Here is a 115,343-nt window from a genome sequence, read left to right as displayed (position 1 = left end):
CGTCCTCCAGCACCTCCTCCATCGCGTCGTCCGGCTCCAGCTGGCCCTTCGACTGCATCAGCTCCAGGAAGGCGTCCTGGATCCGGCGCGCGTCGTCCAGGTCCTTGCCGACCAGCAGGTCGTTGAGGACCGAGGCGCTGGCCTGGCTGATGGAGCAGCCCTGGCCCTCGTACGAGATGTCCGAGATCCGCGAACCCTCGTACTTCACGCGCAGGGTGATCTCGTCCCCGCACGTCGGGTTCACGTGGTGCACCTCGGCGTCACCGTCCCGCAAGCCCCGCCCGTGCGGGTGCTTGTAGTGGTCCAGGATGACGTCCTGGTACATCGAATCCAGCTTCACGTCCTACCCCTAGCCGAAGAAGTTGCGTACGTGCTCCAGGCCGTCCACCAGGGCGTCGACCTCGGCGGGCGTGGAGTACAGGTAGAAAGACGCTCGCGTGGTCGCGGGAATTCCGTAGCGCAGGCAGACCGGACGGGCGCAGTGGTGGCCCACCCGCACCGCGATGCCCTGCTCGTCGAGGACCTGGCCCACGTCGTGCGGGTGGATGTCGCCCAGTGTGAAGGAGATCGCCGCGCCCCGGTCCTCGGCCGTGCTGGGGCCGATGATCCGCAGGTCGGGGACTTCGAGCAGCCGCTTGACCGCGTACTCGGTGATCGCGTGCTCATGCGCGGCGATCTTGTCCATGCCGATGGCCGCGAGGTAGTCCACGGCCGCGCCCAGGCCCACGGCCTGCGCGATCGGGGGCGTGCCCGCCTCGAACTTGTGCGGCGCCGGCGCGTACGTCGACGAGTGCATCGAGACCGTCTCGATCATCTCGCCGCCGCCCAGGAACGGCGGCAGGTCCTCCAGCAGCTCCTGGCGGCCCCACAGCACGCCGATGCCCGTCGGGCCGCACATCTTGTGGCCGGTGAAGGCCACGAAGTCGGCCTGGAGGGCCTGCACGTCCAGCGGCATGTGCGGCGCGGCCTGCGAGGCGTCGACGCACACCAGCGCGCCGACCTCCTGCGCGCGGCGGACGATCGCCTCGACCGGGTTGACCGTGCCCATCAGGTTCGAGACCAGCGTGAAGGAGACGATCTTCGTCTTCTCCGTGATGATCTCGTCGATGTTGGAGAGGTCGAGACGGCCGTCGTCGGTGAGGCCGAACCACTTCAGCTTCGCGCCGGTGCGCTGCGAGAGCAGCTGCCAGGGCACGATGTTGGAGTGGTGCTCCATCTCCGTGATGACTATCTCGGTCTCGTGGTCCACCCGGTAGGGCTCGTCGGCCCAGCCCAGCATGTTGGCGACCAGGTTGAGCGACTCCGAGGCGTTCTTGGTGAAGATCACCTCGTCGCGGCTGGGCGCGTTGATGAACGCGGCGACCTTGTCGCGCGCCCCTTCGTACAGCGCCGTGGCCTCCTCGGCCACCGTGTACACACCCCGGTGGACGTTGGCGTTGTGCCGCTCGTAGTACTCGTTCAGGGCGTCGAGCACCTGGCGCGGCTTCTGCGAAGTCGCCGCGCTGTCGAGGTACACGATCTTCTTCCCGTCGTGGACCACACGGTCCAGCAAGGGGAAGTCCTTGCGGATCGCCTCTGTGTCGAGGAGGCCCGGCAGAATCGTCACTCGGAAGCGCCGCCCTTCGTGTAAGCCTCGTAGCCCTCGTTCTCCAGCTTGTCGGCGAGCTCGGCGCCGCCGGACTCGGCGATGCGGCCGTTCGCGAACACGTGCACGAAGTCGGGCTTGATGTAACGCAGGATGCGGGTGTAGTGCGTGATCAGCAGGGTGCCGACCTCACCGGTCTCGCGGACGCGGTTGACGCCCTCGGAGACGATCCGCAGCGCGTCGACGTCCAGACCCGAGTCGGTCTCGTCCAGGATCGCGATCTTCGGCTTGAGGAGCTCCAGCTGCAGGATCTCGTGGCGCTTCTTCTCACCGCCGGAGAAGCCCTCGTTGACGTTGCGCTCGGCGAAGGCCGGGTCCATCTGGAGCTGCTCCATCGCGGACTTGACCTCCTTCACCCAGGTGCGCAGCTTGGGGGCCTCGCCGCGCACGGCCGTGGCCGAGGTGCGCAGGAAGTTGGAGACCGAGACGCCGGGGACCTCGACCGGGTACTGCATGGCGAGGAAGACGCCGGCGCGGGCGCGCTCGTCGACGGACATCTCCAGGACGTCCTCGCCGTCCAGGGTGACCGTGCCGCCGGTGATCGTGTACTTGGGGTGACCCGCGAGCGAGTACGCGAGGGTGGACTTGCCGGAGCCGTTGGGACCCATGATGGCGTGGGTCTCGCCCTGCTTCACGGTCAGGTCGACGCCCTTGAGGATCGCCCGGGGGCCGTTCTCGGCTTCCACGGAGACGTGCAGGTCGCGGATTTCAAGCGTTGCCATGGGGACTTAGTTCTCCTGGGACACGGAGACGAGAACATCGTCCCCTTCGATCTTTACGGGGTATACGGGCACGGGTCGCGTGGCCGGCAGGCCGGACGGCTTGCCGGTGCGGAGGTCGAACGTGGAGCCGTGCAGCCAGCACTCGATCTGGCAGTCCTCCACCTCGCCCTCCGACAGCGAGACGTTCGCGTGCGAGCAGATGTCGTGGATCGCGAACACCTCGCCCGCGGTGCGGACGACCGACACCGGCGTGCCGTCGAGTTCCACCCGCACCGGGGTGTCCTCCTCCAGCTCGCTCAGTGCGCAGGCGCGGACGAAGGCGGACATCAGACGGACGCCTCCAGCTCCGCCTCGATCTTGGCGAGCAGGCGCTCCTCGACGTCGGCGACGCCGACCTGCTGGACGAGCTCGGCGAAGAAGCCGCGCACGACGAGGCGGCGGGCCTCGGCGGCCGGGATGCCGCGCGCCATCAGGTAGAAGAGCTGCTCGTCGTCGAACCGGCCGGTGGCCGAGGCGTGACCGGCGCCGGCGATCTCACCGGTCTCGATCTCCAGGTTCGGCACGGAGTCGACGCGGGCGCCGTCGGTGAGCACGAGGTTGCGGTTCATCTCGTACGTGTCGGTGCCCTCGGCCGCGGCCTGGATGAGGACGTCGCCGATCCACACGGCGTGCGCGTCGTCGCCCTGGAGGGCGCCCTTGTACACGGCGTTGGACTTGCAGTGCGGCGTGTTGTGGTCGACCAGGAGGCGGTGCTCCTGGTGCTGGCCCTTGTCGGTGAAGTACAGGCCGTAGAGCTCGGCCTCGCCGCCGGTGCCCGCGTAGGAGACGCGCGGGTGGAGGCGGACCAGGTCGCCGCCGAAGGTGACCACGACGGACTTGAAGGAGGCGTCCCGGCCGACCAGCGCGTTGTGCTGGGCGACGTGGACGGCCTTGTCGTCCCAGTCCTGCACGGAGACGACGGTCAGCTTGGCGCCGTCGCCCAGGACGTAGTCGACGTTGGCCGCGAGGACCGCGTCGCCGGTGTGGTCGATGACCACGACGGCCTCGGCGAACGCGCCGAGCTCGATGACCTGGTGCGCGAAGACGGTGCCGCCCTCGCCGTGCACGGCGATGCGGATCGGCTCGCTGAGGACGGCCTCCTTGGCGACGGTGACGACCGACGCCTTCTCGAACGACGAGTACGCCTGGGCGGCGACGCGGTCGACCGGCTTGCCGGCCCGGCCGAGCCGCTCGTCGTCACGGCCGACGGTCTCGACGGTGACGCCCTCGGGGGCGGTCACCTCGACCCGCACGCCGTCGCCGGTGGCGACCGCGGTGCCGTCGTGCAGCCCGCGCAGCCGCGCCATCGGCGTGAACCGCCACTCCTCCTCACGGCCGTGCGGGACCGGGAAGTCCGCGACGTCGAAGGACGGGGGCGCGCTCATGCGCGTGGCGACGGTCGACTCGGCGGCCACCGCGATCGAGCCGGCCGTGGTGGAACCGGCCGGGATGTTCTGAGCCTCAGCCATGGCTGTCGTAGTGCTCTCTTCCTGAATCAGAATCTGCTCAACTGCCGGACGGGGAGCGGTCGTCAGCCGACCGAGCCCTCCATCTGCAGCTCGATCAGCCGGTTGAGCTCCAGGGCGTACTCCATGGGCAGCTCCTTGGCGATCGGCTCGACGAAGCCGCGCACGATCATCGCCATCGCCTCGAACTCCGTCAGACCGCGGCTCATCAGGTAGAAGAGCTGGTCCTCGGAGACCTTGGAGACGGTCGCCTCGTGGCCCATGGACACGTCGTCCTCGCGGACGTCCACGTACGGGTAGGTGTCGGAGCGGGAGATCGTGTCGACGAGCAGCGCGTCGCACAGCACGTTGGACTTCGATCCGGCCGCGCCCTCGCCGATCTCGACCAGACCGCGGTACGAGGTACGGCCGCCACCGCGCGCCACCGACTTGGAGACGATGTTGGACGAGGTGTTCGGCGCCATGTGGACCATCTTGGAGCCGGCGTCCTGGTGCTGGCCCTCGCCCGCGAAGGCGATGGAGAGCGTCTCGCCCTTGGCGTGCTCGCCCATCAGGTAGACGGCCGGGTACTTCATGGTGACCTTGGAACCGATGTTGCCGTCGATCCACTCCATGGTCGCGCCCTCGTACGCCACGGCGCGCTTGGTGACCAGGTTGTAGACGTTGTTCGACCAGTTCTGGATCGTCGTGTAGCGGCAGCGGCCGCCCTTCTTGACGATGATCTCGACGACGGCGCTGTGCAGCGAGTCCGAGGAGTAGATCGGGGCGGTGCAGCCCTCGACGTAGTGGACGTACGCGTCCTCGTCGACGATGATCAGCGTCCGCTCGAACTGGCCCATGTTCTCCGTGTTGATGCGGAAGTAGGCCTGGAGCGGGATGTCGACGTGGACGCCCTTGGGCACGTAGATGAACGAGCCGCCGGACCACACGGCCGTGTTCAGCGACGCGAACTTGTTGTCGCCGACCGGGATGACGGTGCCGAAGTACTCCTGGAAGAGCTCCGGGTGCTCCTTCAGCGCGGTGTCGGTGTCGAGGAAGATGACGCCCTGCGCCTCCAGGTCCTCGCGGATCTGGTGGTAGACGACCTCGGACTCGTACTGGGCCGCGACACCGGCCACCAGGCGCTGCTTCTCCGCCTCGGGGATGCCGAGCTTGTCGTACGTGTTCTTGATGTCCTCGGGCAGGTCCTCCCAGGACTCCGCCTGCTTCTCGGTGGACCGCACGAAGTACTTGATGTTGTCGAAGTCGATGCCCGAGAGGTCCGAGCCCCACTTCGGCATGGGCTTCTTGCCGAACAGCCGCAGGCCCTTGAGCCGCAGCTTCAGCATCCACTCCGGCTCGTTCTTCTTCGCCGAGATGTCGCGGACGACTGCCTCGGAGAGCCCGCGCTTGGCTGCGGCGCCCGCCGCGTCGGAGTCGGCCCAGCCGTACTCGTAGTTGCCCAGGCCCTCAAGTTCGGGGTGGGCAGTCTCCGTGGGGAGAGTCATGCGGGGTTCCTCCCGGCCGTGCTCGTGGATGCTGATTCGGTGTCTTGCGGGGACTGTGGTGCGCTGTGCGGGATGAACGTCGTGCACACCCCGTCGCCGTGGGCGATGGTGGCCAGACGTTGCACATGGGTCCCGAGGAGGCGGGAGAAGAACTCCGTCTCCGCCTCGCACAGCTGCGGGAACTGCTCGGCGGCGTGCGCGACCGGGCAGTGGTGCTGGCAGAGCTGCTCGCCCCGTCCGGGGAGGGGCGCGCTGCGCGCCGTAGCAGCGTACCCGTCGGCGGTCAAGGCCCTGGCCAGGGCCTCGGTCCGCTCCTCGGGCGGCGCCGCGGCCACGGCTTCGCGGTAGCTCTCCGCCTGGGACTCGATACGGGCCCGGGCGAAGGCGACGACGGCTTCCTCGCCGGCCGCGCCGCCGCCCGCGGACTTCTCGATCCAGCGGAGCGCGTCCACGGCCAGCTTGTCGTACGACTGGTCGAAGGCGTCCCGCCCGCAGTCCGTGAGGGCGAAGACCTTGGCGGGCCTGCCGCGGGTCCGCGCCCCGTACACCCGCTGTTCGCGGGGGGCCACGACCTCGTCGGCCACCAGGGCGTCGAGGTGGCGGCGGACGGCGGCCTGGGTGAGGCCGAGCCGCTTCGCGAGGTCCGCGACGGTGGAGGGACCGTGGTCCAGGATGGAGCGCGCGACCCGGTTGCGGGTGGACCGCTCACCGGTCGCGAGTTCCTCCTGCGGAGCCTCGCCGACGTTTTTCACAACACCATTGTTGCGTAATTCCTCAGAGCCTGACAAGCCACGTCGCGATCATCGAGCGGTGCGCTGCATCACTTAGGCATACCTAAGCTGACCTGCGGAAACGATCTTTGATCGATCAAATGGGGCACCCCCGAATTGAGCCCCCGCGACCGGCTTGACCTCGGGTAACGGCCGGACGGGGGGTGTTTTCGCACGTCATCCGCGGATCGCTTCCGGCGGCCCCCGCACACCCGCCGCGCGGCCCCTTCGACGGCCGGAAATCAAGGGTCGCGCACCCGCGCGTCCACGCCCCCGTACGACCCCCGACCCACGGTCCGGCGCCCTTCCCGCGCTGCCTAGACTGGCTCGTCATGAAGAGCGAGTCCGTCGTCCAGGTGACCGGCCTGGTCAAACGGTACGGATCGAAGACCGCCGTGGACGGCCTCGACCTGCGGGTCGCCGCCGGGACCGTCACCGCCGTCCTCGGCCCCAACGGTGCCGGCAAGACCACCACCATCGAGGTCTGCGAGGGCTACCGCAGGCCCGACGCGGGCACCGTCCGGGTCCTCGGCCTGGACCCCGTCACCGAGGCCGAGCGGCTGCGCCCGCGCATCGGCGTGATGCTCCAGTCGGGCGGCGTCTACTCCGGCGCCCGCGCCGAGGAGATGCTGCGCCACATGGCCAAGCTGCACGCCCACCCGCTGGACGTGCCCGCGCTGATCGAGCGCCTGGGCCTCGGCGAGTGCGGACGCACCACCTACCGGCGGCTCTCCGGCGGCCAGCAGCAGCGCCTGGCGCTCGCCATGGCCGTGGTCGGCCGCCCCGAACTGGTCTTCCTGGACGAGCCGACGGCCGGGCTCGACCCGCAGGCCCGCCGCGCCACCTGGGACCTGGTCCGCGAACTGCGCGCCGACGGCGTCTCCACCGTCCTGACCACCCACTTCATGGACGAGGCCGAAGAGCTCTCGGACGACGTGGCGATCGTGGACGCGGGCAAGGTCGTCGCCCAGGGCTCCCCCGAGACGCTCTGCCGCGGCGGCGCCGAGAACACCCTGCGCTTCACCGGCCGCCCCGGCCTCGACCTCGCCTCGCTCCTCAAGGCGCTCCCCGACGGCACGGCCGCCGCCGAGCTCACCGCGGGCGCGTACCGCATCAGCGGCACCGTGGACCCCCAGCTGCTGGCCACCGTCACCTCTTGGTGCGCCCAGCACGGCGTGCTCCCCGACGGCATCGCGGTCGAGCGCCACACCCTTGAGGACGTCTTCCTGGAACTGACCGGTAGGGAGCTGCGCCGATGAGCGCCGGTGCTGGTACGTACACGCCGAAGCCGGGGGCCGCGCCCGTCGGCCGGATGATCAGCGCGCAGACCGCGCTGGAGACGCGGATGCTGCTGCGCAACGGCGAGCAGCTGCTGCTCACCGTGGTCATCCCGACGCTGCTGCTGGTGCTGTTCAGCGGGGTCGACATCATCGACACCGGCGCGGGCAAGTCCGTGGACTTCCTCACACCGGGCGTCCTCGCGCTCGCCGTGATGTCCACCGCCTTCACCGGCCAGGCCATCGCCACCGGCTTCGAGCGCCGCTACGGCGTGCTCAAGCGGCTCGGCGCCTCCCCGCTGCCGCGCTGGGCGCTGATGACCGCCAAGACGCTGTCGGTGCTGGTCACCGAGGTGCTCCAGGTCGTCCTGCTGATCGTGATCGCCCTCGCGCTCGGCTGGTCGCCGCACGGCAACCCGCTTGCCGTGCTGCTGCTCCTGGTGCTCGGCACCGCCGCGTTCTCGGGGCTCGGGCTGCTGATGGCGGGCACGCTCAAGGCCGAGGCGACGCTCGCCGCCGCCAATCTGGTCTTCCTGCTGCTGCTGGTGGGCGGCGGGGTCATCGTGCCGATGGACAAGTTCCCGGACGGCGTGCGGGACGCGCTCGGCCTGCTGCCGATCTCGGCCCTCTCCGACGGGCTGCGCGACGTCCTCCAGCACGGCGCCTCGATGCCCTGGGGCGACCTGGGGATCCTGGCGGTCTGGGCGGTGCTGGGCCTCGGTGCGGCGGCCCGGTTCTTCCGCTGGGAGTAGCCGGTCCGGCCGGGGGCCGGCGGCTCGTTCCGGCCCCCTCGTGAAAACGTGCACAAACGGCCCCCTACGATAGGGCCCATGCCGAACGTGACCCGAGCCGATGTGGCTCAGGCGGTGCGCAACCCGCTCGCCTTCATCGCCGAGCGGTGGACGCCGTCCCCGCGGACCGTCCAGCGCGCGGCGCTCAGCGCCGTCGTCATGGCCGTCGTCATCGTGGTGACCGGCGGCGCGGTCCGGCTCACCGGCTCCGGGCTCGGCTGCCCGACCTGGCCCAAGTGCACCGACCAGAGCCTGACGCCGACCGGCGAGATGAACTTCCACAGCGCCGTCGAGTTCGGCAACCGGATGCTCACCTACGTGCTGTGCGCGGCCGTCGGCTGGGCGATCGTCGCGGCCCGCGCGGCCAAGCCCCGGCGGCGCTCGGTCACCCGGCTCGGCTGGGCCCAGTTCTGGATCGTGATGGGCAACGCGGTGCTGGGCGGCGTCGTCGTCCTGGTCGGCCTCAACCCGTACACGGTCGCGGCGCACTTCCTGCTCTCCACCGCGCTCCTCACGGTCGCGATGACGACCTGGCAGCGCACCCGCGAGGGCGACGACGCGCCGCGCCCGCTGGTCGGCAAGGCCGTGGTCCAGCTGACCTGGCTGCTGGTGGTCGCCGCGGGCCTGCTGGTCGCGGTCGGCACGGTCGTCACCGGTTCGGGGCGACACGCGGGCGACTCCAGCGACGTGGAGCGCATCCCGCTGAACTGGACGATGATCAGCCAGCTCCACGCCGACCTCGCCTGGGTCGTGGTGGCCCTCACGGTCGCGCTCTGGTTCGTCCTGAAGGCGGTCGACGCCCCGGCGGGCCCGCGCGACCGCGCCCGCGACCTGTTCCTGGTGCTGATGGGCCAGGGGATCATCGGCTACGTCCAGTACTTCACCAAGACGCCCGAGGCCCTGGTGGCCCTGCACATGTTCGGCTCCTGCCTGGTGTGGATCGCGGTGGTCCGCGTCCTGCTCTCGCTCCGCGAGCGCCCGCAGACCGCCGTGACCGTGCCCGCCCAGTCAGACCCGGCCCTCACCCGCGCCTGACAGCCCGTACACCCGCCGGGCGTTGCCCGCGCCGATCAGCGCGGCGACCCGGTCCGCGTCGGTGCGCGCCCACGCCCCCTCGGCCACCCACGCGCCCAGCACCCGGCCGAGCGCGTGGTGGAAGAGCCGGGCGCCCACCACGTGCAGCTCGGGCAGGCCGCGCGCGCCGCTGGAGTAGAGCAGCTTCCCGAACGGGGCCAGCTCCAGCAGCTCGGCCAGTACGTCGGCGGCCCGCGCCCCGGTGCGCACCAGGGCCGGGCCCACGTCCGCGTACACGTGCGGGAAGACGCTCGCCAGATGGGCGGCCTGGCGGTGGTACGGATAGCCGTGCAGCAGCACCAGGTCGGTGCCGAGACCGTTGGTGGCGGCGGCGAAGCCCGCGAGCCCGGTCGGATCGGCCATGCCCAGGCGCAGCTGGAGCGGGCGTCCCGAGGCCACCGCGCTCCACAGCACGTGCCGCAGCAGCACCGGGTCCTCCAGCGGCTCCTGGATGCGGCGCCGGGTGAGCCAGCGCCCCGCCGCCCCGCGCACCTCCCCGGGGCCCGGCGGGGCCGGGTCGAGGGGCTCGCGCGCGGCGGTGACGGAGAGGAAGGCGACGGCCGAGGTGGCCGCGGTGTGCACGGCCTCGGCGAGGTTGGCCAGAAAGGCGTCGACGGTCCCCGAGGTGTCGGCGACCTGTTCGGCCAGCAGCTCCAGGCGGACGATCTCATGGGCCTCGGCGGCCCCGGCGGCGGCCAGCTCGCCCGGTCCGGTGAGGTCGCCGGGCAGTCCGGTGAGGTCGCCGGGCAGTCCGGTGTCGACCAGATAGGCGCGGACGCCGGAGCCGCGCAGCAGCCGCCGGCCGGTCTCCAGGACGCCCAGCTCGCGGCGGCGGGCCAGATAGCGGGCCGGCGGGCAGTGCGCCTCCAGGCCGAGCAGCGGCGGACACCAGCGGCGCACGGCGAAGCCGGTCTGGGTGTCGAAGAACGTGGTGCCGGGCGCGGGCGGCGCGCCGGTCCTGCCCAGCTGCGTCTCGAACGTGCCGAGCCCCAGTTCGGTGCGGAGCACGCCGTGGCAGTACTGGTCCACCAGCTCCGGCTGGGGCACAGCGTCGATCATCCGGGGCTCCCTGGCTGGACGGCTCTTCCATCCCGCCTAACGGGTGAGCCCCGGATGAGTGTTGCGGTTCGTTCAGCCGTTCTTCGGACCGCCGAGCTGGATTCCCGCCATCCGGGTCCACTCGTACGGGCCGGTCTTCACCTTCAGCGCGAACTCGCCGTCGAACTCGTCGTGGACGGTGATCCCGGCCTTCTCGACGGCGCTCAGCGCGATCTCCCGGCTGGGGGCCACCAGGTCGCCCCAGCCGCCGTCGGAGCCGACGAGGACGATCCGGGCGCCCCGCTGACCGAGGTACGCGACCTGGCCCTCGGCGCCGCCGTGCTCCTTGGCGAAGTTGCCGATCTGGCGGGCGAGCTTCGCCGCCCGCCGCTCGTCCTTGGCGGCCTGCTTCTCGTCAACCTGGGTGTCTGCCATGCCCAGGATGCTACTCGCGGGTAGCCCCGGATGCGACGGGAGGGCCCAGTGGCCTGCGCCACTGGGCCCTCCCGTACGAAGGAGCGGGTCGGCTACCGCAGGAAGGGGTCCACCGCGACGGCCACGAAGAGGATCGAGACATAGGTGATGGACCAGTGGAACAGCCGCATCTCCTTGAGCTTGGCGCCCGTCACCTCGGCCTTGGCGCGGTTCTGCAGCCCGTGCGCCTCCCACAGCCAGAAGCCGCCCGCGAGCAGCGCCACCGCCGTGTAGAACCAGCCGGTGTAGCCGAGCGGGGTCAGCAGCAGCGAGACCGCCACCATCACCCAGCTGTAGAGGACGATCTGACGCGCGACCACCTTGTTGGAGGCGACCACCGGCAGCATCGGCACGCCCACGCGCGCGTAGTCGTCCTTCACCTTCATGGAGAGCGGCCAGTAGTGCGGCGGCGTCCAGAAGAACATCACCAGGAAGAGGATGACCGGTGCCCAGGACATCGAGTTGGTCACCGAGGACCAGCCGATGAGGACGGGCAGACAGCCCGCGATGCCGCCCCAGACGATGTTCTGGGAGGTGCGGCGCTTCAGCAGCATCGTGTAGACGACCACGTAGAAGAGCAGCGCACCGAGGGACAGCGCGGCGGACAGCCAGTTGACGAGGAGGCCGAACCACAGCGTGGAGACCACCGCGAGGGTGAGGCCGAAGGCCAGGCACTCGCGCGGCGAGACCATGCCGGTCACCAGTGGCCGCTGCGAGGTCCGGTCCATCAGCGCGTCGATGTCGCGGTCGATGAACATGTTCAGCGCGTTGGCGCCGCCGGCCGAGAGATAGCCGCCGACGGTGGTCGCGACCACCAGCCACAGCGACGGAACGCCCTGCTCGGCCAGGAACATCACCGGAATGGTGGTGATGAGGAGCAGTTCGATGATCCGCGGCTTGGTCAGTGCCACGAACGCCTTGACGCGGGCCCCGAACGGCCGATGGCCCCCCGGGCTGGGAGTCAAGACGACCCCTGCGGGTCGGGACTCGACGGCCGTCACGCACACCCCTGACAGAGAATTCCCAGCAAGTCCCGGGGCAATCGGTCGGATGGGCCCGGACGTTCCGGGCGTGAATGCCCGGTAAAGACTTGCGCGTACCACGCCACTCTAGACGTTGCCCCTCCACCGCCCTTCGCGGGGGTGGGGTCGTGTTGGGGCGGGTCGCGAAAGGCCGGGCCATGAGGCGGAAGTGAACGCTCTTGGGCACTCTGGAGATGTGTGTCCCAACCGGTGGGCACTCGAAAAAGTGATCGTTGCGGCGGAGGTAGGCTCGACAACGCCCGGTGCGCCCTCAGTCACCGGGAACGAACATGTGGAGAGGAGCCCTGACCCAGGGTGAGCACCAAGCCGACCACCACAGACCTTGAGTGGACCGAACTGGACCAGCGGGCCGTAGACACCGGCCGCGTCCTGGCCGCGGATGCTGTACAGAAGGTCGGCAACGGCCATCCTGGTACGGCGATGAGCCTGTCCCCGGCCGCGTACACCCTCTTCCAGAAGGTGATGCGCCACGACCCGGCGGACCCGGACTGGACCGGCCGCGACCGCTTCGTGCTGTCCGCGGGCCACTCGTCCCTGACGCTCTACATCCAGCTGTACCTGGCCGGGTTCGGGCTTGAGCTCGACGACCTGAAGGCGTTCCGGACCTGGGGTTCGCGGACCCCGGGCCACCCGGAGTACGGCCACACCCCGGGCGTGGAGACCACCACCGGCCCGCTCGGCCAGGGTGTCGCCAACGCCGTGGGCATGGCCATGGCCGCCCGCTACGAGCGCGGCCTGTTCGACCCGTCGGCCGCTCGGGGCGAGTCCCCGTTCGACCACTTCATCTACGCGATCGCGGGCGACGGCTGCCTCCAGGAGGGCATCTCCGCCGAGGCGTCCTCGCTGGCCGGGCACCAGAAGCTCGGCAACCTGATCCTGCTGTGGGACGACAACCACATCTCGATCGAGGGCGACACCGAGACGGCCGTGTCCGAGGACACGATGAAGCGGTACGAGGCGTACGGCTGGCACGTCCAGCGCGTCGAGCCGCAGGCCGACGGCGACCTCGACCCCAAGGCGCTGTACGCGGCGATCGAGGCGGCCAAGGCCGAGACCGGGCGCCCCTCGTTCATCGCGATGCGCTCGATCATCGCCTGGCCCGCGCCGAACGCGCAGAACACCGAGGCCGCGCACGGCTCGGCGCTCGGCGACGACGAGGTCGCGGCCACCAAGCGCGTCCTCGGCTTCGACCCGGAGCGGACCTTCGAGGTCGCCGACGAGGTCATCGCGCACACCCGCGCCGCCCTGGACCGCGGCCGTGAGGCGCGGGCCGAGTGGGAGAAGTCGTTCGCCGCCTGGCGCACGGCCAACCCGGAGCGCGCCGCCGAGTTCGACCGGATCGCGGCGGGCGAGCTGCCGGCCGGCTGGGAGCAGCACCTGCCCGCCTTCGAGACCGGCAAGGGCGTCGCCACCCGCGCGGCCTCCGGCAAGGTCCTGGCGGCGCTCGGCGCGGTCATCCCGGAGCTGTGGGGCGGCTCGGCCGACCTCGCGGGCTCGAACAACACGACGATCGACAAGAACTCGTCGTTCCTGCCCGAGGGCAACCCGCTGCCGGAGGCCGACCCGTACGGCCGCACGATCCACTACGGCATCCGCGAGCACTCGATGGCCGCCGAGATGAACGGCATCGCGCTGCACGGCAACACCCGCATCTACGGCGGCACCTTCCTGGTGTTCTCCGACTACATGCGCAACGCGGTGCGCCTGTCGGCCCTGATGCACCTGCCGGTGACGTACGTGTGGACGCACGACTCCATCGGTCTGGGCGAGGACGGCCCGACCCACCAGCCCGTCGAGCACCTGGCCTCGCTCCGCGCGATCCCCGGTCTCAACGTGGTCCGTCCGGCCGACGCCAACGAGACGGCCATCGCCTGGCGCGAGGTCCTCAAGCGCTACACCAAGGTGTTCGGCAAGGGCGCCCCGCACGGCCTGGTGCTGACCCGTCAGGGCGTGCCGACGTACGAGGCGGACGAGAACGCGGCCAAGGGCGGCTATGTGCTCTTCGACGCGGACGGCGGCGACGCCCAGGTCGTGCTGATCGGCACCGGCTCCGAGGTCCAGCTGGCCGTCGAGGCCCGCGAGCAGCTCCAGGCGGCCGGCGTGCCGACCCGGGTGGTCTCGATGCCGTGCGTGGAGTGGTTCGAGGAGCAGGACCAGGCGTACAAGGACAGCGTCCTGCCGCCGTCGGTCCGGGCCCGGGTCGCGGTCGAGGCCGGCATCGGTCTGACCTGGCACCGGTACGTGGGCGACGCGGGCCGGATCGTCTCGCTGGAGCACTTCGGCGCGTCGGCGGACGGCAAGGTCCTCTTCCGCGAGTTCGGCTTCACCGCCGAGCACGTGGCCGCCGCCGCCCGGGAATCTCTCGCCGCCGCCACGCGCTGACGCCGGTATACGAACTAGTAGGAGATGCATTTCTCATGACAGACGCACTCAAGCGCCTCTCCGACGAGGGCGTGGCGATCTGGCTCGACGACCTGTCGCGCAAGCGGATCACCTCCGGCAACCTGGCCGAGCTGATCGACCAGTCGCACGTGGTGGGTGTCACCACCAACCCGTCGATCTTCCAGAAGGCGATCAGCCAGGGTGACGGCTACGACGCCCAGCTCGCCGACCTCGCGGCCCGCAAGGTGACCGTCGAAGAGGCGATCCGGATGATCACGACGGCAGACGTGAGGGACGCCGCCGACATCCTGCGCCCGGTCTTCGACGCGACCGAGGGCCAGGACGGCCGGGTCTCCATCGAGGTCGACCCGCGCCTGGCGCACAACACCGCGGCGACGGTCGCCGAGGCCAAGCAGCTGGCGTGGCTGGTGGACCGGCCGAACACGCTCATCAAGATCCCGGCGACCAAGGCGGGCCTGCCCGCGATCACCGAGGTCATCGGCAAGGGCATCAGCGTCAACGTCACGCTGATCTTCTCGCTGGAGCGCTACCGCGAGGTCATGGACGCCTACCTGGCCGGCCTGGAGAAGGCCAAGGAGCGCGGCCTGGACCTGGCGAAGATCCACTCCGTGGCGTCCTTCTTCGTGTCCCGGGTGGACACCGAGATCGACAAGCGGATCGACGCGCTGGGCACCGACGAGGCCAAGGCCGCCCGCGGCAAGGCCGGTCTGGCCAACGCCCGGCTCGCCTACCAGGCGTACGAGGAGGTCTTCTCCTCGGACCGCTGGACCGCGCTCGACAAGGCGCACGCCAACAAGCAGCGTCCGCTGTGGGCCTCGACCGGGGTGAAGGACAAGGCGTACAAGGACACCCTGTACGTCGACGACCTGGTCGCGCCCAACACGGTGAACACCATGCCGGAGGCCACCCTGGAGGCGGCCGCCGACCACGGGCAGATCACCGGCGACACCGTGACCGGCACCTACGAGCAGTCCCGTGCCGAGCTCGACGCGGTCGAGAAGCTGGGGATCTCCTACGACGAGGTCGTGCAGCTCCTGGAGGACGAGGGCGTCGAGAAGTTCGAGGCGGCCTGGAACGACCTGCTCAAGTCGACCGAGGCGGAGCTCAAGCGCCTGGCACCTTCGGAGGGCTAAACCTTGTCAAGCAGCAATCCGCTGCGTGACGCCGCAGACCGACGGCTCCCGCGCATCGCGGGGCCGTCGGGCCTGGTGATCTTTGGCGTCACGGGCGATTTGTCCCGTAAAAAGTTGATGCCCGCCGTCTATGACCTCGCCAACCGGGGGCTGCTCCCGCCGGGCTTCTCGCTGATCGGTTTCGCCCGTCGCGAGTGGCAGGACGAGGACTTCGCGCAGGAGGTGCACGACGCCGTCAAGGCGCACGCGCGCACCCCCTTCCGCGAGGAGGTCTGGCAGCAGCTCATCCAGGGCATGCGGTTCGTCCAGGGCGACTTCGACGACGACAACGCCTTCGAGCAGCTGAAGTCCACCATCGCCGAGCTCGACAAGGCGCAGGGCACCGGCGGCAACTTCGCGTTCTACCTCTCGGTGCCGCCGAAGTTCTTCCCGCAGGTCGTCCAGCAGCTCAAGAAGCACGGGCTCGCCGACCAGAAGGAGGGCTCCTGGCGCCGCGCGGTCATCGAGAAGCCCTTCGGCCACGACCTGGTCTCCGCGCAGGAGCTCAACCAGGTCGTCCACGAGGTCTTCCCGCCGGACGAGGTCTTCCGGATCGACCACTACCTCGGCAAGGAGACCGTCCAGAACATCCTGGCGCTCCGCTTCGCCAACACCATGTTCGAGCCGCTCTGGAACCGGTCGTACGTCGACCACGTCCAGATCACCATGGCCGAGGACATCGGCATCGGCGGCCGGGCCGGGTACTACGACGGCATCGGCGCCGCCCGTGACGTCATCCAGAACCACCTCCTCCAGCTGCTCGCGCTGACCGCGATGGAGGAGCCCGCCTCCTTCGACGCCGACGCGCTGGCGGCCGAGAAGACCAAGGTGCTCGGCGCCGTGCGGCTGCCGAAGGACCTGGGAGCCAACGCGGTGCGCGGCCAGTACGCGGCCGGGTGGCAGGGCGGCGAGAAGGCCGTCGGCTACCTCCAGGAAGACGGCATCGACCCCAAGTCGAAGACCGACACCTACGCCGCGGTGAAGCTGGAGATCGACAACCGCCGCTGGGCGGGCGTCCCCTTCTACCTGCGCACCGGCAAGCGCCTGGGCCGCCGGGTCACCGAGATCGCGGTGGTCTTCCAGCGCGCCCCGCACTCCCCCTTCGACCACACGGCGACGGAGGAGCTGGGCCAGAACGCCCTGGTCATCCGGGTCCAGCCGGACGAGGGCGTGACCGTGCGGTTCGGCTCCAAGGTGCCCGGCACCTCGATGGAGGTCCGGGACGTCTCGATGGACTTCGCCTACGGCGAGTCCTTCACCGAGTCCAGCCCGGAGGCGTACGAGAGGCTCATCCTCGACGTCCTGCTCGGCGACTCCAACCTCTTCCCGCGCCTGGAGGAGGTCGAGCTGTCCTGGAAGATCCTCGACCCGATCGAGCGGTACTGGGACACCCACGGCAAGCCCGCGCAGTACGCGTCGGGCACCTGGGGCCCGGTCGAGGCGGACGAAATGCTCGCACGAGACGGACGGAGCTGGCGCCGGCCATGAAGATCGACCTTACGGACACCACGGCCAGCAAGATCAACAAGGCGCTCGTCCAGGGCCGCCGCGCCATCGGCACCCCCGCCGTCGGCATGGTCCTGACCCTGGTCATCGTCACCGACGAGGAGAACGCGTACGACGCGCTCCGTGCCGCCAGCGACGCCTCGCGCGAGCACCCCTCGCGCACCCTGGTCGTCATCAAGCGGGTCTCGCGCACCCCCCGCGACCGCACCCAGTCGCGGCTCGACGCCGAGGTGCGGGTCGGGGCGGACGCGGGCACCGGCGAGACGGTCATCCTGCGGCTCTACGGCGAGGTCTCCGACCACGCCCAGTCCGTGGTGCTGCCGCTGCTGCTGCCGGACGCGCCCGTCGTCGTCTGGTGGCCGGTCAACGCGCCGCTGGACCCCACCAACGACCCGCTGGGCTCGCTGGCCCAGCGCCGGGTCACCGACACCTACGCGGCCGAGCAGCCCATCCACGAGCTGACCGCCCGCGCCGAGACCTACACCCCGGGCGACACCGACCTGTCGTGGACCCGCATCACGCCCTGGCGTTCGATGCTGGCCGCGGCGCTCGACCAGGTGTCGTGCAAGGTGACCTCGGTCGAGGTGGAGGGCGAGGAGTTCAACCCGAGCTGCGAGCTGCTCGCCATGTGGCTCGCGGACCGGCTGGACGTGCCGGTGCGCCGTTCCCTCTCGTCCGGGCCCGGGCTCACCGCCGTCCGGATGGAGACGGACTGCGGGCCGATCGTCCTGGACCGGGCCGACGGCTCGCTGGCCACGCTCTCCATGCAGGGCCAGCCGGACCGCGCGGTGGCGCTCAAGCGCCGCGAGACGGCCGAGCTGATCGCCGAGGAGCTGCGGCGCCTGGACCCGGACGACACCTACGCCTCCGCGCTGAAGTTCGGTGTGGACCGGCTGGGCGAGCCGGTCCCGGCGCAGGCCGAGGAGGCCGCGGCGCAGGCCGCCGGGTCCGGCCCGCAGCCGGAGGCAGCCGAGGCCAAGCCCGCCGCGAAGAAGGCCCCGGCCAAGAAGGCGGCGGCCAAGTGAACACCCCTCAGCTCGTCGTCCACCGCGACAAGGAGCTGATGGCGCAGGCCGCGGCGGCCCGGCTGATCACGAAGGTGGTGGACGCCCAGGCCGCGCGCGGCTCGGCGTCGGTGGTCCTCACCGGCGGGCGCAACGGCAACGGGCTGCTCGCGGCCCTCGCCTCCTCCCCCGCCCGGGACGCGATCGACTGGTCGCGGCTCGACCTGTGGTGGGGCGACGAGCGGTTCCTGCCCGAGGGCGACCCGGAGCGCAATGTCACGCAGGCCCGCGCGGCGCTGCTGGACGCGGTGCCGGTGGACCCGCGGCGGGTGCACGCCATGCCCGCCTCGGACGGGCCGTACGGCTCGGACGTGGACGCCGCCGCCGCTGCCTACGCCGAGGAGCTGGCCGCCGCGGCCGGCCCCGAGGACCACGGCGACGTCCCGGCGTTCGACGTGCTGATGCTGGGCGTCGGCCCCGACACCCATGTGGCCTCGCTCTTCCCGGAGCTGCCCGGGGTGCGCGAGCAGGAGCGGACGGTGGTCGGGGTGCACGGCGCGCCCAAACCGCCGCCGGTGCGGGTCTCCCTGACCCTGCCGGCGATCCGGTCGGCCCGCGAGGTGTGGCTGCTCGCGGCGGGCGAGGACAAGGCGCGGGCCGCGGCCATCGCCCTGTCCGGCGCGGGCGAGGTCCAGGCCCCGGCCGCGGGTGCGTACGGCCGTGGCCGCACCCTGTGGCTGCTGGACTCGGCGGCGGCCTCGCAGCTGCCGCGCGCCCTGTACCCGCCGGCTTCGCCGTGAGGTCCGGGCGCTGAGCCGGGCGGGCCCGGTCCACCTCACGGTGGGCCGGGCCCGTCGCTTTGCGGGATCAACGCCCCCGCAGCGCGCGGTACTTGGCGACCAGGGCCTTGCTGGAGGCGTCCAGGCCCGGTACGTCCGCCCCCTGGGTCAGCGCGGGCTCGACGCGCTTGGCGAGGACCTTGCCCAGCTCCACGCCCCACTGGTCGAAGGAGTCGATGTTCCAGACGGCGCCCTGGACGAACACCTTGTGCTCGTAGAGCGCGATCAGCTGGCCGAGGACGGAGGGCGTGAGCTCCTTGGCCAGGACCGTGGTCGTGGGGTGGTTGCCGAGGAACGTCTTGTGCGGCACCAGCTCCTCGGCCACGCCCTCGGCGCGCACCTCCTCCGGGGTCTTGCCGAACGCCAGCGCCTGCGTTTGGGCGAAGAAGTTGGCCATCAGCAGGTCGTGCTGGGCGACCAGGCCGGGCAGCAGGTCGGCGACCGGCTCGGCGAAGCCGATGAAGTCGGCGGGGATGACCTTGGTGCCCTGGTGGATCAGCTGGTAGTAGGCGTGCTGGCCGTTGGTGCCGGGGGTGCCCCAGACGACCGGGCCGGTCTGCCAGCGCACCGGGTTGCCGTCGCGGTCCACCGACTTGCCGTTGGACTCCATGTCCAGCTGCTGGAGGTAGGCCGTGAACTTCGACAGATAGTGGCTGTAGGGCAGGACCGCGTGCGACTGCGCGTCGAAGAACGCCCCGTACCAGACGCCGAGCAGGCCGAGCAGGAGCGGTGCGTTCTCCTCGGGGGGCGCGGTGCGGAAGTGCTCGTCGACGAGGTGGAAGCCGTCGAGCAGTTCACGGAACCGGTCCGGGCCGATGGCGATCATCAGCGAGAGGCCGATCGCCGAGTCGAACGAGTAGCGCCCGCCGACCCAGTCCCAGAACTCGAACATGTTGGCCGTGTCGATGCCGAAGTCCTCGACCTTCTCCGCGTTGGTGGAGAGGGCCACGAAGTGCTTGGCGACGGCTTCCTGACCGGCGTTCAGCCCGGTGAGCAGCCAGCTGCGCGCGGAGGTGGCGTTGGTGATGGTCTCAATGGTCGTGAAGGTCTTGGAGGCGATGATGAAGAGCGTCTCGGCCGGGTCCAGGTCGCGGACGGCCTCGTGCAGATCGGCGCCGTCCACGTTGGAGACGAAACGGACCGTCAGATCCCGGTCGGCGAAGGAGCGCAGCGCCTCGTACGCCATCGCCGGACCGAGGTCGGAGCCGCCGATGCCGATGTTGACGACGTTCCTGATCCGCTTGCCGGTGTGCCCGGTCCACCGGCCCGCGCGCACCCGCTCGGAGAAGTCGGCCATCTTGTCGAGCACCGCGTGCACACCCGGCACCACGTTCTCGCCGTCGACCTCGATCACCGCGTCGCGCGGGGCGCGCAGGGCGGTGTGCAGCACCGCCCGGTCCTCGGTGGTGTTGATCTTCTCGCCGCGGAACATCGCGTCCCGCAGCCCGGCCACGTCGGTCGCCACGGCGAGTTCGCGCAGCAGCGCCAGCGTCTCGTCGGTGACGAGGTGCTTCGAGTAGTCGAGATGGAGGTCGCCGACGGCCAGGGTGTAGCCGGTGCCCCGGCCGGGGTCGGCGGCGAAGAGCTCGCGCAGATGGGTGTCGCCCAACTGCTCGCGGTGCTTGCCCAGTGCGGCCCACTCGGGCATCTGGTTGAGGGCGCTGCGCGCCTGCCCCTTGTTGGTGTTCATCTCGGACATCAGCCCACTTCCTCGTACTCGCGTACGTACCTGCCCCGCTGCCCCTCCAAAGTAGTTGATCAGGACGTAAGCGCAGGAATCAGAGCGCCGACTGCGGCCAGGAACAAGCCGGACGCCAGCAGCGCGGGCGTGTTGAGCCCCCAGGCGCCGGCCGTGGCGCCGCCCAGGACCGCGCCCAGCGGGGCACCGGCCACGGCGAGGGTGCGGAAGGCGGCGCTGGTGCGCCCCAGCATCTCCCGGGGAGTTCGCTCCTGCATCAGCGTCACCTGGTTGACGTTCCACACCATGCCCATCGCGCCGAACACCGCCATGGCCGCGACCGTCACCCACAGCTCCCGTATCCCCCCGATGGCGGCCAGGCAGCCCGTCTGGACCGCGCCCGCCAGGAGCACGCTGCGGGGGCGGCCCAGGCGCCGGGCGAGCCGGTGGGTGAGGGATCCGCCCGCCACCGCGCCCGCCCCGTACGCCGCGATCGCCGCCGCGTATCCCGCGTGGCCCGCGTGCAGCCAGCCCGTGACGTGCAGGACCAGGGTGGCGATGAGCGCGCCCACGCCCATGTTGCACAGGGTGGTGGCCGTGCACAGGCCGCGCAGGACGCGGTCCCGCCACAGCGCCCTCAGCCCTTCGGCGGTCTCGCCGCGCAGCGTCGAGCCGGGCGGGCGCGCGGGCCGGTCCGGCGCGCCCGCCCGCAGCGACGCCACCAGGGCCGCCGCCAGCACATAGGTGGCCGCGTCCGCCGCGTACGGCACGGCGGGGCCCGCGGCCAGGAGCAGCGGCACCAGCGGGGCGGCGAGGAAGCCCCCCGCCAGCTGCTGGCCGGTCATCAGCCGGGCGTTGGCCCGGCCGAGCGCGGACTTCGGCACCAGCGAGGGCAGCAGGGCGGTCGCCGCGTTGTCGAAGAGCGTCTGCAGCGAGGTGAGCGCGAAGGCGAGCGCGACGAGCAGGGCGAGGGACGCCTGCCCGAGGGCCACGGCCGCGGCGAAGGCGGCGACCAGCGCACCGCGCACCAGGTCGACCGCCCACATGGCCCGGCGCTGGTCGACCCGGTCGGCGACGGCGCCGCCGAGCAGTCCGAACAGCAGCCAGGGCAGGAAGCCGACCGCGGTCACCAGCGAGACCTTCAGGGGGTCACTGGTCAGTGAGGCGGCGAGCAGCGGCAGCGCGGCCGTGCGCAGCGAGTCCCCGAACCGGGACACGACCGCGGCCGTCCACAGCCGGCCGAAGCCCCCGCGCCAGCTCGGCGCCTGCGCCACGGCCGCGCCGACGGCCTCCGCTGCTGCCACAACTCCCCCATGTGATCGACTGCTTCACACGGTAGGGCGAGCCACTGACAATGCCGTCCGGCACGCGTCCGGCCTGCGGTGATACCGAAAGGGCCCGGTGGACGAACCGCGTTCGTCCACCGGGCCCTTCGCTGTCAGATCTCGCCGCGGAGCTTGGCGAGCGCCTCCGCCAGGATCGCCTCGCCGTCCGCGTCGCTGCGGCGCTCGCGCACATACGCGAGGTGGGTCTTGTACGGCTCCGTGCGCGGCGGGTCCGGCGGGTTGTCCCGGTCCTGACCGGCCGGGAAGCCGCAGCGCGGGCAGTCCCACGTCTCCGGAACCTGTGCGTCACTGGCGAAGCTCGGCTGCGTCTCGTGCCCGTTCGAGCACCAGAAGGAGATGCGCAGGCGCGGCGCGGACTCTCCGCGCTCCGCCTCACCCATCGGCCCCGCTCCGACCCGGCTTCCCCGGATCGCGTTGCCACTTGCCACGGTCGTAACTCCCTGCGTGATGGTGCTCGAAGATGCCCCAGTCTACGTAAGGCCCAACGCGCGTCCAGTGATTGTAGTTACACCCGTACCTGAACGCGGAGACGACAGATCAGTTGTCCAGCTTCATCAGCAGACCAAGTACGACAATGCTCGCGAACCACAGCAGACCGACCACCACGGTGATGCGGTCGAGGTTGCGCTCGGCGACCGAGGAGCCGCCGACGGACGACTGCATTCCGCCACCGAACATGTCGGAGAGGCCGCCGCCCTTTCCCTTGTGCATCAGCACCAGCAGCATCAGCAGCAGGCTGAAGACGATCAGGGCAATCGAGAACCCGACAATCACGGCTGGACCAACTTCCTAGGACTGATATGGCGACGGGGGCCGGGGGGACGTATTCCATAATCCCGAGCCCGACCCCCGCAAGGGTACGACGGATCCGCGCTACCGCATACTCACTGGTCGCGGAAGCGGACGATCTTGACGAACTCGTCGGCGTCCAGCGCCGCGCCGCCCACCAGGGCGCCGTCGACGTCCGGCTGCGCCATGATCGCGGCCACGTTGGACGCCTTGACCGAGCCGCCGTACTGGATGCGGACCTTGTCGGCCAGCTCCTGCGAGTACAGCTCGGCGAGACGGCCGCGGATGGCGCCGCACACCTCCTGCGCGTCCTCGGGCGTGGCGACCTCGCCGGTGCCGATGGCCCACACCGGCTCGTACGCGATCACGACGGACTCGGCCTGCTCGGCCGGGACGTCCTTGAGGCCGCCGTCCAGCTGGGCCAGCGTGTAGGAGACCTGGTCACCGGCCTTGCGGACGTCCAGGCCCTCGCCGACGCAGAGGATCGGGGTCAGACCGTGCTTGAAGGCGGCCTTGACCTTGGCGTTGCAGAGCTCGTCGCTCTCGTTGTGGTACTGGCGGCGCTCGGAGTGGCCGACGGCCACGTACGTGCACTTCAGCTTGGCCAGCATCGGGCCCGAGATCTCGCCGGTGTAGGCGCCGGAGTCCTGCGCCGAGATGTCCTGGGCGCCGTACTTGATCTTGAGCTTGTCGCCGTCGACCAGGGTCTGGACCGACCGCAGGTCCACGAAGGGCGGCAGGACCGCGACCTCGACGGCGTCGTAGTCCTTGTCGGCCAGGGCGAAGGCGAGCTTCTGGACGTGCGCGATGGCCTCAAGGTGGTTGAGGTTCATCTTCCAGTTGCCGGCCATCAGCGGGATGCGCGTGGTCACGGTGTTCAGTCCTCCAGTGCGGCAAGGCCGGGAAGCGTCTTGCCCTCAAGGTATTCCAGGCTCGCGCCGCCGCCGGTCGAGATGTGACCGAAGGCGTTCTCGTCGAAGCCGAGGGTGCGTACGGCGGCGGCCGAGTCGCCGCCGCCCACGACGGTGAAGCCGTCGCAGTTGAGCAGCGCCCGCGCGATCGCCTGGGTGCCGCCCGCGTAGTCGGGGTGCTCGAAGACGCCGACCGGGCCGTTCCAGAAGACCGTCTCCGCGTCCGCGATCTTCTCCGCGTACAGCTCGCGCGTCTTCGGGCCGATGTCCAGGCCCTCCTTGTCGGCGGGGATCTGATCCGCGTCGACGGTGACGAAGTCGGCCGGGGCCTTGGTCTTCAGGTCCGGGAACTCGGACGAGGCCAGGATGTCGACCGGCAGGACCAGCTCGACGCCGGTCTTCTCGGCGCGCTCCATGTACTCCGTGACGACCGGGATCTGGTCCTCCTGGAGCAGCGAGATGCCGACCTCGTGGCCCTTGGCCTTGAGGAAGGTGTACGCCATGCCGCCGCCGATGAGGATGCGGTCGGCCTTGCCGAGCAGCTCGTCGATGACGGCGAGCTTGTCGGAGACCTTGGCGCCGCCGAGGATCACCACGTACGGGCGCTTGACGTCGGCGGTGAGCTTCTTCAGGACGCCGACCTCGGTGGCGATGAGGAAGCCGGCCGCGTGCGGCAGCCGCGCGGGCAGGTCGTAGACCGAGGCGTGCTTGCGGTGCACCGCGCCGAAGCCGTCGCCCACGTAGACGTCGGCGAGCTCGGCGAGCCGGTCCGCGAAGGCGCCGCGCTCGGCGTCGTCCTTGCTGGTCTCACCGGCGTTGAAGCGCAGGTTCTCCAGGACGGCGACCTGGCCGTCGGCCAGCGCCGCGACGGTCGCGCCGGCGGAGTCGCCGACGGTGTCGGTGGCGAACGCGACGTCCGTGCCCAGCAGTTCACCGAGCCGCCGCGCCGCCGGAGCGAGCGAGAAGGCCGGGTCCGGGGCGCCCTTGGGGCGGCCCAGGTGCGAGGCGACGACCACGCGCGCGCCGGCCTCGGCGAGCTTGGCGATCGTCGGCTGGACGGCGCGGATGCGGCCGTCGTCGGTGATGGTGGTGCCGTCGAGCGGCACGTTGAGGTCGGCGCGGACGAAGACCCGCTTGCCGGAGACGCCCTCGGCGAGAAGTTCGTCGATGGTCTTCATGTGTTTCTGCGACTCCTTGGAGAAGGACGAGGCAAGCGACAGGGCTCGTGCGGCGCATCGTTGCGCTGCCCGAGCCCTGTGCTCACATCGAGATGCCTGCCCTGAGACTTATCAGACCTAGAGCTGGCCGCCGACGAAGACGGTGAGGTCGACGAGGCGGTTCGAGTAGCCCCACTCATTGTCGTACCAGCCGAGGATCTTCACCGACTTGCCCTCCTGGACCATGGTCAGGGAGGAGTCGAAGGTGCAGGACGCCGGGTCGCTGACGATGTCGGAGGAGACGATCGGGTCCTCGGTGTACGCCAGGATGCCCGCCAGCTCGCCCTCGGCGGCCTTCTTGAACGCGGCGTTGACCTCGTCCTTGGTCACCTCGCGCTCCAGCTCCACGACGAGGTCGGTGGCCGAGCCCGTCGGGACCGGGACGCGCATCGCGATGCCGTCGAGCTTGCCCTTGAGCTTGGGCAGCACCAGCGCGGTGGCCTTGGCAGCACCGGTGGTGGTGGGGATGATGTTCTCGGCGGCGGCGCGGGCGCGGCGCAGGTCCGAGTGCGGGAAGTCCAGGATGCGCTGGTCGTTGGTGTACGCGTGGACCGTCGTCATCAGACCCTTGACGATGCCGAAGTTCTCGTCGAGGACCTTGGCCATCGGCGCCACGCAGTTGGTGGTGCAGGAGGCGTTGGAGATGACGTGGTGGTTGGCCGCGTCGTACTTGTCCTGGTTGACGCCCATCACGATGGTGATGTCCTCGTCCTTGGCCGGAGCCGAGATCAGGACCTTCTTGGCGCCACCGGCGATGTGCTTCTCGGCGTCGGCCTTCTTGGTGAAGATGCCGGTCGACTCGATGACGATGTCGACGCCCAGCTGACCCCAGGGGATGTCGGCCGGGTTGCGCTCGGAGAGCACCTTGATGGTGTGGCCGTCCACCGTGATGGTGTCGGCGGTGTGCGTCACCTCGGCCTTGAGGCGGCCCAGGATGGTGTCGTACTTCAGCAGGTGCGCGGTGGTCGCCGTGTCACCGAGGTCGTTGACAGCCACGATCTGGATGTCAGCACCCTGCTCCAGCAGCGCGCGGAAGTAGTTGCGCCCGATGCGGCCGAAGCCGTTGATGCCTACGCGGATCGTCACGAACCGATCTCCTCGTTGGTACGCCGGGTTCGCACGCCGGCGAGTTTTAATTTGGGATGTCCCCGACCGCCTACGACCCTACCTCTCCCCGAGCCGGGGAGTGACATCGAGCGCATTCGGCGCAGCGGGGCGGTCACCCGTATATGACCGACGGCCCGTACCTACCAACGGGTACGGGCCGTCGGGGGGACTTTCGTCCCCACTACCGAGCGTGACCGGCGGTACCGGTCAGCCGGTGGGGCTTGACACGGACACGGTCAGCCGCGCAGCGAGCGCAGCGCCTGGCCGATCACGTTCTTGCGGTCGGCTGCCGACGGCACGTGCTCCAGGCCGAAGCCGAGCAGCACGGTGTCGTGGGTGGTGACGGCCGCCTGGGAGTGGAACAGCGCCTGGGACCTGGCCCAGTCGCCCGCGTTGCCGGGGCTGCCCGCGGGCGGGCCGGGCACGCTCCAGGGGCCGAGCGAGGTCTCGAAGCCCTCGGTGTCCCGCGCCGCGCCGCCGACGACCAGCCTGGTGTCGTCGACGAAGGCGCCCACGCCCCCGGTGCCGGGGTCCGACACATAGGAGATGGCGAGCTCGACCTGCTTGCCCGCGTACGGGCTGAGGTCGACCGAGACCGGCTGCCAGCCGTTGGAGGAGCCGCTGAACCGGTTCCAGGCGCCCGAGGTGCCGGTCGGGGTGCAGGCACTGCCACCGACGGTCAGGTAGTGCGCGAGGAACGGGTGCGCCTGGACGTAGTAGCCCTGCTCGCACTGGGTGGGCACGGTCTGGCTGGTGCCGCCGTTGGTGTCCGGCAGGGTCGTCCAGTCCTGTTGGCCGACCGTGTGCGCCTCGACGATCACGTTGTCGAAGCCGGGCTCGGTGTCATAGCTGAGCTGGAACTTCAGGCTGGGCTGGTCGGCCGCCGTGGTGGTGCTCAGGTCGACGGTCCTGGACAGCCGCATATAGGCGTTGTCCTGGTGCTTGGCCGCCGCGAACCAGTCGCCGACGGCGGGCTCGAACGGGGTGCGGATGCCCGGGTAGCTGCCCGCCGCCGCGCTCTTGAACTGCGGGAACTGATCGGGCTTGAGGGTGTCCGAGGTGATCGTGTACGCCCCGGCCAGGTTGAGCGGGTTGTCGCTCGCGTCGCCGAGCGCGGCCTTGGCGCCGGCCAGCCGCCCGGAGCCCTCGAAGGCGGGCGGCGACTTCAGGCCGACGCGGTTGTAGGCGCCGAGGTAGTACTGGGCGAAGTCGTCGGAGTCGGCGCCGCCGAGGTCCACGGTGCCGCCCGCCTGCTCACCGGCGTTGACGAGCTTGCCGCCCTCGTTGAGGAAGTCGCGCACGGCGAGGGTGACCGCGGCGGTGGGCCGCTGGGCGCCGGTGTACCAGACCGCCGTCCTGAAGTGGCTGAGCACGCCGAGCGCGCTGGGCGTGCCCTGGGTGGCCACGTCCCACACGGCGGACTCGCGCCCGTTGTCGGCGAGCGCCTTGGTGTACGCGTCGACGTGCTGGGCGGGCGCGGTGCCGCCCTCCTCCGCGATCACCAGGGTGTCGCCCTCGGGCCGGTCGGCCACGGTGTAGGTGAAGGGGGTGCTGGAGGTCCGCCGGCCCGCCTGGGTGCGGCCGGTGTACCAGACCTCGACCTTGGAGCCGGTCCTCGCGCCCTCGACGGTCGCCCGGTACTGGTCGAAGTGGATGTTGTCCTCGCCGCCGTAGACGTCGCCGCCCCGCCACGCCTTGAGGTCCTCGGTGTGGGTACGGCCGCCGTTGACGCGGTAGTTGAGCGTCTTGTCGCGCACCGACTTGCGTACGGTGACGGCGACCTCCTGGTCCTCGCCGCGGGCGTACGAGGTGGTGAAGGCGTCCGGGGTGAAGTCGGGGGCGTCGATGCCGACCGGCGAGACCGGCTGGTCGGGGTGGCGCGCGGTGTCGGCGACGGCCAGCGCGAACGGGATGTTCTTGGTGAACTCCTGCTGGATCAGCTTCTCGTCGTCGGGGAAGTTGAAGACCGACTGGCAGTCGCCCGGCTTCCACTGGTCGTTGGGGTCGACCTGCGAGGCGGTCTGGCAGGTCGACATCTCCGGGGTGAACATGTGGACGCCGTTGACGTTGCCCGCGTGGCCGTCGGCCTCGCCGTTGGTGGTGTACAGCTCGGAGGAGAGCTGCGAGCGGTAGCCCGGGATCGCGGGCTTGTCGGGCGTGCCGGCCAGCGACTTGTAGAGGACGTCGTCCGGGGTCGGGGTGGCGACCTGCCAGCCCACTCCGTACAGCAGCAGCTCGGCCGCCGAGTGGTAGTTGATGGCGTAGCCGAAGCCGACCCGCTTCTCGAAGGCGTCCAGCGCCTTGGTCTCCGGCTCGGAGCCCGCGGAGGGGCCGCGGTAGGTCTCGTCGGCGGGGTCGGGCGACGAACCCTCGTTGTCGTAGCCCCACTTGTACGGGAAGTTGCGGTTGGGGTCGACGCCGTCGCCCGCGGTGATCTTCCCGTCGCCGTTGTTGTCGCGCAGGTTCTTGCGCCACAGCCGCTGCTCGGTGCCGGTGAAGGTGTAGTCGTAGCCGTCGGGGTTGGCGGAGAGCACGAACCACAGCTCGGTGGAGTCCACGATCTTGGTGATCCGCGGGTCCTTGCCGTAGTTGTCGAGGTAGTAGTGCATCAGCCGCCGGGTCATCTCCGGGGTGATCCACTCCCGGGCGTGCTGGTTCGACATGTACAGCACGGAGGGCTTGGCGCCGTCGCGGCTCTTGTTGGCGCCCTTGGTGAGCTTGAGGGCGAGGATGTCCTGGCCCCTGACCGTCTTGCCGATCGACTCGACCTTGGTCAGCTCCGGGTGCGCGGCCTGGGTGGCGACGATCTCCTTGGCCAGGCCGTTGCTCCCGCTGTAGGGGCGGAAGACTCCGTCGCCCTGGGCCTTGACGCGCTTCTCGGTCGCCGCCGAGAGCTTGTGCTCGGTGATGTCGACGCCCTGCTTCTTCAGCTCACCGGCCTGGCGCGCGGTGAGGTACAGCTCGACGGTCGCGGATCCCCTGGCGGGCACCTGTGCCGTCAGTTCCTGGCCGTCGACGCCCTCCCGGAGCAGCAGCGGCAGCTGCGCCTTGGTGACGTCGGCGTGCCAGACGGAGAGTCCTTCGCCGCCGCTCGGGCCGGCGTGGGCGACGGGTGCCGCCGCCAGACCGGCCGTGAGCAGTGAAGCCGCGGCGAGGATCGCTCTCGCTCTGCGTCTCATTAGCCCCCCTTGCTGTTGTGTGCCACGAAAGTGGACAGACGCCAGGCTCATGACACTTCATGATCATGTCAATAGGGTGTGAGGGTGGACAACCCGGAACCGGCGCCCATCGAATGGGCGCCGTCCACGGCGTGTCGAACCCTAGGCGTACGGGGGCCGCGCCAGGGGCGCGGACACGGCCCCGGGCCGGTGATTCATCCGATCGGAGGATCAGCCGACCAGGCCGTCGGCCATCTCCTCGGTGAGGTTGGACTCGGTGCCGGGGATCCCCAGGTCCTGGGCCCGCTTGTCCGCCATCGCGAGCAGCCGGCGGATCCGGCCCGCGACCGCGTCCTTGGTCAGCGGCGGGTCGGCGAGCGCGCCCAGCTCCTCCAGGGACGCCTGCTTGTGCTCCATGCGCAGCCGCCCGGCGGCCGCGAGGTGCTCCGGCACCTCCTCGCCCAGGATCTCCAGGGCGCGCTGCACCCGGGCCCCGGCGGCCACGGCGGCCCGGGCCGAACGGCGCAGATTGGCGTCGTCGAAGTTGGCCAGCCGGTTGGCGGTGGCCCGGACCTCGCGGCGCATCCGCCGCTCCTCCCAGGCCAGCACCGACTCGTGCGCGCCGAGGCGGGTCAGCAGGGCGCCGATCGCGTCACCGTCCCGGACGACCACGCGGTCCACCCCGCGCACCTCCCGGGCCTTGGCGGCGATCTGCAGCCGGCGCGCCGCGCCGACCAGCGCCAGCGCGGCCTCCGGGCCCGGGCAGGTCACCTCCAGGGAGGAGGAGCGGCCCGGCTCGGTGAGCGAGCCGTGCGCGAGGAACGCCCCGCGCCAGGCCGCCTCGGCGTCACAGGTGGCCCCCGAGACCACCTGGGGCGGCAGGCCCCGGATGGGACGGCCGCGGCCGTCGACGAGGCCGGTCTGGCGGGCCAGCTGGTCGCCGCCCGCCACCACCCGTACGACGAAGCGCGAGCCGCGGCGCAGACCGCTCGGAGCCATCACGATCAGCTCGGAGCTGTGACCGAAGATCTCCAGGATGTCCCGCTTGAGGCGGCGCGCCGCCATCCCGGTGTCCAGCTCCGCCTCGATCACGATGCGGCCGCTGACCAGGTGGAGTCCGCCCGCGAACCGCAGGATCGACGAGACCTCCGCCTTTCTGCAGCAGGTCCGGGTGACGGGGAGCCGGGAGATCTCGTCCTTCACCGCTGCCGTCATCGCCATGGGCCGATCCTTCCATGCATCCGAAAAATACGGTCGTACGCGGCTGCCAACAGCTCCCGGTCGTGCTTCGGGGACCCGTCGGGCGCGGCGACCGCCGCCAGCTCGACCACGGCACCGAGCTGCTTGGCGGCATCGGCGAGGGACTCGCGGTCGGGCACGGCGGCCTCGTCGGCCAGCACCACGTCCAGGGCGAGTTTAGGGGCGTGTCGTCCCAAAACCTCCAAATGACGCTGCGGAGAGAAGCCATCGGTTTCCCCGGGCTGCGGCGCCAGATTCAGCGAGAGCACCTTGCGCGCCTTGGTGACGGTGAGCGCGTCCAGCAGCTCGGGGACCAGCAGGTGCGGGATCACCGAGGAGAACCAGGACCCCGGACCGAGCACCACCCAGTCGGCGTCCAGGACGGCCTCCACCGCCTCCGGGACGGCCGGCGGGTCGTGCGGGACGAGGTTGACGGACTGCACCTCGCCCGGGGTGAGCGCCACCGTGGCCTGCCCGCGCACGGTGTCCACGTCGGTCGGGCGCGCCGGGTCGTGGCCCCGGACCAGCGCCTCCAGCTCCAGCGGGACCGCGGACATCGGCAGCACCCGGCCGTGCGCGCCCAGCAGCTTGCCGACCAGGTCGAGCGCCTGGACGTGGTCGCCCAGCTGCTCCCACAGGGCCACGATCAGCAGATTGCCGACCGCGTGCTCGTGCAGCTCGCCCTTGGACTGGAAGCGGTGCTGGATGACCCGGGCCCAGGTCTGGCCCCAGTCGTCGTCACCGCAGAGCGCCGCCAGGGCCTTGCGCAGATCGCCCGGCGGCAGCACGCCCAGCTCCTCCCGGAGCCGGCCGCTGGAGCCGCCGTCGTCGGCCACGGTGACGACGGCGGTGAGGTCGCCGGTGATCCGGCGCAGCGCCGCGAGCGACGCGGAGAGGCCCATGCCGCCGCCCAGGGCGACGACCTTGGGCTGGGCGCCGCGCTTGCGGCCGGTGCGCAGCACCGGTCCGCGCGTGCGCCGTCGGTACACCTTCACTCGCGCCCCATGTCCCGGTGGACGACCACGGTCTCGATCCCCTCGGAGGCGAGGCGGGCGGCGAGCTTCTCGGACATCGCGACGGAGCGGTGCTTGCCGCCGGTGCAGCCCACGGCGATCGTCACGTACCGCTTGCCCTCGCGGCGGTAGCCCGTCGCGATCAGCTGGAGCAGCTCGCTGTACTGGTTGAGGAACTCCTTGGCGCCGGGCTGGTTGAAGACGTAGCCCGACACCTCCTCGTTCAGACCCGTGTACGGGCGCAGCTCGGGCACCCAATGCGGGTTCGGCAGGAAGCGGCAGTCGACCACCAGGTCGGCGTCGACCGGCAGGCCGTACTTGTAGCCGAACGACATCACCGTGGCGCGCAGCTCCGGCTCCTCGTCGCCGGCGAACTGGGCGTCCATCTTGGCGCGCAGCTCGTGCACGTTCAGGCTGGAGGTGTCGATGACCAGGTCGGCGTCGCCGCGCAGCTCGCGCAGCAGATCGCGCTCGGCCTCGATGCCGTCGACGATCCGGCCGTCGCCCTGCAGCGGGTGCGGGCGGCGGACCGACTCGAAGCGGCGCACCAGCGCGTCGTCGGAGGACTCCAGGAAGACGATCCGACGGGTGACCTGCTTGGCGTCGAGGTCCGCCAGCGACTCGCGGAGGTTGTCGAAGAAGCGGCGGCCCCGCACGTCGACCACGACGGCGATGCGGGCCACATTGCCCTGGGACCGGGCGCCGAGCTCCACCATGGTGGGGATCAGCGCGGGCGGCAGGTTGTCGACGACGAACCAGCCGAGGTCCTCCAGGCACTTGGCGGCGGTGCTGCGGCCGGCGCCGGACATCCCGGAGATGATCACCAGCTCGGGGATGGCCGGTTCGGCGGCGTCGTTCGTCGTGCCCGTACTCACGTGTGCTGCTCCAGATTCTGCGTCTGTTCGGTGGTGCTCAGTCATTTCGCGGATCCCCCGTCGTCCTCTTCAATGATCTCTCCTGTCGCCGTGTTCACGGCGGGTGCGGCCGGAGCTGCCTGCGCCAGGGCCGCGGCCAGGGTCTCGGCCGTCTTGCGGCCTATCCCCGGAACTTCACAGATCTGCTCGATTGTCGCCGACCGGAGCTTCTTCACCGAGCCGAAATGCTTGATCAGAGCCTGTTTGCGCGAGTCGCCCAGGCCCGGCACGGCATCCAGCGGGCTCGCCTTGAACCGCTTGGTCCGCTTGGCCCGCTGATAGGTGATGGCGAAGCGGTGGGCCTCGTCACGCACGCGCTGGAGCAGATAGAGGCCCTCGCTGGAGCGCGGCAGGACGACCGGGTCGTCGTCGTCCGGCAGCCAGACCTCCTCCAGGCGCTTGGCGAGCCCGCAGACCGCCACGTCGTCCATCCCCAGCTCGTCCAGCGCCCGCTTGGCCGCCGCCACCTGCGGCTGGCCGCCGTCGACCACCACCAGCTGCGGCGGGTAGGCGAACCGCTTGGGCCGCCCGTCCTCGGTGCGGGGGCCGGTCTCCACGGGGGCCTCGCCGGGCGCCGGGACCTCGCCGGAGGCGGCCGGGCCGGACCCGCCGTCCTCCTCGCCGTCCGCCCACTCCCCCAGCCGGGCGCTCTCGGCCAGATAGCGCTTGAAGCGGCGGGTGATCACCTCGTGCATGGACCGGACGTCGTCCTGGCCCTCGAAGCCCTTGATCTGGAAGCGGCGGTACTCGCTCTTGCGGGCCAGGCCGTCCTCGAAGACGACCATGGAGGCCACCACGTCCTCGCCCTGGAGGTGCGAGATGTCGAAGCACTCGATCCGCAGGGGCGCGCTGTCCAGGTCCAGGGCCTGCGCGATCTCCTCCAGGGCGCGCGAGCGGGTGGTCAGGTCGGAGGCGCGCTTGGTCTTGTGCAGCGCGAGCGCCTGCTGCGCGTTGCGCGCGACCGTCGCCATCAGGTCCTTCTTGTCGCCGCGCTGCGGGATCCGCAGCGAGACCTGCGAGCCGCGCCGCCCGGCGAGCCAGGCGCCGACCGAGTCCGCGTCCTCCGGCAGCGCCGGAACCAGCACCTCCTTCGGTACGGAGTCGCCGGTCTCCTCCCCGTACAGCTGCTGCAGCGCGTGCTCGACCAGACCCGCCGTGTCGACGTTCTCCACCTTGTCGGTGACCCAGCCGCGCTGGCCGCGCACCCGGCCGCCGCGCACGTGGAAGATCTGGACGGCCGCCTCCAGCTCGTCCTCGGCGACCGCGATCAGGTCGGCGTCGGTGGCGTCGGTGAAGACCACCGCGTTCTTCTCCAGGGCGCGGCGCAGCGCCCCGATGTCGTCGCGCAGCCGCGCCGCCCGCTCGTACTCCATCTCCTCGGCCGCCGCCGCCATCTCCTTCTCCAGACGGCGCAGGTACGTGCCGGTGCGGCCGGCCATGAAGTCGCAGAAGTCCTCGGCGAGTTCGCGGTGCTCCTCGGGGGTGACCCGGCCGACGCACGGGGCCGCGCACTTGCCGATGTAGCCGAGCAGACAGGGGCGGCCGATCTGGGCGGAACGCTTGAACACCCCGGCGGAGCAGGTCCGTACGGGGAAGACGCGGAGCATCAGGTCGACGGTCTCGCGGATCGCCCACGCGTGTCCGTACGGACCGAAGTAGCGCACGCCCTTCTTCTTGGCGCCGCGCATCACCTGGACCCTCGGGTACTCCTCGTTGAGGGTGACCGCGAGGTACGGATAGCTCTTGTCGTCGCGGTACTTGACGTTGAACCGCGGGTCGAACTCCTTGATCCACGAGTATTCGAGCTGGAGGGCCTCGACCTCGGTGCTGACGACCGTCCACTCCACCGACGCCGCCGTGGTGACCATCGTGGCGGTGCGCGGATGCAGACTCGTGAGCGGCTGGAAGTAGTTCGCGAGCCGCTGGCGCAGGGACTTGGCCTTGCCGACGTAGATCACCCGGCGGTGGTCGTCCCGGAACTTGTAGACCCCCGGCGAGTCGGGGATCTGTCCCGGCTTGGGGCGGTAGGTGGAGGGGTCAGCCATGCCCACCACCCTACTGGCGGGGACCGACAACGCGGTTTCACGGGGGCACGGGCCCGTTCCCCCGTTCGCACGGGGCCGAGAACCCCGCCGAGGGGCCCGGCGGGCCGTCCGGGGCGCGGGGAACCGCGCGACCGGCCACGCACGATCCGCGGCCGGCCGCACGGTCCTGAGAGGGGCCTACGCCCGGCCGCGCCCCCGTCGGCGGCGCAGCGCCGCGGTGCCCAGTCCGAGCGCCGCGAGGGCTCCCGCACCGGCCGTCACCGAGGTGGCCGCGAGTGCGCCGTGCCCGCCGGTGGCGGTCGCCGCCGCCTGGGCCCGGGCCTCCTCGGGGCTCTGCCCGTATCCCCCGGCCTTGCCGGACCTGGCGTACGCGGAGCCCGGCAGCTTGTCGCCGTAGTCCCGCCGGACGCGCTGCTGGTAGGCGGCCAGGGTGGTGCCCTTGGCGCCGACCGCCCGCACCGCGTCCTCGTCCAGCGGGAGCACGGTGGCGCCCTTCTGGACGTACCAGGCGTTGATCTGCGGCTCCTGGAAGACGGTGCCGCCCGGCAGCACGCGCGCGCCCGCCGCGGCATAGCGGGACTCGTCGTCACCGGTGGCTATGTTCACCACCTTCCAGGTGGTGCCCTGCGGGACCGTCCACAGGGACGCCTTCTGGCCGTCCGAGGAGACGGCCGTCGAGGCGAGGTACTCCAGCTTCGCGACGGGTGCGCCCGCCCGCCCGGCGACGAACTCCGGGGAGAGCGTGTAGACGGGCACCGCGTCGCCCTGGACGCGCGGGGCGGCGGCGGTCAGGGAGACCCTGCCGTCCCGGGCGAAGAAGCGGGAGAGCGTGTCGAGGGTGGCGGGTGCGGTGGCCGCCCGGTGCGCGGCGGCCCGGGAGTCGGCCGTGGCCGTGGGGGGCTGCGCGGCCACCGCGTACGGGGCGGCGAGCGCGGCCAGGACCGCGGCAGCGCCCGCGGCTGAGGACAGACGTCGCAGGTTCATCGTCGTCACGCCCCGATCCGGTAGAGCGAGTGGGTCCAGGAGAACGAGTCGTTGTCGACGTACCAGTCGTGCGACGCCCAGTTGTAGCGGTTGCTGGACGGCCACGGGTCGCCCCAGTAGACCCAGTCGCTGGCGGTGTCGTACCCGTAGATCACATGCATGTGACCGCCGCCGCTGGACCACTGGATGCGGCTCTCCATGGGCCGGTTGGCGTTGATCTCGCTCTGTACGGTCGTGTAGCGCAGCCAGCCGGTCACGTACGAGCCGGTGCTGATCCCGGCCCAGCGCAGGGCGGTCTGCACATTGCCCAGGTCCGCCTGCCAGTTGGGGCAGTCGTAGCCCTGCTGGCGGCCGAAGGCGGCGTTGCAGAACTGGTTCTGGCTGTAGGTGCGCCCGAACCAGGTCGCGATGGTGTTGCCGCTGGCGGCCCAGCACCAGTTGTCCTTCTGCTGGGCCTGCATGGTGATGTTGAGCCGCTTGGACGTGGCTGCCGTGGCGGACGGCGTGTCGGCGGCGGTGGGGGTGCCGGCCGCGTGGTCGGCGGCGGCGGTCGTGGACGTGGCGGCTGTGGTGGCGGCTTGCTCGTGCGGGGATGCGACGGCGCTCGCCGTGGGGGCGGCGAGCAGGGCCGTCACCACGAGGGCGAGGGCCGAAAGCCGTCTCTTGCGGTTGTGCATCGCGTTCCTCCCGAAGCGGGGGGTGTGGGGATTGGAGGAGCGCGTCCGGACGCTTTCGGTGAGCATCGAACGTTGTCGTGGGCCGGTCAACGCGCTTCAATGCGGGATGAGACCCGGGTGTGAACGGAGTGGCCGCGAAGTGAACGTGCCTTCCGGGCCCACCAGGCCCCCCGGGTCCCCCGGCGACCCGTGACCACCCCCCGCCGTGAACGTTCACTGTGCGGCCCGAAGAGCCCTGACCGGCGGCACGGCTGCATCCGGCCCCCCCATGGCCGCCCCCCACCGGATCCGAAGCAGTCCCGAGGGAGTCCCCCATGCTCCACACCGATGCCGATCTGGCACAGGTGCTGCACACCGGCCCGTTCCATCTGGCGCTGCGCGCCGCGCTCGCCGTCCGCGGACTTCCGCTCCAGCGCGTGCAGCACCATCTCGCCGGACGCGGTGTCAAGGTCGGCGTGACCAGCCTGAGTTACTGGCAGCAGGGCGCCCGCCGCCCGCAGCGGGCCGAGTCGCTGCGCGCGGTGCGCGCCCTGGAGGAGGTGCTCGGGCTGCCGGAGCGGTCGCTGCTGCGGCTGCTCGACGACGGCGAGGCGCGCACCGAGACGGAACGCCCGGCGGGCCGCTCCTACCGCTCGCTGGTCGAGGCGTCCGGGGCCGTGGAGCGGCTGATCGCCGATCTGGAGTCACCCGTGGACGGCGGGCTGCACACGGTGGGCCACCACGAGCGGATCCACATCGGGGCGCGCCGCGAGCTGGTCGGCCGCGCCTCGCAGCACGTGGTCCGGGCCCACCGCGACGGCGTCGACCGCTATCTCGCCATCCACCGGGGCGATCCGGGCTGCGATCCGGCGCGGGTGGCGGTGCGCGCCACCGAGAACTGCCGCACCGGCCGGGTGCGCTGGGACCCGGAGACCGGCGTCCTGGTGGCCGAGCTGCTCTTCGACGCCCGGCTGCGGGCCGGGGAGACCTATCTCTTCGGCTACGGCTTCGACGACGGCACGGCGGGCGAGAGCGGCGAATACGTCCGCGGCTTCAGCTTCGCGGGCGGCCAGTACGTCCTCCAGGTCCGCTTCGACGAGGAGGCCCTGCCGGTGCGCTGCCGCCGCTTCGCCCAGACGTCGGCGGGCGCGCCCCGCTCCGCCCGCGGCGACCTCACCCTGACCGGCCTGCACCGCACGGTCCACCTGGTCGAGCAGGGAGTGCGGCCCGGGATCCTGGGGATCGACTGGGACTGGGAGTGAGGCGGTCTGCCTACGTACGTAGTACGTAGTACGTAGTACGTAGTACGTAGGCACGGTGTACGGGGTGTACGGGGGGACGGTGTACGCGGGCGCGTCCCGTCGGGCGCGCGGGTACGGCTCCGCGAGGGCCGGGCGGTCGGGCCGTCAGGCGTCCGGGCCGGCGACGAGCCTGCCGTCCTTCACCTTCACCGGGACGGCCGGCAGCGGCACGGTCGCCGGGCCGTGCACCGGCTGGCCGGTCATCACGTCGAAGCGGCTGCCGTGGCAGGGGCAGTTCCCGTGCCCGTCCTCGATCTTGTCGAGCACACAGCCCGCGTGGGTGCACTGGGCGCTGAACGCCTTGTACTCGCCCTTGGCCGGGCAGGACACCATCACGCGCTGCTCGCGGTAGAGCTTGGCGCCGCCGACCGGCACCTCGTCGGGCGCGCCCAGGGCGACCGGCGCGGTCGGGGTCGGCGTCTCGGCGTGGCCGAGCTTGGAGTCGGTGGAGCAGGCGGCCACGCCCAGCCCGGCGGCCCCGGCCAGGGCCGCGCCTTTCAGCACGGTACGACGGGCGGCGGGCTGGCCGGACATGGTGTCTCCACAGGTCATGGGGGTAGGTGACGCCATCGACGATACCGGCGGTGACCGTGTGCCCGGTGTGCGGGCCCGGCGCGGCGGGCGGCGGGCGGGGCTGGACGGGGCCGGGGCCGATGGGTGTACGTTCGGCCGGGTGATCGTCGTCGCCGGAGAAGCCCTGATCGACCTGGTCCCCGCGCGCCCCGGCGACCGGCTCGGCCCGCTCGTGCCCCGGCCCGGGGGCGGCCCGTACAACACGGCGGTGGCCCTGGGGCGGCTCGGCGCCGCCACCGCCTTCTGCTCCCGGGTGTCGACGGACGGCTTCGGCGAGGCCCTGCTCGACGGGCTGCGCTCGGCCGGGGTCGACACCTCCCTCGTCCAGCGCGGCCCCGAGCCGACGACGCTGGCGGTGGCGACGGTGGGCGCGGACGGCGCGGCGGGGTACGGCTTCTACGCCTCCGGCACCGCCGACCGCCTCTTCGAGCTGCCGCCCGAACTCCCCTCCGGTGTGACCGCGTTGGCGTTCGGCACCTGTTCGCTGGTCCTGGAGCCGGGGGCGAGCGCGTACGAGGCGCTGCTGCGGCGCGAGTCGGCGCGGGGCGTGTTCACCCTGCTGGATCCCAACGTCCGGGCGGGTCTGATCCCGGACGCGGACGCCTATCGGGCGCGCTTCCGCTCCTGGCTGCCGCATGTGTCGCTGCTGAAGATGTCCGAGGAGGACGCGGCGTGGCTGGGCGGCGGGGTACGGGAGTGGCTGGCGGCGGGGCCGGAGGCGGTGGTCCTGACGCGGGGCGCGGCGGGCCTGACGGTGTGGACCCGCTCCGGGCTGGAGGTCTCGGTCCCCGGTGAGCGGGTCGACGTGGTCGACACGATCGGGGCCGGGGACACGGTGAACGCGGCACTGCTGCGAACGGCGGCGGGACGCCACCTCTCGGCCCCACAGTGGCGGGAAGCACTGGCCTACGCGGCACAGGCGGCGGCCCTGACCTGCACAACCCAGGGAGCAAACCCACCCGAGGCGACCACCTTGAGACCCCCCACGCTCTGACCCCGCCCAAAAAGGGGCGAAAGCAGAGGGTCCAGGGCACAGCCCCGGGCACTTCAGGGGCGCGGAGAACTGCGCGAGAAGCGGGCACGGTCCGCAGACGAAGGCGGGTTTCAAGGGGCGCGGGGAGCTGCGCGAGCCTTCGTCCGCGGGCCGGTGGCGGGCTGGTCCCGCGGTTCCCCGCGCCCCTGGTGGCCGGCGGGCGAAGCCCCGGCCCCATAGCGCCGGCGGGAACGGCGCCTGCGAGCCGGCCCGGCCCGCAGGCGGCAAGGGGTCCCGGGGGCCGAAGCCCCCGGGACCGAGTGGTTCAGGCCTTGCGCGCCCGGGCAGCCGCCTTCTTGGCCGGAGCCGAGGCGGAAACCTTGGCGGGGGCCTTGGCCGCGGTCTTGGCCACCGCCTTCGCGGGAGCTTTCTTCGCCCCCCGCCGCTTCACCACCGGCGCAGCCTGCTCAGCGTCACTGATGCGATCGGCCCCCAGGATGTCGCGGAGGAACTTCCCGGTGTGACTGGCGGGCACCGAGGCGACCTGCTCCGGCGTGCCCTCCGCGATCACGAGACCACCCCCGCTGCCGCCCTCGGGCCCCATGTCCACGACCCAGTCCGCGGTCTTGATGACATCGAGGTTGTGCTCGATCACGATCACCGTGTTGCCCTTGTCGACCAGCCCGGACAGCACCTTGATCAGCTTCGAGATGTCCTCGAAGTGGAGACCGGTGGTCGGCTCGTCGAGCACGTACACCGTCCGCCCCGTCGACCGCTTCTGCAGCTCGGAGGCCAGCTTCACGCGCTGCGCCTCACCGCCCGACAGCGTCGGCGCGGACTGGCCGAGCCGGACGTAACCGAGGCCCACCTCGTTCAGCGTCCGCAGATGGCGGGCGATCGTCGGGACCGCCTCGAAGAAGTCGAGCGCCTCCTCGATCGGCATGTCGAGGACCTCGGCGATGGACTTGCCCTTGTAGTGGACCTCCAGCGTCTCCCGGTTGTAGCGCGCCCCGTGGCAGACCTCGCACGGCACGTACACGTCCGGCAGGAAGTTCATCTCGATCTTGATCGTGCCGTCGCCCGAGCAGTTCTCGCAGCGCCCGCCCTTGACGTTGAAGGAGAAGCGGCCGGGCAGATAGCCCCGCACCTTCGCCTCCATCGTCTCGGCGAACAGCTTGCGCACATTGTCGAAGACGCCGGTGTACGTGGCCGGATTGGACCGGGGCGTACGCCCGATCGGCGACTGGTCGACATGGACGACCTTGTCGACCAGGTCGTCGCCGTCCACGCGCGTGTGGCGCCCGGGGACCGCCCGCGCCCCGTTCAACTCGCGTGCCAGGTGGGTGTACAGGATGTCGTTGACCAGGGTCGACTTGCCGGAGCCGGAGACTCCGGTGACCGCGGTGAGCACCCCGAGCGGGAACGAGACGTCGATGTCGCGGAGGTTGTTCTCCTTGGCCCCGTGCACCGTGAGCCGGCGCGAGGGGTCCGCCGGGCGCCGTACGTCCGGCAGCGGGATGGCCTTCTTTCCCGCCAGGTACTGACCCGTCATCGACTCCTTGTTGGCGAGGAGCTGCTTCAACGGACCGCTGTGGACGACCTTGCCGCCGTGCTCACCGGCGCCGGGGCCGATGTCGACGACCCAGTCGGCCACCTTGATGGTGTCCTCGTCGTGCTCGACGACGATCAGGGTGTTGCCCATGTCGCGCAGCCGGACCAGCGTCTCGATCAGCCGGTGGTTGTCGCGCTGGTGCAGACCGATGGAGGGCTCGTCCAGCACGTACAACACGCCGACCAGGCCGGAGCCGATCTGGGTGGCGAGGCGGATGCGCTGGGCCTCGCCGCCGGACAGCGTCCCGGCGGCGCGGTTGAGCGAGAGGTAGTCGAGGCCGACGTCGACGAGGAAGCGCAGCCGCTCGTTGACCTCCTTCAGGACGCGCTCGGCGATCTTCTTGTCGCGCGCGTTGAGCTTGAGTTCACCCAGGAAGTCGGCGCAGTCGCTGATCGACATCGCGGAGACCTCGGCGATGGAGCGGTCCATCACGGTGACCGCGAGGACCAGCGGCTTCAGTCGCGAGCCCTCGCAGGTCGGGCAGGGGACCTCGCGCATGTAGCCCTCGAAGCGCTCGCGCGCCCCGTCGGACTCCGCCTCGGAGTGGCGCCGCTTGACGAACGGCACCGCGCCCTCGAAGGAGGTAGTGTAGGCGCGCTCCCTGCCGTACCGGTTGCGGTAACGCACCTCGATCTGGGTCTTGTGGCCGTACAGCAGCGCCTTCTTGGCACGCTGCGGCAGCCCCGCCCAGGGGATGTCGGTGCGGAAGCCGAGCTCGTCGGCGAGCGCGCCGACCAGCCGGGCGAAGTAGTCCTTGGTGTGGCCGAGCGACCACGGGGAGACCGCGCCCTCGTCGAGGGACTTGTCCTCGTCCGGAATGATCAGCTCGGGGTCGACCTCCATGCGCGTGCCGATGCCCGTGCAGTCGGGGCAGGCGCCGAAGGGCGAGTTGAAGGAGAAGGAGCGCGGCTCCAGCTCCTCGAAGGACAGGTCGTCGTACGGGCAGTACAGATGCTCCGAGTACATCCGCTCGCGCTCGGGGTCGTCGGCCGCGAGGTCGACGAAGTCGAGCACCACCATGCCGCCGGAGAGGCCCAGCGCGGTCTCCACCGAGTCGGTGAGGCGCCGCTTGGCGGAGTCCTTCACGGTGAGGCGGTCGATGACCACCTCGATGGTGTGCTTCTCCTGCTTCTTCAGCTTGGGCGGCTCGGAGAGCTGGATCGTCTCGCCGTCCACGCGCGCGCGGCTGTAGCCCTTGGTCTGGAGGTCGGCGAAGAGGTCGACGAACTCGCCCTTGCGCTCGCGCACCAGCGGCGAGAGCACCTGGAAGCGGCTGCCCTCGGGCAGCTCCAGGACCTTGTCGACGATGGCCTGCGGCGACTGGCGGGTGATCGGCCGGCGGCACTCGGGGCAGTGCGGCTTGCCGATGCGCGCGAAGAGCAGGCGCAGGTAGTCGTAGACCTCGGTGATGGTGCCGACCGTCGAGCGCGGGTTGCGCGAGGTCGACTTCTGGTCGATGGAGACCGCGGGCGACAGACCTTCGATGAAGTCGACGTCCGGCTTGTCCATCTGGCCGAGGAACTGGCGGGCGTACGAGGAGAGCGACTCGACGTAGCGGCGCTGCCCCTCGGCGAAGATCGTGTCGAAGGCGAGGGACGACTTGCCCGACCCCGAGAGCCCGGTGAAGACGATGAGGGAGTCGCGCGGGAGGTCGAGCGAGACGTTCTTGAGATTGTGCTCGCGCGCGCCACGGACGATGAGACGGTCGGCCACGCCGGTCCGCACCTTTCGTTGAAGAGAAGCAGGGGGCGGGACCCCCGTCTCAGACTATGGGGGGCCGCCAGGGCGATGGGTTGCTTTACAGCCAAGGATGCCTGATGCCACTGACGAGCCTATAGCACGCGCATTCGATTTACGGCCTCGTCAAGACCGCTTCACCCGAATGAGTGGCGGGGCTATCGTCGGCGCCATGATTGATCATGCGCACGACCTGGCAGCTGTACAGGAAGCCACCGACCGGCTGCTCACCGCAGCCGCCGCACTGGACAACGCGGCACTCGCCGGGCCGTCACGGCTTCCGGGCTGGAGCCGCGGCCACGTCCTCGCCCACCTGGCCCGCAACGCGGACGCGCTCGTCAACGTCCTGGGCGGACGGCCCATGTACGAGAGCGGCGAGGCCCGGGACGCCGACATCGCGCGCGACGCGACGCGCCCGCTCGACGTCCACCTCGCCGACCTGCGCGACAGCGCGGACCGCTTCCGGGCGGAGGGCGCCCGCCCCGCCGACTGGAGCCGGACGGTCGAGCTCCGCAACGGCGTCCTGGACGAGGCCGCCCGCATCCCCTTCCGCCGGCTGATCGAGGTCGAGCTGCACCACGTCGACCTGGGCGTCGGCTACGAACTGGAGGACCTGCCGGACGAGTTCGTCCGGCGCGAGATCCAGTTCCTGGCCGACCGGTTCGCGGGCAACGCCGCGGTCCCCCCGACCACCCTCACCGGCAACAACGGCCACAGCCTGAGCACCGGCGGCGACCAGGGCGCCCCGGTGACCGTCGGCGGCCCCCCGTGGGACCTGCTGGGCTGGCTCGCCGGGCGCAGGGACGGCTCCGCCCTGAAGGTCACCGGCGGGCCGCTGCCCGCCCTGCCGCCCCTGTAGGACCGGGCGCTACGCTGAGCCCATGACGTACAGCGGAACGGTCAAGGTCGGCGGTCCGGCGGATGTGCACGAGCTCGCCGACCTCATGATCTCCAAGGTCGCGGTGGGCCCGATGAACAACAACGCGTACCTGCTGCGCTGCCGGGCCACCGGCGAGCAACTGCTGATCGACGCGGCGGCCGAGCCCGCGACCCTGCTGACGCTGATCGGTGACGACGGCATCGCCGCCGTCGTCACCACCCACCGCCACGACGACCACTGGCAGGCGCTCGCCGAGGTCGTGGCCGCCACGGGCGCGCGCACGTACGCGGGCCGCCACGACGCCGAGGGCATCCCCGTGCCGACGGACGTCCCCGTCGAGGACGGCGACACCGTCCGCGTCGGCCGGGTGGAGCTCACCGCCCGGCACCTGGTCGGCCACACGCCCGGCTCGATCGCCCTGGTCTACGACGACCCGCACGGCCATCCGCACGTGTTCACCGGCGACTGCCTCTTCCCGGGCGGCGTCGGCAACACCCGGAAGGACCCGCAGGCGTTCGCCAGCCTGATCCACGACGTCGAGACCAAGCTCTTCGCCCCCCTGCCGGACGAGACCTGGGTCTACCCCGGCCACGGCGACGACACCACGCTCGGCGAGGAGCGCCCCAAGCTCCCGGAGTGGCACGCCCGGGGCTGGTAGGCCCCACCGGGGCGTCCGCGGGGGCGCAGGCGCGCCCCCGGGCCCCTACTCGTCCACTTCCAGGCGTACGAGCAGACTGCCGCGCCCGGGGCTCCCCGGGCGCTGCACCCCGAGCCGCCGCAGCCGCAGCGTCCGGCCGCCGACGGTGCCCGCGGGCACCAGCACCGTGCGCGGCCCGTCCAGGGTGTCGATACGGGTCTGGCCGCCGGACTCGGCGAGTTCGCGCGGGATGCGGTGGGTGCTGTGCAGGTCGTCGCCCCGCCGCCGGAACCGCGCGTCCGGCCGTTCGTGGACCTCGACGTAGAGGTCGCCGGCCGGTCCGCCGCCCTTGCCCGCCTCGCCCTTGCCGCGCAGCAGCAGCCGGGTGCCGTTCTCGACGCCCGCCGGGATCCGCAGCGCGAGCGTCCGGACCTCCCGGACGCGGCCCTCGCCACCGCACCGCGCGCACATGTGCCGGGCCACCGCCAGCCCCCGGCAGACCGGACAGACCACCGCGGTGTCGAACCGGATCTCCTTGGTGGCGCCGAAGACGGTCTCCTCCAGGGTGAGGTCCAGGCGGAGCAGCGCGTCCTGGCCCGTCCTGCGGGACCGCTCGGGCCCGGAACGCGGCGGACTCGCGGGCGGCGGCGGGACGCCCGGCGACAGGACCTCCGCGGGCCGGACCTCCGGGGGCGGGGCGCTCACGGGCGCGACTTCCGCCACGCGCGCGAGGACGACCCGGTACTCGACGTCGGCCCACATCCTCGGCGTCTGCCGCACCCCGCTGCGCCGCAGCCGCTCGTACACGTAGTCGTAGAGCTCGGTGACCGTGATGCGGCCGTCGCCGTCCAGGTCGGCCGCGCCGCTGCGCAGGCCCTCGATGAGGGCGCCGGTGAACCGGGAGGGCTGCGGGGCCGCCGTGTCCGGCCGCTCGCCCTCCCACGCGTACTCGATGCGGTTGGTGGCCGTCAGGACCACCCTGCCGTGGCCGGAGAGCTCCTCGCGCACGTGCACCTGGTCGTCGCCCTTGGAGCCCGGCAGGAAGGCGCCGCTGTAGCAGCAGTCGAGCAGCACCACGATGGTGCGGGCGCGGCAGCGCTCCATCCGGTCGTGCAGGAAGGCGGCGGGGATCGCGGTGGAGGCGGGCAGGCCCCGGTCGGTGTCGCGGGCCGCGAAGTAGAGGTGCCCGTCGTCGTCCTTGATGCCGTGGCCGGACAGATGGAGCAGCAGCAGGTCGTCGCGGCCCCGGTCGCGGAAGAACCCCTCCAGGGCGCGGGCCACCTGATGGGCCGGGCGGTCCCGCAGCTGCTCGGTGCGGAAGGCGCCGATGTCCGGGTGCCCCAGGACCTCGGCGAGGCCCCGGCAGTCCTGCCCGGGGGAACGCAGGGTGCGCAGCGCCGGGTCGTCGTACTCGCCGGTGGCGATGAGCAGGGCGTCCCGGCTCCCCGGGCCGTCGCTCCACCGCTCCCGTCTCGCCGGTCCGCCCTCCGGGTCGCGTCCGGTGCGGTCGCCGCTCTTCTCGGCGGGGCCCACCCGTCTCACTCCCCGTCGGACGGGGATCCCGCGGGGTCCTCCGGCGCCCCGGGAGCGGAATCCGGCCGGGGTGCGAGGAAGGCGTCGATCAGCCGCTGGCGCTCCTGCGGCGTGGCGTCGTCGAGTGCGATGCTGCGCCCGTCGAGCTCCACCCGGACGCCGCGCGCCGGACGGCTGCTCACCCAGGTGCCGAGCAGCCGGAACACCTCGGGGAGCACCACCGGGAGGGCCGTGACGACCAGTGCGCCGGCCACGACGGCGTCGCCCGGCTTGGCGCCGTCCGGGACGCGCCCGCCGGAGCGGGCCCGGACGTCGTGGACGTCGAGTTCGAGCAGCCGGTCGCGCAACTGCCGCGCCAGCGCGTCGAGTTCCTCGGCGTCCGCGCCCGGCCCGCCGGTCACCCACAGGTCCACGCTGGTGTCCGCGCTCATCGACGCCCCCGTCCCCGCCCCGCTCCCGCCTGCCGGATCCTCAGTGTAGTCAGCTCACTCCGGCCGCGACCGCGCTTCCGCACGCCCCCGTAACCGCCCGTGGGCACGGGTAGTTGGCGCGGCATGCACACCTCCCCCACCTCTGCCCGCACACACGCCCCACCGTCGATGGCGCGGCTCGGCGCCGCCTCGCTCGCCGGTACGGCGGTCGAGTTCTACGACTTCTTCGTGTACGGAACGGCCGCCGCGCTGGTGCTCGGCCCGCTCTTCTTCCCGACGTTCTCCCCGCTGGCGGGCACCCTGGCCGCGTTCGCGACCTTCGGCATCGGCTTCGTCGCCCGGCCGCTCGGCTCGGTCGTCTTCGGCCACATCGGCGACCGCCACGGCCGCCGTCCGGTGCTCTTCCTCTCGCTGGGTCTGACCGGTCTGGCCACCGTCGCCGTCGGCTGCGTGCCCTCGTACGCGTCCATCGGCGCCGCGGCTCCCGTCCTGCTGCTGCTCCTGCGCTTCCTCCAGGGGTTCGGGCTCGGCGGCGAGTGGGGCGGGGCCGTGCTGCTCGCCGTCGAGCACGCGCCCGCGCGGCGCCGGGTGCTGTGGTCGTCGTTTCCGCAGATGGGCCCGGCGGCCGGGTTCCTGCTGGCCAATGGCGTGATGCTGGCGCTGTCGGCGGGGCTCACCGACGCCGAGTTCCGCTCGTGGGGGTGGCGGGTCCCGTTCTGGGGGGCGGGGCTGCTCGCGGCGGGCGGGCTGCTGCTGCGCTCCTCGCTCCCCGAGACACCGCAGTTCGAGGAGATCGGCGAACGCGCCCGGCTGCCGCTGGCGGAGGTGGTGCGCGACCACTGGCGGCTGCTGCTGCTGACCGCGGGGGCGCTCTCCGTGGGGTACGCGGTGTTCTACGCGGTGACCACCTGGGCCCTCGCGTACGCCACGGAACGCCTGGGGGTGAGCCGTACGGTCATGCTGGTGTGCGTCATGGCCGCCGTCGCCGTCAAGGGCACGCTCACCCCGGTGGTGGCCGTGCTGGGCGACCGGCTGGGGCGGCGCCCGCTGTGCCTGGCGGGGTGCGCGGCCTGTGCGCTGTGGATGTTCCCGATGGTCGCGCTGCTCCAGACCGGCGAGCCGCTGCTGATGTTCACGGGCTTCCTGGGGGCGCTGCTCGGGTTCGTCACCATGTTCGCGGTGACCGCGGCCCATCTGCCGGAGCTGTACGAGCCGCGGGTGCGCTGCACGGGCGCGGCCGTCGGCTACAACCTGGGCGGGGTGCTGGGCGGCGCGCTGACGCCGGTGGTGGCGACCGCGCTGGCGCGCGGCGACGGGCCGCCGTGGGGCGTGGCGGCGTATCTGACGGCGCTCGCCCTGCTGAGCCTCGGCTGCTTCGCGCTGCTGCCGGATACCAGGCCCGCGCCCGCCGCGGCCGGGCCGGAGGCGGAGACGGCGGCACCCGCCTGAGCGCCGGTGCGCCGTGCACGCCGGGCGCCGGGGCGCGGGCGGAGGTGCGAGGACGGGCTCCGTGCGCCGGGACGGGGCTCCGCCGGGACGGGCGGCCCCGCCCCGGCGCCGGGCGCTACAGGGGCGCGGACTCCGCCACGTCGCAGTCCGTGAAGGCGGGCGGGCGGGTGGAGAGCGCCGCCAGCCGCTGGGCCAGCTCGGCCGTCTCCGGCGCGTCGCTGTTGGCCATCGCGTCCTCGTACGAGTCGAACTCGACCACGGCCAGATAGCGGTTGGGGTTGGCCCGGTCGCGCAGCAGGGTGCGGCGCGTGGGGGCGGACTTGCGGCCCTCGGCCCGGGCCCGCTCCTCGTACTGGCGGACGAGCTCGCGCATCTCGTCCGCGCGCTCGGTCTCGAAGTCGATGATCTGCGCGAACTTCATGGTTCCTCCTGGTCCGCGTGCTCCCGCGGGCCGGGAGCTCTCCCCGTCCAAGCAAGCACCGGCCGACCGGCACGGCAACCGGGCGCCCGGCCGACCGGTGCGCGCGGTGCGTACGCGCCGCGCGCCCCCGGGGGCCGGTCAGACCTCGACGCCCTTGCGGTCGCCCTCCTCGGCCGCCGCCTGCTTCTTGGCGGCCATCAGGCTGGTGATGGTGGTGATGACCAGCACGCCGCAGATGACGGCGAGCGAGACCGGGATGGAGATCTCCGGCACGTTCACCCCGTTCTCGTGCAGGGCGTGCAGCACCAGCTTCACTCCGATGAAGCCGAGGATCACCGAGAGGCCGTAGCTGAGGTGGACGAGCTTCTTGAGGAGGCCACCGATGAGGAAGTACAGCTGGCGCAGGCCCATCAGGGCGAACGCGTTGGCGGTGAAGACGATGTACGGGTCCTGGGTGAGGCCGAAGATCGCCGGGATGGAGTCCATCGCGAAGAGCACGTCGGTCATGCCGATGGCGAGCATCACGACCAGCAGCGGCGTCATGATCTTCTTGCCGTGCTCATGGATGAAGAGCTTGGTGCCGTGGTACTTGTCGGCCACGCCGAACTTCTGCTCGATGGACTTGAGCAGCCGGTTCTCCTCGAACTCCTCGTCCTCCTCGTCGGAGCGCGCCTCCTGGATCAGCTTCCAGGCGGTGTAGATCAGGAACGCGCCGAAGAGGTAGAAGACCCAGGAGAAGCTGGCGATGATCGCGGCGCCGGCCGCGATGAAGATCGCCCGCAGCACCAGCGCTATCAGCACGCCGAAGAGCAGGACGCGCTGCTGGAGCTGGGTCGGCACCGAGAACTTCGCCATGATCAGGATGAAGACGAAGAGGTTGTCGACGGAGAGCGACTTCTCGGTGATGAAGCCCGCGAAGAACTCGCCGGACGCCTGGCTGTTGCCGAAGACCAGCAGGCCGACGCCGAAGAGCGCGGCCAGCACGATCCAGACGACCGTCCAGATTCCGGCTTCCTTGATGGATACGTCATGGGGCTTGCGCCCGATGAAGAAGTCGACCGCGATGAGGGCGCACAGACCGAGAATGGTCAGCACCCAGAGGGTCATCGAAACGTCCACTGTGCCTCCGGCTTCGTACCGCTACTGATCAGCGTCGTCGCTGCCGGAGGTCTCCTCCACCCGAGCGCCGTGCGCGCCGGGCCGGTGTCCCGGGACCGGTCGTTCGGTCCGTATTGACGGGATCACCGCAGTCGGGAGTACTCCCCTCCGCATGGTCGAAGCCTACCCAATTACCAAGAGAAGGTAAAGGGAAAGGTAAAGGAGAACCAAGTCGCCCGCCCGGAGGCCGGTGCCCGCCCGGGGGTCCTGGTGCCCGCCCCGGAGGCCAGGGTCCGCCAGGGGGGCCGGCGCCCGCCCGGAGGCCGGTGTCAGCGCGGCCAGGCGCGCCTCGCCTCCGCCACCTGGCCGAGCACCCGCCCGAGGACCGCGCTGCCCGGCGGAACCAGCGGCGGCTCGTACGTCCAGGCGTGGCCCACCCACGGGTCGGCCAGATGGTCGCCCGGCACCGGTGTGAGCCGCAGCAGCGCCCGCCACAGCGGCTGGAGCACCGGCCCGTACGCGCTGGCCTCCTCGCGGTCGGCGACCATCAGCAGGTGCACCCCGACCGAGGGGCCCTCGTCGGCGAGGTAGCGCAGCTGGTTGACCGCGCGGTCGTCGAACCCGTGCGGGAAGTCGTTGACGATCAGGAGCTGCTCGGCGGTGTCCATGCCGGGCGGCAGCGCGTCCGCCCCGGCGCCGCCGCGCGCCGCCATCTGGAGCAGGTCGACGCGCTCGGTGAGCCCGCCCAGCACCGCCGCCACCCCCTGGGCACCGGCCGCGGGCGGCGCGGCGAGCACGCCCGCGCCCGTCAGCGGGGCGAGCGCCCCGGCCGCCGCCCCCGCCGGATCGACGACGTGCACCGCGAACTCGTGCGCCGGGTAGACCGCGAGCATCCGCGCCGCCAGCGCCACCGCGGTGTCCAGGGCGAGCCGCTTGAGCCGCTCGGGGTCCGTCACCGTCGCGGCCTCCGAGGAGGTGCGGCCGGAGTCGATCCACAGCCCGCGCTCCAGGGGCAGCCGCACCAGCATGGGGATCCGCAGCCCGGGCCGCTCCGGCAGCATGAGGTCACCCACGCGCAGCGCCATCGGGATCTCCATCGGGACCCGGTAGCCGTGCCAGACCGGGTTCTCCCAGCCCGCGAAGGCGGGCGGCAGGGCGGGCTCGACGACCTCGGACTCGGCGGTCAGCTGCGCCAGGTCCCGGTCGAACGCCTCCTTGGCCCGCTCGACCAGCTCCTCGCGCCGGGCCGAGGCGTCCGCGCGGGCCTGGTCGCCGGTGGAGCCGATCCGGCTGCGCGGATCGGAGAGCACGCGGTCCAGCTCCTGCTCCCGCCGCGAGTCCGCGAAGTCGACCGCGCTGCGGTACGCGGCGGTGGTGCGGGCCAGGTCCTCGAACATGCCCCACACCTGGTTGTACAGCCGCTCCTCCATCGACCAGCCGGTGGCGTCGCCCGCCACCGGGCGCGCGGGCTCGCCGGGGGCCGCCGGCGGCGCGGTGGGCGCCGGGGCCGGGGGCGCGCTGTGGCGGCGCGGGTGCGCGTAGTCGATGGGGCCGCCGTCGGTCAGCGGCTGCTGCGCCGGGGCGGGCGGCGGCACGGCCGCGCCCGGACCGCCGTCGGTGGCGCCGGGGCCGGGCGCCGCCGCCCGCACCCGCGCCTCGTCCGACGGGCGCGGCGGGGGCGCCGCGACCGAGCGGGCGGCGCCGAGCGCCACCGCGTCCAGGATCGTCGCGGCGAGCGGGTGGGCCTCCGCCAGCCCCTGGTCGAGGAGCATGGCGGCGAGACCGCCCGCGTAGCCCTGGCCGATCGCGCGGACCTTCCAGGCGCCGCCGCGCAGATAGAGCTCCAGGGCGACGACCGCCGACTCCGCGTCCAGGCCGGTGATCGTGTAGCTGGCGATCCCGGCGCCGTCGAGGCCGGTGACGGCCACCACGGGCGCGGAGACGGCGGCGAACCGGCCGGGCCCGCCGGCCTGGAGCGGCAGCGCCAGCAGCACGCTCACCCGGTGCACGTCCGCGGGCAGCGCCTCCAGGTCCACCGCGAGACGGTGGTCGGCGGCGGCCTGCCGCGGGACCTCCAGGCCCGGGAACGCGGGCGCGCCGGGGTGGACGACCCGGTCGGCCCCGCGCACCGTGCCGTTCTCGTCGCCGAGGGTGGCTCCGGCGACGAGGGGCGCGTCGGCCGACACGCGGATCTCCAGTCGGGTCTGGGGCAGGGGGTGGTTCTGTCCCCTTACCAGCTCGGCCGTCATCGCTCTGTCCCCTCGTCGAGTGCCGGTGGTGCGCGGTGGCGCGGGTGCGGGGCAGCTCCCGGCGGCATGCCTCCGGGAGCTGCGGTGCCGGCCGTGGCGGCCGGCGCGGTGCGGCGCGGTCCGCGGCCCACGGCCGGGGGCGCCCCGCTGTTACAGGTGCGGCAGGATCGCCGGCATCAGGTCCTGGAAAGTGCGGCCGTTGGACGGGTTGCCGATGGCGGTCATCTGCCAGCCGGTGCCCGCGCGGTGCACCTTGGCCATGATCTGCGCGGTGTACTGGCCGCCGCCGTCCAGCGTGTAGCGCGCCAGCTCCTGGCCGTTGGTCTCGTCCACGATGCGGCAGAACGCGTTCTGCACCTCCTGGAACGTCTGGCCGGTGAACGAGTTCACCGTGAAGACGATCTGGTCGATGTGGACCGGGACCCGCTGGAGGTCGACGAGGATGGACTCGTCGTCGCCGCCCTGGCCCGCGCCGCCCACCAGGTTGTCGCCGGTGTGGCGGACCGAGCCGTCGTCGCTGACGAGGTGGCGGAAGAACACCACGTCCACCGGCTGCTTGTCGGCGAACAGCACCGCGGAGGCGTCCAGGTCGATCTCCCGGGTGCGCGAGCCGAACAGGCCGCGGCGCGGGGCCGCCTGCCAGCCGAGCCCCATCCGTACCGCGGTCAGGGTGCCCCCACCCTGCTTCTCCAGGCTGATGGCCTGGCCCTTGGTCATATTGACCGTCACGCGCTGTCCCCTCTCCGCTTCTTACGTTCTCGGCCAGACCCTACGCAGTGGCGCGACGCGCGCCACCGCGCAGGGGTCGTTTGTGTCGGTGTTGCAACACACCGGACGCCGGGCCGTCAGACCTGGCCCGCCTCCCGCATCTGCCGCAACTCCTTCTTCAGTTCCCCGACTTCGTCCCGCAACCGGGCGGCGATCTCGAACTGCAGCTCGGCGGCGGCGGCCCGCATCCGCTCGGTCATCTCCTCGATCTGCTCGGCGAGCTCGGCGGCCGGGCGGTCGGTGAGCGTCCCGTCGCCCTTGGCCGCCCTGCCCTTGGCCTTCCCCGCCTTGGTGGCGAGGGCGGGCACCGGCGCCTTGGCGCCCTTGCCGTCCTTGCCCTTGCGGTAGCCGGAGCCGAGCAGCTGCTCGGTGTCGACCTCCTCGCGCGCGATGGTCGCGACGATGTCGTTGATCTTCTTCCGCAGCGGCTGCGGGTCGATCCCGTGCTCCTTGTTGTACGCGACCTGCTTCTCCCGGCGGCGGTTGGTCTCCTCGATGGCCTTCTCCATCGCCGGGGTGATCTTGTCGGCGTACATGTGGACCTCGCCGGAGACGTTGCGCGCCGCGCGGCCGATGGTCTGGATCAGCGAGGTGCCCGAGCGCAGGAAGCCCTCCTTGTCGGCGTCGAGGATCGCCACCAGCGACACCTCGGGCAGGTCGAGGCCCTCGCGGAGCAGGTTGATGCCGACCAGCACGTCGAACTCGCCCGCGCGCAGTTCGCGCAGCAGCTCGACCCGGCGCAGGGTGTCGACGTCGCTGTGCAGGTACCGCACCTGGATGCCCATCTCCAGGAAGTAGTCGGTCAGGTCCTCGGCCATCTTCTTGGTGAGGGTGGTGACCAGGACGCGCTCGTCCTTCTCGGTGCGCTTGCGGATCTCGTGCACCAGGTCGTCGATCTGACCCTCGGTGGGCTTGACCACGACCTCGGGGTCGACGAGGCCGGTGGGGCGGATGATCTGCTCCACGAAGCCGTCGCCGCGCGAGAGCTCGTACTTTCCGGGGGTCGCCGAGAGGTAGACGGTCTGGCCGACGCGACCCAGGAACTCCTCCCACTTCAGCGGCCGGTTGTCCATCGCGGAGGGCAGCCGGAAGCCGTGGTCGACCAGGGTGCGCTTGCGGGAGGCGTCGCCCTCGTACATCGCGCCGATCTGCGGGACGGTCACGTGCGACTCGTCCAGGACCAGCAGGAAGTCGTCCGGGAAGTAGTCGAGGAGCGTGTTGGGCGCGGTGCCGGGGGCGCGGTCGTCGAAGTGCATCGAGTAGTTCTCGACGCCCGAGCAGCTGCCGATCTGGCGCAGCATCTCGATGTCGTACGTGGTGCGCATCCGCAGCCGCTGGGCCTCCAGCAGCTTGCCCTGCTTCTCCAGCTCGGCCAGGCGCTGCTCCAGCTCCCGCTCGATGCCGTTGACCGCCTTCTCCATGCGCTCGGGGCCCGCCACGTAGTGGCTGGCGGGGAAGACGTAGAGCTCGCGGTCCTCGCTGATGACCTCGCCGGTGAGCGGGTGCAGGGTGGACAGCGCCTCGATCTCGTCGCCGAACATCTCGATCCGGACGGCCAGTTCCTCGTAGACCGGGAAGATCTCGATGGTGTCGCCGCGCACCCGGAACGTCCCGCGCGCGAAGGCGACGTCGTTGCGCGTGTACTGGATGTCGACGAAGCGGCGCAGCAGCTGGTCGCGGTCGATCTCCTCGCCGACCTTGAGCGGCACCATGCGGTCCACGTACTCCTGGGGCGTGCCGAGGCCGTAGATGCAGGAGACGGAGGCGACCACGATCACGTCGCGGCGGGTCAGCAGCGAGTTCGTCGCCGAGTGGCGCAGCCGCTCGACCTCCTCGTTGATCGAGGAGTCCTTCTCGATGTACGTGTCCGACTGCGGGACGTACGCCTCGGGCTGGTAGTAGTCGTAGTACGACACGAAGTACTCGACGGCGTTGTTGGGCAGGAGCTCGCGGAACTCGTTCGCCAGCTGGGCCGCCAGCGTCTTGTTCGGCGCCATGACGAGCGTGGGGCGCTGGAGCTTCTCGATCATCCAGGCAGTCGTCGCCGACTTTCCGGTGCCGGTCGCACCCAGCAGGACGACGTCCTTCTCACCTGCGCGGATGCGCCGCTCCAGCTCGGCGATGGCCGCCGGCTGGTCACCGCTGGGCTGGTAGGGGCTGACGACCTCGAAGGGCGCCACCGTACGTTCGATCTTGGAAACGGGCCGCATGGATCCACCGTACGACCCCCCACTGACAGTCGGGCGCGATCGGCCCGGCGGCGGGGTCCGTCCCGCCCCGGATCACCAGTCGTGGGGCGACGAGGAGCCCTCGCCCGGCAGCCGCTGGGAGGCCCATTCGGTCCGCTCGGGGAACGACGGCAGGTGCCGGGGCACCGGCGCCGGGCGCGGCGGGCGCTTCTCCCACTCCGGCTTGCCCATCACCACCAGCGGGTCGAACATCACGACGACCCCCGCCAGGACCAGGAACGCGGCGGGGCCGATGAGCATCGGCGCCAGCACGGTGGCGGGCGAGTCCCCGGTGGCCGGGCCCGTGCCGCTGTGCAGCCGGACGCTGAGCGCGGCCATGCCCGTGTAGTGCATTCCGGTCACCGCGACGCCCATGACGACGCTGGCGCCCAGGCTCGCCAGGAAGCCGTGCACCGAGACGGCCGCCCAGAGGGCGGCGGTGGCCGCGACCACCGCGATCACCACCGAGAGGCTGACGGTGAGGGTGTTGTACTCGAACTGGCCGTGCAGTTTGATTCCGGCCATGCCCAGGTAGTGCATCGAGGCCACGCCGAGCCCCGTGATGGTCCCGCCGGTGACCAGCGCCAGGGGCGTGGCCCCCCGGTAGCCGACGATGAAGATGCCGATGCCGACCATCACGATGGCCAGTCCCAGGCTCGCGTAGGTGATCCCCCGGTCGTAGCTGATGACCTCGTGACGGACCGTGAAGCCCATCATCGCGATGAAGTGCATGGTCCAGATCCCGGACCCTATGGAGGTGGCGCCGAGCGCCAGCCAGCCCACCCGGAACGAGCGCTGGGTCCGCAGGGACCTGGCGGTGCAGCGCAGCCCGAGCGCACCGCCCAGACAGGCCATGAGGAACGCCACTACCGGCGTGACGAGGCCGTAGCTGAAGCCGTCGACCGACCCGTGCATATACGTGTGCCCTTCACCCCGTACCGACTACCGACTGAAGAGGCCCGACTGCTGTCGCGGAGACCCTGGTTCGGGGCGACATTAAGGCTCGCCGAGCGACAGGCAAACATTTTCACGCCAATTTGTCGACACCTTGAACCGGAGAAGGGGTTCACGTGCCTTCGCGGGCCGCGCCGGAAGATCGTCCGGTGGTACGGACCTGGCGTCCGGTGAGCGGACGCGGCCGGGGCGCGGCGGACCGGGCGGGCGTTGTCAGTGGCGGGCCGTACGGTGGCGGCATGGACAGCGACGAGCAGTTCGAGGGGGCCGCGCGGGACGCGGAGCGGGCGGTGTGGGCGGTCGTGGACAGCGCCATCGGCCCGCTGCTCCTGGCCGCGACCGGGCAGGGCCTGGTGAGCGTGGTCTTCCACGCGCGCGAGGCGGTGCGGGACCGGGCGCTGCGGAGCCTGGCGGCCCGGCTGGGCGCCGATCCCGTCCCGGCGCCGCCCGGCGGCGCCTCCCCGCTCGCCGAGGCGATACGGCAGTTGGAGGCGTACTTCGCGGGAGAGCTGCGCGCCTTCGAGCTGCCCCTGGACTGGTCGCTGTCCTCCGGCTTCAACCGCCAGGTGCTCGGGGAGCTGGCGGCGACCGTTCCGTACGGAACGGTGGTGGGGTACGGCGACCTGGCCCGGCGGGTCGGCCAGCCCGGCGCGGCGCAGGCGGTCGGCGCGGCGATGGGGTCCAATCCGCTGCCGGTCGTGGTGCCCTGCCACCGGGTGGTGGAGAGCGACGGCGGGCTCGGCGGGTTCGGCGGCGGCCTGGAGACCAAGCGGCAGCTGCTCGCCCTGGAGGGAGTCCTGCCGCAGCCGCTGTTCTGAGGGTGCGGACCGGACCCCCGGCGGGGGCCCGGCGCGCACCGGCGGGCGGGGCGGCTACAGGCTGATGTGGTACGCCTTGCGCAGCGTCTCGTGCACGGTCCAGGTGGTGCGGTCGCCCTCGCGCAGCACGCACGCGTCACCGGGGCCGATCTCCAGCGTGTCGCCGCCCGCCACCTCCACCGTGGCGCGCCCGCTGACCACCACGAAGAGCTCGTTGGCCTCGGTGTCGGTCACCACGCCCGGGGTGATCTGCCAGATGCCCCGCAGCTGCTTGCCGTCCGGCGACTCCCACAGCACCTTGCCGGTGACCACCGGGTCGCCCGAGACGATCTGGCCGGGGTCCAGCGGCTCCGGCTCCAGCTCGGCGTCCGGGATGTGGACAACGAAGGAGGCGGGCCCGGCGGCCCCGGCGGAAGGGGTTTCGATCTGATCATTGGTCGTCATGGCGGGCCAATCTAGCCATGTCGTACCGCGCGGCCTCTGGCCGGGACCGCCGAGCGGGAGCATGCTCCCCGGTACGGGTCGCGGGGGCGGGCCCCGTGGGCCCTCGTGGCCGCCGCCTCCGCGCGCCTCTCCGGGCCGCGCCGGAGCGTGGCCGGGATCACCGCCGTGATGTTTGCGGGGTGTCCGGGCGCGCCAAGGATGGTGCATGCCCTACGACGACGTTCTGAAGGTGTCCGAGGAGGTGCGGGAGGCCCTGGACGCGGGGCGTCCCGTCGTCGCCCTGGAGTCGACGATCATCGCGCACGGCCTTCCGCGCCCCCGCAACCTGCGGGTCGCGACGGAGCTGGAGGAGCTGGTACGGGAGAGCGGCGCCGTCCCGGCCACCGTGGCCGTCCTGGACGGGAAACCCCATGTCGGCCTCGCCAAGGACCAGTTGGAGCGGGTCGCGTCGGGCGCGCCGCGCAAGCTCGGCCACCGCGATCTGCCGATGGCGCTGGCCGCCCGCGCCGACGGGGCGACCACGGTCTCCGCGACCGCGCGGCTGGCCCGCTGGGCGGGGATCCGCGTCTTCGCCACGGGCGGGCTCGGCGGCGTCCACCGGGGCTGGACCGAGACCCAGGACGAGTCGGCGGACCTGCGGCTGCTCGCCCGCACCCCGATCGCCGTGGTGTGCGCCGGGGTGAAGTCGATCCTGGACGTCCCGGCGACGCTGCAACGGCTGGAGACGCTCGGCATCGGCGTGGTCGGCTACGGCACGGACCGCTTCCCGGGGTTCTATCTGGCCAGCTCCGGCGAACCGGTCGACTGGACGGTCACCACCCCGCGGGAGGCCGCCGAGGTGATCCTGGCCCATGACGCGATCGGCGCCGACTCCGCGCTGATCGTGGCCAATCCGGTCGCGGAGGCCGACCAGCTCGACCCGGAACTGCACGACCGGGTGCTGGCCCGGGCCCTTGCCGACTGCCAGGCACAGGGCATCACGGGTCAGGCGGTCACGCCGTTCCTGCTCGACCAGTTGGTGCGGCACACCGGCGGGGCCTCCCTGGAGGCGAACGTGGCGGCGGTGCGCGGCAATGCGCGGCTGGCGGCGCGGATCGCGGCGGCGCTGTGACGGGCGGGCTGCTGGTCGTCGGCGACGTGGTCACCGACGTCGTCGCCCGGCACCGGGGACCGCTGGCGCCCGCCACGGACACGGCCGCCGAGATCCGTACGGTCCCGGGCGGCGCGGGCGCCAACGCGGCCTGCTGGGCGGCCCGCGCGGGCTGCGCGGACGTACGGATACTGGGGCGGACCGGCCGCGCCGAGGCCGCCTGGCACGAAGAGCGGCTGCGGCGTGCGGGGGTGCGCCCGCTCCTGGTCCCCGACCCGGCGGCCCCCACCGCCACCGTGGTCTCGCTGGTCGACACGGCGACCGGTGAGCGGACCTTCCTCACCGACAGCGGCGCCGTGTGGCGCATGGCGCCCGCCGACTGGAATCCCGTGTTCCTGGACGGCATCGGCCATCTGCACCTCTCCGGCTACCTCTTCTTCGCCGACTCCAGCCGCGAACTGGCCCTGGCCGCAGCCCGATCGGCGCTGGAGGCCGGGGTTCCGGTGAGCCTGGATCCCGCCTCGGCCGGGTTCCTGGCCGAGTGGGGCACCGACCGGTTCCTGGACGCGGCCGAGGGCGTCGAGGTGCTGCTGCCCAACGCCGACGAGGCCCGACTGCTCACCGGACGGGCCGAACCGGTGGACGCGGCGGCCGAGTTGAGCCACCGCTTCCCCCTGGTCGCGATGACGCTGGGGGCGGCCGGCGCACTGGTGGCCGCCGCCGGGGAGATCGTCGCCAAGGTGCCCGCACCGAGGGCCACCGCCGTCGACTCCACGGGGGCGGGCGACGCCTTCACCGGAGGCTTCCTGGCCGCCCGCCTGACGGGCGCCGAACCGTCCGAGGCGGCGGCAGCGGGCTGCCGGACGGGCGCGGAGGCGGTGACGGTGGTGGGCGGGCGGCCTCCGGTGCGTGATTGAGCGGCTGGGGGTGTCGAGGGCGTGCGGGCGGTCCGCGCCGGGCTTGGCGTGCGGGCGTCGGCGCGCGGCTGATCCGTGCGGGGGGCTTGGCGTTCGGTCAACCCGTGCAGGCGCCGACGTACGGCCGATCCGCGCGGGGCCCGGCATGCGGCAGATCCGTACAGGGGGCCCGGCGCACAGCCGCCGCCCTGCGGGGACCCGGCGGATCAGCCGTTCCACGCCGGGTGCAGCGCGTCGTCGGCCCGCACCACGACGTCGGCGGCGTCGGCCGGCCGCACCTCCTCCTCGTACCGCGCGAACGCGGGCAGCGTCCAGCGGGCGCCCTCCTCGGTGCGCCGCCGCAGCGCGCCGGGCGAGAGGCGCAGATGGACGGCGAGGTCGAACGGGAACCAGCGCCCGAGCAGCAGCGGCCCGTGCAGCACCAGCACTCCTCCCTTCGGGAGGAGCGTGTAGGGGGTGCGGGTGGCCCGGTCGGTCACCGGGTCCCACAGGTCGGGCAGCACCTGTCCGCCGCCACCGGGCTCCAGCGGGTCGAAGACCTCCCGCCAGAGCGCCGAGGTGTCGAACCAGCCGTCGACATAGGTGTCGGGGTCCTCCCGGCCGTACTCGTAGCGCAGCGAGGCCGGGCGCAGAAAGCCCTCGGTGGAGACGACCAGCACCGAACGCCCCCGTATCCGCAGGGCTTCGGCGAGCGCCCCCGCCAGCTCGCCGGGGCGGGCGGCGGGCGCGCCGTCGACACCGACGCGCAGCCACGGGCCGCCGTCGCGGGCGGGTGTGTCCATGGCCCGGTCGGCGAGAGCGCCGGTCAGCCGTTCCCAGGTGATCGCTTCGAGTCGCACGCCTCCATGATGCGTGGTGCACGCGCGCGCACCGGGGCGACCGCGCGGCGGGCGGTCACGCGCCGCGCAGCACGTCGGCCACAGGGCCCTCGCCCGCCACCTGGACGCGGCCGTCCTTGACGCCCTCCTCGAAGGTCAGCGTGCCCGCAGCGAGCGCCCGGCAGGTGTCCGCGTCCAGGACGAGCCGCGCGTCGGCATCCGGCGCGGGCCCGTCGCCGTACACCGGAGCGTCGCCCTCCGGGCCGGTCCGGACGTGGAACTCGCCCTCGTCCAGGCGTACGTCGAGGACGGCCGTCCCGTGCGGCAGGCGGCGCAGCAGGGGGATCAGCGGGATCGCGAACCAGTGCGCGCGCACGGCGTCGGTGGGCCGCCGCTCGGCGAGCTCCGGCGCGCCCCAGGCGGCGAGGGCGGTCAGGACGGGCAGCAACTCCCGGCCCCGCGCCGTCAGTTCGTACACCGTCGCCGCCGCGGGCGGGGGCAGCTTGCGGCGGGTGGCGAGCTCCTCGCGCTCCATGTCCTTGAGCCGGCCGGCCAGGACGTCGGTGGAGACGCCCGGCAGATCCGCGTGCAGATCTGTATAACGACGCGGTCCGGCGAGGAGTTCCCGGACGATCAGCAGCGTCCACCGGTCCCCGACGGCGTCGAGGGCGCGGGCAGCGGCGCAGTACTGGTCGTAGCTTCGACGGCGTGGCTGACGTGGCATGCGACGCAGTCTAGACACGATGTTGGACTTTCCAAGCGTCCACTTGGTAAAACCAAGTACGGAAGTACGGGAAGTCACACCAGAGGGATCTGGGCAACGCGGGAGGGCCACGCCATGGAGTTCCGGCAGTCGAGCAAGCTGAGCGAGGTCTGCTACGAGATCCGCGGCCCGGTGATCGAGCACGCCAACGCGCTGGAGGAGGCGGGCCACAGCGTGCTGCGCCTCAACACCGGCAACCCGGCCCTCTTCGGCTTCGAAGCGCCCGAGGAGATCCTCCAGGACATGATCCGGATGCTCCCGCGGGCCCACGGCTACACCGACTCGCGCGGCATCCTCTCGGCCCGCCGCGCCGTCGCCCAGCGCTACCAGGCCATGGGGCTGCCGGACGTCTCCGTGGACGACGTCTTCCTCGGCAACGGCGTCTCCGAGCTGGTCTCGATGGCCGTGCAGGCGCTCCTGGAGGACGGCGACGAAGTCCTCATCCCGGCCCCCGACTTCCCTCTCTGGACCGCCGTCACCACGCTGGCGGGCGGCAAGGCCGTGCACTACATCTGCGACGAGTCGGCCGAGTGGTACCCGGACCTCGACGACATGGCCGCGAAGATCACCGACCGCACCAAGGCCGTCGTCATCATCAACCCCAACAACCCCACGGGCGCGGTCTACCCCAAGGAGATCATCGAGGGCATCCTCGATCTCGCCCGCCGCCACCAGCTGATGGTGTTCGCGGACGAGATCTACGACCAGATCGTCTACGACGACGCCGTGGCCCACACCGCCGCCGCCCTCGCCCCGGACCTCGTCGTGCTGACCTTCAGCGGACTGTCCAAGACCTACCGGGTGGCCGGGTTCCGCTCCGGCTGGCTGGTCGTCAGCGGTCCCCAGCAGCACGCCAAGAGCTATCTGGAGGGCCTGACGATGCTCGCCTCCATGCGGCTGTGCCCCAACGCGCCCGCCCAGTACGCCATCCAGGCGGCGCTCGGCGGCCGTCAGACCATCAAGGAGCTGACCGCGCCCGGCGGACGGCTGCGCGAACAGCGCGACCGCGCCTGGGAGAAGCTCAACGAGATCCCCGGGGTGTCCTGTGTGAAGCCGAAGGGCGCGCTCTACGCGTTCCCCCGGATCGATCCGAAGATTCACCCGATCGAAGACGACGAGAAGTTCGTGCTTGACCTGCTCCTGCGGGAGAAGATCCAGGTCGTCCAGGGCACCGGCTTCAACTGGCCGCGCCCCGACCACTTCCGCATCCTGACACTGCCGCACGCCGACGACCTGGACGCGGCCATCAGCCGCATCGGGCGCTTCCTGAGCGGATACCGGCAGTAGCCGGGCGAGAGCGCCCGCGTACGCGCGGAATTCCGGGACGGGGAGGGGGGAATCCCCTCCATGAACGCGAACGGGAGCGGGAGCGGGCCCGGAGGCATAGCCGGCCTCCGGGCCCTGGGTGATGCCACCGAATTGCACACGCCGGCACGCTTGAGAACCCAGGTCAGTCTCATGTCGCCGCGCCCTGCCTTTGGACCACCGCGGATCGAGCTCCACGGGCCGGATTCGAACCGGCATGTCGACGCACCGGGGCCTGGGCCCGGTCGATCCGGCGATCGGCGGCGAATGCTGAGTCTGGAGCAATAGTCTGAGATTGACGACGGCTTCCGCGTCCCGCGGAGCCGCTCATTCACGACGAACTTCAGTTTCAGCTTCGCGCTCCTCGCGCGCCCCGACGGTGAAAAGGTCACCACCGGGGAGTCTTTGACGCTACCCGCTCACTGGCCGAAGAGGTAGCCGAATATCGCGTCGCCCACGCGCTGGTCGGTGACGTCGATCCCGTTCGCCTCCTCACGGGCGAACTTGACCGCCTGCTGCGCCTTCTCCACCCGGGCCAGCAGCTCGTTCACCCGGCGGGCGGGCAGCGCGCCGGAGAACTTCACGGTGGTCCAGTACCCGACAGGAACGTCCTCGTAGTACACCTCGACCTGCGCCGGGTGCTTCTCGGTCGCCTCCGCCTTGACGTGGTTGCGGGGCACCTTCTTCGTCCGCAGCGTCCTGACCGGCTCGGTCTTCCAGGAGTCGGTCGACGGGTCCTGCACCCACGACTCGGCCGCGTCGAGCACCGGCAGCTTGCGCACGAAGGTGGTGATGTCCGTCAGCTGCTTCTCCAGGAAGAGCAGGTACGAGACGGGCGCACCGCTCACCAGCACCCGCCCGTCCACGGTGACGTCGGCTCGCGCCTCGCAGTTCGCCCAGTCCTTGGTGGCGGTCACATCGAACAGCCGGGTGAGCGTCGCCGCGGTCTCGCGCAGCACGTCCTCCGCCTTGATCTGCACCAGCGTCGACTCGGGCGGCAGCTGCTCGCCCTCCTCGTCCTTCGGCTGATACGTCCGGGAGATGCCCGACAGCAAACCGGGCTTCTGCAACCCGTGATGAGCGGACGTCAGGTCCTGGTGGGACTTCGACTTGATTCCCTTTTCGACTGCGATGATCTGATTGAGTTTCGCCACGTGATGAACGCTAGCAATGCCAACACGGTTTGCCCCAACGATTATTGAGGGATCGAAGGGAGGGGGACGGAATACGGAGGAGAGGGAGGCCCGCACATTGCCGTCGCACCCACCGGAACACTCGCGCTCTTCGAGCCGGTCGCACTCCCTGAGCCACTCAGGCCCTTTGCCCCGGTCACGCTCTCTGGGCCGCTCACACTCCTCGGGGCGCTCAGACTCCCTGGGCCGGTCACGCCCTCTGGGCCGTGCTCGCTCCTTGGGGCGCTCACACGCTATGCGCCGGTCCCCCTCTCCGGCACGCTCAGACTCCCTGGGCCGCGCACACTTCCTGGGCCGTTCAGACTCTCCGGGGCGGCCGAAGCCCGCGTCCGGCCGGCCGCCGCGTCCGCCGTGCTCGTCATAGAGCCCCGCAGGCGCCACCGCTGCGCCGACTGCGACACCGGCCCGCTCCCCCGTCTCGTGCTGGACACGGGCAGCCCGCGCTGTCTGGACTGCGCGGACCTCGGCCACCTCGTGTTCCTGCCCCGGGGCGATCACGCCCTCACGCGCCGCGCGCGCGAGGAGAGCGCGCTGTCCGCCGTCGTCGTCCGCTTCAACCGCCGTCGGCGCCGCTACGAACGCCAGGGCGTCCTCGTCGAGGAGGCGGCGCTGGCCGTGGCCGAGCGGCGCTGTCTCGCCGACGCCGAGGCCCGCGCACGGCGCCGGGCCCGGGACGCGCTGCGTCGTGCCGCCGAGGACGTCCGCTTCACGGCCGCCCTGGAGGCCGAGATCCTGCGGCTGTTCCCGGGCTGTCCGCCCGGACGCGCCCACGACGTGGCCGTGCACGCCTCCGTGCGGGGCAGCGGCCGGGTGGGCCGCAGCGCGGCGGGGCGCGCCCTGGACGCGGACGCGGTCACGGCGGCGGTCCGCGCCTCCGTACGCCATCTGGACACGCCCTACGACGAGTTGCTGATGGCCCGGGTGCCGCGCAACCGGGCACGGGCGCGCGTGGCGGCACGGATCGAGGCGGTCCTGCGGGCCTGGGCGGCGGGCCGACCGGCCCCACCGGAGCGCTCCGCAGCCCCTGGAGCAGGTCGTCCGGGACGCGCCCGCCGCCCCTAGGACAGGTCGTAGGGGGCCGGCCCGGCAGGCGACGGCCGGTCCGGGGCCGTGTCTGCGCCCGGGCGTATCTCCAGCGCCTCCACCGGATCCCGCGTCGGCCTCCCCCGGGGCCACCAGTCGTCGCGGCCCGGGTCGGACTCGTACGGATACCAGAGGCCGTCCCGGCCGTACCGGAGCTGGCTGGTGGGGGCCGAGAGCTGGTTGCGCCAGGGGCGGAAGCCCGGGTGGCCGGCGGCGGCCAGAGCCGGACGGGCGCGGTCGAAGGGACCCGCCGGAGGGTCCCAGGGCGTTTCGAGGACGTCGAGTCCCGCGGAGCCGCCCTGCCGCCAGGCGGCCACCGCGCGGGCCAGGTCGGTGGCGGTGCGGCCGGTGGCCCGGCACAGCCCCGCGTACAGGGCGCGGGTGGTGGACGTCATGCCCGAGCCGGGGTGGGCGGCGGCCAGGCGCACCGCGTCCTGCCAGGTCGAGAGGGCGGCGACCGGGTCCTCCCCGGTGGTCAGCAGGGCGTGGGCGCGGGCCGCCGCCTCGCTGGCCAGCAGGTCGAGCGCGAGCGGGTCGGGCGCGCCCGGCATCGCGGGCGGGGCGGGCGGGTGGCCCGGCCGCTCAGGGGCCGGGAACGGGGGCGGCAGCGCGGGCCGCGCACCGGTCCGGACCGCCTCGCGCGCGGCGACCGTGGGCAGGTCGGGCGCGGGCGAGTGCCGCTCCACCGCCATCCGGGCGCTGTTGCGGCGGGTGAGTGCGGCGAGCGTCTCCTGCTCGCCCCGGCCGCGCATCAGCAGCAGCACGAACGGGTCCTCGTCGAGGAGCCGGGCCGTCTGGTAGCAGAGCGCCGCCGCGTGCTTGCACGGGTAGCCGTCGTCGGGGCAGGAGCAGTCCGGAACCAGGTCGCCGGGGCCGGGCAGCAGGTCGACCCGGTCGGCGAGGGTGTGCGGCAGGTCCTTGTCGAGCAGCGCCGCGATGTGGGCCGGGTCCTCGGCCGCGCCGTCGAGGAAGTCCTCCCACACCTCGTCCGACAGGGTGCGCAGGCGCAGTTGGGTGCGGTACGGGCGGGGGCGCGAGCCGTGTACGTACGCGGTGATGCGGCCGGGGGTGACGGTGATCGCGTCGACGTGGCCGCCCGCCGCGTAGGCCCGGCCCCTGGCCAGCCGCGCCGGGTCCAGGGCCAGCTCCTCCAGCGCCGTCACCCAGGCGCCGCCCCACCAGGTGCCGGTGGCCTCGGAACGGGCGCCCAGGGGCGGGAAGGTGCGGCGCCGGTCGTCGTGGCGGGACGTCGGGAGCGTGCTCATGCCGCCCTCCGCAGGGAGATCAGGTCGGCCAGTTCCCGGTCGGTGAGTTCGGTCAGGGCGCTCTCGCCGGAGCCGAGGACCGCGTCGGCCAGGGCGCGCTTGGCGGTGAGCATGTCCGCGATGCGGTCCTCGACCGTGCCCTCGGCGATCAGGCGGTGGACCTGCACCGGCTGGGTCTGGCCGATCCGGTAGGCGCGGTCGGTGGCCTGCTCCTCGACCGCGGGGTTCCACCAGCGGTCGTAGTGGACGACATGGCCCGCGCGGGTGAGGTTGAGACCGGTGCCCGCGGCCTTCAGGGAGAGGATGAAGACCGGCACCTCGCCGGACTGGAACGCGTCCACCAGACGGTCGCGCTCGGCCACCGGCGTCCCGCCGTGCAGGAGTTGGGAGGGGACCCCGCGCGCGGTGAGGTGCGCGGAGAGCAGCCGCGCCATCGCCACGTACTGGGTGAAGACCAGGACCGAGCCGTCCTCCGCCACGATCGTGTCGAGGAGTTCGTCGAGGAGGGCGAGCTTGCCGGAGCGGGCGGGCAGCCGGGGCGCGGTCTCCTTCAGATACTGCGCCGGGTGGTTGCAGATCTGCTTCAGCGCGGTGAGCAGCTTCATGATCAGGGCGCGCCGGGCGATGCCCTCGGCGGCCTCCACCTCGGCCATCGCCTCCCGGACGACGGCCTCGTACAGCGATGCCTGCTCGCGGGTGAGCGGCACGGGGTGGTCGGTCTCGGTCTTCGGCGGCAGCTCGGGCACGATGCCCGGGTCCGACTTCTTCCTCCGCAGGAGGAAGGGGCGGACCAGCCGCGCGAGGCGCTCCGCCGCGTGCTCGTCCTCCCCGTTCTCCACGATCCGGGCGTGGCGGGCGCGGAACGACTTGAGCGGGCCGAGCAGCCCCGGTGTCGTCCAGTCGAGCAGGGCCCACAGCTCGGAGAGGTTGTTCTCGACCGGGGTGCCGGTGAGGGCGATCCGGGCGGGCGCGGGGATGGTGCGCAGGGCCTTGGCGGTGGCCGAGAACGGGTTCTTCACGTGCTGCGCCTCGTCCGCCACGACCATCCCCCAGGCGTGCTCGGCCAGCCGGGGCGCGCTGGAGCGCATCGTGCCGTACGTGGTGAGGACGAAGCCGCCCTCGACTCCGGCCAGGCTGCGCGCGCTGCCGTGGAAGCGGCGCACCGGCACGCCGGGGGCGAACCGGGCGATCTCGCGCTGCCAGTTGCCCAGGAGCGAGGCCGGGCAGACGACCAGCGTCGGCTCGCTGCGGGCGCGGCGCAGGTGGAGGGCGATCACGGTGACGGTCTTGCCCAGGCCCATGTCGTCGGCGAGGCAGCTGCCCAGGCCGAGCGAGGTCATCAGGTCGAGCCAGGCGAGCCCGCGCAGCTGGTAGTCGCGCAGGACGGCGGTCAGGCCCGGTGGCTGCGCGGCGGGCCGGGGGCCCTCGGTGAGCCGGTCGCGCAGGTCGGCGAGGGCCCCGGCCGGGACCGCCTCGACGGTCTCGCCGTCGACCTCGGCGGTGCCGGTCAGCGCCATGGAGAGCGCGTCGACCGGATCGAGCAGGCCCAGGTCGCGCTTGCGCGCCTTGCGGACGAGCTCGGGGTCGGCGACCACCCACTGGCCGCGCAGCCGCACGATGGGGCGGTGCGCCTCGGCGAGCTCGTCCATCTCGGACCGGCTCAGCGGCTCGCCGCCGAGGGCCAACTCCCAGTTGAAGGTGAGCAGTTCACCGGCGTCGAAGAACGAGGTGCCGTCGGTCGCCGAGCCCGGCGCGGAGCGGACCACGGCGGTGGCGGTCAGGTCGCGGGCCAGCTCGCGCGGCCAGTGCACCGGCACTCCCGCCGCGTCGAGCCGGGTCGCCGCCGCGCCCAGCAGGTCGTACAGCTCCTCCTCGGTGAGCGGCAGCACGTCCGGCACCGGCCGTTCCAGCAGTCCGCCCAGGGGAGGCCAGACGCGGGCCGCGCGGCGCAGCGCCAGCAGGGCGTCGATCCGCGCGCGCGGGCCGAACGCCTCCGCCCGCTCCCCCGCCCACAGTCCGGCCGCGTCGACCACCAGGGTGGGGTCGGCGAGGCTGTGGACCTGGACGATCGCCGAGCCCGCCCGCCGGGCGTCCGCCTCGTCGTCGGTGTCGAACAGCCCGTACCCGGAGAGGTCGAGCCGCAGCGACACCCGTACGCCCGCGTCCATGCCCGCCGCGGCCTGCGCCGCCCACGCGCGCGCGTGCGGCAGGTGCTGGGGCCCGGCGGCGGCGAACGGCGCTCCCACGGCGTGGGCGGCGGCCGGGGTGCGCGGCAGGCCGTCCGCGACCGCGTCCAGGAAGGCCCGCACCAGCGCCTCCGGCTCGGGCAGCCGCAGCGGACGGCGGCCGGGCACCGGCGTCGCGTACGCCTCGTGGGGCATGGCGGCGGCGATGGCCCGGAGCTGGGCGATGTCGTCGGCGTCGAGCGGGCCCGCGCGCCAGGCGTCGTGGTCGGTGCCGGTCAGGCCGGGCAGCAGTCGGCCGCGCGCCACCAGGTGCAGGGCGTGCAGCGCGGCGGCGCCCCAGCAGGCGGTCGCCGGGTGCGCGGCCGGGTGGTACCGGGCCCGCACCAGCAGGGGCAGGGCCTCCACCACGGGCAGCGTGCGGGCGGCCACGACCCGGCTGCGGGCGCCGCTGCCGTGCCGGGCGACCACCGTCAGCTCGGTGGTCTCCTCCGCGCCCGGCGCCCCGGGCTCGCCGTCCGCGGCCTGCGGGCGCGGGCCGCCCGCCGGGTCCCAGAAGGCGATCCGGCCCTCGCGCGGCAGCCCCGAGGGCAGGAAGACGGCGGCGGCGGTCACGCCGGACCGCGGCGCGTCCGCCGTCGTCCGCCCGGTGCGCGTCATGTCCGGTCACCTCCCCTCGGTCGCGAGGTCGTGGACCGGCGCTCGGTCCCCGACTGCTCACGACCTTACGGGCGGGGTCCGACAATCGGGCGCCGCGACCTCAGCGCACCCCCTCCCACAAGGCGCGTTCCGCCGCACGCGGGTCCTGGACGACCTCGGCCGGGGTGTCCGGGGAGGCCCCGAAGACCATCGTCGTCCGGGTCTGCGGGCCGTACGCGTCCCAGCCCGGGTCACCGGTCGTCGCGAAGGCCACCCACGCCCCGTGCACGGCGTCCGCGACGGCCTGGGGCGGCTCGGCGCCGAGCATCGGCGTGTAGACGGGATCGCGCAGGTTGTCGAAGACGAAGGCGAGCTCGACGGCGTGGCAGGCCCCCAGCAGCCCGCCGAACTGCGGCGAGCGCCAGGCGAACTCGTACAGGTACGAGCCGGGCACCGACTCGACGGCGCGGATCGCGGGGATCCGGTAGAACCAGTCGGTCGCGACCGCGTCGAACAGTTCCCCGGGGGCGGCTCCCGGGCGGCTCCCGGCGTACACGGGCAGCGCCTTGTCCGGGTCGAGTCCGTACTCGGCCGCCGTGCGGCGCAGCTTGGCCTCGCCGAGCAGGTGGAGGCGTTCGGTGGGGACGAGGAAGAGGCGGTACTCCTCCCGGTTGCTGCCCGCCAGCAGCCGCACCCCGCGGTCGGCGGACGGCAGCGGCAGGGATTCCAGGACCGGCTCGAACGGCATCATGTTCAGCACCGCCTCGCCCCACAGCGCCGGGTCCGGCCGGGCGCCCATCTCGGCGCGCAGCTCCGACTGGGCCGGGAGCAGCGCCTCGAAGGGCACGGCGGCGAAGGCGTCCGCCAGGTCCGCGCCGTCGGCCCGGATGCCCAGTTTCGCCGCCAGCCGGGCGGTGATCAGGTCGGCCGTGTCGGGGAGCAGGTGGTGGTGGGCCGCGCCGCTCTGCAGGATCGCCTGGTGGAACAGCCCGCGCGCGCGTGACTGGGCGAGCAGCACGCCGATGCTCATCCCGCCCGCCGACTCCCCGAACACCGTCACCCGGTCCGGGGCGCCGCCGAACGCCTCGATGTTGTCGCGGACCCACTCCAGCGCGGCGATCTGGTCGAGCAGTCCGCGGTTGTCGGGCCGGCCGGGCAGCCGCAGGAAACCGTCCGTGCCCAGCCGGTAGTTGACGTTCACGCACACCACGCCGTCGCGCGCGAAGGCACGGCCGTCGTAGGCCGGCCCCACGCCGGAGCCGTTGGAGAACGCCCCGCCGTGCAGCCAGACCAGCACCGGCAGCCCGCCGCCGGGCCCCGGGTGCGGGGTCCAGAGGCTGAGGTTGAGGCAGTCCTCGCCCTGACCGCCGTCGGCGTCCGGGATGAGGACGTCCATGGGCGGCGCGTAGGGGGCGCGGGGGGCGGACGGACCGTGCTCCAGCGCGTCCCGCACGCCCTCCCAGGGGTCGGCCGGGGCCGGTTCGCGAAAGCGCAGCGGGCCGAAGGGTGGCGCGGCGTAGGGGATGCCGAGGAAGGACGTCACCCCGTCGCTCCCGGTCCGCCCGCGTACCGCACCCTTGCGGGTCGTGCACACCTTCGTACCCATCGCTTCCATCGGCGCCTCAGACTCCCTCGGCAAGCGTCTCCAGCAGGGCCGCGCCGAACGCTCCGGGCTGTTCGACGTGCACCGCGTGCCCGGCGTCGGGCACCGTCACCTCTCGTACCCTGCCGCCCACGCGCGCGTAAAGGCCCAGGACGTACCGTGTCTGGGCGACCATCGGCTGGGCCGGGGTGCCGTCCCAGCCGGGCACCGCGCCGATCGCGCCAAGGTGGGCGAGGTCGAACAGCGAGGTGTCGGAGACGATCACGTCGTCCGCGCCGCGCACCCAGGTCACCGGCGGCTTCACGGGCAGCGCCGCGACCACGTCGTGGAGGTCGTCGAGCCGGAAGTGCGTCGGGGCGAGGCAGTTGAGCACCCCGCGCGTGCCGGGGGCGGTTCCCGGCCAGGTCTCGCTGGGTCGGCTGTCACCGGGGTAGTGGTCGTCGCCGACCCGGGTGCTCAGCATCGACTCGACGAACTCGTCCTCCCGCCCCGGCCGCACCGGCGGTTTGACGTAACAGGTGGCGAGCACCCGGCGGGGCGAGAGCGGCGACGCCTCGCCCCGGTCGCCCTCGGCGAGCAGCCGTACGAAGTCGGGGTTGGCGGTGCCGCCGCCCGAGCCCGCGCCGTCCGGGGAGTTGAGCCATCCCTCCACGCCCCGGGTGCCCCCGAAGCCGTACGGGGAGACGGGGTTGACCAGAGTGAGCGAGCGCACCGTGCCCGGCCGGTCCCGCAGGTGTTGCAGGACCACACCGCCGCCCATGGACCAGCCGACGAAGTGTGCGCGTTCCACATGCAGCGCGTCGAGGAGCGCCGCCAGGTCGTCGGCGTAGTCGCGCAGTCCACGGGTCGCGTCGACCGGCAGCGGGTCGGTGCCGCCGAATCCGCGCAGGTCGACGGCGATCGGGCGGTAGCGCCGTGGCAGGGCGAGCATCGCGTCCTGCCAGAAGGCGGCGGACGAGACGTTGCCGTGCACGAAGACGACCGTCTCGCCCGCCTCTTTGGAGGCGTCCTCCAGGATCTGCTGGGTGAGCCGGGCGGTCTCTATCCGGCGGGCGGTGAGCGTGCTCATACGGGCCGTCCTAGGGGCGTCTGGCGGGTACGGGGCGGGCTGGCGGGGTCAGGCGAGCCAGGAGGCGACCTGGGCCTGTGCGGCGCTGTTCCAGCCGAGTTCGAGGTGGTTGGCGGACGTCACCGTGGCCTTGCCGCCGACGGTGGCGATGCCGGTGGAGTCGAGCGCGCTGGAGACGAAGACCACGCCGTCGCTGGGGCCGCGGTTCTCGTTGAAGATGCCCACGACGGACGGCGTGCCGCCCGCGAGCAGGTACGTCGTGACGGAGGCGGGGACCGAGGCCCGCTGGAGCGGGACGACCAGCGAGCCCGCGTCGATGGCCTTCTGGATGCCGTCGCCGGCCGTGTAGAAGCCCTGTCCGCCGTAGTAGGTCGTGTACCAGTCCTGGGCGCTCTGGTCGACGCCGTACACGCCGTCCCAGCGGGCCAGCATCTGCCGCTGGCCCGGGTAGTCGTCGTAGCCGCCGGAGGGCGTCATGGAGAACTCGGGGTGGGCCGTGTACGTGCCGTAGCAGGTCATCCGGGAGTGCGGCGAGGGCGCGTTGATCTTGCCTCCGCACTCCGGCCAGATCGAGAAGTCATGGGCCCAGCCGTGCGCGTACGGGTAGTCGTAGCCGCCGTTGGGGCCGCCCAGGGTGATCAGTTTGCGTACGTCGCCCGCGTAGGCGCGGCCCCAGGCGGGCTTCAGCGACGACACGTACGCGCGCGTGGAGACCTCTCCCTTGCTCCAGCCGACCAGATCCACCTGGGACACGCCCAGCTTGGCCCTGATCAGGGCGACCGCGTCGCCGACGGCCTGGGCCTGCATCAGGTTGTCGCCCTGCTTGTGGGCGAAGCCGATGGCGAAGACGCGGTGGCCCCGGGCCGCCAGGTACTGCATCAGCCCGGTCGAGGGGCACGACAGCGCGCCGCAGCCGTACCCGCCGGACTCCCCGGGGTTCGCCCAGGCCCGGTCGGCGGTGTCGTTGGCGCCGTGCACGAGCAGGACGGGCGTGGTCCGGGCCCCGGTGTTCCAGCCGGGCGCCGAGTAGAGCAGGAAGCGGTCGGAGGTGGGCCGGGTCGCTCCGCCGAAGTAGGTCACCCGGACGCCGTCCTGGTCGCCGCGGCCGTCCGGCGCGTAGCCCTCGGCACCGGCCGCCTGGAAGCCGGGCGTGGTGTCGCGGTAGCGCTCGACCCTCTCCCAGCCGTTGGTGACCGTACCGGCGCCGTAGGCGGCCTCCTGGGTGAGGTACGCGGGCGGGGCGGCGGCGGTCGCCTGGGCGGCCGTGGTGCGGGCGCCGGCGGTGCCTCCGGTCGCCAGGAGCGCGCCGATCACCGCCGCCGCCACTGCCGGTACCGCTCTCCATCCCCCACGGTGTCTGCTGCGCACGTCCGGGCCCCCTTGCCTGGGTCGAGCTGGCTGTGATCTGTCCGCCCCCAGACGCTAGGCAGCGGGCAGCGGGGTGGGGGATGTGTGCGGGCCACACAAGTGCGCTGAGGGGTATGGGGGCTCATACAGCGGGGAGCGGGGCGTCGCCCGCCCGGCCGCGCACGGGATGCCGGGGTGGCGATCCGCGTGCAGGGTGGCCGTACTGACCGCCGCACCACCGCCGTACAGACGAGGACCGCCCATGTCCGTGCCTGTGTCCCAGCTCGCGCCGTCCCCGTCCCCGTCCCCGTCCGCGTCGGCACGGCACGCGTCCGCCCGCAGGCGGCTGGCCGTCGCCGCCGGGGCCGCGCTCCTGGTGCTCGGCACTGGGGCCTGCTCCGCGCTCGGCCGCTCGGCGGTCGGCACCTTCTCGTACTCCACGGCGGCGGAACGTATCGTCAAGATCAGCAGCCCGTCGGTGAAGGGCTGCCACCGCACGGCCCCGGCGGGGGCCACCGCCGTCCTCAACAACACCCTGGTCGATGTGCGCATGTACCGGACGCCCGACTGCTCCGGCAAGGACCCGAAGTACATCCCCAGCCGGCTCTCCGACAACATCGCGCCGAACACGCTGCCGTGGCGCAGCTACACCTTCGTGCACTGAGAGTCCGGGTACGCCTTGGGGCACCGGGTCCGCCCGCGCACCCCGGTCACAGCACCAGCCAGCCGTGGCCGCAGTACCAGTGTCCGCCCGCGAGCAGATGGCCCGCGACGGCCCGCTCCACCGCCGTCCGCTGGAGCAGCGTCTCCACGGGCAGGTCGGGGTCCCCGAAGACGAACGAGACGGCGGTCCTGTCCTCGGGCTCCGTCGCCCGGTACGCCGGGGTGAACCTGCGCTGGAAGCGCACGATGTTGGAGTCCGCGGGCAGGTACCGCGCCAGCTGCGCGTCCAGCAGCCAGGAGTCGCAGACGGCGATCTCATAGGGCTCGTCGGGATAGTGGCGCGCGAAGAAGTCCCTGGCCAGCGCGAACGACGCGTCGCACGCCTCCGCCGTCAACGGCCCCCGGAAGTCCGGGACGTGCACCTTGAGGCAGGGATCGCCGGGGCCGAACGGCAGCCCGGAATCGCGCACCGCCTCACCGCTGCGCCGCCCCAGCCGCGACCGCTGGAACTGGAGCCTTCCCAACTGGTAGAGCTCGCCCCGGAAGTGCCACCGCAGCCAGTACGGCGCCACCAGGCCGGCGTTCCCGTGCCGGCGGCGGTGGACGGCCAGATGGCGCCCGAGGTCGGCGAGCGTGCGGCGGGCGATGTCGGCGGGCACCTCCCGTCCCCGGTGGTACGCGCGCGTATGCGGAAGGCAGCCGAGCAGGACCAGGACGGGGAACAGCCGCCCGGCCTCCCCCAGCCCGTCCGGGACGGCCGGTGGTTCCTGCTGCGCCCCCACCACGCCGATGTCCCGCACCAGCGCGCCCACCGACCGCGCCAGGAGTGCGCGGGACTCGGGATCGCGGAGCAACCGCCGCGCCAGGCGCACCAGTTCGTTGACGTCCTCGTGCGGCACCGCCAGGTCGAGCAGCGCCTCGGGCAGCTCGTCCCCCCACGGCAACAGCGCGTCCTCGTCCACCATGCGCGTCACCCTATGCGCCGGGTCGCCGACAGACGGGGCAGCGGGCTGCGGCGCCGTGCGGAACAGCTTGATCAAGCCATCCGGTGGGTAATATTCCCCTGGAAGAGGCGATGGCCATGCGCACTGGCAGTGAACCCACGACCGCGCGCAGTCCGCTGCGGATGCGGTTCTGGCTGAGCGTGTGGGGGCTGGTCTGGGCCCTCGGCGGCACGGCGGGCTTCGCCCTGGAGGGCAGGCCGGGCTGGACGGCCGCCTGCGCCGCGCTCGCCCTGGTGGTCATGGTCGATCTCGCCATGATCGTCCACCACATCCATCAGGGGCCGCACTACCAGCCGGGCCGCGACGTGCCCCCGTACCAGCCGCCGCGGCGGCACTGAGCGCCCGCAGCCCCTGCGCGCGCGGGGCTCACGTTCCCCGCGAACTGATCCCGTACTCGATCGACCCGCAGCCCCTGCGCGCGGGGCTCACGCCTCGGTGTCGAACCTGGCCGCTTGCAGGTACTCGGGCTTGGGGTCCAGGGCCGCGGCGAGTCGGAAGTGGCGCAGCGCCTGATCGGGGCGGGCACCGCGCTCATAGGTGCGGGCGAGGGCGAAGTGCGCGAACGCGTTGTCCGGCTCGCGCTCCAGGACCAGCTGGAACTCCAGCTCCGCCGAACGCAGTTGGGCCGCCGCGAAGAACGCGCGGGCGCGCAGCAGACGGGCCGCGGTGTTCTCGGGGTGGGCGGCGATGACCGAGTCGAGCAGCTTGACCGCGCCCCTGGGGTCGCGGGCGGCCAGCAGCTGTTCCGCCGCACGGAAGTCGATGACGTGCGTCTCCGGAGTGCTTTCGGCCACGATCGAGTCCTTTCGCTCGCTGCGCGTTGACAACGCACTGCCCAGTTCGCCTATTCCGTACTCATCCTCCCGGCGACGGGGCCGCGCGAGCCTCACACGGTGGCGACCGCCAGCACCAGGCCCACCGCCAGTACGGCCGCCCCCGCAGCTACAAACGCACGGTCCAGGCCGGTGCGTTCCCGCCCGACCAGAATGACGTCGCGCGGATCGGCCGGGTTGTACGAGAGGTGGACGCGGGCTCCCGGAGTGAGCGGGTCTCGGCGGGTCGGGGGGACCGGGGACGGCAGCTCCAGGACGCGCCCGTCGGCCGTCTCGTACTGCAGGAGCGGGCGTCCGGATCCGGGCGGCGCCGGTTTGACCAGCGCCCAGGCGAGCCCGCCCGCCTCGGCGATCCGCCGGGTCTCCCGCAGCCCGTACGCACCGGCCAGCAGCGCCACCAGGCCGCCGAAGGCCGTGAAACCCGCCAGTACGAAGAGCACACCGGGATCGTAATCCCGCGAGGGTGGGCGGGGGTGAACTTTTCGGACGACTCATACGGTTCGCGTACGCGCGCGGGGGCGGGCGGGCGCGGGCCGCCTCGGGCTTCAGCTACGCGCGCGAGAGGGACACGAACCGCCCGGGACGGCCGGGGGCTGCCGCGACCACTTCGGCTACGCGCGCGTGAGCGGCAAGCGCGGCTCCGGGCTTCGGCTACGCGCGCGTGAGGGCCGCAGGCGCACGATCCGACCGGCCTTGCGGTACAGCGCTTCAGCTACGCGCGCGTGAGGGCCGCGCCCCCGCCGAACGCGCGGCCGGGGACTTCCCGCTTCCCCGGCGCCTCTCGCCTCAGCCCGCCGAAGCCCGTTCCACGAGTTCGCCCCAGACCTTTCTGACCTGCGGCTCCAGCGCCTCCAGCGGGCCGTCGTTGTCGATGACCAGATCCGCTACGGCCAGGCGCTGCTCACGGGTCGCCTGGGCGGCCATCCTGGCCTCCGCCTCGGTCCGCGCCATGCCGCGCAGCCGGACGAGCCGGTCCAACTGGGTGGCCGGGGCCGCGTCGACCACGATCACCAGGTCGTACAGGGGTGCCAGACCGTTCTCCGTCAGCAGGGGCACGTCGTGGATCACCACCGCGTCCGCGCCCGCCCGCCCTTCGAGCTCCGCCGAGCGGGCCCCGACCAGGGGGTGGACGATGCCGTTGAGGACCGCCAGCTTCCGCTGGTCGGCGAAGACGATCGCCCCCAGGGCCGGACGGTCCAGCGTGCCCTCGGGCGTGAGGATCTCGGGGCCGAACGCCTCGACCACCGCCGCAAGCCCCTCGGTGCCCGGCTCGACGACCTCGCGGGCGATCTTGTCGGCGTCGACCAGCACCGCCCCGTACGAGACGAGCATGCGCGACACTTCGCTCTTGCCGGCACCGATTCCGCCGGTCAGACCCACCTTCAGCATGGGCGGCAGCCTAGGGGATGCCGCCCGTGCCGACGGTCACAGGTCCCCTTCGCGCTCCGCGAGGAACCGCTCGAACTCGCGGCCCAGTTCGTCCGCCGACGGCAGGTCGGCCGGTTCGGCGACGAGGTTGCCGCGCGTCTCGGCGCCCGCGATCGCGTCGTACTGGTGCTCAAGGCCCTGCACCAGGGTGACGAGTTCCTCGTCGCCCTCGCCGATCTGGCGCTCGATCTCCGTCTGGGTGCGCTGGGCCTCCGTGCGCAATCCGTGGGCGACGCTCGGCAGCACCAGGCCGGTCGCGGCCGTGATCGCTTCGAGGGCGGTCAGCGCCGCGTCCGGGTAGGCGGAACGCGCCACATAGTGCGGGACGTGCGTGGCGACGCCGAGGACGTCGTGGCCCGACTCCATCAGCCGGTACTCGATCAACGACTCGGCGCTGCCGGGCACCTGCGCCTCGTCGAAGGGCGAGCGGTGACCCGGCATCAGGTCGGTGCGGTTGCCGTGCGGAGTGATGCCGACCGGGCGGGTGTGCGGGACGCCCATCGGAATGCCGTGGAAGTTGACCGAAAGCCGTACGCCGAGGCGCTCGACGATCTGCCGCACGGCGACGGCGAAACGCTCCCACTCGACGTCCGGCTCGGGGCCGGACATCAACAGGAAGGGGGCGCCCGTGGCGTCCTGCACCAGGCGCACCTCGATGGCGGGGGTCTCGAATTCCGTCCAGCGGTCCCGCTTGAAGGTCAGCAGCGGCCGACGCGCGCGGTAGTCGACCAGTCTGTCGTGGTCGAAGCGGGCCACCACCTGGTGGGGCAGGGTGTCCAGCAGCTTTCCGACGATCTGCTCGCCGGTCTCACCCGCGTCGATGTATCCGTCGAAGTGGTACAGCATGACCAGGCCGGCCGACTCCTGCGCGAGCGCCATGTCGACGACTGCGAGGCCCTTCGGCTCCCATTCGTACAAACCCTGCGGATCAAGCACGATTACCGCTCCTCCTCGTGTTCGTAGGGAAGAACGCGCGGCGCGACAGCGACATTCCCGCGTACGCGCGTTTCACATGGCGTTCTCACAAGAGGAGCTGTACGGCTGAAAACCGACGGTTCCGGACTCTCGACGACCGTGGCGCCGATCCGTTCGGGCTGCCCGGCGAGAGGTCGACGTGGTCCAGACCTTGACATGCCCATGGGCTCTCCCTACCGTCACCTGGCAGTGCGTTGTTCATAAACGCGCCTCAGATTCAGGTACGAGAACGGTTACTCGTTCCCTCGCTTCGGAGGCCCCCCCATGCGTAACCGCACCTTGCTCGTCTCCTTGCTGGCCACTGGACTGGCCGCTGGCGGTCTGGGCGTCCTCACCGCGCCCGCCGACGCGTCCGCCACCGTGATCGAGGTGTCCACGGCCGCCCAGTTGAAGTCCGCGCTCACCGCCGCGACACCCGGCGATACGATCCGGCTCGCCGACGGCACGTACACCGGCAACTTCAAGACGACGGCGCCCGGCACCGCGTCCGCGCGGATCACCCTCACCGGCTCCTCGAAAGCCGTACTCACGGCGAGCGGCGGCTACGGCCTCCACCTCAACGGGGCCTCGTACTGGACGGTTCAGGGCCTCACGATCACCGGCGGCCAGAAGGGGATCATGATGGACTCGGCGGTCGGGGTCGTCATCGACTCGGTGACCGTGCACGGCCTGTCCATGGAGGGCGTGCACTTCCGCAAGTCCAGCAAGAACGGCGTCATCAAGAACTCGCGCATCTACGACACCGGCCGGGACGGTTCGGGCATGGGCGAGGGCGTGTACGTCGGCACGGCGGGCGACCTCTCCGACAGGAGCGACCAGGTGCAGATCCTCGACAACACCATCGGGCCCGGCGTCGGCGGTGAGAACGTCGACGTGAAGGAGGGCACCACGGGCACCCGGATCGCCGGAAACCACTTCGACGGCAGCGGACTCACCAACGCCAATTACGACGACTCCTGGGTCGACGTGAAGGGCAACAAGGTGGTGGTCGAGGGCAATACGGGCGTCCACACCCTCAACAACGGCTACGAGACGCACACCCAGCAGTCCGGCTGGGGCTGCGGCACCGTCTTCCGCTCCAACCGGTCGGACCTGAGCGACTCCCCCGGCGCCCTGCGGCTCGCCGTCAACGTCACCAACTACAGCGCGAGCGGCTGCCCGACCACGGTCTACAGCAGCAATACGGTCGTCGGCGGAAAGGGCCTGACCAACATCGCGGTCACCCCGTAGGACGGCATCCCCCCACACACAACGATGTAAGGCCCGCCCCCCATTGGGGAGCGGGCCTTACATTCGGCTATCTACCAGCTGGGGTCAGAGCGTCAGCTCTGGCCGCCCGCCAGCTTCTCGCGCAGGGCAGCCAGGGCCTCGTCCGACGCCAGGGCGCCGGAGTTGTCGTCCGACTCCGAGGAGTACGAACCACCCGAGATACCGGCACCGGCGTTGCCACCGGCGGCCGGGGCGGCAGCACCCTCGGCAGCGGCGGCCTCGTCGGCCTCGCGGGACTTGATGACCTGAGCCTGGTGCTGCTCGAAGCGAGCCTGAGCCTCGGCGTACTGGCCCTCCCAGGCCTCACGCTGCGTCTCGTAGCCCTCGAGCCAGTCGTTGGTCTCGGGGTCGAAGCCCTCGGGGTAGATGTAGTTGCCCTGGTCGTCGTAGGACGCGGCCATGCCGTACAGGGTCGGGTCGAACTCGACCGACGCCGGGTCGGCACCGAAGGACTCGTTGGCCTGCTTCAGCGACAGCGAGATCCGGCGACGCTCGAGGTCGATGTCGATGACCTTGACGAAGATCTCGTCGTTGACCTGGACGACCTGCTCCGGGATCTCCACGTGGCGCTCGGCCAGCTCGGAGATGTGGACCAGGCCCTCGATGCCCTCGTCGACGCGCACGAACGCACCGAACGGAACGAGCTTGGTGACCTTACCCGGGACGACCTGACCGATCTGGTGCGTACGGGCGAACTGCTGCCACGGGTCCTCCTGCGTCGCCTTCAGCGACAGGGAGACACGCTCGCGGTCCATGTCGACGTCGAGGACCTCGACGGTGACTTCCTGGCCGACCTCGACAACCTCGGACGGGTGGTCGATGTGCTTCCAGGACAGCTCGGAGACGTGCACGAGACCGTCGACGCCACCCAGGTCCACGAAGGCACCGAAGTTGACGATCGAGGAAACGACGCCGGAGCGGACCTGACCCTTCTGGAGGGTGGTGAGGAACGTCTGACGGACCTCGGACTGGGTCTGCTCCAGCCAGGCACGGCGGGACAGGACCACGTTGTTGCGGTTCTTGTCCAGCTCGATGATCTTCGCCTCGAGCTCCTTGCCCACGTAGGGCTGGAGGTCGCGGACGCGGCGCATCTCGACGAGGGAGGCCGGCAGGAAGCCACGGAGGCCGATGTCGAGGATGAGACCACCCTTGACGACCTCGATGACGGTACCGGTGACGATGCCGTCCTCTTCCTTGATCTTCTCGATGGTGCCCCAGGCACGCTCGTACTGAGCGCGCTTCTTCGAGAGGATCAGGCGGCCTTCCTTGTCCTCCTTCTGGAGAACCAGGGCCTCGATCTCGTCGCCGACCTTGACGACCTCGTTCGGGTCGACGTCGTGCTTGATCGAGAGCTCGCGGCTCGGGATGACACCTTCGGTCTTGTAACCGATGTCGAGCAGGACCTCGTCCCGGTCGACCTTCACGATGACGCCGTCGACGATGTCGCCGTCGTTGAAGTACTTGATCGTCTCGTCGATCGCGGCGAGGAAGGCTTCCTCGTTACCGATGTCGTTGACCGCAACCTGCGGGGTGGTGGCGGTGGTCTCGGTGCTGCTCGTCATGTGGGAAAGGGCTCCGGTACGGACATGAAGTCGTAGGTACTGCTACGCCGAGAGCCCGAATCGCCTCTGCAGAAGCCGGACAGCCTAGGAAGCGCCCGTCCTGGCGAACCGGGGGCGCCTCGACAACCGAGGGGACATACAACAGTGGAAGCGCGCCTGCTAGGTCTGAGGTGCGCAGGCTCGCAGCGCAACTTGTAGCATACGGGGGCAGCCGGACACGGTCAATGCGCGAAGGCGCACACCCGGGGCGGATCCCCGCATTCCCGGCACAACTAAGGTTCTACGAGGCCACGTAGGCCCATGCCGGCCCCCGCAGAACAGTGCGGCACATCCGCGCCGACGCTCTGCGCAAACTACAACGACGGGCACGATGATCCAAGAGCACGAGGCCGAATACGAGCCCGAGGCGACTCGGCGTGACGCTGGCGACGCGGAGAGCAGCCGCGCGAGCCGTGGCTGGTGGGACCGGAACGCCGACGAGTACCAGACCGATCACGGCGCGTTCCTCGGGGACGACCGTTTCGTCTGGGGTCCGGAGGGGCTCGACGAGGCCGATGCGGCGCTCCTGGGTCCCGTCCAGTCCCTGAAGGGACTGGACGTACTGGAGATCGGCGCCGGAGCGGCCCAGTGCTCGCGCTGGCTGGCCGCCCAGGGCGCCCGCCCGGTGGCGCTCGACCTCTCGCACCGCCAGCTCCAGCACGCCCTGCGCATCGACGGCGGTGCCGTGCCGCTGGTGGAGGCGGACGCGGGGGCGCTGCCGTTCGCGGACGGCTCCTTCGACCTCGCCTGCTCGGCCTATGGCGCGGTCCCCTTCGTCGCGGAGCCGGTGCGGGTCTTCCGCGAGGTGCGGCGGGTGCTGCGCCCCGGGGGCCGCTGGGTCTTCAGCGTCACGCACCCCATCCGCTGGGCGTTCCCCGACGAGCCGGGCCCCGAGGGCCTGAGCGTGGCCGCCTCCTACTTCGACCGCACGCCGTACGTGGAGCAGGACGAAAGCGGCGAGGCGGTCTACGTGGAGCACCACCGGACGCTGGGCGACCGGGTGCGGGACGTGGTGGCCGGCGGCTTCCGGCTGGTCGACCTGGTCGAGCCGGAATGGCCCGCCTGGAACACCCAGGAGTGGGGCGGCTGGTCCCCGCTGCGGGGCAATCTGATCCCGGGCACGGCGATCTTCGTGTGCGAGCGGGACTAGCGGGACCGGGCGCGAGGGGAGTCCGCGCTTAGGCGGACCGAGCGCGCGGGGCCGGGAACGAGCGGACGGTCGGGCCGAGCCGGGCCGAGGTGGGCCCGGCCGGGCAGGGAAGCCCGGCATCCCGACCCAAGAAGCCCTGGAACCCGACCCGAAAAGTATGACAAGCACACAAACCAGCTGGTCTGTGGACAACCGGAAACGGACTCGGGTCGGGACGTACGAAACTGTGGGCGTGATCCGAACCGACGCGATCGAGCGTCTTCCCGTACGCCATGCCGTGCCCGAGCTGTTGAGCGCGCTCGACCAGCGCGGCACGGCGGTCCTGTCCGCGCCCCCGGGCACCGGCAAGACCACGCTGGTGCCCCTGGCGCTGGCCGGGCTGACCGGCGCCGGCCCCCGGCGCAAGGTGCTGGTGGCCGAGCCGCGGCGGATGGCCGTGCGGGCCGCCGCACGACGCATGGCCTGGCTGCTGGGCCAAGAGGTCGGGGACGCGGTCGGCTACTCCGTGCGCGGCGAGCGCCGGACGGGACCCGGCACGGTCGTCGAAGTGGTGACCACCGGTGTGCTGCTCCAGCGGCTCCAGCGCGACCCCGAGCTCGCGGGGGTGGACGTGGTGCTGCTCGACGAGTGCCACGAGCGCCATCTCGACGCGGACACCGCGATCGCCTTCCTCATAGACGTACGGGCCACCCTGCGCCCGGAGCTGCGGCTGATCGCGGCCTCGGCCACCAGCGACGCGGACGCCTGGTCCCAGCTCCTGACCGTGACCGACGGCTCGGGCCCTGCCCCGGTGATCCGGAGCGAGGGGCAGGGACACGGGGCGGCAATCCACTACGCCCCGCCGCCCGCGGGCATCCGCCCGGCCCATGGCACCTGGGTCGACCCCCAGCTCCTGCGCCACGTCGCCGCGACGGTCCGCCAGGCCCTGGCGGCGCACGAAGGGGACCTGCTGTGCTTCCTGCCCGGCACCGGCGAGATCGCCAGGACGGCCGGGATGCTGGACGGGGTGGACGCCGAGGTGCTGCAACTGCACGGGCGCGCTCCCGCGGCGGTGCAGGACGCGGTGCTGCGGGGCGGCACCGGGCGGCGCCGTGTGGTCCTCGCCACCTCGGTGGCGGAGTCGAGCCTGACCGTGCCGGGCGTCCGGATCGTGGTGGACTCGGGTCTCGCCCGCGAGCCGCGCGTCGACCACGCCCGGGGTCTGGGTTCGCTGGCCACCGTGTCGGTGTCGGACGCGGGAGCCACTCAGCGACTCGGCCGGGCGGGCCGGGAGGCGTTCGGCACGGTCTACCGCTGCTGGGCACCCGCCGACGACGCCCGCCGCCCGCGCTTCCCCTCCCCCGAGATCAAGATCGCCGATCTGGCCGCGTTCGCCCTGCGGGCCGCCTGCTGGGGGGATCCGACCGCCCGAGGGCTCGCCCTGCTCGACGCCCCGCCCGCCGGTGCGATGGCGGCGGCCCGGACCGTCCTCACCGCGATCGGTGCGGTGGACGAGGACGGGCGGGCCACCGGCCGGGGCGTGAGCATGGCCCGCCTCGGCGTGCACCCCCGCCTGGCCCGGGCCCTCCTGGACGGCGCGGCCGAGGTCGGCGCGCGACGGGCGGCCGAGGTGGTGGCGCTGCTGAGCGAGGAGCCGCCGAGGGAGTACGGGGACGACCTGGCTGCCGCGTGGCGCACGGCCCGGCGCGGTGACGACGGGTACGGGGCGAGATGGCGCCAGGAGGTGCGGCGGCTGACGTCGGCGATATCGACGGAGTCCGGCTCCCCCGGCTCCGCGTCACCCCGGGCCGGGGCGCCGACTGGGGCCGGAGCCGCCGCCGGCGCTTCCACGGGCGCCGGGGCTGGACCGGTTCCGGGAACAGGACCGGGAGCGGGCACAGGAACGGGAGCGGGCTGGGGAACAGGGGCGTCGACCGCCGCTGGATCCGGCGGGACCGGCGTTGGATCGGGCGGCGGGACCGGCGCGGGATCGTCCGACGACGCCGTGGCCGGGCTGGTGACCGCGCTGGCGTTCCCGGAGCGGGTCGCGCGGGCGCGGGGCGAGGGCTCGTTCCTGATGGTGTCCGGGACCCGGGCCGAGCTGGGGCAGGGGTCCGGGCTGCGCAGTGCGCGGTGGCTGGCGGTGGCCGTCGCGGACCGGCCGGTGCAGGCCGCCTCGGCGCGGGTGCGGCTCGCCGCCGTGGTGGACGAGGGCATCGCACGGATGGCGGCCGGGCCGCTGTGGGCCGAGGGCGAGGAGGTGTACTGGGAGAACGGGGACGTGGTCGCCCGGGAGGCGGAGCGGCTGGGTGCGGTGGAGCTGTCGATACGGCCACTGAAGCGGCCGGACCCGGAGCTGGTGCGACAGGCGCTGCTGGAAGGGCTGGAGCGTGAGGGCGTCGGGCTGCTGCGCTGGGCGCGCGATGCCGAGGGGCTGCGCGAACGGCTGGCGTTCCTGCACCGGACGCTGGGTGACCCCTGGCCGGACGTGGCGGACGCGGCGCTCCTGTCGCGGGCCGAGGAGTGGCTGGAGCCCGAGCTGTCCCGGGCGCGCCGCCGGTCCGATCTGGAACGGCTGGACGCGGGGCAGGCGCTGACGCGGCTGCTGCCGTGGGCGAGCGGGGAGGCGGCGCGCCTGGACGAGCTGGCGCCCGAGCGCATCGAGGTGCCGAGCGGCTCCCGGATCAGGGTGGAGTACGGGGGTGCGCAGCCCGTGCTCGCGGTGAAGCTCCAGGAGATGTTCGGGCTGGAAGGCACCCCGGAGGTTGCCGGGGTGCCCGTGCTCATACATCTGCTCTCCCCCGCGGGACGCCCGGCCGCGGTCACGGCCGACCTGGCGAACTTCTGGCGCGAGGGGTACCGGGCGGTCCGTGCCGAGCTGCGCGGGCGCTACCCCAAGCACCCGTGGCCGGAGGACCCGTCCAAGGCCGAGCCGACCCGCCACACCAACGCCCGCCTCAAGCGGTGACGGGCGGGGCCCGGCCCCCGTGCGATGCCCGCCCCCCAGCGCGACGCCCCGCGCGTCGCCCGCTCCTCACGCGATGACCGGCTCCGGTAGTGGCCGGGGTGTTGGGGTCGGGTCGGTGGGGCGGCGGTCTCGGGCCTCCAGCCAGAGGGAGAGGGTGAGCAGTGCGGTGGCCAGGCCGACGAATCCCCAGGGGAGATAGGAGGTGAGCAGCAGGATCAGGGTGCGGTTCTTCTTGACCAGGGCGACTGTGTGGTCGACGTAGTCCTCGCGCATCTTCACGTGGCCGGAGAAGACGGTGATCCTGTCCTTGCCGAACAGGGCGCTGGCGTTGCGGAGTTCCTCCTGGTGGATCTCTTCGCCGTTGACCGGGCCGCCGGTGACGGGGTCGACCCAGAACATCCGCTTGGTGCTGTACCAGCGGGTCATGCCGGTCTGCTTGACGACCTCGGGGGTGACGCCGAGCGGCATCGCCTTGGGGAAGTCGACCTGGGTCCAGGGGATGGTCTGCTCGAAGTAGTAGACCTTGAGGCCGTGGAAGGTGGTGGTGCCTTTGTAGTGGATGGGGGCGGAGGTGCGGGTCTGGGCGTCGAAGTACTGGTAGTCCCGCTTCTCGGTCAGGAACGGCCACTTGAACTCGATGCCTTCGCGCCGGACGGGGTCGCCGTCGACCATCTCGCCGGTGGCGTGGACGGGGGCCTGGCTGTGGGCGTCGAAGATGTACCGCTCGGGGATGCGGGAGACGAACTGGCCCTTGTCGTCCATGACGTAGCTGAGGGCGTCCCAGACGACGACGTCCTTGCCCGCGGTCTTCTCGATCTTCCGGGACTCCTCGACGTTGCCCTTGAGGGTCTGGACGATGGTCACTTTGGGGACGGTGACGGACTTGAAGTGCTGGTAGTCGACGAGGGTGGCGTTCTTGGCCTCCAGGACCGTCTCCTGGTACTGGCTGGGCGGGATCTTGGCGAGCCGGGGGAAGGCGTACCAGCGCAGCAGTGGGGAGAGGGCCGCGAAGAACACGGCCAGGGCGAGCAGGATCAGGCTGGCTTTGCGTCGCATGCGGCCGGCTCTCCTTCTCCTTCCGGGGACCGCCCGGGACTACTTGGCGGGCGGTATGGCTCCGGGGGCGGTGGGGACGGTGGTGAGCAGGGGGTGGGGCGAGGTGGTGCCCTCGGGGCCGCCGATCGCGGAGATGGTCAGGACGAGGGCGAGGGCGGCGGCGAGCCCGATGGCGGCGGCGATGAGGGCGCGCATGCTCGGCCTCCCAAGAAGCTGATGGGTCGTCAGGATTGGGCACGGTAGCAACGCGGAGGTGAGATGAGAACACGCGGAACCGCCCCCGCTGCCGGTGTGGCGACGGGGGCGGTCCTGGGAGGGTGGCGGCGGCTGCCGCGGCCGGGTGGGGTCAGGCCACCTTGAGCTGGATGTCGAGGGTGGCGCCGCCCGGGGTGGTGAGGCGCAGGACGAAGGTGCCGGTCTGGCCGTCCGCGTAGATCTTGGGCAGCCGGAGGACACCGTCCGCGTCGGTCTTCAGGTCCTTCAGGGTCCGGATCGGGTTGCCCTTGTCGTCCTTGAAGTAGGGGCCCTTGTCGTTGACCTTGGGGTCCGCCGCGGCGGCGCCGGGGGCGGCCTTCTCCGGGGTGACGATCATCGCGGCGCTCACGCCGATGCCGGGGACGACGGCTCCCTTGCGGGTGGCCTTGACCTCGACGTAGTTGGCGAACTCGGCGCCGGGGGCGGCCGTCAGTTCCTTGCTGTCGGTGCGCGCGAGCGTGTCCGCCTGACGGGCCTCGACGGTCGCGGTCCACTTGAGCTCCGGCAGCGCGGTGCCGACGACGGTCGCCCGGAGCGTGAAGGTGCCGGTCTGCTCGCCGGCCCGGAGGGCGGGCGCGGTGGCCCGGCCGTCGGCGCCGGTGGTGACGGTGACCTCGGTGGCGCCGCCCGGGAACTTGGCGTCGGTGGACCCGGCGATCTGGAAGCGCACGGTGGCCTTGGCCATCGGGCGGCCCAGCTGGTCCTTGACCCGTACCTTGGCCTGCTCGCCGAAGGCGGAGCCCGCCGTGGCGGTCAGGGACTCGGTGCCCGCGTCCTCGAAGGTGCGCGCCTGCGTCGGCGGGAGCGGCTTGGGCGAGCCCGAGTCGCCCGGGGTGGGCTTCGAGGGCTCCGGGTGCGTCGGCTTCGGGCCGGGCTTGGACGGCTTGGGTGTCGGGCTCGGGGTGTGCGTCGACGGCGTGGGCGACGGGGTCGGCGTCGGGCCGGTGCCGGTTCCCGTGCCGGACGGCCTGCGGCCGGGGAGGTCGCTGCGGTTGCCGGGGAGCACGCCCGTGCCGTTGGGGATCTCGTGCGAGCCGCGCTTGTAGAACTCGAACCACGACAGGACGGTGCTCAGGTATTCCTGGGAGTGGTTGTAGCTGAGGATCGCCTGGTCCAGTTTGGCCTGGACGGAGAGGTCACGGTTGCCGCAGAGGTAGTAACCGGTGGCGAGCGAGGCGTCGTAGATGTTGTTGGGGTCCTTGACGCCGTCGCCGTTGCCGTCGCGGCCGGAGGTCGCCCAGGTGGAGGGGATGAACTGCATGGGGCCGACGGCGCGGTCGTGGACCGAGTCGCCGTCGTAGAGGCCGTGGTCGGTGTCGGAGATGTTGGCGAAGCCGACGCCGTTGAGGACCGGGCCGAGGATCGGGGAGAGCGTGGTGCCGTTGGCGTCGACCCGGCCGCCGTTGGCCTGGCCCGACTCGACCTTGCCGATGGCGGCGAGCATCTGCCAGGTCAGATGGCAGGCCGCCTTGTCACGGGCGAGCGCGGCCTCGGCCTTCTTGTAGGCGTCGAGGACGGTCGCGGGTATGCCCTCGGCGTCGGCGCCGAGGGCGGGCGGGTTGGTGCTCGGGGTGCCGCCCGGCGGGTTCGGGGAGACGAGGGGCGGAAGGTCCGTGTAGTACGGCGAGTTGCCGCTGGCCGGGGCGCCGGGGGGCGGGGTCGGGGCGCCGGACGCGGCGGGATCGCCGGTCGAGTTGTTCGCGAGGACGCCCGGTCCCTGGGACGCGGAGAGTGCCGCCACCGCCGCGGCGGCCACCGCGGTCGTGGTCGCTCCCCTGCGCAGCCGTCGGCCGATCTGCGGTGCCATACGTGAGCCCCTCCCCGTGGTCAGCAGTGCGCGCTCCCCAGCGCTAGGACTCAGGAGACCCTACGACACCCAAGGGGTTCCGCGACACCGGCCCTTGACCTTTATTCACCATTTCACCGCTTCATCACCCGGGCGTTGACCGGATATGGCGGAGAATCGGTTCCCAGTACCCGGCTCTCTGTAATAGGCGCGGGCCCGTGTCCCCGTCATGAGCGCGGGCCCGCGTCCTCGAGGGAACGCGGGCCCGCCCGCCGGGTGCGGCGCCCGGCGGGCGGGCCGGCCCGGCGCCGCCGGGCCGTGGATCAGTGCGCGGCGGACTCCCAGTCCGTGCCCGCGCCCACCGACACGTCCAGCGGGGCGCGCAGCTCCACCGCCGCGGACATCTCCGCGCGGACCAGGGCCTCGACGCGCTCGCGCTCGCCCGGTGCGACCTCCAGGACGATTTCGTCGTGGACCTGGAGGAGCAGCCGCGATTCCAGTGCGGCCTCGGTCAGTGCCCGGTCGACCTTGAGCATGGCGACCTTGACGATGTCGGCGGCCGTGCCCTGGATCGGGGCGTTGAGCGCCATCCGCTCGGCCATCTCGCGGCGCTGGCGGTTGTCGCTGTTGAGGTCGGGCAGATAGCGGCGGCGGCCGAGCATCGTCTCCGTGTATCCGGTGGCCCTGGCCTCCTCCACCACGCGCTGGAGGTAGTCCCGGACCCCGCCGAACCGCTCGAAGAAGGTGTCCATCAGACCGCGCGCCTCGGCGGCCTCGATGTTCAGCTGCTGGGAGAGGCCGAAGGCGGAGAGGCCGTACGCCAGTCCGTACGACATCGCCTTGATCTTGCGGCGCATCTCCGGGTCGACCTCGGTCTTGGCGACGCCGAAGACCTGGGAGGCGACCGTGGTGTGCAGGTCCTCGCCCGAGGCGAACGCCTCGATCAGGCCCGCGTCCTCGGAGAGGTGGGCCATCACGCGCAGTTCGATCTGGCTGTAGTCGGCGGTCAGCAGCGACTCGAAGCCCTCCCCGACGACGAAGCCGCGGCGGATCGCGCGGCCCTCGTCCGTACGCACCGGGATGTTCTGGAGGTTCGGGTCGGTCGAGGAGAGGCGGCCGGTGGCGGCGACCGTCTGGTTGAACGTGGTGTGGATGCGGCCGTCGGCCGCCACCGTCTTGATCAGGCCCTCGACGGTGACCCGCAGCTTCGCCTGCTCGCGGTGGCGCAGCATGATGACCGGCAGCTCGTGCTCGGTCTGGGCGGCGAGCCAGGCCAGCGCGTCCGCGTCCGTGGTGTAGCCGGTCTTGGTCTTCTTGGTCTTGGGCAGGGCGAGCTCGCCGAAGAGGACTTCCTGGAGCTGCTTGGGCGAGCCCAGGTTGAACTCGTGGCCCACCGAGGCGTGCGCCTCCTTCACCGCCTGCTGTACCGCGCCCGCGAACTGCTGCTCCATCGCCTCCAGGTGGGGGCGGTCGGCGGCGATGCCGTACCGCTCCATGCGGGCGAGCAGGATCGAGGTGGGGAGCTCCACGTCGTGCAGCAGGTCGGTGGCGCCGACCTCCTTGAGGCGCTCGGTGAAGGCGTCGCCCAGGTCGAGGACCGCGCGGGCCTGGGTCATCAGGGCCTCGGCCTCGGCCTGGTCGTCGGCGCCGAAGGCGAGCTGGCCGTCGGCGGCACCCGCCGGGGCGAGCTCGCGGCCCAGGTACTCCACGGACAGCGCGTCCAGGGCGAAGGAGCGGCGGCCGGGCTTGACCAGGTACGCGGCGAGGGCCGTGTCCATGGTGACGCCCGCGACGCTCCAGCCGTGCTCGGGGAAGACCCGCATCGCGGCCTTGGCGTTGTGCAGGACCTTCGGCCTTGCGGCGTCCGCGATCCAGGCGGCGAAGGCGCGCTCGTCGGCCTCGTCGAGCTGGGCCGGGTCGAACCAGGCGGCCGGGCCGTCGGCGGCGGCCAGCGCGATCTCGCCGACGCTGCCGGTGCCCAGCGCCCAGGCGTCGACCGTGGCGAGGCCGAGGGGGCCCGTGCCGTGCCGCTCCAGCCAGGGGGCGAGCTCGCCGGCGCCCAGCACCGAGCCGTCCAGTTCGACGCCCGCCGCCGGGGCCGGGGCCTCCGTCTCCTCCGCGCCCGGGTCGACGGCCAGCAGCCGCTCGCGCAGTGAGGCGTTGCGGATCTCCAGCACGTCCAGGACGCCGAGGACGGCCTGGCGGTCGTAGGGGGCGCGGGCCAGGTCGGCCGGACCCTTGGGGAGCTCCACGTCGCGCACCATCTCGGTGAGGCGGCGGTTGAGGCTGACGGACTCCAGGTGGTCCCTGAAGTTCTGCCCGGCCTTGCCCTTGACCTCGTCGGCGCGCGCGACCAGCTCGGCGAAGGAGCCGAACTGGTTGATCCACTTGGCCGCGGTCTTCTCGCCGACGCCCGGGATGCCCGGCAGGTTGTCGGACGGGTCGCCGCGCAGGGCCGCGAAGTCGGGGTACTGCTGCGGGGTCAGGCCGTACTTCTCCTCGACCTTCTCCGGGGTGAAGCGGGTCAGCTCGGAGACGCCCTTGGTCGGGTAGAGCACGGTGACGTGCTCGGAGACCAGCTGGAAGGAGTCGCGGTCGCCCGTGACGATCAGGACCTCGAAGCCCGCCTGCTCGGCCTGGGTGGCCAGGGTGGCGATGATGTCGTCGGCCTCGAACCCGTCGGTCGCGAAGCGGTCCGCGTTCATCGCGTCCAGGAGCTCGCCGATCAGCTCGACCTGCCCCTTGAACTCGTCGGGGGTCTTGGAGCGGTTCGCCTTGTACTCCGGGAACTCCTCCGAGCGCCAGGTCTTGCGGGAGACGTCGAACGCCACCGCGAAGTGCGTGGGTGCCTCGTCACGCAGGGTGTTCGCCAGCATCGACGCGAAGCCGTACACGGCGTTGGTCGGCTGCCCCGCTCCGGTCGTGAAGTTCTCCGCGGGCAGCGCGAAGAACGCCCGGTACGCCAGGGAGTGCCCGTCCATGAGGAGCAGGCGCGGTCGGTTGTCTGGGGTCTTCTTCGATGCTGTCTCAGCCACGTCCCCGATCCTGCCACGCCCCACTGACAATCCCCGCCAGTGCCGACCCGGGACCGCGCCGGGACGGGTGTCGGTGGTCCGTGACAGGATCGCAGTCGTACGCATCGCTCACGTCGCTCGAAGGGGAGCGCCATGGCCACCAAGCCGCCCGCTGGGGATCCGGTTCAGGACGCGCCGCAGGTCGCGCCGCCCAAGCACGCCGCCGCCGGGCTCCCCGCGATCGGGTACACGGCGCTGGTGGCCCAGCAGCAGATGGGCGCGGTCCGGGCGACGCGGACGCTGCTGAAGGTCAACCAGAAGGACGGGTTCGACTGTCCGGGCTGTGCCTGGCCCGAGGGCGACAAGCGCCATGTGGCGGAGTTCTGTGAGAACGGGGCGAAGGCGGTCGCCGAGGAGGCGACCCTGCGCCGGGTGACGCCCGACTTCTTCGCCGCGCACCCGCTGTCCGACCTCGCGGGGCGCAGTGGGTACTGGCTGGGCCAGCAGGGCCGGATCACCCAGCCGATGTACCTGCCCGAGGGCGCCGACCGGTACGAGGCGGTGACCTGGGAGCGGGCCTTCGAGATCATCGCGGCTGAGCTGCGGGCGCTGGACTCGCCCGACGAGGCGCTCTTCTACACCTCGGGGCGCACCAGCAACGAGGCGGCGTTCCTGCTCCAGCTCTTCGCGCGCGAGTTCGGCACCAACAATCTGCCGGACTGCTCCAACATGTGCCACGAGTCGTCGGGCTCGGCGCTGACGGAGACGATCGGCATCGGCAAGGGCAGTGTCTCCCTGGAGGACCTGCACCAGGCCGACCTGATCATCGTGGCCGGGCAGAACCCGGGGACCAATCACCCCCGGATGCTCTCGGCGCTGGAGGAGGCCAAGCGGGCGGGCGCGAAGATCATTTCGGTGAACCCGCTGCCCGAGGCGGGCATGGAGCGCTTCAAGAACCCGCAGACCGCCAAGGGCCTGGCGCTCGGCGGCCAGAAGCTGAACGATCTGTTCCTGCAGATCCGCATCGGCGGCGACCAGGCCCTCTTCCGCCTTCTGAACAAGCTGATCGTGGAGACCGAGGGGGCCGTGGACGAGCTGTTCGTCCGCGAACACACCCATGGGTACGAGGAGTTCGCGGCTGCCGCCCGCGCCGCCGACTGGGACGAGACGCTCGCCGCGACCGGCCTCACGCGCGCGGAGATCGAGCGGGCGCTGTCGATGGCGCTCGCCTCGCGGCGCACCATCGTCTGCTGGGCGATGGGCCTGACCCAGCACAAGCACTCGGTGGCGACCATCCGGGAAGTGGTCAACTTCCTGCTGCTGCGCGGCAACATCGGGCGCGCGGGCGCGGGCGTCTGCCCGGTGCGCGGCCATTCGAACGTGCAGGGCGACCGCACCATGGGCATCTTCGAGCGGCCCGCGCCCGCGTTCCTGGACGCGCTGGAGAAGGAGTTCGGCTTCGCGCCGCCGCGCCACCACGGGTACGACGTGGTGCGCTCGATCGAGGCACTGCGGGACGGCAGGGCCAAGGTGTTCTTCGCCATGGGCGGCAACTTCGTGGGCGCCACCCCCGACACCGAGGTCACCGAGGCGGCGATGCGGCGCGCGGCCCTCACCGTCCATGTGTCGACCAAGCTGAACCGCTCGCACGCGGTGACCGGCAGGTGCGCGCTGATCCTGCCGACGCTGGGGCGCACCGACAAGGACGTGCAGCACAGCGGCAGGCAGTTCGTGACCGTCGAGGACTCGATGGGCCTGGTCCACTCCTCGCGCGGCAACCTCAAGCCCGCGAGCCCGCACCTGCTCTCCGAGCCCGCGATCGTCGCGCGCCTCGCGCGCGCCACGCTGGGCGCCTCCTCCACGGTGGAGTGGGAGGAGTTCGAGAAGGACTACGCGGCGATCCGCGACCGCATCGCGCGCGTGGTGCCGGGCTTCGAGGACTTCAACGCGCGCGTGGCCAAACCGGGCGGGTTCCGGCTGCCGCACGGCCCGCGCGACGAGCGCCGCTTCACCACCAAGACCGGCAAGGCGAACTTCACGGCCGCCCCCGTGGAGTACCCGAAGGTGCCCGAGGGCCGGCTGCTGCTGCAGACCCTGCGCTCGCACGACCAGTACAACACCACGATCTACGGTCTGGACGACCGCTACCGGGGCATCAGGGGCGGGCGCCGGGTCGTTCTGGTGAACGCGGCGGACGCGCGCGAGCTGGGCTTCGCGGACGGGGCCTACGCGGACCTGGTCAGCGAGTGGAAGGACGGCGTGGAGCGCCGGGCGCCCGGCTTCCGGGTGGTGCACTACCCGACGCCCCGGGGCTGCGCCGCCGCGTACTACCCGGAGACGAACGTACTGGTCCCGCTGGACTCCACGGCGGACACCAGCAACACCCCTGCCAGCAAGTCCGTGATCGTCCGTCTGGAACAATCGGCGACCGTCTAAGCGTTCGCTCAGAGGGGTCACCGCATCGGCCGCACCGCGCCGGGCGCGGAGGACCGGCCGCTCGGACGCAGACGCCACAAGGAACCGGACCACGATCGGAGTCCCGCGCATGGGTGAGCAGAGCAAGGTGAAGTTCCCGCAGGAGGTCCTCGACGAGTACGCGGCGCTGGGCATCGACCTGCCCGCGCTGTTCTCGGCGGGGCACCTCGGCACCCGGATGGGCGTCGAGATCCTGGAGGCGTCGGCGGACCGCGTGGTCGGCACGATGCCGGTCGAGGGCAACACCCAGCCGTACGGACTGCTGCACGGCGGGGCCTCGGCGGTGCTGGCCGAGACGCTCGGCTCGGTCGGTTCGATGCTGCACGGCGGCATCTCCAAGATCGCGGTGGGCGTGGACCTGAACTGCACGCACCACCGGGGCGTGCGCAGCGGGCTGGTCACCGGCGTGGCCACCCCGGTGCACCGGGGCCGCTCCACGGCCACGTACGAGATCGTGATCACCGACGAGCAGGACAAGCGCGTCTGCACGGCCCGGCTGACCTGTCTGCTGCGTGACGCGGAGGCCCCCAAGGCATGACGTCCGGCCCCGGCCCGCGGGGCTGACGCACCGCACCGGCACCCGGACCCGGACCGGCGCGGGCACCGGCCCCGGGCCGCACCGGCACCCGGGCCGATCCGACGGCGGCACAGCACCGGACCCGGCCCGAACAGGACCGGCACCCCGCTCCGGCACCCGGGTCCGGCGGGGGTGCAACCTCCTTGACCCGCACGGTAGTTGTGTCACCGATCGTGACGCCCTACCGTTCCCTCCATGGTGTGCCCAGCGGGAACCGGACACCGTGCCGCGATGCGGCACGGGCGGCTCCGGTTCGTCGCCCCGGCGGTGATCGCCGTCCTCGCGCTCGCCGGGTGCTCCGGGGGCGGGAGCGGCGCCGCCCGGGCCGCCGCCGTCCCGGCCCCCCGCGCGTCGACGCCCGAGGAAGACTGCCGCCGGCTGATCGACTACTGGGCCCGCGCGATGATCCAGGGCAACCGCTGGTCGGGCCTGGACTGGGAGCAGAAGGGCTTCTCGATCGACCAGCACGCCCTCCACGAGCGGATCGTCGCCGCCGCCCGCGCCGAGCAGCGCGCCCGGGGAACGGAGGCCGCGCTTCAGCTGATTGACCGTCAGTCCCGCGAGGAGTGCGAGCGACTGCGCGGCGCGATGGGAGGGGGCCGACACTAACCTTCCGGCCACTCCCATTCGTAACGCTCCGTAACAAGCGTGAAGTGCACAAACAGGACCCGAGGGCTCCGGCGGCCAGCCTCAAGATCGTTCCGGAAAACGCATCCCCACACGTCACCGCAGGTGGGGAGATCAACTTCGCGGCGGCGGGTGTCAGTAGCAAGATCGGCCCAAGCCCCTTAGCGGAACTGGGAATTCTCAGTATGTGGTCATACCAGGGGCGCACCAATGACCCCATCTGTCCACAGAGTTCCCACACGGCCGTCCGCTCGGCATAACAAGAAAGTCACATCCTGACCTTCCCTGGTCCCCGACTCAGCCACCTACGCCTAGAGTCACGGCCAGTCACCGCGCCGCCGGGCGCGTCTGCTGCACGGCACCTGTACCACCCCAGTACGGCCCGGCGAGACACACGGCGCCTCAGTGGAGGCGTCGCGCCAGGGAGAGGACATATCGTGCGACACCGTTCCTTGCTCATTCTCACCACCGTGCTCACCACGGGGGCTCTCACCCTCACCGCGTGCGGTTCGCGCGACAAGAAGGACGACAACGGCGGCGGCAAGACGACGACCGTGGTCATCGGTGTGGACGCGCCCCTGACCGGCCAGAACTCCGCCACCGGCCTCGGCATCCAGTACGGCGTGCAGATCGCCGTGGACGACGCCAACGCCAAGAACCTGGTCCCGGGCGTGAAGTTCGAGGTCAAGGCGCTCGACGACAAGGCGCTCCCGCCGACCGGCCAGCAGAACGCCACCGCGCTCGTCGCCAACAAGGACGTCCTCGGCGTGGTCGGCCCGCTGAACTCCGGCGTGGCCCAGACGATGCAGCAGGTCTTCGCGACCGCCAACCTCGTCGAGATCTCCCCCTCGAACACCAACCCCACCCTGACCCAGGGCAAGGACTGGGCGGCGGGCAACAAGACCCGCCCGTTCAAGACGTACTTCCGCACCGCCACCACCGACGCCATCCAGGGCGGCTTCGCGGCGGACTACGCGTTCAACACGCTGAAGAAGAAGAACGTCTTCGTCGTCGACGACAAGCAGACCTACGGCGCCGGTCTCGCCTCCCTCTTCAAGCAGGGCTTCACCAAGGCGGGCGGCAAGGTCGCCGGCGAGGACCACGTCAACGTGGGCGACAAGGACTTCGCCGCCCTCGTCACCAAGATCAAGAACTCGGGTGCGGACCTCGTCTACTACGGCGGTCAGTACGACGAGGCGCAGATCGTCACCAAGCAGCTCAAGGACTCCGGCGCCAAGATCCCGCTCTTCGGCGGCGACGGAATCTACAGCGACACCTTCATCACCACCGCCGGAAAGGCGGCCGAGGGCGACCTCGCCACCTCGGTCGGCGTGCCGGTCGACACCCTGGACAAGGCCAAGGACTTCATCCAGAAGTACAAGGACAAGAAGTACCCGGGTGACTACGGCACCTACGGCGGCTACTCCTACGACGCCGCCACCGCCATCATCAAGGCCGTCGGCAACGTGGTGAAGGACGGCAAGGTCCCGGCCGACGCCCGCCAGCAGATCGTCGCCGAGGTCCAGAAGGCCAACTTCGAGGGCATCGCCGGCAACGTCTCGTTCGACGAGTTCGGTGACACCACCAACAAGCAGCTGACCGTCTACCAGGTCACCAACGGGAAGTGGAAGGCCGTCAAGAGCGGCACGTACAACGCCGGCTGATCCGCAGGCGCGTACCACCCGCACCACGAACGACTTCTCCACCGCACCACCGCACGACACCTGGGCCGCGCGGCCACGACCACCCGTCCGACCGCGCGGCCCGACGTCTACTTCCTGCACGCTCCCCATCCCATGGAGGCCTTGCGGTGCACACTCTGCCGCAGAACCTGGCCAACGGGCTGCTCCTCGGCTCGATGTACGGGCTGATCGCCATCGGCTACACGATGGTGTACGGCATCGTCCAGCTCATCAACTTCGCGCACGGCGAGATCTTCATGACCGGCGCCTTCGGCGGCCTCACGGTCTATCTCTATGTGCTCCCCGACGGCATATCCATGTGGATAGCCCTCCCCCTGATGCTCATCGGCGGCGCGATCGTCTCCGTGCTCATCGCGCTGGGAGCGGAACGGTTCGCCTACCGACCACTGCGCGGCGCGCCACGCCTCGCGCCACTGATCACCGCGATCGGACTCTCGCTCGCGCTCCAGCAGGCGGTCTTCAACTGGTACCCGAAGGCCAAGAGCGACGAGAACTTCCCGCAGATCCCCGGCGGCCCCTTCCACATCGGGTCGGTCACCTTCGGCACCGGTGACATCTTCCTGATCACGGCGGCGCCGCTCTGCATGGCCGCGCTCGCCCTCTTCGTCCGCTCCTCCCGCACCGGCCGCGCCATGCAGGCCACCGCGCAGGACCCGGACACCGCCCAGCTGATGGGCATCGACACCAACCGCATCATCATGATCGCCTTCGCCATCGGCGGTCTGTTCGCCGCGGTCGCGGGCATCGCCTGGGGCCTCAAGTACGGCTCCATCAAGTACGAGATGGGCTTCCAGGCCGGTCTCAAGGCGTTCACCGCCGCCGTCCTCGGCGGCATCGGCAACATCTACGGCGCGATGATCGGCGGCGTGGTCCTCGGCCTCGCCGAGACCATGGCCAGCGCCTACATCGCCAACGTCCCCGGGATGCAGCAGCTCGGCGGCTCCGGCTGGGCCAACGTCTGGGCCTTCGTCCTCCTCATCCTCGTCCTCCTCTTCAGGCCACAGGGCCTGGTGGGCGAACGCGTCGCGGACAGGGCGTGATCGACATGACCACCAGCACCACCAAGACCGGTCCCGCCGCCGCGGCGCCCGAGCCGCGGGGGCTCGTCCCGCTCCCCGTGCCCGTCGCCCGGATCCTCATCGCCGTGGGCGCGGTCGCCACCATCGCCTCCACCTTCCTCGCCTGGACCTGGACCTCCGAGTTCCCCGGTGACCTGACCGTCACCGGCTACCCGGCCGGGCTCCAGACCCTCACCCTGATCGCCGGGGCGCTCACCCTGCTCTACGCCGTCGCCGGCTGGAACGTGCGCGGTCTGGGCTGGCTCAACCCGGGCGGCGGCAACAACCCGGTCCTGCTGGCCGCGCTCTCCGCGTTCGCGGTCAGCTGGTTCACCGGCATCGCCATCGCGTACGACCTGGGCGGCCTCGCCAACCTGGAGCCCGGCGCGTTCGTGGCCATGGTCTCGGCGCTGGTGCCGGTGCTCGGCGCGCTCGCCCTGCCCCGCGAGGGCAGGTCCGTGCGCGACCACATCGCCAAGCCCGACCGCATCCCGCCGGCCGCGCCGCTGCCCAGCTGGGCCCAGCGACTGATCATCTCGCTGGCCACCGCGCTCGGCCTGGTCGTCTTCACCTACGGCATCGGCGTCAACGACGACGAGAGCGAGACCTTCATCGGTCTGCTGCTCCTGGTCCTGTTCGCCTCGATGGCGCTGTTCGCGGCCGGGCTCTTCGAGCGGTTCACCGAACTCAACGCCCGGCACAAGGGGTTCGCGACCACCGCGGTCTTCCTGGCCGCCGTGATCTTCCCGTTCACCCAGAGCGAGGACCACAACGCCAACCTCGGCGCCAACATCCTCATCTTCGGCACCGTCGCCCTCGGCCTCAACATCGTCGTCGGCCTCACCGGACTGCTCGACCTCGGTTACGTCGCCTTCCTCGGCGTCGGCGCCTATGCCGCCGCCCTGGTCTCCGGCTCCGAGTTCTCCCGGTTCTCCGGTGTGCAGGTGCCGTTCTGGGCCGCCGCGCTGATCGGCATGGGGGCCTCACTGGTCTTCGGCGTGATCATCGGCGCACCCACCCTGCGGCTGCGCGGCGACTATCTGGCCATCGTGACCCTGGGCTTCGGAGAGATCTTCCGGATCACCGTCAACAACCTCGACGGAGCCTCCGGCCCCAACCTCACCAACGGCCCCAACGGCATCTCGCAGATCCCCGATCTGGAGATCTTCGGGTTCAACCTCGGCGCCGCGCACGACATCGCCGGACGCACCATCGGCCGCTTCGGCAACTACCTGTTCCTGATGCTGCTGATCACGGCGCTGATCGTGCTCGTCTTCAACCGCGCCGCGAACTCCCGCATCGGCCGCTCCTGGATCGCCATCCGCGAGGACGAGACCGCCGCCACCGCCATGGGCATCAACGGCTTCCGGGTCAAGCTCATCGCCTTCGCCCTCGGCGCCTCGCTCGCGGGCCTGGCCGGTACGGTCTTCGCCCACGTCAACTACAGCGTCGTGCCCAGCCCCTTCCAGTTCGCCGGGGCCGCGCCGCCCAACTCCGCCTTCCTCCTGGCGGCCGTCGTCCTCGGCGGCATGGGCACCGTCAGCGGTCCGCTCCTGGGCGCCTCGCTGCTCTATCTGATCCCCGAGAAGCTGGGCTTCCTCAAGGAGTACGAGCTCTTCGGCTTCGGCGTCGCCCTCATCCTCCTGATGCGGTTCCGCCCCGAGGGCATCGTCGCCAACCGGCGCCGCCAGCTCGAATTCCATGAGACCGGGCAACTCGACGTACCCGAACAAGGGCTCCCGGACACCACCGTCGGCGTCACCAAGGCGGAGGCGTAAACACGATGACCGCACAGCCCACCACCACCCTCGCCGACCCGGTCCTCCAGGCGTCCGGCGTCACCATGCGGTTCGGCGGACTCACCGCCGTACGCAATGTGGACCTCACCGTCAACAGCGGCGAGATCGTCGGTCTCATCGGCCCCAACGGCGCCGGCAAGACCACCTTCTTCAACTGCCTCACCGGCCTGTACGTGCCGACCGAGGGCAAGGTGTCGTACAAGGGGACCGTGCTGCCGCCCAAGCCGCACCTGGTCACCCAGGCCGGCATCGCGCGGACGTTCCAGAACATCCGGCTCTTCGCCAATATGACGGTCCTGGAGAACGTCCTGGTCGGACGGCACACCCGCACCAAGGAGGGCCTCTGGTCCGCCCTGCTGCGCGGCCCCGGCTTCAAGAAGGCCGAGGCCAGGTCCCGCGAACGGGCCATGGAACTCCTGGAGTTCATCGGCCTCCAGCACAAGGCCGACCACCTGGCCCGCAATCTGCCCTACGGCGAGCAGCGCAAGCTGGAGATCGCCCGGGCGCTGGCCAGCGAGCCCGGTCTGCTGCTCCTGGACGAGCCCACCGCGGGCATGAACCCGCAGGAGACCCGCGCCACCGAGGAACTGGTCTTCGCCATCCGGGACATGGGCATCGCCGTGCTCGTCATCGAGCACGACATGCGCTTCATCTTCAACCTGTGCGACCGGGTCACCGTGCTCATGCAGGGCGAGAAGCTGGTCGAGGGCACCTCGGACGTCGTCCAGGGCGACGAGCGCGTCATCGCGGCCTACCTCGGTACGCCGTTCGAGGGCGCGCCAGGGGGCGAGGAAGTGGCGGAGGTCGAGGCGGCGGCCGGGGTCGTGGCAGCGGCTCCGGCACCGGGCGACGCCCCGGCCGCACCGGCACCCGCCGGGGCGCGGACGGCGGCCGAGCCGGACGCCGCACCGGCGTCCGCGGACGCCGGCTCCCCCGACGACGCCTCCCCCGAGGCCGACGCACCAGGCACGACCCGCACCGAAGGAGACTCCCAGTGACCGCACTTCTGGAAGTCGAGGACCTCCGCGTCGCCTACGGCAAGATCGAGGCCGTCAAGGGGATCTCCTTCACCGTCGAGGCCGGGCAGGTCGTCACGCTGATCGGCACCAACGGCGCCGGCAAGACCACGACCCTGCGGACGCTGTCGGGGCTGCTCAAGCCCTCCGGCGGACGGATCACCTTCGACGGGAAGCCGCTGGCCAACATCCCCGCGCACAAGATCGTGTCGCTGGGACTCGCCCACTCCCCCGAGGGGCGGCACATCTTCCCCCGGCTGACCATCGCCGAGAACCTCCACCTCGGGGCGTTCCTGCGCGGCGACAAGGCCGGGATCGAGAAGGACATCCAGCGCGCCTACGACCTCTTCCCCATCCTGGGCGAGCGGCGCAAGCAGGCGGCGGGCACCCTCTCCGGCGGCGAGCAGCAGATGCTGGCGATGGGCCGGGCCCTGATGTCCCAGCCCAAGCTGCTCATGCTGGACGAGCCGTCGATGGGCCTCTCCCCGATCATGATGCAGAAGATCATGGCGACCATCGTCGAGCTCAAGGCGTCGGGGACCACCATCCTGCTGGTCGAGCAGAACGCCCAGGCGGCGCTCTCGCTCGCGGACCTGGCGCATGTGATGGAGGTCGGCGAGATCAAACTCTCGGGCACCGGCCAGGACCTGCTCCACGACGAGAACGTCCGCAAGACGTACCTCGGCGAGGACTAGCCGGGACCACGCGTACGGGCCGCACCACTTCGTGTGGTGCGGCCCGTACGTCGTTTCCCGGAAGGCGCGGGGGCCCTGGCGTCCGGCCGCGGCCGGACCCGGGCCCTAGCCCTTCGCCGCCTTCTTCTCCTCGGCGTCCTCGATGACCGCCTCGGCGACCTGCTGCATGGAGAGCCGGCGGTCCATCGACGTCTTCTGGATCCAGCGGAACGCGGCGGGCTCGGTCAGCCCGTACTGCGTCTGGAGGATCGACTTGGCGCGGTCGACCAGCTTGCGGGTCTCCAGCCGCTGGGAGAGGTCGGCGACCTCCTGCTCCAGCGCCTTCAGCTCGGTGAAGCGCGAGACCGCCATCTCGATCGCGGGCACCACGTCGCTCTTGGAGAACGGCTTCACCAGGTACGCCATCGCCCCGGCGTCCCGGGCCCGCTCCACCAGGTCGCGCTGCGAGAACGCGGTGAGCATCAGGACGGGCGCGATGGAGTCCTTGGCGATCTGCTCGGCGGCGGAGATGCCGTCGAGGACGGGCATCTTCACATCGAGGATGACCAGGTCGGGGCGGTGCTCCCGGGCGAGCTCCACGGCCTTCTGCCCGTCCCCGGCCTCTCCGACGACCGCGTACCCCTCTTCCTCCAGCATCTCCTTGAGGTCGAGGCGGATGAGGGCCTCGTCCTCGGCGATGACGACACGGGTCGTGAGCGGCGGGACATGGGACTGATCGTCGTCGGCGACGGGCTGGGGCGACTCGGCGGCGGTCACGGGGGCTCCTCGTTGCGGGGCAAGTACTGCTTCCCAAGAGCGTACCCAGCTGCGGTAAGGTGTGGTCACGGCGGGTAGCCGCCTACCTTTGGTTCAAAGGATGCCCCGGTAGCCCAGCGGTAGAGGCAATGGTCTCAAACACCATCCAGCGTCGGTTCGAATCCGACCCGGGGTACTTTTCGTGCGAATCCATGGTCACGGACCGTTGAGGTTTCGGCCGCCTTCGCACGCCTTCCCTTCTTTCGTCCGGTACGGCCGGGCCCCCGCCCGTACGGCAGAGGCCCGGGGCCGGTGCGTCGGAATGCCTCCCGCCGGGTCCGGCCCGGGGCCCGGACGCCTCAGCCCTTGGGGCTGTCGTCCTCGCCGATGTGGTGGACGCGCACCAGATTGGTCGAGCCGGGCACACCGGGCGGCGAGCCCGCGGTGATCACCACGATGTCGCCCCGCCGGCAGCGGCCGATCTTCAGGAGTTGTTCGTCGACCTGCGCCACCATCGCGTCCGTGGAGTCCACGTGCGGGCCGAGGAAGGTCTCCACGCCCCAGGTGAGGTTGAGCTGGGAGCGGGTGGCGGGGTCGGGGGTGAAGGCGAGCAGCGGGATCGGCGAGCGGTAGCGGGAGAGCCGCTTGACCGTGTCGCCGGACTGGGTGAAGGCCACGAGGTACTTGGCGTTGAGGAAGTCGCCCATCTCGGCGGCGGCCCGGGCGACCGCGCCGCCCTGGGTGCGGGGCTTGCTGCGCTCGGTGAGCGGCGGCAGCCCCTTGGCCAGGACGTCCTCCTCGGCCGCGGTGACGATCCGGCTCATGGTGCGGACGGTCTCCACGGGGTACTTGCCGACGCTGGTCTCGCCGGAGAGCATCACGGCGTCGGTGCCGTCGATGACCGCGTTGGCGACGTCGCTGGCCTCGGCCCTGGTGGGGCGGGAGTTGTCGATCATCGAGTCCAGCATCTGGGTGGCCACGATGACGGGCTTGGCGTTCCGCTTGGCGAGCTTGATGGCGCGCTTCTGGACGATCGGCACCTGTTCGAGGGGCATTTCGACGCCCAGGTCGCCGCGCGCCACCATGATGCCGTCGAAGGCGGCCACGATGTCGTCGATGCTCTCGACGGCCTGCGGCTTCTCGATCTTGGCGATCACCGGGACGCGGCGGCCCTCCTCGTCCATGACGCGGTGGACGTCCTCGATGTCCCGGCCGCCGCGGACGAAGGAGAGCGCGATGATGTCGACGCCGATGCGCAGGGCCCAGCGCAGGTCCTCGACGTCCTTCTCGGAGAGCGCGGGCACCGACACCGCGACGCCGGGCAGGTTGAGCCCCTTGTGGTCGGAGACCATGCCGCCCTCGGCGACCCGGGTGCGCACGCGCGGGCCGTCCACGCCCACGACCTCCAGCGCCACCTTGCCGTCGTCGACGAGGATGCGCTCACCGGGGGTGACGTCCTCGGCGAGGCCGGAGTAGGTGGTGCCGCAGATGTGGCGGTCGCCCTGGACGTCCTCGACGGTGATGGTGAACTCGTCGCCGCGTTCAAGGAGTACGGGACCTTCGTGGAACCGGCCCAGGCGAATCTTCGGACCTTGAAGGTCGGCGAGCACTCCCACGCTGCGGCCCGTCTCGTCGGACGCCTTGCGCACGTGCTGGTAACGCTCCTCGTGGTCGGCGTAGCCGCCGTGGCTGAGGTTGAAGCGGGCGACGTCCATTCCGGCCTCGACCAGTGCCTTGATCTGGTCGTACGTGTCGGTGGCGGGCCCCAGGGTACAGACGATCTTTGCTCGACGCATGGTTCGAGCCTAGGGCTTACCGACCAGTAGAGAATTGGTCGCGCATGACTACTCAACAACCTTTGCATGAAGGGTTATTGACAACTGTTGAATTGTGCGCAGGAGCGCTCCGATGAGCACGGCGGACTTCTCCGCGCGCCCGGCGCAAACCCTTGACATGTTCAGGCAGCGGCGCTGAGATATGTTCGTTTTCGTTCGACCTCGTTGACTTGTGAGCTACTCAACCAACGGAGCCGCACATGAAATCGTTCAGAAAACGGACCGGTGCCGCACTCGCCGCCCTCCCCCTGCTGGTCCCGCTCGCCCTCGCCGCCGGTGGCGCCGCCGCGCTCACCGCCGCGACCGCCACCCCGGCGGCGGCCCTCGACAACGGCCTGGCCCGCACCCCGCAGATGGGGTTCAACAACTGGAACTCCACCCACTGCCGGGCCGAGTTCAATGAATCCATGGTCAAGGGCATCGCCGACACCTTCGTCGCCCAGGGCCTCAAGGACGCCGGATACACCTACGTCAACATCGACGACTGCTGGGCCCTGCCCGACCGGAACGCGAGCGGCGACCTCGTGCCCGACCCGGCCCGCTTCCCGCACGGCATCAAGGCCGTGGCCGACTATGTGCACTCCAAGGGCCTGAAGTTCGGCCTCTACTCCAGCGCGGGCACCAAGACCTGCGACGTCCAGGGCTTCCCCGGCGGCCTCGGCCACGAGCGCCAGGACGCCGAGCTGTGGGCGTCCTGGGGCGTCGACTACCTGAAGTACGACAACTGCAACAACACCGGCGCGGACGCCAAGCAGCGCTACAAGGCGATGGGCGACGCGCTGGCGGCGGCCACCCGCGCCACCGGCCGGCCGATCCTCTACAGCATCTGCGAGTGGGGCTCCAACCAGCCCTGGACCTGGGCGCAGGGCGTCGGGAACTCCTGGCGCACCACCGGGGACATCAGCGACAACTGGTCCAGCATGATCTCCATCGCGCACCAGAACCAGTCGCTGGCGCCGTACGCCGGACCGGGCGCCTGGAACGACCCGGACATGCTGGAGGTCGGCAACGGCGGCATGACCGACACCGAGTACCGCACCCACTTCAGCCTCTGGTCGCAGATGGCCGCGCCGCTGCTGATCGGCAGCGACCTGCGCACCGCGAGCCCGGCCACCCTGGCCATCCTCAAGAACACCGAGGTGATCGCGGTGGACCAGGACCCGCTGGGCAGGCAGGGCACGGTGGTGTCCGACTCCGGCGGCCTGGTCGTGATGTCCAAGCCGCTGGCGGACGGCGGCCGTTCGGTGACGCTGACCAACGAGACCTCCTCCACCAGGACCGTGTCCACGACCGTGAAGGACATCGGCATCGGCGGGGCGTCCTCGTACGCGCTCAAGGACCTGTGGTCCAAGGCCACCAGCACGACCACCGGCGCCATCGGCGCCCCGGTGCCCGCGCACGGCACCGTGATGTTCCGGGTGACCCCGGGCAGCCCGGTGCCGCCGCCGACCGGCGTGAACCAGCTGAGCGACCTGCCGTGGACGTCGGCGGTGGGCGGCTGGGGCCCGGTGGAGCGCGACCGCAGCAACGGCGAGCAGGCGGCGGGCGACGGCCGCCCGCTCACCATCGGGGGCGTCCGGTACGCCAAGGGCCTGGGCACGCACGCGCCCAGCGACATCGCGTACTACCTCGGCGGCGGCTGCTCGGCCCTCCGGGTCGACGTGGGCGTGGACGACGAGGCGCCGAACACCGGGTCCGTACGGTTCCAGATCTGGCGCGACGGCACGCTGGCCGCCGACAGCGGGGTCCGCACCGCCGCCGATCCGCCCGTGCGGCTGAACGCCGACCTCAAGGGCGCCACCAAGCTGCGGCTGGTGGTCACCGACGGCGGCGACGGCATCACCTACGACCACGCCGACTGGGCCGACGCCCGGCTCGCCTGCGGCAGCGGCCCCTCGGCCGGGACGCACGAACTGAGCGACCTGGCCTGGGAGTCCGCCACCAACGGCTGGGGCCCGGTCGAGAAGGACCTCAGCAACGCGGAGCAGGCGGCGGGCGACGGCACCCCGCTCACCATCAACGGAACGGTGTACGCCAAGGGCCTGGGCACCCACGCGCCGAGCTCCGTCGCGTACTACCTGGGCGGCACCTGCACCTCGCTGACCACCCGGGTGGGGGTGGACGACGAGGTGACCACCAAGGGGTCGGTCGACTTCCAGATCTGGCGCGACGGCACGCTGGCCGCCGAGAGCGGGACGCTGACCTCGGCCGATGCGGCGAAGGCGCTGACCGCCGACCTGACGGGCGCGCTCGAAGTCCGGCTGGTGGTCACCGACGCGGGTGACGGCATCGACTACGACCACGCGGACTGGGCGGGGCCCCGGCTCGTCTGCGGCTAGGGCGTGTCTTTCGGATCTTGCCTGGGTCGCGGGGTGCGGCACGCGCGTCTGCGGCGTTGTCGTCGGTCCCCGACGCTCCGCGTCGACTCCCTCCTCCGCCTTGCAGCCGCACGCACCGCACCCCGCTCGGCCACCACGACAGCGCGGCCGGACCGAAGCCGACAAGATCCGAAAGACGCGCCCTAGCCCTCACCCGCGGACCACGGGGGCCGATCGAGCCCCCGGGCACGCGGACGGCCCCGGGCGGATCGCGCCCGGGGCCGTCGTTCTCTCGTGGTCATCCGATCGAAACCTGCCAGGGGTGTTGCGGATGGCCGGTTCTGCGCCAAAATCCTCTGGACCTTCTACGCGCGTGGAGTGTGTCTACGCGCGTAACACACCGTCAGGGAGTGCATCACATGCCGCTGAACCGCAGGACGTTCCTGGGCAGCTCGGCCGCCGCCGGAGCCGGCGTCGCCATCGCCGGAGGCGTCGCGGCCCCCGCCGAGGCCCATGAGCGCGGCCACGGCCGCACCCGGCCGCCGAAGCGTTACTCGTTCACCGTCATGGGCACCACCGACCTGCACGGCAACGTCTTCAACTGGGACTACTTCACGGACAAGGAGTTCGACGACAAGGCCCACAACGACGTCGGCCTCGCCAAGATCTCCACGCTGGTCGAGCAGATCCGCAAGGAGAAGGGCCGCCACAACACCCTGATGATCGACGCGGGTGACACCATCCAGGGCACCCAGCTGTCGTACTACTACGCCAAGGTCGACCCGATCACGGCCAAGCACGGCCCGGTGCACCCGATGGCGCAGGCCATGAACGCCATCGGCTACCACGCCGCCGCCCTCGGCAACCACGAGTTCAACTACGGCATCCCGGTGCTGCGCAAGTTCGAGGAGCAGTGCCGCTTCCCGCTGCTCGGCGCCAACGCGCTGGACGCCAAGACGCTGAAGCCGGCCTTCCAGCCGTACGTCATCAAGAAGCTGCGCACCCCGCACGGGCGCGATGTGCGCGTGGCGATCCTCGGCCTCACCAACCCGGGCATCGCCATCTGGGACAAGGCCAACGTCAGCGGGAAGATGGTCTTCCCCGGCCTTGAGGAGCAGGCCGCGAAGTGGGTGCCCAAGCTGCGCTCGATGGGCGCGGACGTGGTGATCGTGGCCGCCCACTCGGGCTCCGACGGCAGCTCCTCCTACGGCGACCAGCTCCCGTACGTCGAGAACGCGGCGGCCCTGGTGGCCGAGAAGGTGGCGGGCATCGACGCGATCCTGGTCGGCCACGCGCACGTGGAGATCCCCGAGTACCGGGTGACCAACAAGCAGACCGGCAAGCAGGTGGTGCTCTCCGAGCCGCTGAAGTGGGGCCAGCGGCTCACCGTCTTCGACTTCGACCTGGTGTGGGAGAAGGGCCGCTGGACGGTCGAGAAGTCCGGCTCGAAGGTCCTCAACTCCAACACCGTCGCCGAGGACCCGAAGATCACCAAGCTGCTCGGCGACGAGCACAGGAAGGTCGTGGCGTACGTCAACCAGGTCATCGGCACCTCCAAGGCGGCCATGACCACCGCCGAGGCGGCCTGGAAGGACGAGCCGATCATCGACCTGATCAACGCCGTCCAGGTGGACACGGTGAAGGCGGCGCTCGCGGGCGGCGCGTACGCGGCGCTGCCGGTGCTCTCGCAGGCGTCCTGCTTCTCGCGCACGGCCGTCATCCCGGCCGGCCAGGTCACCATCAAGGACGCGGCCGGGCTCTACCCGTTCGAGAACACGCTGGAGGCGCGGGTCCTGACGGGCGCGCAGATCCGCGAGTACCTGGAGTTCTCGGCGCGGTACTACGTGCAGACGGCGGCCGGCGCTCCGGTCGACCCGGCGAAGCTGACCAACGCCAACAACACGCCGGACTACAACTACGACGCGGTGTCGGGCCTGGTGTACGACATCGACATCGCGAAGCCGGCCGGGTCCCGGATCGTCAACCTGACGTTCCAGGGCAAGCCGCTGGACCCGGCCGCGCAGTTCGTCCTCGCGGTCAACAACTACCGGGCCAACGGCGGCGGCAACTTCCCGCACGTCGCCGCGGCCAAGCAGGTGTGGTCGAACTCGGAGGAGATCCGGAACACGATCATCGCCTGGGTGAAGGCGAAGGGGGTCGTCGACCCCGGCACGTTCGCCTCCGTGGACTGGAAGCTGGTCCGGGACGGGGTCGCCGTCTTCTAGGCCGCCCGGCCCCGGGGCGGCTCGGCTCCGGGGCCGCTCAGCCCTCCAGCGGGATCAGCGCGCCCGGGACCTTCGGGGCCGGGCGCGCCTCCTCCCGCTTGGCCAGGCCGAACGTGGTGAACGCCGTGCGGGCCGGGAGGGGGTAGGGCTCCTTGCCGGTCAGGGCGTTCAGGATCGACGCGCTGCGCCAGGCCGCGAGCCCCAGATCGGGCGCGCCGACGCCGTGGGTGTGCTTCTCCGCGTTCTGCACGAAGACCGAGCCGGTCACCGAGCTGTCCAGGACCAGGCGGAAGTCCTCGTCGATGCGCGGCCGTTCGGAGGAGTCCAGGCGCATGTACGGGTCGAGGCCGGAGAGGATGCGGGCCGACGGGCGCTCCCGGTAGCCGGTGGCGAGGACCACCGCGTCGGTGGTCAGCCGGGAGCGCACGCCCTGCTGGGCGTGTTCCAGGTGCAGCTCCACCTTGGTGGTGGCGACCCGCCCGGCCGTGCGGACGCTGACGCCGGGCGTGAGGGTCGCGTCCGGCCAGCCGCCGTGCTGGGTGCGGCGGTAGAGCTCGTCGTGGATGGCGGCGATGGTCTCGGCGTCGATGCCCTTGTGGAGCTGCCACTGGCGCGGCACCAGCTGGTCGCGGACGGGCTCGGCCAGGGCGTGGAAGTAGCGCGTGTAGTCGGGGGTGAAGTGCTCCAGGCCGAGCTTGGAGTACTCCATGGGCGCGAAGGTCTCGGTGCGGGCGAGCCAGGTGATGCCCTCGCGCCCGGCCGGGCGGTGGCGCAGCAGGTCCAGGAAGACCTCGGCGCCGGACTGGCCGGAGCCGATGACGGTGATGTGGTCGGCGGCGAGGAAGCGGTCGCGGTGGTCGAGGTAGTCGGCGGAGTGGATCACCGGTACGGCGGGGGCGTCGGCGAGCGGACGCAGCGGCTCGGGCACGAACGGCTCGGTGCCGAGGCCCAGGACGAGGTTGCGGGCGAAGGCGCGGCCCAGCGCCTCGGCCTGGCCGTGCGCGTCGAGCTGGGTGAAGTCGACCTCGAACAGCTCCCGTTCGGCGTTCCAGCGGACCGCGTCCACCTGGTGCCCGAAGTGCAGTCCGGGCAGGCTCTCGCTGACCCAGCGGCAGTACGCGTCGTACTCGGTGCGCTGGATGTGGAAGCGCTCGGCGAAGTAGAACGGGAACAGCCGCTCGCGGTGGCGCAGATAGCTGAGGAACGACCAGGGGCTGGCGGGGTCGGCGAGGGTCACCAGGTCGGCCAGGAAGGGGACTTGGAGGGTGGCACCCTCGATGAGCAGCCCGGGGTGCCAGTGGAAGGCGCGGCGCTGTTCGTAGAAGGCGGTCGAGAGCCCGCCGGGCACCCCGTGGGCGAGGGCGGCGAGCGAGAGGTTGAACGGGCCCACGCCGATGCCCACCAGGTCGTGCGGGTGATCGATGTCGTGGGCGAGTGACGGTGCGGTCATCGGGGGGTGCTGCCTTCCACGGTCTTGAGGAGCAGGGCCAGGTCGCCGGTGGTGGCGTGGGGGTTGAGCAGGGTGGCCTTGAGCCAGAGCCGCCCGTCGGCGCGGGCTCTGCCGAGCACCGCGCGGCCCTCGGTGAGCAGGGCGCGGCGGACGGCGGCGACCTCGTCGTCGGGGGCGCCTGCGGGGCGGAAGAGGACGGTGGAGAGCGTGGGCCGCTCGTACAGGTCGAACCGGGGGTGCTCCTCGACCAGGTCCGCGAGGCCCTGGGCAAGGTCGAGGGTGTGGTCGACGAGTCCGGCGAGTCCGGTGCGGCCGAGCGCCCGCAGGGTGACGGCGATCTTCAGTACGTCCGGGCGGCGGCTGGTGCGCAGGGAGCGGCCGAGCAGGTCGGGCAGGCCCGCCTCGGTGTCGTCGTCGGCGTTGAGGTAGTCGGCGGTGTGGGCGAGCGGGGCGAGGCGGGCCGGGTCGGGGACGGCGAGGAGCCCGGCGGCGACCGGCTGCCAGCCGAGTTTGTGCAGGTCCAGCGCGATCGACTGGGCGCGTTCGATGCCCCGCAGCCTGCTCCGGTGGGTGTCGCTGAAGATCAGCGGGCCGCCGTAGGCGGCGTCGACATGGAGCTCCGCGCCGTACCGCTCGCACAGGGCGGCGATCTCGGGCAGCGGGTCGACGGCGCCGGTGTCGGTGGTGCCCGCGGTCGCGGCGACCAGTGTGCGGCGGCCCGGGTCCGGGCCGGGAGAGGCGAGGGCCGCTTCCAGGGCCGCGAGGTCCAGGGTGCCGAGGGGCGCGGGGAGGCCGACGGGTGCGGGCAGGCCGAGGAGCCAGGCGGCGCGCGGCAGCGAGTGGTGGGCGTTGGCGCCGTGCACCAGCCGGACGGGGCCGTGCCGTTCGCGGGCGAGCAGCAGGGCGAGCTGGTTGGACTCGGTGCCGCCGGTGGTGATCAGCGCGTCCCCGCCGGGCCAGAACTCGGCGGCCAGCGCCTCGGTGACCCGGGCTTCGAGCTCGGCGGCGGCCGGTGCCTGGTCCCAGGAGTCGAGCGAGGGGTTGAGGACGGCGGCGGCGAGGTCGGCGGCGGCGGCGAGCGCCAGCGGCGGGGTGTGCAGATGGGCGGCGCAGCGCGGGTCGGCGGGGTCGGCGGCGCCCTGGGCGACCGCCCGCACCAGGGTGGCGAGGGCCTCCTCGGCGCCGGTGCCGCGGGCCGGGAACACCTCGCCGAGCGCGGCCCCGACCCGGACCGCCACGGCGTCGGGGCCGCCGCCGGGCAGTGGGCCGCCCCGGGCCGCCGCGCCCTCCTGGAGCGCGCCGAGGACCACTCCGAGGAGGGGGTGCAGGGCGGCGGGGCCGGCGGGGCCGCCGGCGAGGGGCGGGGTGTGCATGGGGGGTCCTTCGGGTGGTGAAACGTCGGTCTCACCAGCGTGCGGCGTCCCGGCGCGGTGCGACCGCCGTGCACAACGATCTCAACCCGAAAGTGGTACTGCCTTGCGGAGGTGGGGTGTTGGGGGTGGCGCACTGCTATGAGCGCCACCCCCCGGCCCCGGTCAGGCGCCCCGCACCGCCAGTGCGCGCCGTACGTCGTCGAGCTGGTCGGCGATCTGGCGGCGCAGCGCGGGCAGCGGCTCCGCCCCGGCCAGGCACGCCTCGGCCAGCGCGACGGCCTCGGCGTCCACGGCGTGCCGCGGGTAGGCGTAGCGGCCCGCGGCCTCGGCGATGGCCGGGCCGCGGCGGGCCGCCAGCGGGACGGCGTCCGCGAAGAAGCGCGGCACGTACTCCCGTACGAGATCGGCCTGTTCGGGCTGCCAGAAGCCCTGGGCGGTGGCGTTGAACAGGTAGTTCGAGAGCGTGTCGCCGTCGAACATGGCGGCCCAGGCCGCCGCCTTCGCCTCGGCGGTGGGCAGCGCGGCGCGGCAGCGGGCCGCGCCCTCCTCGCCGGTGGCGCTGGGGTCGCGGGCCAGCTCGGCGGCGATCTCCTCCTCGGTGGTGGCGCCCAGGACGGCCAGCCGGTTCAGCACCCGCCAGCGCAGTTCGGGGTCGAGCTCGGGACCGCCGGGGACGCCGCCCTCGGTCAGCCACTCGCGGATGGTCTGCGGCTGGGCGGCGCCGGAGACGTAGTGGCGCACGGCGGTGAGCCGCAGGCCCGGGTTGTCGCCGTCCTCGGTGCGCCGGATGAGGTCGCGGGTGAGCTCGGTGAGCAGGGCGAGGGCGGCGGGGCGGGCCTCGGCGTCCAGGTAGCGGTCGGTGATCTGGGCGGCGGCGAAGGTGAGGACGCCCTGGACGACCGCGAGGTCCGACTCGTACGGCAGATGGGCGCGGGCCGCCTCCAGATAGGCGGTGGGCGACAGCTGGCCGTCGCGGACCATGTCGCGGGCGGCGTTCCACACCACCGCGCGCGACAGCGGGTCGGGCAGTCCGGAGAGCGAGCGCAGGGCGGTCTCCCAGGACTCGGCGTCCAGCCGCACCTTGGCGTAGGAGAGGTCGCCGTCGTTGAGGAGGACGAGCGCGGGGCGGGCGCCGGGGCGGGTCAGGGGCGCGCCCGGCACGTCGGTCTCGAAGCGCTCGCGCAGCACCAGCCGTCCGGGGCGCGCCGCGTCGACGTCGTAGACGCCGACGGCGACGCGGTGCGGGCGCCCGCCGTCCTGCTCGACGGTGAGCGTCCAGGAGCCCTCGGCCTCCTCGACGACCGGGGTCAGGGTGTCGACGCCGGTGGTGCGCAGCCACGACTCGGCCCAGCCGTGCACGTCGCGGTCGGTGGCGGAGGCCAAGTTGTCGATGAAGTCGGCGAGCGTGGCGTTGCCGAACCTGTGCCGCCGGAAATGGGTGTTGATGCCGGCCAGGAAGTCCTTCTCGCCGAGCCAGGTCACCAGCTGGCGCAGGGCGGAGGCGCCCTTGGCGTAGGAGATGCCGTCGAAGTTGAGCATCGCGGAGGCGGTGTCGGGCACGGCGTCCGGGTCGGGGGCGACGGGGTGGGTGGAGGGGCGCTGGTCGGCGTCGTAGCCCCACGCCTTGCGGACGATGCCGAAGTCCACCCAGGTGTCGGTGAAGCGGGTGGCCTCGGTGAGGGTCTGGTAGCCCATGTACTCGGCGAACGACTCGTTCAGCCAGATGTCGTCCCACCAGCGCAGGGTGACCAGGTCGCCGAACCACATGTGGGCCATCTCGTGGGCGATGACCATGGCGCGGGTCTGGCGCTCGGTGTCGGTGACGGCGGAGCGGTAGATGAACTCGTCGCGGAAGGTGACGAGCCCGGGGTTCTCCATCGCGCCCGCGTTGAACTCGGGGACGAACGCCTGGTCGTAGGAGTCGAAGGGGTAGGGCTCGTCGAACTTCTCGTGGTAGCGGTCGAAGCACTGCCGGGTGATCTCGAAGATCTCCTCGGCGTCGGCGTCCAGGTAGGGGGCGAGCGAGCGGCGGCAGTGGATGCCGAAGGGCAGGCCCGCGTGCTCGGTGGTGGTGGAGTGCCAGGGACCGGCGGCGAGCGCCACGAAGTAGGTGGAGAGCAGCGGGGTGGTGGCGGCCTTCCAGCTGCCGTCGGCCCGCTGCTCGGTGATGCCGTTGGCGAGGACGGTCCAGCCCTCGGGGGCGGTGACTTCGAGGTCGAAGACGGCCTTCAGGTCGGGCTGGTCGAAGGCGGCGAAGACGCGCTGGACGTCCTCCATGAACAGCTGGGTGTACGTGTAGGTCTCGCCGTCGACGGGGTCGGTGAAGCGGTGCAGGCCCTCGCCGGTGTGCGAGTAGCGCATGACCGCGTCGATCCGCAGCTCGTGCGGGCCCTCGGCGAGGCCGGTCAGCGCGAGGCGGTTCTCCACCAGCGCCTCGGGGTCCAGGGGCCGGCCGTCGAGCGAGACCGAGCGCAGGGTGGCCGGCTTGAGCTCGACGAACGTGTCCCCGGCCGCGCGCGCGGTGAATTCGATGACGGTGTGGGAGTCGAAGGTCTCCTCGCCGGTGGTGAGATCGAGGGCGATCCCATAGCGGTGGACGTCGAGGAGCCGGGCACGGGTCTGCGCTTCGTCGCGCGTCAGTACGGACATGGGGGCCATGCTGCCCGATGCACCCCGGTCCGCACAGCGGGACGGTGTTGCGCTGTGAGCGCACGGGGTGCCCGGGCGGGCGGCGGGCTCAGGAGGACTTGGCGATCGTCTCGTGGTGCCGGATGACCTCGGCGATGATGAAGTTCAGCAGCTTCTCGGCGAACGCCGGGTCCAGCTTGGCGCTCTCCGCGAGCCGCCGCAGCCGGGCGATCTGCTCGGCCTCGCGCGCGGGGTCGGCCGGGGGCAGCCGGTGCTCGGCCTTGAGGTGGCCGACCTGCTGGGTGCATTTGAACCGCTCCGCCAGCATGTGGACGACGGCCGCGTCGATGTTGTCGATGCTGTCGCGGAGCCGGGCGAGCTCGGCCTGCACGGAGGGGTCGTTCGTGGTCATGGTCATCGAGCTTACGTGGCCCGGCCGGGGATCGTCGGAGGGTGTTCAGGATCCGGGATCCGGCTGCTCCAGCCGCCGGGGACGGCCCGGCCCTGGCGGCGGCGGAAGCGGACCGGGGCGGTGCCGACCCGGCGGGTGAAGAGCCGGGAGAAGTACGCCGGGTCCTCGTACCCCACCCGGCGGGCGACGGCGGCGACCGGCAGGTCGGTGGTGGCGAGCAGTTCCTTGGCCCGGCCGAGCCGGATGCCCAGCAGATAGTCCTTGGGGCTGCACCCCGCGCCCCGGCGCACCGCCGTGCGCAGCTCGGCGGGGGTCATGCCGTGCCGGGCGGCGTGCTCGGCGACCGACAGCGGCAGACAGGCGTCCCGGGCCAGCGCCTGGAGCACCACGTCGCCGTCGGGGGCGAGGTCGGCGCGGGCCCGGCGCAGCGCCACCAGGAGCTCGGGGACGGCGGCGGCCGTCTCGACCTCCAGGAGCGGGTTGCCGCGGCGGGCGGCCCTGGCGATGCGGCCGACGACGGCGCGGGCGCCGGCGCTGTCGGCGAGCGGGACGACGGGCCGCTCGGGCTCGATGTAGCCGAGCTCGGTGTAGGTGGCGGTGGCGGGCCCGGTGAAGTCGACGAACGACTCGTCCCAGCCGGTGGCCGGGTCGGCCCCGTAGTGGTGGGGCACGCCGGGGGTGAGCCAGAGCAGGGCGGGCGCGGTGACGGTGGTGCGGCGTCCGTCGGCGCCCCGGAACCAGCCGCCGCCCGCGCCGATCACCACGGCCACGTGGTGGTCCAGGGTGCGCGGCCCGACGGCGGGGAGCAGCCCGTGCTGCAGGCCGACGCCGAGGCAGACCAGGCCGAGCCGGTGGTGGACCGGGCTGGGAGTGAAATAGCGCATCCAGGTGTGGTACATCCCGGTCCGTCCCCCTTCCGTGCCCCCGTGCGTCCAATCAGTGCCGATCTTTGTCCATGGACCACCGGTGGCGCCAGGGGCGAGGCTGGCGCCGGAGGACCGAGAGACGGGCGGGGCCGGTGGCTGACTTCACGGTGGGCGAGAAGGACTTTCTGCTGGACGGGCGGCCGGTGCGGCTGCTTTCGGGGGCGCTGCACTACTTCCGGGTCCATGAGTCGCAGTGGGGTCACCGGCTGGCGATGCTGCGGGCGATGGGGCTGAACTGCGTCGAGACGTACGTGCCGTGGAACCTGCACGAGCCGGCGCCCGGCCGGTTCCGGGACCCGGGCGCGCTCGGCCGCTTCCTGGACGCGGCGCGGGCGGCCGGGCTGTGGGCGATCGTGCGCCCCGGCCCGTACATCTGCGCCGAGTGGGAGAACGGCGGGCTGCCGCACTGGCTGACGGGGTCGCTGGGGCGGCGGGCGCGGACCCGGGACGCGGAGTACCTGGCGCACGTGGGGCGCTGGTTCGGGGAGCTGCTGCCGCAGGTGGTGGCGCGCCAGGCGGACCGGGGCGGCCCGGTGCTGATGGTGCAGGTCGAGAACGAGTACGGCAGTTACGGCACGGACACCGCGTATCTGGCGGAGCTGGCCGCGCTGCTGCGCGAACTGGGCGTGAGCGTCCCGCTGTTCACCTCGGACGGGCCCGAGGACCACATGCTGACCGGGGGCTCGCTGCCCGGTGTGCTGGCGACCGCGAACTTCGGCTCGGGCGCCCGCGAGGCGTTCGGGGCGCTGCGCCGCCACCGCCCCGACGGGCCGCTGATGTGCATGGAGTTCTGGTGCGGCTGGTTCGAGCACTGGGGCGCGGACCCGGTGGCGCGCGACGCCGGGGACGCGGCGGCCGAGCTGCGCGCGATCCTGGAGTGCGGCGCCTCCGTCAACCTCTACATGGCGCACGGCGGCACCAGCTTCGCGGGCTGGGCGGGCGCCAACCGGGACGGCGCGGAGCACCTGGGGGCGCTGCGCCCGGACGTCACCTCCTACGACTACGACGCGCCCGTCGACGAGCGGGGCCGCCCGACGGCGAAGTTCTGGGCCTTTCGCGAGGTGCTCGCCGAGTACGCGGACGGCCCGCTGCCCGAACTCCCACCTCCGCCGAAGGAGTTGGGCTCCCCGGTCGCCGTCGCGCTGACGGAGTTCGTGGCGGCCGGGGAGCTGCTGGAGGCGCTGGGCTCGCCCGAGCACGGCCCCGGGGTGGCGCCGTCCTTCGAGGAGCTGGACGTGGACCGGGGCGTGGTGCGCTACCGCGTCGAGGTGCCGGGTCCCCGGCAGCCGTATCCGCTGCGGGCGCTCGGGCTGCGGGACCGGGCGCTCGTGTACGTCGACGGGGTGCGGGCCGGGGCGCTGACCGAGGAGGAGCCGGTCCTGGCGGAGCCGGTGGCGGGGCCCGCGGCGGTGGAGCTGTGGGTGGAGTCGCTGGGGCGCGTCAACTACGGTCCCCGGCTGGGCGAGCCGAAGGGCCTCACCGGCGGGCTGCTGCACGAACGCCAGTTCCTGCACGGGGTGCGGGCGCGGGCGCTGCGGCTCGACGCGTTCGACGACGCGGACCGGGTGCGGCGGCTGCCGTTCCGTTCAACTGCGGAGGGGGGCCGGGGGCTGTTTCGAGGCACCTTCGATGCCCCGGATCCCGGTGACGCCCGCCTTGAATTCCTCGGTCTAGTACGGGGTTTCGCCTGGGTCAACGGCTTCTGCCTCGGGCGTTACTGGACCATCGGACCACATGCGTCGCTCTTTGTCCCCGGGGCGGTGCTGCGGGATCAGGCCAACGAGGTGTGGGTGTGGGAGCTGGAACTTGAGGACTCAACGGGTCCGGAAGTGAAGTTCCTCTAGCCTCGAAGGGCGTGAAGAAAGCGCATTCCCTTTCCCGACGCACCCTTTGAGGTTGACATGAAGGATCTCATCACCCGATCCCGCATCGCCAAGCTGGCCGCCTCCGGAGCCGCGGTGGCAGCGACCCTGCTGCTCGCCTCTCCCGCGTCCGCCGCCACCGCGATATCGGTGACCCCGAACACGGGCCTCTCCGACGGCCAGACGGTCTCGGTGACCGCTTCCGGGTACACGCCCGGCGCCGCCGTGAACGTGGGCGAGTGCGCCTCGGCCACCGTCTGTTCCAACGACGTCAAGTACCTCACGGCCGACGCCGGCGGCAACGTCTCGGTGCAGCTGACCGTCAAGAAGACCTTCACCGCCAAGGACTGGTCCACGGGCCAGGACGTGAACGTGGACTGCTCGGCGACCCAGTGCAACGTCACCGCCTGGGAGCAGACCAGCGGGAACACGGTTCAGAACATCGCGTTCCAGTGAGCCG

At 71.9% G+C, this 115,343-nt stretch carries 95 protein-coding genes and 1 tRNA gene (1 of these 96 only partly in view); 36 read left to right on the top strand and 60 right to left on the bottom strand.

What is annotated here, in order from left to right:
* The 7 genes from sufU to AB5J87_RS26645 form a co-directional block, all read right to left on the bottom strand.
* Window positions 1-340, bottom strand: the 5' portion of a protein-coding gene (sufU, locus tag AB5J87_RS26675; protein WP_369379971.1) for a Fe-S cluster assembly sulfur transfer protein SufU. The gene continues 125 nt to the left of window position 1, outside the view; only the first 340 of its 465 coding nucleotides appear in the window; it begins with the start codon at window positions 338-340; the stop codon falls past the left edge of the window.
* Window positions 341-349: 9 nt separating this feature from the next.
* Window positions 350-1,606, bottom strand: a complete 1,257-nt coding sequence (locus AB5J87_RS26670; protein ID WP_369379969.1) for a cysteine desulfurase — start codon at window positions 1,604-1,606, stop codon at window positions 350-352.
* Window positions 1,603-2,367, bottom strand: coding sequence for a Fe-S cluster assembly ATPase SufC (sufC, locus tag AB5J87_RS26665; protein ID WP_369379968.1), 765 nt, complete (start codon window positions 2,365-2,367; stop codon window positions 1,603-1,605). Before sufC ends, AB5J87_RS26670 begins: the two co-directional genes overlap by 4 nt.
* A 6-nt stretch (window positions 2,368-2,373) precedes the next feature.
* Entirely contained in the window at window positions 2,374-2,694 is a 321-nt protein-coding gene (locus tag AB5J87_RS26660) for a non-heme iron oxygenase ferredoxin subunit (protein ID WP_369379966.1), read from the bottom strand.
* Window positions 2,694-3,875 carry a Fe-S cluster assembly protein SufD gene (gene sufD, locus AB5J87_RS26655; protein WP_369379965.1) on the bottom strand — a complete coding sequence of 394 codons (1,182 nt, stop codon included), beginning with the start codon at window positions 3,873-3,875 and terminating at the stop codon, window positions 2,694-2,696. Before sufD ends, AB5J87_RS26660 begins: the two co-directional genes overlap by 1 nt.
* 62 nt (window positions 3,876-3,937) lie before the next feature.
* Window positions 3,938-5,359 carry a Fe-S cluster assembly protein SufB gene (sufB, locus tag AB5J87_RS26650; protein WP_369379963.1) on the bottom strand — a complete coding sequence of 474 codons (1,422 nt, stop codon included), beginning with the start codon at window positions 5,357-5,359 and terminating at the stop codon, window positions 3,938-3,940.
* The gene (locus AB5J87_RS26645) at window positions 5,356-6,111 is read right to left on the bottom strand and encodes a helix-turn-helix transcriptional regulator (RefSeq protein WP_369379961.1); all 756 of its coding nucleotides are present in this window, start codon (window positions 6,109-6,111) and stop codon (window positions 5,356-5,358) included. The genes sufB and AB5J87_RS26645 overlap by 4 nt, the downstream gene beginning before the upstream one ends.
* A gap of 350 nt (window positions 6,112-6,461) precedes the next feature.
* On the opposite strand from AB5J87_RS26645, the gene AB5J87_RS26640 reads away from it, so the two are divergent.
* The 3 genes from AB5J87_RS26640 (at window position 6,462) to AB5J87_RS26630 (ending at window position 9,232) form a co-directional block, all read left to right on the top strand.
* On the top strand, window positions 6,462-7,388 hold the full coding sequence (locus tag AB5J87_RS26640; RefSeq protein WP_369379960.1) for an ABC transporter ATP-binding protein: 927 nt from the start codon (window positions 6,462-6,464) through the stop codon (window positions 7,386-7,388).
* Complete coding sequence (locus AB5J87_RS26635) at window positions 7,385-8,158, top strand: ABC transporter permease (protein ID WP_369379959.1); 774 nt, start codon at window positions 7,385-7,387, stop codon at window positions 8,156-8,158. Before AB5J87_RS26640 ends, AB5J87_RS26635 begins: the two co-directional genes overlap by 4 nt.
* 78 nt (window positions 8,159-8,236) lie before the next feature.
* Window positions 8,237-9,232 carry a heme A synthase gene (locus tag AB5J87_RS26630; RefSeq protein WP_369379957.1) on the top strand — a complete coding sequence of 332 codons (996 nt, stop codon included), beginning with the start codon at window positions 8,237-8,239 and terminating at the stop codon, window positions 9,230-9,232.
* On the opposite strand, the gene AB5J87_RS26625 is transcribed toward AB5J87_RS26630, so the two are convergent.
* From AB5J87_RS26625 to AB5J87_RS26615, 3 genes are all read right to left on the bottom strand, one after another.
* On the bottom strand, window positions 9,206-10,330 hold the full coding sequence (locus tag AB5J87_RS26625; protein WP_369379954.1) for an amidohydrolase: 1,125 nt from the start codon (window positions 10,328-10,330) through the stop codon (window positions 9,206-9,208). The two genes, AB5J87_RS26630 and AB5J87_RS26625, sit on opposite strands and share 27 nt — an antisense overlap.
* Before the next feature lie 72 nt (window positions 10,331-10,402).
* On the bottom strand, window positions 10,403-10,744 hold the full coding sequence (locus tag AB5J87_RS26620) for a hypothetical protein (RefSeq protein ID WP_369379952.1): 342 nt from the start codon (window positions 10,742-10,744) through the stop codon (window positions 10,403-10,405).
* Window positions 10,745-10,836: 92 nt separating this feature from the next.
* Window positions 10,837-11,790, bottom strand: a complete 954-nt coding sequence (locus tag AB5J87_RS26615; protein ID WP_369379951.1) for a heme o synthase — start codon at window positions 11,788-11,790, stop codon at window positions 10,837-10,839.
* Between the two features lie 330 nt (window positions 11,791-12,120).
* Here AB5J87_RS26615 and tkt point away from each other — a divergent pair, with 330 nt between their 5' ends.
* From tkt to pgl, 5 genes are read left to right on the top strand one after another with little or no spacing between them, the layout of a single operon-like run.
* Entirely contained in the window at window positions 12,121-14,208 is a 2,088-nt protein-coding gene (gene tkt / locus AB5J87_RS26610; protein WP_369379949.1) for a transketolase, read from the top strand.
* Between the two features lie 35 nt (window positions 14,209-14,243).
* Window positions 14,244-15,362 (top strand): transaldolase, encoded by a 1,119-nt coding sequence (gene tal / locus AB5J87_RS26605; RefSeq protein ID WP_369379947.1) that lies wholly within the window; start codon window positions 14,244-14,246, stop codon window positions 15,360-15,362.
* Window positions 15,363-15,365: 3 nt separating this feature from the next.
* Window positions 15,366-16,889, top strand: a complete 1,524-nt coding sequence (zwf, locus tag AB5J87_RS26600) for a glucose-6-phosphate dehydrogenase (RefSeq protein WP_369379946.1) — start codon at window positions 15,366-15,368, stop codon at window positions 16,887-16,889.
* Window positions 16,886-17,932, top strand: a complete 1,047-nt coding sequence (opcA, locus tag AB5J87_RS26595) for a glucose-6-phosphate dehydrogenase assembly protein OpcA (RefSeq protein WP_369379944.1) — start codon at window positions 16,886-16,888, stop codon at window positions 17,930-17,932. Before zwf ends, opcA begins: the two co-directional genes overlap by 4 nt.
* Complete coding sequence (gene pgl, locus AB5J87_RS26590; protein WP_369379942.1) at window positions 17,929-18,711, top strand: 6-phosphogluconolactonase; 783 nt, start codon at window positions 17,929-17,931, stop codon at window positions 18,709-18,711. Before opcA ends, pgl begins: the two co-directional genes overlap by 4 nt.
* Before the next feature lie 67 nt (window positions 18,712-18,778).
* On the opposite strand, the gene pgi is transcribed toward pgl, so the two are convergent.
* The 14 genes from pgi to AB5J87_RS26520 form a co-directional block, all read right to left on the bottom strand.
* Entirely contained in the window at window positions 18,779-20,440 is a 1,662-nt protein-coding gene (gene pgi, locus AB5J87_RS26585; protein ID WP_369383680.1) for a glucose-6-phosphate isomerase, read from the bottom strand.
* A gap of 68 nt (window positions 20,441-20,508) precedes the next feature.
* Window positions 20,509-21,732, bottom strand: coding sequence for an MFS transporter (locus tag AB5J87_RS26580; RefSeq protein ID WP_369379940.1), 1,224 nt, complete (start codon window positions 21,730-21,732; stop codon window positions 20,509-20,511).
* Between the two features lie 134 nt (window positions 21,733-21,866).
* Window positions 21,867-22,202 carry an RNA polymerase-binding protein RbpA gene (locus AB5J87_RS26575; RefSeq protein WP_003976875.1) on the bottom strand — a complete coding sequence of 112 codons (336 nt, stop codon included), beginning with the start codon at window positions 22,200-22,202 and terminating at the stop codon, window positions 21,867-21,869.
* A gap of 109 nt (window positions 22,203-22,311) precedes the next feature.
* The gene (gene secG / locus AB5J87_RS26570) at window positions 22,312-22,548 is read right to left on the bottom strand and encodes a preprotein translocase subunit SecG (protein WP_190088918.1); all 237 of its coding nucleotides are present in this window, start codon (window positions 22,546-22,548) and stop codon (window positions 22,312-22,314) included.
* A 110-nt stretch (window positions 22,549-22,658) separates the two neighbouring features.
* Window positions 22,659-23,435, bottom strand: coding sequence for a triose-phosphate isomerase (tpiA, locus tag AB5J87_RS26565; protein ID WP_369379936.1), 777 nt, complete (start codon window positions 23,433-23,435; stop codon window positions 22,659-22,661).
* Window positions 23,436-23,440: 5 nt separating this feature from the next.
* Entirely contained in the window at window positions 23,441-24,652 is a 1,212-nt protein-coding gene (pgk, locus tag AB5J87_RS26560) for a phosphoglycerate kinase (RefSeq protein WP_369379934.1), read from the bottom strand.
* A gap of 117 nt (window positions 24,653-24,769) precedes the next feature.
* Window positions 24,770-25,777, bottom strand: a complete 1,008-nt coding sequence (gene gap, locus AB5J87_RS26555; protein WP_369379932.1) for a type I glyceraldehyde-3-phosphate dehydrogenase — start codon at window positions 25,775-25,777, stop codon at window positions 24,770-24,772.
* Between the two features lie 257 nt (window positions 25,778-26,034).
* Window positions 26,035-28,977, bottom strand: coding sequence for a M14 family zinc carboxypeptidase (locus AB5J87_RS26550; RefSeq protein ID WP_369379931.1), 2,943 nt, complete (start codon window positions 28,975-28,977; stop codon window positions 26,035-26,037).
* Between the two features lie 210 nt (window positions 28,978-29,187).
* Complete coding sequence (gene whiA, locus AB5J87_RS26545) at window positions 29,188-30,177, bottom strand: DNA-binding protein WhiA (RefSeq protein WP_369379929.1); 990 nt, start codon at window positions 30,175-30,177, stop codon at window positions 29,188-29,190.
* Window positions 30,168-31,190, bottom strand: a complete 1,023-nt coding sequence (gene yvcK, locus AB5J87_RS26540) for a uridine diphosphate-N-acetylglucosamine-binding protein YvcK (RefSeq protein ID WP_369379926.1) — start codon at window positions 31,188-31,190, stop codon at window positions 30,168-30,170. The genes whiA and yvcK overlap by 10 nt, the downstream gene beginning before the upstream one ends.
* The gene (gene rapZ / locus AB5J87_RS26535) at window positions 31,187-32,128 is read right to left on the bottom strand and encodes an RNase adapter RapZ (protein WP_369379925.1); all 942 of its coding nucleotides are present in this window, start codon (window positions 32,126-32,128) and stop codon (window positions 31,187-31,189) included. The genes yvcK and rapZ overlap by 4 nt, the downstream gene beginning before the upstream one ends.
* Window positions 32,125-34,167: an excinuclease ABC subunit UvrC gene (uvrC, locus tag AB5J87_RS26530; RefSeq protein ID WP_369379923.1), complete on the bottom strand. Its 2,043-nt coding sequence runs from the start codon at window positions 34,165-34,167 to the stop codon at window positions 32,125-32,127. The genes rapZ and uvrC overlap by 4 nt, the downstream gene beginning before the upstream one ends.
* A 177-nt stretch (window positions 34,168-34,344) precedes the next feature.
* On the bottom strand, window positions 34,345-35,151 hold the full coding sequence (locus tag AB5J87_RS26525; protein ID WP_369383679.1) for a hypothetical protein: 807 nt from the start codon (window positions 35,149-35,151) through the stop codon (window positions 34,345-34,347).
* 5 nt (window positions 35,152-35,156) lie between these two features.
* Window positions 35,157-35,828: a papain-like cysteine protease family protein gene (locus tag AB5J87_RS26520; protein WP_369379922.1), complete on the bottom strand. Its 672-nt coding sequence runs from the start codon at window positions 35,826-35,828 to the stop codon at window positions 35,157-35,159.
* Between the two features lie 314 nt (window positions 35,829-36,142).
* Between AB5J87_RS26520 and AB5J87_RS26515 the strand changes: the two genes are divergently transcribed.
* Window positions 36,143-37,069, top strand: a complete 927-nt coding sequence (locus tag AB5J87_RS26515; protein WP_369379920.1) for a hypothetical protein — start codon at window positions 36,143-36,145, stop codon at window positions 37,067-37,069.
* A gap of 144 nt (window positions 37,070-37,213) precedes the next feature.
* Here AB5J87_RS26515 and AB5J87_RS26510 read toward each other — a convergent pair whose 3' ends face one another.
* Window positions 37,214-37,642, bottom strand: coding sequence for a Rieske (2Fe-2S) protein (locus AB5J87_RS26510; protein WP_369379918.1), 429 nt, complete (start codon window positions 37,640-37,642; stop codon window positions 37,214-37,216).
* Window positions 37,643-37,781: 139 nt separating this feature from the next.
* Between AB5J87_RS26510 and AB5J87_RS26505 the strand changes: the two genes are divergently transcribed.
* Complete coding sequence (locus AB5J87_RS26505; RefSeq protein ID WP_369383678.1) at window positions 37,782-38,675, top strand: carbohydrate kinase; 894 nt, start codon at window positions 37,782-37,784, stop codon at window positions 38,673-38,675.
* Between the two features lie 304 nt (window positions 38,676-38,979).
* On the opposite strand, the gene uvrA is transcribed toward AB5J87_RS26505, so the two are convergent.
* Entirely contained in the window at window positions 38,980-41,979 is a 3,000-nt protein-coding gene (gene uvrA, locus AB5J87_RS26500; protein ID WP_369379917.1) for an excinuclease ABC subunit UvrA, read from the bottom strand.
* 196 nt (window positions 41,980-42,175) lie between these two features.
* Here uvrA and AB5J87_RS26495 point away from each other — a divergent pair, with 196 nt between their 5' ends.
* Window positions 42,176-42,862: a maleylpyruvate isomerase family mycothiol-dependent enzyme gene (locus AB5J87_RS26495; protein ID WP_369379915.1), complete on the top strand. Its 687-nt coding sequence runs from the start codon at window positions 42,176-42,178 to the stop codon at window positions 42,860-42,862.
* Window positions 42,863-42,884: 22 nt separating this feature from the next.
* Window positions 42,885-43,541 (top strand): MBL fold metallo-hydrolase, encoded by a 657-nt coding sequence (locus AB5J87_RS26490; RefSeq protein WP_369379914.1) that lies wholly within the window; start codon window positions 42,885-42,887, stop codon window positions 43,539-43,541.
* 45 nt (window positions 43,542-43,586) lie between these two features.
* On the opposite strand, the gene AB5J87_RS26485 is transcribed toward AB5J87_RS26490, so the two are convergent.
* On the bottom strand, window positions 43,587-45,053 hold the full coding sequence (locus tag AB5J87_RS26485) for a DnaJ C-terminal domain-containing protein (protein ID WP_369379912.1): 1,467 nt from the start codon (window positions 45,051-45,053) through the stop codon (window positions 43,587-43,589).
* A 5-nt stretch (window positions 45,054-45,058) separates the two neighbouring features.
* A complete protein-coding gene (locus AB5J87_RS26480) occupies window positions 45,059-45,484 on the bottom strand; it encodes a hypothetical protein (protein ID WP_369379911.1) in 426 nt (141 codons plus the stop codon).
* A 168-nt stretch (window positions 45,485-45,652) separates the two neighbouring features.
* Here AB5J87_RS26480 and AB5J87_RS26475 point away from each other — a divergent pair, with 168 nt between their 5' ends.
* Window positions 45,653-46,933, top strand: a complete 1,281-nt coding sequence (locus AB5J87_RS26475) for an MFS transporter (RefSeq protein WP_369383677.1) — start codon at window positions 45,653-45,655, stop codon at window positions 46,931-46,933.
* Between the two features lie 115 nt (window positions 46,934-47,048).
* On the opposite strand, the gene AB5J87_RS26470 is transcribed toward AB5J87_RS26475, so the two are convergent.
* From AB5J87_RS26470 to AB5J87_RS26445, 6 genes are all read right to left on the bottom strand, one after another.
* The gene (locus AB5J87_RS26470) at window positions 47,049-47,354 is read right to left on the bottom strand and encodes a hypothetical protein (protein WP_369379909.1); all 306 of its coding nucleotides are present in this window, start codon (window positions 47,352-47,354) and stop codon (window positions 47,049-47,051) included.
* Between the two features lie 138 nt (window positions 47,355-47,492).
* Window positions 47,493-48,473 carry a TerC/Alx family metal homeostasis membrane protein gene (locus AB5J87_RS26465; protein ID WP_369379907.1) on the bottom strand — a complete coding sequence of 327 codons (981 nt, stop codon included), beginning with the start codon at window positions 48,471-48,473 and terminating at the stop codon, window positions 47,493-47,495.
* Window positions 48,474-48,781: 308 nt separating this feature from the next.
* Window positions 48,782-50,701, bottom strand: coding sequence for a TerD family protein (locus AB5J87_RS26460; protein ID WP_369379904.1), 1,920 nt, complete (start codon window positions 50,699-50,701; stop codon window positions 48,782-48,784).
* Between the two features lie 150 nt (window positions 50,702-50,851).
* Window positions 50,852-51,430: a TerD family protein gene (locus tag AB5J87_RS26455; RefSeq protein WP_361384444.1), complete on the bottom strand. Its 579-nt coding sequence runs from the start codon at window positions 51,428-51,430 to the stop codon at window positions 50,852-50,854.
* Between the two features lie 116 nt (window positions 51,431-51,546).
* Complete coding sequence (uvrB, locus tag AB5J87_RS26450) at window positions 51,547-53,679, bottom strand: excinuclease ABC subunit UvrB (RefSeq protein WP_369379902.1); 2,133 nt, start codon at window positions 53,677-53,679, stop codon at window positions 51,547-51,549.
* A 72-nt stretch (window positions 53,680-53,751) separates the two neighbouring features.
* Window positions 53,752-54,612 carry an MHYT domain-containing protein gene (locus AB5J87_RS26445; RefSeq protein WP_369379901.1) on the bottom strand — a complete coding sequence of 287 codons (861 nt, stop codon included), beginning with the start codon at window positions 54,610-54,612 and terminating at the stop codon, window positions 53,752-53,754.
* A gap of 278 nt (window positions 54,613-54,890) precedes the next feature.
* Between AB5J87_RS26445 and AB5J87_RS26440 the strand changes: the two genes are divergently transcribed.
* Window positions 54,891-55,469, top strand: coding sequence for a methylated-DNA--[protein]-cysteine S-methyltransferase (locus AB5J87_RS26440; protein ID WP_369379898.1), 579 nt, complete (start codon window positions 54,891-54,893; stop codon window positions 55,467-55,469).
* A 54-nt stretch (window positions 55,470-55,523) separates the two neighbouring features.
* Here AB5J87_RS26440 and AB5J87_RS26435 read toward each other — a convergent pair whose 3' ends face one another.
* A complete protein-coding gene (locus AB5J87_RS26435) occupies window positions 55,524-55,913 on the bottom strand; it encodes a cupin domain-containing protein (protein ID WP_369379897.1) in 390 nt (129 codons plus the stop codon).
* A gap of 205 nt (window positions 55,914-56,118) precedes the next feature.
* Here AB5J87_RS26435 and AB5J87_RS26430 point away from each other — a divergent pair, with 205 nt between their 5' ends.
* Together AB5J87_RS26430 and AB5J87_RS26425 are read left to right on the top strand one after the other, a co-directional pair.
* Entirely contained in the window at window positions 56,119-57,024 is a 906-nt protein-coding gene (locus AB5J87_RS26430) for a pseudouridine-5'-phosphate glycosidase (protein WP_369379895.1), read from the top strand.
* Window positions 57,021-57,920, top strand: coding sequence for a carbohydrate kinase family protein (locus AB5J87_RS26425; protein WP_369379894.1), 900 nt, complete (start codon window positions 57,021-57,023; stop codon window positions 57,918-57,920). The genes AB5J87_RS26430 and AB5J87_RS26425 overlap by 4 nt, the downstream gene beginning before the upstream one ends.
* A gap of 206 nt (window positions 57,921-58,126) precedes the next feature.
* On the opposite strand, the gene AB5J87_RS26420 is transcribed toward AB5J87_RS26425, so the two are convergent.
* Both AB5J87_RS26420 and AB5J87_RS26415 read right to left on the bottom strand, forming a co-directional pair.
* Window positions 58,127-58,759, bottom strand: coding sequence for a uridine kinase (locus AB5J87_RS26420; RefSeq protein WP_369379892.1), 633 nt, complete (start codon window positions 58,757-58,759; stop codon window positions 58,127-58,129).
* 55 nt (window positions 58,760-58,814) lie between these two features.
* Entirely contained in the window at window positions 58,815-59,462 is a 648-nt protein-coding gene (locus AB5J87_RS26415; RefSeq protein ID WP_369379891.1) for a winged helix-turn-helix transcriptional regulator, read from the bottom strand.
* Window positions 59,463-59,576: 114 nt separating this feature from the next.
* On the opposite strand from AB5J87_RS26415, the gene AB5J87_RS26410 reads away from it, so the two are divergent.
* Window positions 59,577-60,788 carry a pyridoxal phosphate-dependent aminotransferase gene (locus AB5J87_RS26410; RefSeq protein ID WP_369379888.1) on the top strand — a complete coding sequence of 404 codons (1,212 nt, stop codon included), beginning with the start codon at window positions 59,577-59,579 and terminating at the stop codon, window positions 60,786-60,788.
* 437 nt (window positions 60,789-61,225) lie between these two features.
* Here the strand turns inward: AB5J87_RS26410 and AB5J87_RS26405 are convergent, their stop codons facing one another.
* A complete protein-coding gene (locus tag AB5J87_RS26405; RefSeq protein WP_369379887.1) occupies window positions 61,226-61,960 on the bottom strand; it encodes a hypothetical protein in 735 nt (244 codons plus the stop codon).
* Between the two features lie 390 nt (window positions 61,961-62,350).
* Between AB5J87_RS26405 and AB5J87_RS26400 the strand changes: the two genes are divergently transcribed.
* Window positions 62,351-63,061, top strand: coding sequence for a DUF2293 domain-containing protein (locus AB5J87_RS26400; RefSeq protein WP_369379885.1), 711 nt, complete (start codon window positions 62,351-62,353; stop codon window positions 63,059-63,061).
* Here the strand turns inward: AB5J87_RS26400 and AB5J87_RS26395 are convergent.
* The 5 genes from AB5J87_RS26395 to AB5J87_RS26375 form a co-directional block, all read right to left on the bottom strand.
* Window positions 63,058-64,347, bottom strand: coding sequence for an SWIM zinc finger family protein (locus AB5J87_RS26395; protein WP_369379883.1), 1,290 nt, complete (start codon window positions 64,345-64,347; stop codon window positions 63,058-63,060). The genes AB5J87_RS26400 and AB5J87_RS26395 overlap by 4 nt on opposite strands.
* The gene (locus AB5J87_RS26390) at window positions 64,344-67,190 is read right to left on the bottom strand and encodes a DEAD/DEAH box helicase (RefSeq protein ID WP_369379881.1); all 2,847 of its coding nucleotides are present in this window, start codon (window positions 67,188-67,190) and stop codon (window positions 64,344-64,346) included. Before AB5J87_RS26390 ends, AB5J87_RS26395 begins: the two co-directional genes overlap by 4 nt.
* Window positions 67,191-67,290: 100 nt before the next feature.
* Window positions 67,291-68,775, bottom strand: coding sequence for a carboxylesterase/lipase family protein (locus tag AB5J87_RS26385; RefSeq protein WP_369379879.1), 1,485 nt, complete (start codon window positions 68,773-68,775; stop codon window positions 67,291-67,293).
* Window positions 68,776-68,791: 16 nt separating this feature from the next.
* A complete protein-coding gene (locus AB5J87_RS26380; protein WP_369379876.1) occupies window positions 68,792-69,841 on the bottom strand; it encodes an alpha/beta fold hydrolase in 1,050 nt (349 codons plus the stop codon).
* Window positions 69,842-69,889: 48 nt separating this feature from the next.
* Window positions 69,890-71,167 carry an esterase/lipase family protein gene (locus AB5J87_RS26375; RefSeq protein ID WP_369379874.1) on the bottom strand — a complete coding sequence of 426 codons (1,278 nt, stop codon included), beginning with the start codon at window positions 71,165-71,167 and terminating at the stop codon, window positions 69,890-69,892.
* Between the two features lie 283 nt (window positions 71,168-71,450).
* Here AB5J87_RS26375 and AB5J87_RS26370 point away from each other — a divergent pair, with 283 nt between their 5' ends.
* A complete protein-coding gene (locus AB5J87_RS26370; RefSeq protein WP_369379871.1) occupies window positions 71,451-71,852 on the top strand; it encodes a hypothetical protein in 402 nt (133 codons plus the stop codon).
* Window positions 71,853-71,898: 46 nt separating this feature from the next.
* Here AB5J87_RS26370 and AB5J87_RS26365 read toward each other — a convergent pair whose 3' ends face one another.
* Window positions 71,899-72,816, bottom strand: coding sequence for an acyltransferase domain-containing protein (locus AB5J87_RS26365; protein ID WP_369379870.1), 918 nt, complete (start codon window positions 72,814-72,816; stop codon window positions 71,899-71,901).
* Between the two features lie 116 nt (window positions 72,817-72,932).
* Between AB5J87_RS26365 and AB5J87_RS26360 the strand changes: the two genes are divergently transcribed.
* On the top strand, window positions 72,933-73,193 hold the full coding sequence (locus AB5J87_RS26360; protein ID WP_369379869.1) for a DUF6343 family protein: 261 nt from the start codon (window positions 72,933-72,935) through the stop codon (window positions 73,191-73,193).
* Between the two features lie 87 nt (window positions 73,194-73,280).
* On the opposite strand, the gene AB5J87_RS26355 is transcribed toward AB5J87_RS26360, so the two are convergent.
* The 4 genes from AB5J87_RS26355 to AB5J87_RS26340 all read right to left on the bottom strand — a co-directional run bounded on the left by AB5J87_RS26355 (window position 73,281) and on the right by AB5J87_RS26340 (window position 76,052).
* Window positions 73,281-73,649 (bottom strand): tetratricopeptide repeat protein, encoded by a 369-nt coding sequence (locus AB5J87_RS26355; RefSeq protein ID WP_369379867.1) that lies wholly within the window; start codon window positions 73,647-73,649, stop codon window positions 73,281-73,283.
* 92 nt (window positions 73,650-73,741) lie between these two features.
* Entirely contained in the window at window positions 73,742-74,128 is a 387-nt protein-coding gene (locus AB5J87_RS26350; protein WP_369379865.1) for a DUF3592 domain-containing protein, read from the bottom strand.
* A gap of 346 nt (window positions 74,129-74,474) precedes the next feature.
* Window positions 74,475-75,077: a dephospho-CoA kinase gene (gene coaE, locus AB5J87_RS26345; RefSeq protein WP_369379863.1), complete on the bottom strand. Its 603-nt coding sequence runs from the start codon at window positions 75,075-75,077 to the stop codon at window positions 74,475-74,477.
* Window positions 75,078-75,113: 36 nt separating this feature from the next.
* Complete coding sequence (locus AB5J87_RS26340) at window positions 75,114-76,052, bottom strand: PAC2 family protein (RefSeq protein WP_369379862.1); 939 nt, start codon at window positions 76,050-76,052, stop codon at window positions 75,114-75,116.
* A 303-nt stretch (window positions 76,053-76,355) separates the two neighbouring features.
* Between AB5J87_RS26340 and AB5J87_RS26335 the strand changes: the two genes are divergently transcribed.
* A complete protein-coding gene (locus AB5J87_RS26335) occupies window positions 76,356-77,321 on the top strand; it encodes a right-handed parallel beta-helix repeat-containing protein (RefSeq protein WP_369379860.1) in 966 nt (321 codons plus the stop codon).
* A gap of 92 nt (window positions 77,322-77,413) precedes the next feature.
* Here the strand turns inward: AB5J87_RS26335 and rpsA are convergent, their stop codons facing one another.
* Window positions 77,414-78,922: a 30S ribosomal protein S1 gene (gene rpsA, locus AB5J87_RS26330; protein WP_369379858.1), complete on the bottom strand. Its 1,509-nt coding sequence runs from the start codon at window positions 78,920-78,922 to the stop codon at window positions 77,414-77,416.
* Window positions 78,923-79,292: 370 nt separating this feature from the next.
* Here rpsA and AB5J87_RS26325 point away from each other — a divergent pair, with 370 nt between their 5' ends.
* Window positions 79,293-80,111: a class I SAM-dependent methyltransferase gene (locus AB5J87_RS26325; RefSeq protein ID WP_369379857.1), complete on the top strand. Its 819-nt coding sequence runs from the start codon at window positions 79,293-79,295 to the stop codon at window positions 80,109-80,111.
* Between the two features lie 232 nt (window positions 80,112-80,343).
* Complete coding sequence (locus tag AB5J87_RS26320; RefSeq protein WP_369379855.1) at window positions 80,344-83,058, top strand: ATP-dependent RNA helicase; 2,715 nt, start codon at window positions 80,344-80,346, stop codon at window positions 83,056-83,058.
* 66 nt (window positions 83,059-83,124) lie between these two features.
* On the opposite strand, the gene AB5J87_RS26315 is transcribed toward AB5J87_RS26320, so the two are convergent.
* From AB5J87_RS26315 to polA, 4 genes are all read right to left on the bottom strand, one after another.
* Window positions 83,125-84,114, bottom strand: a complete 990-nt coding sequence (locus AB5J87_RS26315; protein WP_369379853.1) for a DUF3068 domain-containing protein — start codon at window positions 84,112-84,114, stop codon at window positions 83,125-83,127.
* A gap of 39 nt (window positions 84,115-84,153) precedes the next feature.
* Window positions 84,154-84,309, bottom strand: coding sequence for an SPW_0924 family protein (locus AB5J87_RS26310; RefSeq protein WP_369379852.1), 156 nt, complete (start codon window positions 84,307-84,309; stop codon window positions 84,154-84,156).
* Window positions 84,310-84,460: 151 nt separating this feature from the next.
* Window positions 84,461-86,176, bottom strand: a complete 1,716-nt coding sequence (locus AB5J87_RS26305; RefSeq protein ID WP_369379850.1) for a lytic transglycosylase — start codon at window positions 86,174-86,176, stop codon at window positions 84,461-84,463.
* Between the two features lie 302 nt (window positions 86,177-86,478).
* Entirely contained in the window at window positions 86,479-89,190 is a 2,712-nt protein-coding gene (gene polA, locus AB5J87_RS26300; protein ID WP_369379849.1) for a DNA polymerase I, read from the bottom strand.
* Window positions 89,191-89,322: 132 nt separating this feature from the next.
* On the opposite strand from polA, the gene AB5J87_RS26295 reads away from it, so the two are divergent.
* The 8 genes from AB5J87_RS26295 to AB5J87_RS26260 all read left to right on the top strand — a co-directional run bounded on the left by AB5J87_RS26295 (window position 89,323) and on the right by AB5J87_RS26260 (window position 99,119).
* Entirely contained in the window at window positions 89,323-91,605 is a 2,283-nt protein-coding gene (locus AB5J87_RS26295) for an FdhF/YdeP family oxidoreductase (protein ID WP_369379848.1), read from the top strand.
* A 109-nt stretch (window positions 91,606-91,714) separates the two neighbouring features.
* Window positions 91,715-92,182: a PaaI family thioesterase gene (locus AB5J87_RS26290; protein WP_369379845.1), complete on the top strand. Its 468-nt coding sequence runs from the start codon at window positions 91,715-91,717 to the stop codon at window positions 92,180-92,182.
* A gap of 270 nt (window positions 92,183-92,452) precedes the next feature.
* Complete coding sequence (locus AB5J87_RS26285; RefSeq protein WP_369379843.1) at window positions 92,453-92,830, top strand: hypothetical protein; 378 nt, start codon at window positions 92,453-92,455, stop codon at window positions 92,828-92,830.
* 470 nt (window positions 92,831-93,300) lie between these two features.
* Window positions 93,301-94,512: a branched-chain amino acid ABC transporter substrate-binding protein gene (locus tag AB5J87_RS26280; protein WP_369379841.1), complete on the top strand. Its 1,212-nt coding sequence runs from the start codon at window positions 93,301-93,303 to the stop codon at window positions 94,510-94,512.
* 146 nt (window positions 94,513-94,658) lie between these two features.
* Entirely contained in the window at window positions 94,659-95,591 is a 933-nt protein-coding gene (locus tag AB5J87_RS26275) for a branched-chain amino acid ABC transporter permease (RefSeq protein WP_369379840.1), read from the top strand.
* A 5-nt stretch (window positions 95,592-95,596) separates the two neighbouring features.
* On the top strand, window positions 95,597-97,387 hold the full coding sequence (locus tag AB5J87_RS26270) for a branched-chain amino acid ABC transporter permease (RefSeq protein ID WP_369379838.1): 1,791 nt from the start codon (window positions 95,597-95,599) through the stop codon (window positions 97,385-97,387).
* 5 nt (window positions 97,388-97,392) lie between these two features.
* The gene (locus AB5J87_RS26265) at window positions 97,393-98,406 is read left to right on the top strand and encodes an ABC transporter ATP-binding protein (protein WP_369379836.1); all 1,014 of its coding nucleotides are present in this window, start codon (window positions 97,393-97,395) and stop codon (window positions 98,404-98,406) included.
* Window positions 98,403-99,119, top strand: coding sequence for an ABC transporter ATP-binding protein (locus AB5J87_RS26260; RefSeq protein ID WP_369379835.1), 717 nt, complete (start codon window positions 98,403-98,405; stop codon window positions 99,117-99,119). The genes AB5J87_RS26265 and AB5J87_RS26260 overlap by 4 nt, the downstream gene beginning before the upstream one ends.
* Window positions 99,120-99,224: 105 nt before the next feature.
* Here AB5J87_RS26260 and AB5J87_RS26255 read toward each other — a convergent pair whose 3' ends face one another.
* Entirely contained in the window at window positions 99,225-99,875 is a 651-nt protein-coding gene (locus AB5J87_RS26255) for an ANTAR domain-containing response regulator (protein ID WP_369379833.1), read from the bottom strand.
* A 102-nt stretch (window positions 99,876-99,977) separates the two neighbouring features.
* Between AB5J87_RS26255 and AB5J87_RS26250 the strand changes: the two genes are divergently transcribed.
* Window positions 99,978-100,050: transfer RNA gene (locus AB5J87_RS26250), tRNA-Leu, on the top strand.
* A 163-nt stretch (window positions 100,051-100,213) separates the two neighbouring features.
* On the opposite strand, the gene pyk is transcribed toward AB5J87_RS26250, so the two are convergent.
* The gene (gene pyk / locus AB5J87_RS26245) at window positions 100,214-101,650 is read right to left on the bottom strand and encodes a pyruvate kinase (protein ID WP_369379831.1); all 1,437 of its coding nucleotides are present in this window, start codon (window positions 101,648-101,650) and stop codon (window positions 100,214-100,216) included.
* A gap of 392 nt (window positions 101,651-102,042) precedes the next feature.
* On the opposite strand from pyk, the gene AB5J87_RS26240 reads away from it, so the two are divergent.
* Complete coding sequence (locus tag AB5J87_RS26240; RefSeq protein ID WP_369383676.1) at window positions 102,043-104,028, top strand: NPCBM/NEW2 domain-containing protein; 1,986 nt, start codon at window positions 102,043-102,045, stop codon at window positions 104,026-104,028.
* A 398-nt stretch (window positions 104,029-104,426) separates the two neighbouring features.
* Window positions 104,427-106,232, top strand: coding sequence for a bifunctional UDP-sugar hydrolase/5'-nucleotidase (locus tag AB5J87_RS26235; protein ID WP_369379830.1), 1,806 nt, complete (start codon window positions 104,427-104,429; stop codon window positions 106,230-106,232).
* A 37-nt stretch (window positions 106,233-106,269) separates the two neighbouring features.
* On the opposite strand, the gene AB5J87_RS26230 is transcribed toward AB5J87_RS26235, so the two are convergent.
* The 5 genes from AB5J87_RS26230 to AB5J87_RS26210 all read right to left on the bottom strand — a co-directional run bounded on the left by AB5J87_RS26230 (window position 106,270) and on the right by AB5J87_RS26210 (window position 112,994).
* Window positions 106,270-107,682, bottom strand: a complete 1,413-nt coding sequence (locus AB5J87_RS26230) for a lysine N(6)-hydroxylase/L-ornithine N(5)-oxygenase family protein (RefSeq protein ID WP_369379828.1) — start codon at window positions 107,680-107,682, stop codon at window positions 106,270-106,272.
* Complete coding sequence (locus tag AB5J87_RS26225; RefSeq protein ID WP_369379826.1) at window positions 107,679-109,055, bottom strand: aspartate aminotransferase family protein; 1,377 nt, start codon at window positions 109,053-109,055, stop codon at window positions 107,679-107,681. Before AB5J87_RS26225 ends, AB5J87_RS26230 begins: the two co-directional genes overlap by 4 nt.
* A 162-nt stretch (window positions 109,056-109,217) precedes the next feature.
* Complete coding sequence (gene pepN, locus AB5J87_RS26220; protein WP_369379824.1) at window positions 109,218-111,704, bottom strand: aminopeptidase N; 2,487 nt, start codon at window positions 111,702-111,704, stop codon at window positions 109,218-109,220.
* 88 nt (window positions 111,705-111,792) lie between these two features.
* Complete coding sequence (locus AB5J87_RS26215) at window positions 111,793-112,101, bottom strand: chorismate mutase (RefSeq protein ID WP_369379823.1); 309 nt, start codon at window positions 112,099-112,101, stop codon at window positions 111,793-111,795.
* A gap of 5 nt (window positions 112,102-112,106) precedes the next feature.
* Window positions 112,107-112,994, bottom strand: coding sequence for a helix-turn-helix domain-containing protein (locus tag AB5J87_RS26210; RefSeq protein WP_369379821.1), 888 nt, complete (start codon window positions 112,992-112,994; stop codon window positions 112,107-112,109).
* Window positions 112,995-113,113: 119 nt separating this feature from the next.
* Between AB5J87_RS26210 and AB5J87_RS26205 the strand changes: the two genes are divergently transcribed.
* Together AB5J87_RS26205 and AB5J87_RS26200 are read left to right on the top strand one after the other, a co-directional pair.
* Window positions 113,114-114,865, top strand: coding sequence for a beta-galactosidase family protein (locus AB5J87_RS26205; protein WP_369379819.1), 1,752 nt, complete (start codon window positions 113,114-113,116; stop codon window positions 114,863-114,865).
* 57 nt (window positions 114,866-114,922) lie between these two features.
* Complete coding sequence (locus tag AB5J87_RS26200) at window positions 114,923-115,339, top strand: enediyne antibiotic chromoprotein (RefSeq protein WP_369379817.1); 417 nt, start codon at window positions 114,923-114,925, stop codon at window positions 115,337-115,339.
* Window positions 115,340-115,343 lie beyond the last annotated feature (4 nt).

Origin of the sequence: Streptomyces sp. cg36 (genome assembly GCF_041080675.1) — a bacterium.
Lineage (GTDB): Bacteria > Actinomycetota > Actinomycetes > Streptomycetales > Streptomycetaceae > Streptomyces.
Note: the sequence above shows the minus strand (reverse complement) of the source record. Positions and strands in the feature narration are given on the sequence as shown.

Bases quoted from the DNA above. Each gene is read 5' to 3' on its own strand.
- sufC (WP_369379968.1), bottom strand. From the start codon at position 2,367: ATGGCAACGCTTGAAATCCGCGACCTGCACGTCTCCGTGGAAGCCGAG.
- AB5J87_RS26660 (WP_369379966.1), bottom strand. From the start codon at position 2,694: ATGTCCGCCTTCGTCCGCGCCTGCGCACTGAGCGAGCTGGAGGAGGAC.
- sufD (WP_369379965.1), bottom strand. From the start codon at position 3,875: ATGGCTGAGGCTCAGAACATCCCGGCCGGTTCCACCACGGCCGGCTCG.
- sufB (WP_369379963.1), bottom strand. From the start codon at position 5,359: ATGACTCTCCCCACGGAGACTGCCCACCCCGAACTTGAGGGCCTGGGC.
- AB5J87_RS26640 (WP_369379960.1), top strand. From the start codon at position 6,462: ATGAAGAGCGAGTCCGTCGTCCAGGTGACCGGCCTGGTCAAACGGTAC.
- AB5J87_RS26635 (WP_369379959.1), top strand. From the start codon at position 7,385: ATGAGCGCCGGTGCTGGTACGTACACGCCGAAGCCGGGGGCCGCGCCC.
- AB5J87_RS26630 (WP_369379957.1), top strand. From the start codon at position 8,237: ATGCCGAACGTGACCCGAGCCGATGTGGCTCAGGCGGTGCGCAACCCG.
- AB5J87_RS26625 (WP_369379954.1), bottom strand. From the start codon at position 10,330: ATGATCGACGCTGTGCCCCAGCCGGAGCTGGTGGACCAGTACTGCCAC.
- AB5J87_RS26620 (WP_369379952.1), bottom strand. From the start codon at position 10,744: ATGGCAGACACCCAGGTTGACGAGAAGCAGGCCGCCAAGGACGAGCGG.
- tal (WP_369379947.1), top strand. From the start codon at position 14,244: ATGACAGACGCACTCAAGCGCCTCTCCGACGAGGGCGTGGCGATCTGG.
- opcA (WP_369379944.1), top strand. From the start codon at position 16,886: ATGAAGATCGACCTTACGGACACCACGGCCAGCAAGATCAACAAGGCG.
- pgi (WP_369383680.1), bottom strand. From the start codon at position 20,440: ATGAACACCAACAAGGGGCAGGCGCGCAGCGCCCTCAACCAGATGCCC.
- pgk (WP_369379934.1), bottom strand. From the start codon at position 24,652: ATGAAGACCATCGACGAACTTCTCGCCGAGGGCGTCTCCGGCAAGCGG.
- AB5J87_RS26550 (WP_369379931.1), bottom strand. From the start codon at position 28,977: ATGAGACGCAGAGCGAGAGCGATCCTCGCCGCGGCTTCACTGCTCACG.
- whiA (WP_369379929.1), bottom strand. From the start codon at position 30,177: ATGGCGATGACGGCAGCGGTGAAGGACGAGATCTCCCGGCTCCCCGTC.
- rapZ (WP_369379925.1), bottom strand. From the start codon at position 32,128: ATGACTGAGCACCACCGAACAGACGCAGAATCTGGAGCAGCACACGTG.
- uvrC (WP_369379923.1), bottom strand. From the start codon at position 34,167: ATGGCTGACCCCTCCACCTACCGCCCCAAGCCGGGACAGATCCCCGAC.
- AB5J87_RS26525 (WP_369383679.1), bottom strand. From the start codon at position 35,151: ATGAACCTGCGACGTCTGTCCTCAGCCGCGGGCGCTGCCGCGGTCCTG.
- AB5J87_RS26520 (WP_369379922.1), bottom strand. From the start codon at position 35,828: ATGCACAACCGCAAGAGACGGCTTTCGGCCCTCGCCCTCGTGGTGACG.
- AB5J87_RS26515 (WP_369379920.1), top strand. From the start codon at position 36,143: ATGCTCCACACCGATGCCGATCTGGCACAGGTGCTGCACACCGGCCCG.
- AB5J87_RS26510 (WP_369379918.1), bottom strand. From the start codon at position 37,642: ATGTCCGGCCAGCCCGCCGCCCGTCGTACCGTGCTGAAAGGCGCGGCC.
- AB5J87_RS26495 (WP_369379915.1), top strand. From the start codon at position 42,176: ATGATTGATCATGCGCACGACCTGGCAGCTGTACAGGAAGCCACCGAC.
- AB5J87_RS26490 (WP_369379914.1), top strand. From the start codon at position 42,885: ATGACGTACAGCGGAACGGTCAAGGTCGGCGGTCCGGCGGATGTGCAC.
- AB5J87_RS26480 (WP_369379911.1), bottom strand. From the start codon at position 45,484: ATGAGCGCGGACACCAGCGTGGACCTGTGGGTGACCGGCGGGCCGGGC.
- AB5J87_RS26475 (WP_369383677.1), top strand. From the start codon at position 45,653: ATGGCGCGGCTCGGCGCCGCCTCGCTCGCCGGTACGGCGGTCGAGTTC.
- AB5J87_RS26470 (WP_369379909.1), bottom strand. From the start codon at position 47,354: ATGAAGTTCGCGCAGATCATCGACTTCGAGACCGAGCGCGCGGACGAG.
- AB5J87_RS26460 (WP_369379904.1), bottom strand. From the start codon at position 50,701: ATGACGGCCGAGCTGGTAAGGGGACAGAACCACCCCCTGCCCCAGACC.
- uvrB (WP_369379902.1), bottom strand. From the start codon at position 53,679: ATGCGGCCCGTTTCCAAGATCGAACGTACGGTGGCGCCCTTCGAGGTC.
- AB5J87_RS26445 (WP_369379901.1), bottom strand. From the start codon at position 54,612: ATGCACGGGTCGGTCGACGGCTTCAGCTACGGCCTCGTCACGCCGGTA.
- AB5J87_RS26440 (WP_369379898.1), top strand. From the start codon at position 54,891: ATGGACAGCGACGAGCAGTTCGAGGGGGCCGCGCGGGACGCGGAGCGG.
- AB5J87_RS26435 (WP_369379897.1), bottom strand. From the start codon at position 55,913: ATGACGACCAATGATCAGATCGAAACCCCTTCCGCCGGGGCCGCCGGG.
- AB5J87_RS26430 (WP_369379895.1), top strand. From the start codon at position 56,119: ATGCCCTACGACGACGTTCTGAAGGTGTCCGAGGAGGTGCGGGAGGCC.
- AB5J87_RS26415 (WP_369379891.1), bottom strand. From the start codon at position 59,462: ATGCCACGTCAGCCACGCCGTCGAAGCTACGACCAGTACTGCGCCGCT.
- AB5J87_RS26410 (WP_369379888.1), top strand. From the start codon at position 59,577: ATGGAGTTCCGGCAGTCGAGCAAGCTGAGCGAGGTCTGCTACGAGATC.
- AB5J87_RS26395 (WP_369379883.1), bottom strand. From the start codon at position 64,347: ATGAGCACGCTCCCGACGTCCCGCCACGACGACCGGCGCCGCACCTTC.
- AB5J87_RS26390 (WP_369379881.1), bottom strand. From the start codon at position 67,190: ATGACGCGCACCGGGCGGACGACGGCGGACGCGCCGCGGTCCGGCGTG.
- AB5J87_RS26385 (WP_369379879.1), bottom strand. From the start codon at position 68,775: ATGGGTACGAAGGTGTGCACGACCCGCAAGGGTGCGGTACGCGGGCGG.
- AB5J87_RS26380 (WP_369379876.1), bottom strand. From the start codon at position 69,841: ATGAGCACGCTCACCGCCCGCCGGATAGAGACCGCCCGGCTCACCCAG.
- AB5J87_RS26370 (WP_369379871.1), top strand. From the start codon at position 71,451: ATGTCCGTGCCTGTGTCCCAGCTCGCGCCGTCCCCGTCCCCGTCCCCG.
- AB5J87_RS26365 (WP_369379870.1), bottom strand. From the start codon at position 72,816: ATGGTGGACGAGGACGCGCTGTTGCCGTGGGGGGACGAGCTGCCCGAG.
- AB5J87_RS26360 (WP_369379869.1), top strand. From the start codon at position 72,933: ATGCGCACTGGCAGTGAACCCACGACCGCGCGCAGTCCGCTGCGGATG.
- coaE (WP_369379863.1), bottom strand. From the start codon at position 75,077: ATGCTGAAGGTGGGTCTGACCGGCGGAATCGGTGCCGGCAAGAGCGAA.
- AB5J87_RS26335 (WP_369379860.1), top strand. From the start codon at position 76,356: ATGCGTAACCGCACCTTGCTCGTCTCCTTGCTGGCCACTGGACTGGCC.
- rpsA (WP_369379858.1), bottom strand. From the start codon at position 78,922: ATGACGAGCAGCACCGAGACCACCGCCACCACCCCGCAGGTTGCGGTC.
- AB5J87_RS26325 (WP_369379857.1), top strand. From the start codon at position 79,293: ATGATCCAAGAGCACGAGGCCGAATACGAGCCCGAGGCGACTCGGCGT.
- AB5J87_RS26315 (WP_369379853.1), bottom strand. From the start codon at position 84,114: ATGCGACGCAAAGCCAGCCTGATCCTGCTCGCCCTGGCCGTGTTCTTC.
- AB5J87_RS26310 (WP_369379852.1), bottom strand. From the start codon at position 84,309: ATGCGCGCCCTCATCGCCGCCGCCATCGGGCTCGCCGCCGCCCTCGCC.
- AB5J87_RS26305 (WP_369379850.1), bottom strand. From the start codon at position 86,176: ATGGCACCGCAGATCGGCCGACGGCTGCGCAGGGGAGCGACCACGACC.
- AB5J87_RS26295 (WP_369379848.1), top strand. From the start codon at position 89,323: ATGGCCACCAAGCCGCCCGCTGGGGATCCGGTTCAGGACGCGCCGCAG.
- AB5J87_RS26290 (WP_369379845.1), top strand. From the start codon at position 91,715: ATGGGTGAGCAGAGCAAGGTGAAGTTCCCGCAGGAGGTCCTCGACGAG.
- AB5J87_RS26285 (WP_369379843.1), top strand. From the start codon at position 92,453: ATGCGGCACGGGCGGCTCCGGTTCGTCGCCCCGGCGGTGATCGCCGTC.
- AB5J87_RS26270 (WP_369379838.1), top strand. From the start codon at position 95,597: ATGACCACCAGCACCACCAAGACCGGTCCCGCCGCCGCGGCGCCCGAG.
- AB5J87_RS26265 (WP_369379836.1), top strand. From the start codon at position 97,393: ATGACCGCACAGCCCACCACCACCCTCGCCGACCCGGTCCTCCAGGCG.
- pyk (WP_369379831.1), bottom strand. From the start codon at position 101,650: ATGCGTCGAGCAAAGATCGTCTGTACCCTGGGGCCCGCCACCGACACG.
- AB5J87_RS26240 (WP_369383676.1), top strand. From the start codon at position 102,043: ATGGGGTTCAACAACTGGAACTCCACCCACTGCCGGGCCGAGTTCAAT.
- AB5J87_RS26235 (WP_369379830.1), top strand. From the start codon at position 104,427: ATGCCGCTGAACCGCAGGACGTTCCTGGGCAGCTCGGCCGCCGCCGGA.
- AB5J87_RS26230 (WP_369379828.1), bottom strand. From the start codon at position 107,682: ATGACCGCACCGTCACTCGCCCACGACATCGATCACCCGCACGACCTG.
- AB5J87_RS26225 (WP_369379826.1), bottom strand. From the start codon at position 109,055: ATGCACACCCCGCCCCTCGCCGGCGGCCCCGCCGGCCCCGCCGCCCTG.
- pepN (WP_369379824.1), bottom strand. From the start codon at position 111,704: ATGTCCGTACTGACGCGCGACGAAGCGCAGACCCGTGCCCGGCTCCTC.
- AB5J87_RS26215 (WP_369379823.1), bottom strand. From the start codon at position 112,101: ATGACCATGACCACGAACGACCCCTCCGTGCAGGCCGAGCTCGCCCGG.
- AB5J87_RS26210 (WP_369379821.1), bottom strand. From the start codon at position 112,994: ATGTACCACACCTGGATGCGCTATTTCACTCCCAGCCCGGTCCACCAC.
- AB5J87_RS26200 (WP_369379817.1), top strand. From the start codon at position 114,923: ATGAAGGATCTCATCACCCGATCCCGCATCGCCAAGCTGGCCGCCTCC.